Annotated in this window: 106 protein-coding genes, 5 pseudogenes and 1 riboswitch; of the genes and pseudogenes, 58 read left to right on the top strand and 53 right to left on the bottom strand. The window is 45.4% G+C overall.

Going from position 1 to position 109,772, the window contains the following annotated elements; translation table 11 throughout:
* Positions 1–149: 149 nt before the first annotated feature.
* Positions 150–1,295, bottom strand: coding sequence for a subtilisin AprE (gene aprE, locus AC0DBE_RS09690; RefSeq protein WP_472961941.1), 1,146 nt, complete (start codon positions 1,293–1,295; stop codon positions 150–152).
* Between the two features lie 441 nt (positions 1,296–1,736).
* Here aprE and AC0DBE_RS09685 point away from each other — a divergent pair, with 441 nt between their 5' ends.
* From AC0DBE_RS09685 to AC0DBE_RS09675, 3 genes are all read left to right on the top strand, one after another.
* The gene (locus tag AC0DBE_RS09685) at positions 1,737–2,186 is read left to right on the top strand and encodes a GNAT family N-acetyltransferase (RefSeq protein ID WP_472961939.1); all 450 of its coding nucleotides are present in this window, start codon (positions 1,737–1,739) and stop codon (positions 2,184–2,186) included.
* Between the two features lie 70 nt (positions 2,187–2,256).
* Positions 2,257–3,249 (top strand): NADPH:quinone oxidoreductase family protein, encoded by a 993-nt coding sequence (locus AC0DBE_RS09680; protein WP_472961937.1) that lies wholly within the window; start codon positions 2,257–2,259, stop codon positions 3,247–3,249.
* Between the two features lie 321 nt (positions 3,250–3,570).
* Complete coding sequence (locus tag AC0DBE_RS09675; protein ID WP_472961935.1) at positions 3,571–4,542, top strand: ABC transporter substrate-binding protein; 972 nt, start codon at positions 3,571–3,573, stop codon at positions 4,540–4,542.
* A 31-nt stretch (positions 4,543–4,573) separates the two neighbouring features.
* On the opposite strand, the gene phoE is transcribed toward AC0DBE_RS09675, so the two are convergent.
* The 7 genes and pseudogenes from phoE to AC0DBE_RS09640 all read right to left on the bottom strand — a co-directional run bounded on the left by phoE (position 4,574) and on the right by AC0DBE_RS09640 (position 11,433).
* Positions 4,574–5,155, bottom strand: a complete 582-nt coding sequence (gene phoE / locus AC0DBE_RS09670; protein ID WP_472961933.1) for a phosphatase PhoE — start codon at positions 5,153–5,155, stop codon at positions 4,574–4,576.
* A 70-nt stretch (positions 5,156–5,225) separates the two neighbouring features.
* Complete coding sequence (locus tag AC0DBE_RS09665) at positions 5,226–6,320, bottom strand: acetyl-CoA C-acyltransferase (protein WP_472961931.1); 1,095 nt, start codon at positions 6,318–6,320, stop codon at positions 5,226–5,228.
* A 1-nt stretch (position 6,321) separates the two neighbouring features.
* Positions 6,322–7,767, bottom strand: a complete 1,446-nt coding sequence (locus AC0DBE_RS09660; protein WP_472961929.1) for an acyl-CoA synthetase — start codon at positions 7,765–7,767, stop codon at positions 6,322–6,324.
* Positions 7,768–7,771: 4 nt separating this feature from the next.
* Entirely contained in the window at positions 7,772–8,332 is a 561-nt protein-coding gene (locus tag AC0DBE_RS09655; RefSeq protein WP_014113274.1) for a biotin transporter BioY, read from the bottom strand.
* A 134-nt stretch (positions 8,333–8,466) separates the two neighbouring features.
* A complete protein-coding gene (locus AC0DBE_RS09650; RefSeq protein WP_472961957.1) occupies positions 8,467–8,982 on the bottom strand; it encodes a methyl-accepting chemotaxis protein in 516 nt (171 codons plus the stop codon).
* Positions 8,983–9,222: 240 nt separating this feature from the next.
* A pseudogene (gene hemAT, locus AC0DBE_RS09645) lies at positions 9,223–9,771 on the bottom strand (heme-based aerotactic transducer HemAT); the annotation flags it as partial.
* Positions 9,772–9,903: 132 nt separating this feature from the next.
* A complete protein-coding gene (locus tag AC0DBE_RS09640) occupies positions 9,904–11,433 on the bottom strand; it encodes an FAD-dependent oxidoreductase (protein ID WP_072566048.1) in 1,530 nt (509 codons plus the stop codon).
* A 111-nt stretch (positions 11,434–11,544) separates the two neighbouring features.
* Here AC0DBE_RS09640 and AC0DBE_RS09635 point away from each other — a divergent pair, with 111 nt between their 5' ends.
* Positions 11,545–12,402 carry an SDR family oxidoreductase gene (locus AC0DBE_RS09635; RefSeq protein ID WP_072183338.1) on the top strand — a complete coding sequence of 286 codons (858 nt, stop codon included), beginning with the start codon at positions 11,545–11,547 and terminating at the stop codon, positions 12,400–12,402.
* Positions 12,403–12,428: 26 nt separating this feature from the next.
* On the opposite strand, the gene AC0DBE_RS09630 is transcribed toward AC0DBE_RS09635, so the two are convergent.
* On the bottom strand, positions 12,429–12,662 hold the full coding sequence (locus AC0DBE_RS09630) for an IDEAL domain-containing protein (RefSeq protein WP_014113278.1): 234 nt from the start codon (positions 12,660–12,662) through the stop codon (positions 12,429–12,431).
* 292 nt (positions 12,663–12,954) lie between these two features.
* On the opposite strand from AC0DBE_RS09630, the gene comK reads away from it, so the two are divergent.
* Positions 12,955–13,533, top strand: a complete 579-nt coding sequence (gene comK, locus AC0DBE_RS09625; RefSeq protein WP_014113279.1) for a competence transcription factor ComK — start codon at positions 12,955–12,957, stop codon at positions 13,531–13,533.
* A 46-nt stretch (positions 13,534–13,579) separates the two neighbouring features.
* On the opposite strand, the gene AC0DBE_RS09620 is transcribed toward comK, so the two are convergent.
* Positions 13,580–14,479, bottom strand: a complete 900-nt coding sequence (locus AC0DBE_RS09620) for an SDR family oxidoreductase (RefSeq protein WP_072566049.1) — start codon at positions 14,477–14,479, stop codon at positions 13,580–13,582.
* Positions 14,480–14,696: 217 nt separating this feature from the next.
* Here AC0DBE_RS09620 and AC0DBE_RS09615 point away from each other — a divergent pair, with 217 nt between their 5' ends.
* Complete coding sequence (locus tag AC0DBE_RS09615; protein ID WP_014113282.1) at positions 14,697–14,966, top strand: excalibur calcium-binding domain-containing protein; 270 nt, start codon at positions 14,697–14,699, stop codon at positions 14,964–14,966.
* A 42-nt stretch (positions 14,967–15,008) separates the two neighbouring features.
* Here the strand turns inward: AC0DBE_RS09615 and AC0DBE_RS09610 are convergent, their stop codons facing one another.
* The 3 genes from AC0DBE_RS09610 to AC0DBE_RS09600 form a co-directional block, all read right to left on the bottom strand.
* A complete protein-coding gene (locus AC0DBE_RS09610; RefSeq protein WP_079288653.1) occupies positions 15,009–16,478 on the bottom strand; it encodes a sodium:solute symporter family protein in 1,470 nt (489 codons plus the stop codon).
* Entirely contained in the window at positions 16,475–16,675 is a 201-nt protein-coding gene (locus tag AC0DBE_RS09605) for a DUF3311 domain-containing protein (RefSeq protein ID WP_472961925.1), read from the bottom strand. The genes AC0DBE_RS09610 and AC0DBE_RS09605 overlap by 4 nt, the downstream gene beginning before the upstream one ends.
* 224 nt (positions 16,676–16,899) lie before the next feature.
* Positions 16,900–17,262 carry a YhjD family protein gene (locus AC0DBE_RS09600; protein WP_072183342.1) on the bottom strand — a complete coding sequence of 121 codons (363 nt, stop codon included), beginning with the start codon at positions 17,260–17,262 and terminating at the stop codon, positions 16,900–16,902.
* Positions 17,263–17,415: 153 nt separating this feature from the next.
* On the opposite strand from AC0DBE_RS09600, the gene AC0DBE_RS09595 reads away from it, so the two are divergent.
* The 4 genes from AC0DBE_RS09595 to AC0DBE_RS09580 all read left to right on the top strand — a co-directional run bounded on the left by AC0DBE_RS09595 (position 17,416) and on the right by AC0DBE_RS09580 (position 20,826).
* Positions 17,416–18,039 carry a TVP38/TMEM64 family protein gene (locus AC0DBE_RS09595; protein ID WP_014113286.1) on the top strand — a complete coding sequence of 208 codons (624 nt, stop codon included), beginning with the start codon at positions 17,416–17,418 and terminating at the stop codon, positions 18,037–18,039.
* A 1-nt stretch (position 18,040) separates the two neighbouring features.
* A complete protein-coding gene (gene lepB, locus AC0DBE_RS09590) occupies positions 18,041–18,547 on the top strand; it encodes a signal peptidase I (RefSeq protein ID WP_014113287.1) in 507 nt (168 codons plus the stop codon).
* Between the two features lie 175 nt (positions 18,548–18,722).
* Complete coding sequence (locus AC0DBE_RS09585; protein ID WP_080010120.1) at positions 18,723–20,222, top strand: monooxygenase; 1,500 nt, start codon at positions 18,723–18,725, stop codon at positions 20,220–20,222.
* 76 nt (positions 20,223–20,298) lie between these two features.
* Complete coding sequence (locus AC0DBE_RS09580) at positions 20,299–20,826, top strand: MarR family transcriptional regulator (RefSeq protein ID WP_014113289.1); 528 nt, start codon at positions 20,299–20,301, stop codon at positions 20,824–20,826.
* A gap of 26 nt (positions 20,827–20,852) precedes the next feature.
* Here the strand turns inward: AC0DBE_RS09580 and AC0DBE_RS09575 are convergent, their stop codons facing one another.
* The 6 genes from AC0DBE_RS09575 to ntdA all read right to left on the bottom strand — a co-directional run bounded on the left by AC0DBE_RS09575 (position 20,853) and on the right by ntdA (position 26,217).
* Positions 20,853–21,050 carry a hypothetical protein gene (locus AC0DBE_RS09575; RefSeq protein WP_014113290.1) on the bottom strand — a complete coding sequence of 66 codons (198 nt, stop codon included), beginning with the start codon at positions 21,048–21,050 and terminating at the stop codon, positions 20,853–20,855.
* Between the two features lie 121 nt (positions 21,051–21,171).
* A complete protein-coding gene (locus AC0DBE_RS09570; protein WP_472961922.1) occupies positions 21,172–21,387 on the bottom strand; it encodes a hypothetical protein in 216 nt (71 codons plus the stop codon).
* A gap of 326 nt (positions 21,388–21,713) precedes the next feature.
* Complete coding sequence (gene glcP / locus AC0DBE_RS09565) at positions 21,714–22,934, bottom strand: glucose/mannose transporter GlcP (protein WP_014113291.1); 1,221 nt, start codon at positions 22,932–22,934, stop codon at positions 21,714–21,716.
* A 71-nt stretch (positions 22,935–23,005) separates the two neighbouring features.
* Positions 23,006–24,058 (bottom strand): glucose-6-phosphate 3-dehydrogenase NdtC, encoded by a 1,053-nt coding sequence (ntdC, locus tag AC0DBE_RS09560; RefSeq protein ID WP_472961920.1) that lies wholly within the window; start codon positions 24,056–24,058, stop codon positions 23,006–23,008.
* Between the two features lie 16 nt (positions 24,059–24,074).
* Positions 24,075–24,920, bottom strand: a complete 846-nt coding sequence (gene ntdB / locus AC0DBE_RS09555; protein WP_079288649.1) for a kanosamine-6-phosphate phosphatase — start codon at positions 24,918–24,920, stop codon at positions 24,075–24,077.
* The gene (gene ntdA / locus AC0DBE_RS09550; protein ID WP_079288648.1) at positions 24,892–26,217 is read right to left on the bottom strand and encodes a 3-dehydro-glucose-6-phosphate--glutamate transaminase; all 1,326 of its coding nucleotides are present in this window, start codon (positions 26,215–26,217) and stop codon (positions 24,892–24,894) included. Before ntdA ends, ntdB begins: the two co-directional genes overlap by 29 nt.
* Positions 26,218–26,321: 104 nt before the next feature.
* Here ntdA and ntdR point away from each other — a divergent pair, with 104 nt between their 5' ends.
* Positions 26,322–27,311, top strand: coding sequence for an NTD biosynthesis operon transcriptional regulator NtdR (gene ntdR, locus AC0DBE_RS09545; protein ID WP_079288647.1), 990 nt, complete (start codon positions 26,322–26,324; stop codon positions 27,309–27,311).
* A 547-nt stretch (positions 27,312–27,858) separates the two neighbouring features.
* Here the strand turns inward: ntdR and AC0DBE_RS09540 are convergent.
* Positions 27,859–29,013, bottom strand: a complete 1,155-nt coding sequence (locus AC0DBE_RS09540) for an AbrB family transcriptional regulator (protein WP_472961917.1) — start codon at positions 29,011–29,013, stop codon at positions 27,859–27,861.
* Between the two features lie 107 nt (positions 29,014–29,120).
* Positions 29,121–30,323 carry an MDR family MFS transporter gene (locus AC0DBE_RS09535; protein WP_072181834.1) on the bottom strand — a complete coding sequence of 401 codons (1,203 nt, stop codon included), beginning with the start codon at positions 30,321–30,323 and terminating at the stop codon, positions 29,121–29,123.
* A 113-nt stretch (positions 30,324–30,436) separates the two neighbouring features.
* On the opposite strand from AC0DBE_RS09535, the gene AC0DBE_RS09530 reads away from it, so the two are divergent.
* Positions 30,437–32,164, top strand: coding sequence for an SgrR family transcriptional regulator (locus AC0DBE_RS09530; protein WP_087988042.1), 1,728 nt, complete (start codon positions 30,437–30,439; stop codon positions 32,162–32,164).
* A 35-nt stretch (positions 32,165–32,199) separates the two neighbouring features.
* Here the strand turns inward: AC0DBE_RS09530 and AC0DBE_RS09525 are convergent, their stop codons facing one another.
* Both AC0DBE_RS09525 and AC0DBE_RS09520 read right to left on the bottom strand, forming a co-directional pair.
* The gene (locus AC0DBE_RS09525; protein ID WP_041520913.1) at positions 32,200–32,529 is read right to left on the bottom strand and encodes a four-helix bundle copper-binding protein; all 330 of its coding nucleotides are present in this window, start codon (positions 32,527–32,529) and stop codon (positions 32,200–32,202) included.
* A gap of 116 nt (positions 32,530–32,645) precedes the next feature.
* Positions 32,646–33,083 carry a ferritin family protein gene (locus AC0DBE_RS09520; RefSeq protein ID WP_014113300.1) on the bottom strand — a complete coding sequence of 146 codons (438 nt, stop codon included), beginning with the start codon at positions 33,081–33,083 and terminating at the stop codon, positions 32,646–32,648.
* Positions 33,084–33,266: 183 nt separating this feature from the next.
* Here AC0DBE_RS09520 and addB point away from each other — a divergent pair, with 183 nt between their 5' ends.
* From addB to hlpB, 5 genes are all read left to right on the top strand, one after another.
* Positions 33,267–36,767: a helicase-exonuclease AddAB subunit AddB gene (gene addB / locus AC0DBE_RS09515; protein ID WP_472961913.1), complete on the top strand. Its 3,501-nt coding sequence runs from the start codon at positions 33,267–33,269 to the stop codon at positions 36,765–36,767.
* Positions 36,754–40,458 carry a helicase-exonuclease AddAB subunit AddA gene (addA, locus tag AC0DBE_RS09510; protein ID WP_472961912.1) on the top strand — a complete coding sequence of 1,235 codons (3,705 nt, stop codon included), beginning with the start codon at positions 36,754–36,756 and terminating at the stop codon, positions 40,456–40,458. The genes addB and addA overlap by 14 nt, the downstream gene beginning before the upstream one ends.
* 71 nt (positions 40,459–40,529) lie before the next feature.
* Positions 40,530–41,705 carry an exonuclease subunit SbcD gene (gene sbcD / locus AC0DBE_RS09505; protein ID WP_472961910.1) on the top strand — a complete coding sequence of 392 codons (1,176 nt, stop codon included), beginning with the start codon at positions 40,530–40,532 and terminating at the stop codon, positions 41,703–41,705.
* Complete coding sequence (gene sbcC / locus AC0DBE_RS09500) at positions 41,702–45,094, top strand: exonuclease subunit SbcC (protein ID WP_472961908.1); 3,393 nt, start codon at positions 41,702–41,704, stop codon at positions 45,092–45,094. Before sbcD ends, sbcC begins: the two co-directional genes overlap by 4 nt.
* A gap of 13 nt (positions 45,095–45,107) precedes the next feature.
* A complete protein-coding gene (gene hlpB / locus AC0DBE_RS09495; RefSeq protein WP_014113305.1) occupies positions 45,108–45,410 on the top strand; it encodes an HNH nuclease-like protein HlpB in 303 nt (100 codons plus the stop codon).
* Between the two features lie 36 nt (positions 45,411–45,446).
* On the opposite strand, the gene AC0DBE_RS09490 is transcribed toward hlpB, so the two are convergent.
* From AC0DBE_RS09490 to AC0DBE_RS09455, 8 genes and pseudogenes are all read right to left on the bottom strand, one after another.
* On the bottom strand, positions 45,447–45,665 hold the full coding sequence (locus AC0DBE_RS09490) for a spore germination protein (protein ID WP_010333667.1): 219 nt from the start codon (positions 45,663–45,665) through the stop codon (positions 45,447–45,449).
* A gap of 31 nt (positions 45,666–45,696) precedes the next feature.
* Positions 45,697–46,098, bottom strand: coding sequence for a spore germination protein GerPE (locus AC0DBE_RS09485; protein WP_041520914.1), 402 nt, complete (start codon positions 46,096–46,098; stop codon positions 45,697–45,699).
* Positions 46,098–46,274, bottom strand: a complete 177-nt coding sequence (gene gerPD / locus AC0DBE_RS09480) for a spore germination protein GerPD (RefSeq protein WP_014113307.1) — start codon at positions 46,272–46,274, stop codon at positions 46,098–46,100. Before gerPD ends, AC0DBE_RS09485 begins: the two co-directional genes overlap by 1 nt.
* Positions 46,271–46,888: a spore germination protein GerPC gene (gene gerPC, locus AC0DBE_RS09475; protein WP_079288639.1), complete on the bottom strand. Its 618-nt coding sequence runs from the start codon at positions 46,886–46,888 to the stop codon at positions 46,271–46,273. Before gerPC ends, gerPD begins: the two co-directional genes overlap by 4 nt.
* Before the next feature lie 22 nt (positions 46,889–46,910).
* The gene (locus tag AC0DBE_RS09470; protein ID WP_003224438.1) at positions 46,911–47,144 is read right to left on the bottom strand and encodes a spore germination protein GerPB; all 234 of its coding nucleotides are present in this window, start codon (positions 47,142–47,144) and stop codon (positions 46,911–46,913) included.
* A gap of 13 nt (positions 47,145–47,157) precedes the next feature.
* Complete coding sequence (locus tag AC0DBE_RS09465; protein WP_003239409.1) at positions 47,158–47,379, bottom strand: spore germination protein; 222 nt, start codon at positions 47,377–47,379, stop codon at positions 47,158–47,160.
* Between the two features lie 422 nt (positions 47,380–47,801).
* Positions 47,802–47,961 (bottom strand): annotated as a pseudogene (locus AC0DBE_RS09460) (aspartyl-phosphate phosphatase Spo0E family protein).
* A 143-nt stretch (positions 47,962–48,104) separates the two neighbouring features.
* The gene (locus tag AC0DBE_RS09455) at positions 48,105–49,028 is read right to left on the bottom strand and encodes a CotH kinase family protein (RefSeq protein ID WP_087988048.1); all 924 of its coding nucleotides are present in this window, start codon (positions 49,026–49,028) and stop codon (positions 48,105–48,107) included.
* Positions 49,029–49,182: 154 nt separating this feature from the next.
* On the opposite strand from AC0DBE_RS09455, the gene AC0DBE_RS09450 reads away from it, so the two are divergent.
* The 3 genes from AC0DBE_RS09450 (at position 49,183) to wprA (ending at position 53,409) form a co-directional block, all read left to right on the top strand.
* A complete protein-coding gene (locus AC0DBE_RS09450; RefSeq protein WP_472961904.1) occupies positions 49,183–50,088 on the top strand; it encodes a fumarylacetoacetate hydrolase family protein in 906 nt (301 codons plus the stop codon).
* Positions 50,089–50,201: 113 nt separating this feature from the next.
* Positions 50,202–50,558: a YisL family protein gene (locus AC0DBE_RS09445; RefSeq protein WP_014113313.1), complete on the top strand. Its 357-nt coding sequence runs from the start codon at positions 50,202–50,204 to the stop codon at positions 50,556–50,558.
* Positions 50,559–50,724: 166 nt separating this feature from the next.
* Positions 50,725–53,409 carry a cell wall-associated protease WprA gene (wprA, locus tag AC0DBE_RS09440; protein WP_472961902.1) on the top strand — a complete coding sequence of 895 codons (2,685 nt, stop codon included), beginning with the start codon at positions 50,725–50,727 and terminating at the stop codon, positions 53,407–53,409.
* Between the two features lie 31 nt (positions 53,410–53,440).
* Here wprA and AC0DBE_RS09435 read toward each other — a convergent pair whose 3' ends face one another.
* A complete protein-coding gene (locus tag AC0DBE_RS09435; protein ID WP_268392678.1) occupies positions 53,441–53,998 on the bottom strand; it encodes a DUF2777 domain-containing protein in 558 nt (185 codons plus the stop codon).
* 169 nt (positions 53,999–54,167) lie between these two features.
* Here AC0DBE_RS09435 and asnB point away from each other — a divergent pair, with 169 nt between their 5' ends.
* Positions 54,168–56,012: an asparagine synthase (glutamine-hydrolyzing) gene (asnB, locus tag AC0DBE_RS09430; protein WP_242734505.1), complete on the top strand. Its 1,845-nt coding sequence runs from the start codon at positions 54,168–54,170 to the stop codon at positions 56,010–56,012.
* A gap of 207 nt (positions 56,013–56,219) precedes the next feature.
* On the opposite strand, the gene AC0DBE_RS09425 is transcribed toward asnB, so the two are convergent.
* On the bottom strand, positions 56,220–56,699 hold the full coding sequence (locus AC0DBE_RS09425; protein WP_079288635.1) for a DinB family protein: 480 nt from the start codon (positions 56,697–56,699) through the stop codon (positions 56,220–56,222).
* 539 nt (positions 56,700–57,238) lie between these two features.
* Here AC0DBE_RS09425 and AC0DBE_RS09420 point away from each other — a divergent pair.
* A pseudogene (locus tag AC0DBE_RS09420) lies at positions 57,239–58,068 on the top strand (phytoene/squalene synthase family protein).
* Positions 58,069–58,100: 32 nt separating this feature from the next.
* Here the strand turns inward: AC0DBE_RS09420 and AC0DBE_RS09415 are convergent.
* Entirely contained in the window at positions 58,101–59,471 is a 1,371-nt protein-coding gene (locus AC0DBE_RS09415; RefSeq protein ID WP_014113320.1) for an MATE family efflux transporter, read from the bottom strand.
* Positions 59,472–59,594: 123 nt separating this feature from the next.
* Here AC0DBE_RS09415 and AC0DBE_RS09410 point away from each other — a divergent pair, with 123 nt between their 5' ends.
* The 3 genes from AC0DBE_RS09410 (at position 59,595) to iolX (ending at position 62,726) form a co-directional block, all read left to right on the top strand.
* On the top strand, positions 59,595–60,458 hold the full coding sequence (locus AC0DBE_RS09410; protein WP_079288633.1) for an AraC family transcriptional regulator: 864 nt from the start codon (positions 59,595–59,597) through the stop codon (positions 60,456–60,458).
* Positions 60,459–60,475: 17 nt separating this feature from the next.
* On the top strand, positions 60,476–61,498 hold the full coding sequence (gene degA / locus AC0DBE_RS09405; protein WP_014113322.1) for a transcriptional regulator DegA: 1,023 nt from the start codon (positions 60,476–60,478) through the stop codon (positions 61,496–61,498).
* A 199-nt stretch (positions 61,499–61,697) separates the two neighbouring features.
* Positions 61,698–62,726, top strand: a complete 1,029-nt coding sequence (iolX, locus tag AC0DBE_RS09400) for a scyllo-inositol 2-dehydrogenase (protein WP_472961900.1) — start codon at positions 61,698–61,700, stop codon at positions 62,724–62,726.
* A 69-nt stretch (positions 62,727–62,795) separates the two neighbouring features.
* Here the strand turns inward: iolX and AC0DBE_RS09395 are convergent, their stop codons facing one another.
* Together AC0DBE_RS09395 and AC0DBE_RS09390 are read right to left on the bottom strand one after the other, a co-directional pair.
* Positions 62,796–63,305, bottom strand: a complete 510-nt coding sequence (locus tag AC0DBE_RS09395; protein ID WP_072566070.1) for a DinB family protein — start codon at positions 63,303–63,305, stop codon at positions 62,796–62,798.
* Between the two features lie 49 nt (positions 63,306–63,354).
* Positions 63,355–64,004 (bottom strand): annotated as a pseudogene (locus AC0DBE_RS09390) (LysE family transporter).
* A 79-nt stretch (positions 64,005–64,083) separates the two neighbouring features.
* Between AC0DBE_RS09390 and pdxR the strand changes: the two are divergent.
* Positions 64,084–65,535, top strand: coding sequence for a MocR-like pyridoxine biosynthesis transcription factor PdxR (pdxR, locus tag AC0DBE_RS09385; RefSeq protein ID WP_472961898.1), 1,452 nt, complete (start codon positions 64,084–64,086; stop codon positions 65,533–65,535).
* A gap of 6 nt (positions 65,536–65,541) precedes the next feature.
* Here the strand turns inward: pdxR and AC0DBE_RS09380 are convergent, their stop codons facing one another.
* Positions 65,542–66,180, bottom strand: coding sequence for a pentapeptide repeat-containing protein (locus tag AC0DBE_RS09380; RefSeq protein ID WP_472961896.1), 639 nt, complete (start codon positions 66,178–66,180; stop codon positions 65,542–65,544).
* A gap of 205 nt (positions 66,181–66,385) precedes the next feature.
* On the opposite strand from AC0DBE_RS09380, the gene AC0DBE_RS09375 reads away from it, so the two are divergent.
* Positions 66,386–67,192 carry an alpha/beta fold hydrolase gene (locus tag AC0DBE_RS09375; protein ID WP_014113328.1) on the top strand — a complete coding sequence of 269 codons (807 nt, stop codon included), beginning with the start codon at positions 66,386–66,388 and terminating at the stop codon, positions 67,190–67,192.
* 27 nt (positions 67,193–67,219) lie between these two features.
* Here the strand turns inward: AC0DBE_RS09375 and cysC are convergent, their stop codons facing one another.
* From cysC to AC0DBE_RS09360, 3 genes are all read right to left on the bottom strand, one after another.
* Complete coding sequence (cysC, locus tag AC0DBE_RS09370) at positions 67,220–67,819, bottom strand: adenylyl-sulfate kinase (RefSeq protein WP_014113329.1); 600 nt, start codon at positions 67,817–67,819, stop codon at positions 67,220–67,222.
* Positions 67,816–68,985 carry a sulfate adenylyltransferase gene (gene sat / locus AC0DBE_RS09365; RefSeq protein ID WP_014113330.1) on the bottom strand — a complete coding sequence of 390 codons (1,170 nt, stop codon included), beginning with the start codon at positions 68,983–68,985 and terminating at the stop codon, positions 67,816–67,818. The genes cysC and sat overlap by 4 nt, the downstream gene beginning before the upstream one ends.
* A 113-nt stretch (positions 68,986–69,098) precedes the next feature.
* Positions 69,099–69,812, bottom strand: coding sequence for a phosphoadenylyl-sulfate reductase (locus AC0DBE_RS09360; RefSeq protein ID WP_088679507.1), 714 nt, complete (start codon positions 69,810–69,812; stop codon positions 69,099–69,101).
* Positions 69,813–69,998: 186 nt separating this feature from the next.
* Between AC0DBE_RS09360 and AC0DBE_RS09355 the strand changes: the two genes are divergently transcribed.
* The gene (locus AC0DBE_RS09355) at positions 69,999–70,685 is read left to right on the top strand and encodes a 2-phosphosulfolactate phosphatase (RefSeq protein ID WP_332606732.1); all 687 of its coding nucleotides are present in this window, start codon (positions 69,999–70,001) and stop codon (positions 70,683–70,685) included.
* Positions 70,682–71,440 carry a phosphosulfolactate synthase gene (locus AC0DBE_RS09350; protein WP_003224492.1) on the top strand — a complete coding sequence of 253 codons (759 nt, stop codon included), beginning with the start codon at positions 70,682–70,684 and terminating at the stop codon, positions 71,438–71,440. The genes AC0DBE_RS09355 and AC0DBE_RS09350 overlap by 4 nt, the downstream gene beginning before the upstream one ends.
* Positions 71,441–71,484: 44 nt before the next feature.
* Here AC0DBE_RS09350 and AC0DBE_RS09345 read toward each other — a convergent pair whose 3' ends face one another.
* The 7 genes from AC0DBE_RS09345 to AC0DBE_RS09315 all read right to left on the bottom strand — a co-directional run bounded on the left by AC0DBE_RS09345 (position 71,485) and on the right by AC0DBE_RS09315 (position 78,763).
* Positions 71,485–72,114 carry a YitT family protein gene (locus tag AC0DBE_RS09345; protein ID WP_041521155.1) on the bottom strand — a complete coding sequence of 210 codons (630 nt, stop codon included), beginning with the start codon at positions 72,112–72,114 and terminating at the stop codon, positions 71,485–71,487.
* A 95-nt stretch (positions 72,115–72,209) separates the two neighbouring features.
* Positions 72,210–73,325: a mandelate racemase/muconate lactonizing enzyme family protein gene (locus tag AC0DBE_RS09340; protein WP_472961892.1), complete on the bottom strand. Its 1,116-nt coding sequence runs from the start codon at positions 73,323–73,325 to the stop codon at positions 72,210–72,212.
* 8 nt (positions 73,326–73,333) lie between these two features.
* A complete protein-coding gene (locus AC0DBE_RS09335) occupies positions 73,334–74,602 on the bottom strand; it encodes an MFS transporter (RefSeq protein ID WP_014113335.1) in 1,269 nt (422 codons plus the stop codon).
* 111 nt (positions 74,603–74,713) lie between these two features.
* Positions 74,714–75,571 carry a GNAT family N-acetyltransferase gene (locus tag AC0DBE_RS09330; protein WP_242734500.1) on the bottom strand — a complete coding sequence of 286 codons (858 nt, stop codon included), beginning with the start codon at positions 75,569–75,571 and terminating at the stop codon, positions 74,714–74,716.
* A gap of 5 nt (positions 75,572–75,576) precedes the next feature.
* Positions 75,577–76,026 (bottom strand): GNAT family N-acetyltransferase, encoded by a 450-nt coding sequence (locus tag AC0DBE_RS09325; protein ID WP_014113337.1) that lies wholly within the window; start codon positions 76,024–76,026, stop codon positions 75,577–75,579.
* A gap of 90 nt (positions 76,027–76,116) precedes the next feature.
* Entirely contained in the window at positions 76,117–77,955 is a 1,839-nt protein-coding gene (locus AC0DBE_RS09320; RefSeq protein WP_041520916.1) for a bifunctional homocysteine S-methyltransferase/methylenetetrahydrofolate reductase, read from the bottom strand.
* A 91-nt stretch (positions 77,956–78,046) separates the two neighbouring features.
* Positions 78,047–78,164: riboswitch (SAM riboswitch) on the bottom strand.
* 107 nt (positions 78,165–78,271) lie between these two features.
* Positions 78,272–78,763, bottom strand: a complete 492-nt coding sequence (locus AC0DBE_RS09315) for a YajQ family cyclic di-GMP-binding protein (protein WP_014113338.1) — start codon at positions 78,761–78,763, stop codon at positions 78,272–78,274.
* 98 nt (positions 78,764–78,861) lie between these two features.
* Here AC0DBE_RS09315 and AC0DBE_RS09310 point away from each other — a divergent pair.
* Positions 78,862–79,759 (top strand): annotated as a pseudogene (locus tag AC0DBE_RS09310) (CvfB family protein).
* Between the two features lie 112 nt (positions 79,760–79,871).
* Positions 79,872–80,162 (top strand): DUF3784 domain-containing protein, encoded by a 291-nt coding sequence (locus AC0DBE_RS09305; protein WP_242734499.1) that lies wholly within the window; start codon positions 79,872–79,874, stop codon positions 80,160–80,162.
* Positions 80,163–80,203: 41 nt separating this feature from the next.
* Here AC0DBE_RS09305 and AC0DBE_RS09300 read toward each other — a convergent pair whose 3' ends face one another.
* Positions 80,204–81,055, bottom strand: coding sequence for a DegV family protein (locus tag AC0DBE_RS09300; RefSeq protein ID WP_242734498.1), 852 nt, complete (start codon positions 81,053–81,055; stop codon positions 80,204–80,206).
* A 136-nt stretch (positions 81,056–81,191) separates the two neighbouring features.
* On the opposite strand from AC0DBE_RS09300, the gene AC0DBE_RS09295 reads away from it, so the two are divergent.
* Positions 81,192–82,034 carry a YitT family protein gene (locus AC0DBE_RS09295; RefSeq protein ID WP_041520917.1) on the top strand — a complete coding sequence of 281 codons (843 nt, stop codon included), beginning with the start codon at positions 81,192–81,194 and terminating at the stop codon, positions 82,032–82,034.
* A gap of 18 nt (positions 82,035–82,052) precedes the next feature.
* Entirely contained in the window at positions 82,053–82,508 is a 456-nt protein-coding gene (locus AC0DBE_RS09290; protein ID WP_061188345.1) for a BsuPI-related putative proteinase inhibitor, read from the top strand.
* Positions 82,509–82,538: 30 nt separating this feature from the next.
* Here AC0DBE_RS09290 and AC0DBE_RS09285 read toward each other — a convergent pair whose 3' ends face one another.
* From AC0DBE_RS09285 to yitU, 3 genes are all read right to left on the bottom strand, one after another.
* Positions 82,539–82,736, bottom strand: coding sequence for a DUF3813 domain-containing protein (locus tag AC0DBE_RS09285; protein ID WP_003239348.1), 198 nt, complete (start codon positions 82,734–82,736; stop codon positions 82,539–82,541).
* Positions 82,737–82,889 carry a hypothetical protein gene (locus tag AC0DBE_RS09280; protein ID WP_003239346.1) on the bottom strand — a complete coding sequence of 51 codons (153 nt, stop codon included), beginning with the start codon at positions 82,887–82,889 and terminating at the stop codon, positions 82,737–82,739. It abuts the gene before it with no gap.
* Between the two features lie 103 nt (positions 82,890–82,992).
* Entirely contained in the window at positions 82,993–83,805 is an 813-nt protein-coding gene (gene yitU / locus AC0DBE_RS09275) for a 5-amino-6-(5-phospho-D-ribitylamino)uracil phosphatase YitU (protein ID WP_061188346.1), read from the bottom strand.
* A 120-nt stretch (positions 83,806–83,925) separates the two neighbouring features.
* Here yitU and AC0DBE_RS09270 point away from each other — a divergent pair, with 120 nt between their 5' ends.
* From AC0DBE_RS09270 to AC0DBE_RS09210, 13 genes are all read left to right on the top strand, one after another.
* Positions 83,926–84,693 (top strand): prolyl oligopeptidase family serine peptidase, encoded by a 768-nt coding sequence (locus tag AC0DBE_RS09270; RefSeq protein ID WP_087988059.1) that lies wholly within the window; start codon positions 83,926–83,928, stop codon positions 84,691–84,693.
* 63 nt (positions 84,694–84,756) lie between these two features.
* The gene (locus AC0DBE_RS09265; protein ID WP_003224525.1) at positions 84,757–85,065 is read left to right on the top strand and encodes a metal-sulfur cluster assembly factor; all 309 of its coding nucleotides are present in this window, start codon (positions 84,757–84,759) and stop codon (positions 85,063–85,065) included.
* Positions 85,066–85,133: 68 nt separating this feature from the next.
* Positions 85,134–85,304: a YqaE/Pmp3 family membrane protein gene (locus tag AC0DBE_RS09260; protein WP_003232996.1), complete on the top strand. Its 171-nt coding sequence runs from the start codon at positions 85,134–85,136 to the stop codon at positions 85,302–85,304.
* A 62-nt stretch (positions 85,305–85,366) separates the two neighbouring features.
* Entirely contained in the window at positions 85,367–86,797 is a 1,431-nt protein-coding gene (locus AC0DBE_RS09255; protein WP_072566081.1) for an FAD-binding oxidoreductase, read from the top strand.
* Positions 86,797–87,336: an MFS transporter gene (locus AC0DBE_RS09250; RefSeq protein WP_061188348.1), complete on the top strand. Its 540-nt coding sequence runs from the start codon at positions 86,797–86,799 to the stop codon at positions 87,334–87,336. The genes AC0DBE_RS09255 and AC0DBE_RS09250 overlap by 1 nt, the downstream gene beginning before the upstream one ends.
* Positions 87,337–87,539: 203 nt before the next feature.
* A complete protein-coding gene (gene argC / locus AC0DBE_RS09245) occupies positions 87,540–88,577 on the top strand; it encodes an N-acetyl-gamma-glutamyl-phosphate reductase (RefSeq protein WP_072566082.1) in 1,038 nt (345 codons plus the stop codon).
* Between the two features lie 19 nt (positions 88,578–88,596).
* Positions 88,597–89,817 carry a bifunctional ornithine acetyltransferase/N-acetylglutamate synthase gene (gene argJ / locus AC0DBE_RS09240; RefSeq protein ID WP_072183374.1) on the top strand — a complete coding sequence of 407 codons (1,221 nt, stop codon included), beginning with the start codon at positions 88,597–88,599 and terminating at the stop codon, positions 89,815–89,817.
* 14 nt (positions 89,818–89,831) lie between these two features.
* A complete protein-coding gene (argB, locus tag AC0DBE_RS09235) occupies positions 89,832–90,608 on the top strand; it encodes an acetylglutamate kinase (RefSeq protein ID WP_014113349.1) in 777 nt (258 codons plus the stop codon).
* Positions 90,605–91,762: an acetylornithine transaminase gene (locus AC0DBE_RS09230; RefSeq protein WP_472961883.1), complete on the top strand. Its 1,158-nt coding sequence runs from the start codon at positions 90,605–90,607 to the stop codon at positions 91,760–91,762. Before argB ends, AC0DBE_RS09230 begins: the two co-directional genes overlap by 4 nt.
* Before the next feature lie 71 nt (positions 91,763–91,833).
* Positions 91,834–92,895, top strand: a complete 1,062-nt coding sequence (locus AC0DBE_RS09225; RefSeq protein WP_061188352.1) for a carbamoyl phosphate synthase small subunit — start codon at positions 91,834–91,836, stop codon at positions 92,893–92,895.
* Positions 92,888–95,980, top strand: a complete 3,093-nt coding sequence (locus AC0DBE_RS09220; RefSeq protein WP_472961881.1) for a carbamoyl phosphate synthase large subunit — start codon at positions 92,888–92,890, stop codon at positions 95,978–95,980. The genes AC0DBE_RS09225 and AC0DBE_RS09220 overlap by 8 nt, the downstream gene beginning before the upstream one ends.
* Positions 95,968–96,927, top strand: coding sequence for an ornithine carbamoyltransferase (gene argF / locus AC0DBE_RS09215; protein ID WP_326198019.1), 960 nt, complete (start codon positions 95,968–95,970; stop codon positions 96,925–96,927). Before AC0DBE_RS09220 ends, argF begins: the two co-directional genes overlap by 13 nt.
* A gap of 85 nt (positions 96,928–97,012) precedes the next feature.
* Positions 97,013–97,192: a YjzC family protein gene (locus AC0DBE_RS09210; RefSeq protein WP_003224549.1), complete on the top strand. Its 180-nt coding sequence runs from the start codon at positions 97,013–97,015 to the stop codon at positions 97,190–97,192.
* 45 nt (positions 97,193–97,237) lie between these two features.
* Here the strand turns inward: AC0DBE_RS09210 and AC0DBE_RS09205 are convergent, their stop codons facing one another.
* Positions 97,238–97,423, bottom strand: a complete 186-nt coding sequence (locus AC0DBE_RS09205) for a YjzD family protein (protein WP_003224551.1) — start codon at positions 97,421–97,423, stop codon at positions 97,238–97,240.
* A 250-nt stretch (positions 97,424–97,673) separates the two neighbouring features.
* On the opposite strand from AC0DBE_RS09205, the gene AC0DBE_RS09200 reads away from it, so the two are divergent.
* The 4 genes from AC0DBE_RS09200 to comZ all read left to right on the top strand — a co-directional run bounded on the left by AC0DBE_RS09200 (position 97,674) and on the right by comZ (position 100,299).
* Positions 97,674–98,408, top strand: a complete 735-nt coding sequence (locus tag AC0DBE_RS09200) for a hypothetical protein (protein WP_014113354.1) — start codon at positions 97,674–97,676, stop codon at positions 98,406–98,408.
* 83 nt (positions 98,409–98,491) lie between these two features.
* Positions 98,492–99,049 (top strand): hypothetical protein, encoded by a 558-nt coding sequence (locus AC0DBE_RS09195; protein ID WP_061188355.1) that lies wholly within the window; start codon positions 98,492–98,494, stop codon positions 99,047–99,049.
* A gap of 90 nt (positions 99,050–99,139) precedes the next feature.
* Positions 99,140–100,093: a transcriptional regulator Med gene (gene med, locus AC0DBE_RS09190; protein WP_061188356.1), complete on the top strand. Its 954-nt coding sequence runs from the start codon at positions 99,140–99,142 to the stop codon at positions 100,091–100,093.
* A 14-nt stretch (positions 100,094–100,107) separates the two neighbouring features.
* The gene (comZ, locus tag AC0DBE_RS09185) at positions 100,108–100,299 is read left to right on the top strand and encodes a ComG operon transcriptional repressor ComZ (protein ID WP_003224559.1); all 192 of its coding nucleotides are present in this window, start codon (positions 100,108–100,110) and stop codon (positions 100,297–100,299) included.
* A 29-nt stretch (positions 100,300–100,328) separates the two neighbouring features.
* On the opposite strand, the gene yjzB is transcribed toward comZ, so the two are convergent.
* Positions 100,329–100,556 carry a spore coat protein YjzB gene (yjzB, locus tag AC0DBE_RS09180; protein ID WP_472961954.1) on the bottom strand — a complete coding sequence of 76 codons (228 nt, stop codon included), beginning with the start codon at positions 100,554–100,556 and terminating at the stop codon, positions 100,329–100,331.
* Positions 100,557–100,721: 165 nt separating this feature from the next.
* On the opposite strand from yjzB, the gene fabH reads away from it, so the two are divergent.
* From fabH to appC, 8 genes are all read left to right on the top strand, one after another.
* Positions 100,722–101,660: a beta-ketoacyl-ACP synthase III gene (gene fabH / locus AC0DBE_RS09175; protein ID WP_014113357.1), complete on the top strand. Its 939-nt coding sequence runs from the start codon at positions 100,722–100,724 to the stop codon at positions 101,658–101,660.
* A 24-nt stretch (positions 101,661–101,684) separates the two neighbouring features.
* Positions 101,685–102,926 (top strand): beta-ketoacyl-ACP synthase II, encoded by a 1,242-nt coding sequence (fabF, locus tag AC0DBE_RS09170; RefSeq protein ID WP_014113358.1) that lies wholly within the window; start codon positions 101,685–101,687, stop codon positions 102,924–102,926.
* 75 nt (positions 102,927–103,001) lie between these two features.
* On the top strand, positions 103,002–103,787 hold the full coding sequence (locus tag AC0DBE_RS09165; RefSeq protein ID WP_268392651.1) for a DUF2268 domain-containing putative Zn-dependent protease: 786 nt from the start codon (positions 103,002–103,004) through the stop codon (positions 103,785–103,787).
* Positions 103,788–103,975: 188 nt separating this feature from the next.
* Positions 103,976–104,962, top strand: coding sequence for an oligopeptide ABC transporter ATP-binding protein AppD (gene appD, locus AC0DBE_RS09160; protein ID WP_061188358.1), 987 nt, complete (start codon positions 103,976–103,978; stop codon positions 104,960–104,962).
* Positions 104,959–105,948: an oligopeptide ABC transporter ATP-binding protein AppF gene (gene appF / locus AC0DBE_RS09155; RefSeq protein ID WP_061188359.1), complete on the top strand. Its 990-nt coding sequence runs from the start codon at positions 104,959–104,961 to the stop codon at positions 105,946–105,948. Before appD ends, appF begins: the two co-directional genes overlap by 4 nt.
* Positions 105,949–106,036: 88 nt before the next feature.
* Positions 106,037–107,668, top strand: coding sequence for a peptide-binding protein (locus tag AC0DBE_RS09150; RefSeq protein ID WP_472961873.1), 1,632 nt, complete (start codon positions 106,037–106,039; stop codon positions 107,666–107,668).
* A gap of 74 nt (positions 107,669–107,742) precedes the next feature.
* Positions 107,743–108,693 carry an ABC transporter permease gene (locus AC0DBE_RS09145; protein WP_024120910.1) on the top strand — a complete coding sequence of 317 codons (951 nt, stop codon included), beginning with the start codon at positions 107,743–107,745 and terminating at the stop codon, positions 108,691–108,693.
* A 16-nt stretch (positions 108,694–108,709) separates the two neighbouring features.
* Positions 108,710–109,621, top strand: coding sequence for an oligopeptide ABC transporter permease AppC (appC, locus tag AC0DBE_RS09140; RefSeq protein WP_472961870.1), 912 nt, complete (start codon positions 108,710–108,712; stop codon positions 109,619–109,621).
* The last annotated feature ends 151 nt before the right edge of the window (positions 109,622–109,772 follow it).

The raw sequence follows: 109,772 nt of genomic DNA, 5'->3' as shown, positions 1-109,772 counted from the left end.
CACTTCAACCGGATAACTCACTCTTGTCCTCATAGAAAAAACACCTCCAAGTCTAATTTCGGATAACAATCATCCGTTTTCAAACTTGAAGGTGTTTTTATTTGTCTCATCTTATGGGGTCAGTCCCGGAGAACCTGCTTCTTTTTTTATTATTGTGCAGCTGCTTGTACGTTGATTAACCCTTTTCCATAGTAGAAAGAGCTACCAAGGTATGTTGCAGTGCTTTCTAAACGATCACGGACTTGCGCGTTTGTCCAAGTCGGGTGCTTAGAAAGAATTAACGCTGCTGCTCCAGCAACGTGCGGAGTCGCCATAGACGTTCCGTTGTAAGCGCCGTAAGTGCCTCCAGGAAGTGTGCTTTGAATGGAAACGCCAGGAGCCATCACATCAAGCTCGGGACCTGCGCTTGAGAATGAAGCCCTTTGGTTGCTGCTGTTTACCGCACCTACCGCAATGGTAGAAGGATATTTTGCAGGGTAGCCGACTGTGCTTGTGCTTCCGGACGAACCTTCGTTTCCGGCTGCAGCAGCAACGACGATACCGTTGGAAACGGCTTTATCAACTACTGCTTTCAGCGCTGTAGAACCAGAAGGTCCGCCAAGGCTCATGTTGATAACGTCCATATTGTTGGAAATGGCCCACTCAATGCCGTTAATAATCCAGCTGTATTGGCCGTTTCCTGTTGAATCAAGAACTTTTACTGCATATAACGATGCGTTTGGTGCTACGCCCAGAACACCGATTGAGTTATTAAGAGCGGCAATCGTACCGGCTACATGTGTGCCGTGAGAACTGCCGTCCTGGTATGGGTTTGTTTCAGAAGGTACGAAGCTTGCTCCGCCTCTGACATTTAAGTCAGGATGAGAAGAGTCAATTCCGCTGTCGATAACAGCTACTTTTACGTTAGAGCCTGTGTAGCCTTGAGAGTGAAGAGCCGGCGCTTTAATTTGAGAAATGCCGTAAGGAACAGATTGCGCATATTCATGTGCAATATGATCTTCTTCCACATATGCAACGCTCGGATCTTGTTTTAATTCTTTTACAGCTTTTTCATTCAATGTTGCTGTGGCTGCGTTAACATACTTAAACTGCTTTTGAATTTTTCCGCCTTTCTCAGAAATAACATCTTTTTTCTTAGCGGAACTCATTGCACTCATTGTCTGTTTAAATCCGACAATGTACTTCTTTTCTGTACTGCTTTTTCCGGCAGCCTGCGCAGACATGTTGCTGAACGCCATCGCAAAGATTAACGTTAACGCAAACAACAAGCTGATCCACAATTTTTTGTTTCTCACTCTTTACCCTCTCCTTTAAAAGAATTCAGAGTAGACTTACTTAAAAGACTATTCTGTAAATTTATTGTAATAGATGGAATAATATTTTAGTAGACCCATTTTTTCGCGATGATTTTATCTCTATTTAGGTATATCATCTCTCGCTATTTCTGTAGAGACTCGAAATAACTAATTTTATACAGAAAAGAACGAAAATAGACATGAGTAAATGTTCATTATGCTGAAATGTCATTCTTTTTCAGGTTAAATGCTCCTGAGTCCCGGCAAATTCCTGTCGAAAAAAATCCTTCAAATGACCTGCATGTGTTTCCATGAGATCAATGGATATTATTGTGATATTTTTTCTATGCATGCTGATAAAAGTATTCTAAAAAATAAACTTTACAGAAAATTCTATAAAAGTAAAAATAGAACGATTCTAAAGAGAGAGGAAGAAATGAGATGAACATTCGCCAAGCAAAGACATCAGATGCCGCAGCCATCGCGCCGCTGTTTAACCAGTATCGGGAATTTTATAAGCAGGCGTCCGATCTGAAAGGGGCAGAGGCTTTTTTGAGAGCCCGTTTGGAAAATGACGAGTCCATTATTTTGACAGCAGAAGAAAATGGAGAATTCATAGGTTTTACCCAGCTCTATCCAACGTTTTCTTCTGTGGCTATGAAAAGAATTTACATATTAAATGACTTATTCGTCGCTCCTCATGCGCGGACAAAGGGAGCCGGCGGGCAATTGCTATCTGCAGCAAAAGATTTTTCTGCGGAAAACGGGGCAAAATCTTTATTGCTCCAGACGGAACACCACAACCGGACGGCAAGAAGCTTATATGAACAAAACGGCTATGAAGAAGAAACTGCATTTGTCCATTATCGTCTCAATGTGCCAGCGAAGTAAAATTGAAGCTTGATGATTTGGTTTTTTGAACGTTCTTCGGTTACGATATAAACGAAAAGGAGTGTGCCGAATGTCAACGTTATTTCAAGCATTGCTGGCAGAAAAACATGCCGATGATGTTTCAGTTCATGTGAAAACCATGTCAACAGAGGATTTGCCGAAAGACGGTGTTCTGATTAAAATTGCTTATTCCGGCATCAATTATAAAGATGGCCTGGCCGGAAAAGCAGGCGGCAATATCGTCAGAGAGTATCCGCTTATTTTGGGCATTGACGCTGCGGGTACGGTTGTCTCTTCCAATGATCCGCGCTTTGCCGAGGGGGATGAGGTGATTGCGACAAGCTATGAGCTCGGTGTCTCCCGCGATGGCGGATTAAGTGAATATGCTTCGGTGCCTGGTGACTGGCTGGTGCCTCTGCCATCGAATCTTACACTAAAAGAAGCGATGGTGTACGGAACGGCGGGATTTACTGCGGCGTTATCGGTGCATCGGCTTGAACAGAACGGTCTGTCTCCGGAAAAAGGGAGCGTGCTAGTCACAGGAGCAACCGGCGGTGTCGGCGGAATTGCGGTATCGATGCTGAACAAGCGGGGCTATGATGTGGTGGCAAGCACAGGAAACCGGGATGCGGCCGATTATTTGAAGCAGCTCGGTGCAAGCGAAGTGCTCAGCAGGGAAGATGTCTATGACGGATCGCTTAAGGCGCTGTCCAAGCAGCAATGGCAGGGAGCGGTTGATCCTGTCGGCGGAAAACAGCTTGCCTCGCTTTTAAGCAAAATCCAATATGGCGGAGCTGTCGCGGTGAGCGGCTTAACGGGCGGGGGAGAAGTTCCTGCAACGGTTTATCCATTTATTCTTCGCGGGGTCAGCCTGCTCGGAATCGATTCAGTGTACTGTCCGATGGATGTCAGAGCCGCTGTTTGGGAGCGCATGTCTTATGATCTCAAGCCTGATCAGCTGCTGACCATCGTGGACAGGGAAGTGCCATTGGCAGAAGCGCCGGCTGCGTTAAAAGATATTTTGCAAAATCGCATTCAAGGTAGAGTCATTGTGAAGCTTTAACAGGATCAGCTTGCAGAGAAAGCTATGTTTTTCTGCAAGCTTTTTTGTGTACATGATGTTAAGCTGCTGTACCGCTGTGTCCTGTCACTTGAAAGCATGTCCGTTTTTAACCGTTCCTCCAGAAACCTAATTTGATTTTGATCCATACCCTTTCTTCCCTTTATAGTCCTACTTCGTTACAGAGAGAAACAAGATGTACCTGTAAGCTGAACTTTCTCTTCTCATTTTAAAAATAATTAGTGATAATGATTCTCATTCCGTGTTATACTATCTTTTGGACATCTTAATCTTAGAAACTACATACAGGAGAGACTGGAACGTATGAAAAAAACACTGATTATTCTTACAGTTTTACTTCTTTCTGTTCTAACGGCTGCCTGCTCGTCTTCAAGCGGCAATCAAAACAGCAAAGAACATAAAGTGGCGGTAACACATGATTTAGGGAAGACAAATGTGCCTAAGCATCCGAAGCGGGTTGTTGTTCTTGAGCTTGGTTTTATCGACACACTGCTCGATCTCGGCATTACGCCTGTCGGGGTTGCCGATGACAATAAAGCGAAGCAGCTGATCAACAAGGATGTGCTGAAGAAAATTGACGGCTACACATCTGTCGGCACTCGCTCACAGCCAAGCATGGAAAAAATCGCTTCATTAAAACCCGATTTAATTATTGCTGACACGACCCGGCATAAGAAAGTATACGATCAGCTGAAAAAAATCGCGCCGACCATTGGGCTTGATAATTTAAATGCTGATTATCAGGATACAATTGACGCTTCACTTACGATTGCAAAAGCAGTCGGCAAGGAGAAGGAAATGGAGAAAAAACTGACAGCGCATGAAGAAAAGCTTAGCGAGACAAAGCAGAAAATCAGCGCTAACAGCCAGTCCGTCCTTTTGATCGGAAATACAAATGATACGATTATGGCAAGAGATGAAAATTTCTTTACATCAAGACTTTTAACACAGGTCGGTTATCGATATGCGATCAGCACGTCAGAAAACAGCGGATCAAGCAATGGCGGCGACTCAGTGAACATGAAAATGACACTTGAGCAGCTGCTGAAAACAGATCCGGATGTGATCATCCTGATGACAGGAAAAACAGATGACATCGATGCGGACGGCAAACGCCCGATCGAAAAGAATGTACTTTGGAAGAAGCTGAAGGCAGTGAAAAACGGACATGTGTACCACGTGGACCGTGCGGTGTGGTCTCTGCGCCGCAGTGTGGACGGAGCGAATGCTATTTTGGATGAGCTTCAGAAAGAGATGCCGGCTGATAAGAAATAAAAGAAAAGACAGGCGTTCGCCTGTCTTTTTCTTATTTGGTAAAGCCGGATAAGTGGCTGTTAATATTATAGTCTTTAATCCGCCATTTCTCTTCTGCGAATTCAATGTTGCTGAGGCAGGCATTGACGAGGCGCGTGCTTTGTAGCTCTGGGTCACCCCCGGAAATTTCCGTCAACAGTGCGTGAATCGCTGCGCCGTGCGCGACGATCAGCACCTTTTTGTTTGGATACGCCTGATTCACTTTTACCAAACCGCCCATCAGCCTGTCAGTGAGTTCTTCCAGCGTTTCCATATTCGGATAGTTTTTATCCGGATAGCGCTTTGTCCGTTCTTCCAACTGCATGCCCTCCGCATCTCCGTAATCGCGTTCCTTAAAATCATCCATCTCGACAATCGGAAGATGCAGATATTCATTAATGATTTCCGCGGTTCTTTTCGCTCTTTTCAGCGGGCTCGTCACAATAATATCCCAAGAGAAATCCTTTACATATTCTCCGGTTTCTCTTGCTTGGCGTTCACCTGTCGCGTTCAGCGGGATATCGGTTTTGCCTTGGCATTTTTGCTGCAGGTTCCAATCGGTTTCTCCATGTCTTACTAAGCAAACGGCTGTCATAAAATCCCCTTCCTGACTTTGGTCATATCGCTATTATACTAAATCAAAAGCACGCATCCTATGAAAAAGCCTATGCAAGAACTTCAAATAATAAAGCCAGTCCGATTCCGCCGCCGCTTCCGATGGCCGCAACGGCATATTGACAGTCTGTCCGTCTTTGCGTTTCATAAAACAATCTGGTTACCAGAGCTGCACCCGATGCGCCGTACGGATGGCCGAGAGCTAATGCGCCGCCGCGCACATTGATTTTTGAAAAGGGGATGCCGAGTTCTTGCGAGCAGACACAAATTTTGACGGCAAAGGCTTCATTGATCTCATATAAATCGATATCATCAGGTGTTACATCGTGTGCAGTTAAAAGCTTCCGGATCGCATCAACCGGCGCCGCGGGCGGATAGTTCGGGTGAATCCCGCTGACAGCACTGCCGATAAACCGAAGCACTGGCTTAAGCCCTATGGCTGCCGCTTTTTCTTCTTCCATTACAAGGAGAGCGGCAGCTCCGTCTGATATGCCGCTGCTGTTGGCTGCTGTAACCGTTCCGGAGCTGGTGTCGAAAACCGGTTTTGCACGGGAAATAATCGCTTCTATCGGCCGCTTTTTCAGAAATGCTTCATCCATCTCCAATTCGCCGAGAGGAACAATTTCTTCACGGTAAAATCCTCCATCATGCGCGTTTCTGCTGCGTTGATGGCTGAGAAGCGCGTATTCATCCTGCATGCTTCTGCTGATGGAATAGCGTGCTGCCGTATATTCGGCTGCGATGCCCATGTCGGGATCACCGATCGCATTTGGAGAAAAGCGGGCCCGTTCTGAAAAAGGTGATTGGCTGCTGCTTTCTGAGCCGCCCGCGATATACATCGTGCCGACTCCGGCTTGAATGAGACTGCAGGCATAGCGCACAGCTTCAAGACCGGAGCCGCACTGTCTGTCAATCGTCATTCCGGGAACCGATAAAGGCAGTCCGGCTTGCAGAGCTGACAGCCTAGCGAGGTTGCCGCCTCTGCCGGTCGCGTTTCCAAGAATCACCTCATCAATTTGATCCCCTAGCTTTCGGCTGAGACAGCTTATGAGGGGAGCCGCCAAATCCTCCGGTAGAAAGGGCTTTAGCAGCCCATTTTGTTTTCCAAAGATCGTTCGTTTTGCATCAACAATAACCGCATTCAAGTTACACTGCACCTTCTTCTAGCCATTTCCTCACGCTGGAACGGGCAATTTTTCCGCTGCTCGTTTCTGGCAAGGAGTCAGTAAATACCCATTTTTTCGGGATTTTGTAGGCTGCCAGTTTCTGTTTGCACCAGGCTTTCAGCTTTCTGGCATCAGTGTTTCCGTGAACGACAGCTACAGCGATTTCTCCCCAATACTCGTCAGGGATTCCAACGACAGCCGCGTTTTCAACCTCTGCACAGGAGAGAAGCACACGTTCAACCTCTTCTGGGAAAATATTTAATCCTCCGTATACGATCATCCCGTTTTCTCTTCCTGATATGTATAGAAAGCCATCCTCATCGATACAGCCCATATCATCTACTGTCATCCACCCGGATTCATGTGGTGCGCTGCCGTTGACATAGCCGGAAAACCTCATTGGGCTTTTGACAAATATTTTTCCGATTTCCCCCGGCTGACAGCGTTCCCCGGCAGCATTGCGGATTTCAATCTGGACGTTGTGAAACGGGCGGCCGGCTGAATGCGGCTTCCGTTTGCTATCTTCCGGAGTGGAATATGTCACAAAGCTAAGCTCTGATGTGCCGTAAAAATCGTATAGCTTGAGATGAGGCCATGCAGCGGCGAGCTTCTTCTTAGATTCTTCCGGCCAGTCTGCACCCGATGAAATGATTTTGATGGAACTGTTGGGAAAGGCCTTAACACGGGTGAGGGCGTCTGTCATTGTCGGTACGGTATAGAGAACGCTGATGGATTCACGGCTCAGCCATTCCTTCGTTTGGACAGGCGAAAACTTTTTCAACAAACAAACGGTTCCTCCCAGAAACAAGGTGCTGACAGCCCCATATAGGAAGTGAGAGGACATTAACGTTCCGGGAATCAGAACCTTATCATCTGATGAAATCGAAAAATCTGTTTCCGTACAGGTAAAGCTCTCCATCCAAGAGCGGTGAGAACGCGTGAAGGCCTTCGGTTTTCCTGTCGAGCCTGACGTAAATCCCATATAAAAAGGGTGCTCGGGATTAATGGTAGGCAAGGGAGCGGCGGATGCTTCAGAAATATCTGTCATACAGTGATCCAGCAACACAACTGGTGTCTCGCTATCTATTAGTTTGTGTTTGAAAAAGGCTGTAGTAACCACAAGATCCGCATTGCTTATGGACAGCCGCTCCTTGCATTCAGCCGCGCTCCAGCGTGTGTCGATGGGAACAGCCGTGCATCCCGCCGCTGCAGCTCCGGCAAACAGCTGTAAAAACGCCAGGCTGTTCGGGAGCAGGATCGCCACACGCTTCGGCATGCTCGGCTGCGGCCGCGACCGCAGCCAATTTGCGGTTTGAGAGACGAGCTGAGCCCAATCCCGGTACGTGATTTGCTCCGATTCAGTTTGGATCGCCACACGGCCGGGCGATTTTTCCGCAATAGATGAATAGGTATGAGTTATTGTCATGAAATTAGCCTCCTTTCGTAAACTTCGTATCAGAAAGAGACAAGGCTTGGGTGATTTTTATCGCCAGAAACGCAGATACAGCCGCTTTTATCAAATCACCAGGCACATATGCAAGGCTCATGAAGGCGGCCTGTGACAAATCAATATCCATCATGACAGCTTGTACAGGTATACCGAGCAGGTAAATAAAGATGATGCCGAATACAATATGAGTGAAAAAGAGACGCAATGGAGTCACCTTTCGCAGTCTGCAAACAGCTAAACTGATCAGCCATGAGGCAAAGGGATAAGCGATCAAAAAGCCAGCGCTCGGTCCGAAAAAAACACCAAACCCACCTCGTCCGCCGGGCAAAAGCGGCGCTCCGAAGGCGACGAGCAGCAAAAAGACAAGCTGGCTTAAGAAAGCAGACTTAGGCTTGAGGATGCTGCCTGCCAGCATGACACCAAGCGTTTGTAATGTAATCGGAACGGGTGTAAAGGATAAGAAGAGAGGGGGCATAAAACCCAACACGGCCATCAACGCAGTGAAAATGGCAATATGCATCATGTCTATTAATCTCAGCATGTGAAATCCTCCAAACAGTAATAAAATATGGTTATACAATAAATGCAGACCATTATTATGTCAACTTGTTTTTTATTTTAGTTAACATAATAGACGTGAAAAAACCGGCTGCTTGGCAGACCGGTTTTCGATTTTTATTCTTCTGTCAGGATGACAAGCGAATCAACAGATGCGGCCACATGAGAAACAGCGCGGCTGACTTCCTGAAGCCCTCCAAGAAAGGCCTGCAAATCGACGTCGATTTTGCCTGATTGCTCTTTGCTGACTTTCATGCTGTGGACAATTTCATCGAATAAGCGGTTAATTTGCGTCATTTTTTCTTTGCTCTCGCTGACTAGCCCATTCACGTCTTTGATATGCTTTGATACGATGTTGATTTGTGTATTCGTATTGTTCACAAGCTCAGACACGGTAGAGACGGTTTTTTTCGTATCCTCAGAAAGCTTCCGCACTTCGTTTGCCACTACGGCGAAGCCTTTGCCGTGTTCGCCGGCGCGGGCTGATTCAATCGAAGCATTGAGCGAGAGAAGGTTTGTTTGTTCAGCAATGCCTGTGACGATGCCGAAGATTTTTTCAATTTGCTGTGCGATTTCATCCAGCTTGACCATTTCGTTTTCGATTTGGACAAGGCTTGTGTCAATTTTATTCATCTGTTTTTGCTGGATTTCAAGCTCTTTTTTCCCGCCGATCGATTTTTCTTCAACAGTGCTGGATGTCACTGTGCCGGCTTTGGATGCTTCGGAAATGCCTTCAGATTTGTCCACAAGCTCTTGAACAGATCTGCTCGTTTCTGAAAACAGATTTGCAATCGACCCAGAGGTTTCTTGAATTTTCTGATGAAGAAGGTTTTTCTTTTCCTCTTGTTCATCGCGGGTTTGGTTGTACTCGCTTTGAAACGCTTCAAGGACAAGCTGCTGTTCTAAGTTCAAAATTTTAGTTGTCGCTTTGATGGCTTTCAGCAGTTCTTGGTGATTTGTAATGGATGTTTCGTAAATGTTGATCATTGACAAAAGTAGTTCTTGAAACGCGCCCATGTACCATTTTGGCAGGAGGCCGATTCTTAAATGAATGGAGGCAATTCTGTTTCGCTTTTCAATGAATTCGTCATCGATAACGCCTGCAAACATTTCCTGAATATGCCGTTTTAACGTTTGTTTTAAGCGATCAACTGAGCTGTGATCATTAATGATATCCATCAATGAACTTTCGTGGTCAAGGTTTTTATAAAACGCATCGACGATGTATACGATGTTTTCTTGAATTAACGGTTGAAGCTGCTCTAAAACGTAAAGCTCGGCATCTCCTAGTCTGACCATTTTGAGCTGTTTTTTGACATCTGCATGTTTGTTTGTGAGCTGAATGCGGTTTTTTTGTTGTCCGTTTGACTCAGAAAAATAAGCTGTTTCTTGTTTTCTATCTTTTTTAAATAACAATACCATGATCCCCCTTGGGAAAAATATAATTTTCACTTTTTGGCTTTTTAAGCCTTTTTCTTTTTTATCGGCCAAGAGAAACATGAATGAAGATGCAGATGAAAAATATTTAAAAAACCGTTCATTAAAATGAACGGTTTAATCGAGATCTATTTGTTTTAATGGTTTGATGGCCGGTCCCTCCACAACTTCACCGGTTGGCTTAAAGCGTGATCCGTGGCACGGACAATCCCACGTATGCTCGCCGTCGTTCCACTCGACCTCACAGCCCAAATGGGTGCACGTCGTATCGACGAGATGGAGGCAGCCTGTTTCATCTCTGAATGCTCCCGCACGTCTGCCGTTAATGGTGACGGCTTTTCCTTCACCCGGCGCAATCTCTTCAAATTGGACGTCGGGCTTTTCAAGCTTTCCTTTAATAAAATGTTTGGCGACATCGGCATTGTATGAGATCACTTTCTGCAGTCCGGGATTCAGATGGAAACGGGACGGCGTAAATATGCTTTCGTATGGGTTATCTTTTCTCTCTACAAGGTCTGACAATAGAGTGGCCGCAACCCCTGATGACGTCATGCCCCATTTTTTGAACCCGGTCGCTACTAGAATATTGTCCTCATTTTCCGACATCGGCCCGATAAATGGGATTTTGTCAATTGTCACGAGATCCTGAGTGGACCAGTAATATGGGATGCTTTCGATGCCGATGGTGCTTTCGGCCAGCTGTCTCAGTGTTTCATAATGTGTAGACATGTCTTTTCCCTGGCCTGTTTTATGGCTTACCCCGCTGAAGAGAATCAGCTTTTCACCGTTTACAACCGTATAGCGGAGCGCCACTGACGGCTGATCGATACTTAAATACATGCCCTCGGGATATTCGATCTTCGGCTTGATGGCGAGGACATAAGATCTGTCAGAGTACATTCTCGTAGCATATAATCCGCCTCCGTCGTAAAAAGGGAAGTGGGAACAGCATATGATAAAGCGGCTCTTAATGGCGTGCCGGCTTTTTGTTACCACTTCTGGCCTTTCTCCTTTTTTGATATCAAGCGCAACGGTCTCTTCATAAATCCGTCCGCCTTTTTGAACAATCTGATCCAGAAGCGCCTTTAAGTATTGCAGCGGATGAAATTGGGCTTGATTTTTCATGACAAGCGCCAGCTTAGAACCTAAGGGAATCGGAAGATCCTTGATAAGGTCTCTTTCAATTCCGAGCTTTGTGTATGCCTCATGCTCAGTGCGGATTTTTTGTACAGCATTTTCTTTTGCTGTGTAAAGATAAGCGTCTTGTTCGATCCATTCGCAATCAATTTGATGTTCATCCACAATGCCTTTTATGTAATCAATTGCGTTTTGATTTGCTTCATAATAAAGCCTCGCGTGGTTCAATCCGAAATTGCGGATAAATTCATCGTATATCATGTCATGCTGGGCGGTTATTTTAGCGGTTGTATGGGCAGTGGTGCCGTTGAGAACCTGATTTGCTTCAATCAAGACGACACGGAAGCCTCTCTTCGTGAGTTCGTACGCCGTTGTGATTCCCGTAATCCCGCCTCCGATAATGGTGACGTCACATTCAGTATCCTCTTGAAGCGCCGGAAAAGAAGGCAGGTCAGTTGATGTTTTCCAGTATGTTTCAGGTGCTTCCTTTGCAAAATATGGATTAGCCAAGCCATGATACCTCCCATCAGATTTATTCTTAATTTTTCCATATTCTATCTTTTCATACATAGCAGGCAGGGATTGTTCATAACATAATAGGGTTGAAAAGGAGTGATTTCATTGGCGAATCAAAAAAAGAAAACATTGCCGCCTCAGCACCAGAACCAGCAGCCGGGTTTTGAATATCTCATGGATCCCCGTCCGGTTTTTGATAAGCCGAAGAAAGCGAAAAAATTAGAGGGCAAAACCGCTATCATTACTGGAGGAGACAGCGGGATCGGACGCGCTGTATCGGTGTTATTCGCAAAAGAAGGGGCTAATGTGGTCATTGTGTATTTGAATGAGCATCAGGACGCCGAGGAGACAAAGCAGTATGTAGAAAAGGAAGGGGTAAAATGCCTGCTGATTGCAGGAGATATCGGAGATGAAGCGTTTTGCAATGATGTGGTCATGCAGGCAAGCCAAGCGTTTCCGTCGATTGATATATTGGTCAACAATGCAGCTGAGCAGCATGTCCAGCCCAGTATTGAAAAAATCACAAGCCACCAGCTGGTCAGAACCTTCCAAACGAACATTTTCTCCATGTTTTACTTAACAAAGGCGGTGCTTCCTCATTTAAAAAAGGGAAGCTCTATCATTAATACTGCATCAATTACCGCCTATAAAGGGAATAAAACGCTGATCGATTATTCAGCGACAAAAGGTGCGATCGTTACGTTTACAAGGTCACTTTCCCAGTCGCTTGTTCAGCAGGGCATCCGGGTTAATGCAGTAGCGCCGGGCCCCATTTGGACACCGCTTATCCCGGCCAGCTTTGCGGCAAAGGATGTGGAAGTGTTTGGTTCAGACGTGCCGATGGAACGCCCGGGACAGCCGGTGGAAGTGGCGCCAAGCTATTTATACCTTGCCAGCGACGATTCCACCTATGTCACAGGACAGACGATTCACGTCAATGGCGGAACAATTGTGAATGGGTAATAAAAAGCCAATCCTTGAGGATTGGCTTATTCGCTCTGCTTGAGCGTTGCATATTCTTTAGAGAGCGTAAGAAACGCATCTTTATCTTTTTCGTCCAAGGCTTTGTTGATTTGGTCCGTCAGCATGGCCAGCCGACGCTTATACAAGGATTCATCGAGCACCATTTGAATGTAGACATCCGTCATTGTGACATCAAATTCTTTTGTTTTTTGCGTGTTGCGGGACTTCATGAGCTCAGTGTACGATTTTTTCTCTTTCATAAAGAATCCCCCCAATGCCTTTTTTATAGTATATGGATAACGGTCGAAAAAATCAATTAATTTTTATAATTTTTAGACAACTAATACTTGGCAATCTATCGACATATCCTGCAAAATGCCGTAAACCGGAAGATCTTATGAATGTAAAACCGGGTTATTACTAGTAATTTAGTACCAAAAAATATCATTAAAAGATGATTTTAGCTCATTTGTTAAAAAAACCTGTCGTTTTATAAAAACAGATGATAGATTATTAGTATAAATTTTGCAGAAAAAGGATGGAGGTCATAATATGAGTCAGAAAACAGACGCACCTTTAGAATCGTATGAAGTGAGCGGCGCAACAATTGCCGTGCTGCCAGAAGAAATCGACGGCAAAATTTGTTCCAAAATTATTGAAAAAGACTGCGTGTTTTACGTCAGCATGAAGCCGCTGCAAATTGTCGACAGAAGCTGCCGGTTTTTCGGATCAAGCTATGCGGGAAGAAAAGCAGGAACTTATGAAGTGACAAAAATTTCACACAAACCGCCGATCATGGTGGACCCTTCGAATCAAATCTTTTTATTCCCTACACTTTCTTCGACAAGACCCCAATGCGGCTGGATTTCCCATGTGCATGTGAAAGAATTCAAACCGACTGAATTCGACGATACGGAAGTGACGTTTTCGAATGGGAAAACGATGGAGCTGCCGATCTCCTGTAATTCGTTCGAGAACCAGGTATACCGGACAGCATGGCTAAGAACCAAATTCCAAGACAGAATCGAACACCGTGTGCCAAAACGGCAGGAATTTATGCTGTATCCGAAGGAAGAGCGGACGAAGATGATTTATGATTTTATTTTGCGTGAGCTCGGGGAGCGGTATTAGAAAAAAAGAAAGGAGCTGACCAAACAGGGCAGCTCCTTCTCCTGCTTTAGGCTGTCGGAATTCCGCCGGTGATGCCATATACCTGAGATGTCACATAGCTTGAATTCTCTGAAGCTAAGAATACATAAACATCTGCCAATTCTACTGGCTGCCCAGCGCGGTTTAATGGAGCGGGCGGGGTACCTTGGCCGAATTTTGGGATATTTTCCGTCGGCTGTCCACCGGAAATTTGCAGCGGTGTCCAGATTGGCCCAGGCGCAACAGAGTTTACTCTGATGCCTTTGGAAGCCAGTTGTTTTCCTAGTCCGACGGTAAAGCCGATAATGGCGTTTTTCGTTGCTGCGTAATCTAACAGCATCGGGCTTGGATTGTAGCCTTCAACTGAGGTGGTCGTAATAATTGATGCGCCCTCCGGCAACAACGGAAGTGCCGCTTTTACAACCCAGTAAAGGGAAAAGACGTTCACTTCAAATGTTTTATAGATTTGTTCAGTAGGCAGGTCTTCGATGTTTTCGACTGCTTGCTGTTTGCCGGCAACCAGTGCTAGCACATCCAGCCCGCCGAGCTCCTCCTGCGCCTGTTTGACTAAATTCTGGCAAAAGGATTCGTCACTCAAGTCTCCGGGAATCAGCACTGCTTTTCGCCCTTCTGCTTCTATCAGTTCTTTCACCTCTTCAGCATCAGGCTGTTCCACAGGCAGGTAGTTAATGGCTACATCGGCACCTTCCCGGGCATAAGCAATCGCGGCAGCGCGGCCGATACCGGAATCGCCGCCGGTGACAAGCGCTTTTCGTCCAGTCAGCTTGCCAGATCCTTTGTAGCTTTTCTCTCCGCAATCCGGCACAGGCTTCATGTTCTGCTGCAGGCCAGGCGGTTCTTGGTATTGTTCAGGAAATTCATCATGAAAAAATGCTGTTAAAGGATTGCTAAGATTTGAATCAGACATCATCAACGCTCCTTTTCTGTTTGGTTTACATTCGTATGTGTACCCCTGAGCATATAGAGAAAAACATGTTTTGGCAGATTGAACACTGAAAGACAAAGAAAACAAGAAAAAACAAACCCTTCTTCCATATTTATCTTGTCAAATAAGACTATATGAATTATGATAAATTCGGGCTATAAATCAACTAAATATTGGATATAAGGGGGAGTGTAACGTCATGAAAAAAGCGGCTGCGGTTTTGCTGTCACTCGGTCTCGTTTTCGGTTTTTCATATGGATCTGACCATGTGGCGGAAGCCAAAACAAAGGTGAAGGTCTATAAGAATTGCAAGGAGTTAAACAAAGTATACAAAGGCGGGGTGGCCCGCACGTCGAAGGTGAAAAACAAAGGCGGAAAAACAAAGTACAAGCCTTATGTCTCTAAGGCGCTTTATGATGCCAATAAAAAGAAAGACCGCGACAAAGATTATATCGCCTGCGAACGTTAAACAAGAAAAAGCAATCTGATGTCCAGATTGCTTTTTTATGATTTATGCCGCCTGATCAGCCGCAGCACTTTTCGTTTTTCTTGTCGCAAAGCTTACAGCTACCATGACGGTAATATTCAAAAGCAGGGCGACTATGCCGACATTTAAGTCTTTTGCTGCTTGAGGCAGCGCGGGAAATAAAGTGCTGATCGTCGTTTCCGTCAATGTAATATAAGAAACCGCTCCGACACCTGTAATGATGCCGGCAAAGGCTCCCTGCTTCGTCACCATATTATGCTTGAACAGGCTGAACAGCAGGGCCGGAAATAATTGTGTGACAAGGCTGTAGCCCATCAATAACAGCGTAACGATGGTATTCCCGCCCTTGAAGGTAAAGTACACCGAAACCAGCGCGATCACCGGCACTAAAAACTTAGCAAGCACCGATACTTGCTGTTCTGTCGTGCGGGGCGCGAACACTTTGTACACATTTTTTGCAAACAGCGTGGAGGCAGACATTAAGATCATAGACCCCGGCACAAGCGCTGTCAGCAGTCCGGCGGCACCGATAATCCCGACAAACCAAGGGTCAAATGTTTGCAGTGACAGTCTCAAAAGCGATAGATCCCCGTCTGCGCCTTTCAGACCAGGAACTTGCAGGATAGCCGCAAAGCCGACGAAAAGGACGAAGAGCAGGACCAGCTGGTATAAAGGCATGATGATGGCGTTTTTGCGAAAGACTTTTGGGTTTTCGGCTGAATACGAAGCGGAAAACGTATGAGGCCACATGTAAAACCCAAGTGCTGTCAAGAGCACGGTTGAACTGAACCAGGCCGCACTTTGCCCCGTTTCGGGAAGCGTAAGAAAGCCCGGATTTGCCGTTTCAATCTGCTGAAACATGTCTTGAAAGCCGCCGTAGTAATGAATTGGCAAATACACACCTAAAAACAGAACGACAACCAAAATCATGATGTCTTTCACAACCGATATCCAGGCAGACCCGTGAATGCCGGATACCATAACGTAAACCGTGATCGAAATGGCGCCGATCCAGATGGCGGCGGTCGGAGAGATTTTGCCGTACGATGTTTCCGATACAATCAGCCCGAGGCCTTTCAGCTGCAGCACAAGATACGGAATGAGCGCGGCGATGCCGACCAGTGAAACGAGCACGCCAAGCAGCGGACTGTTATATTTTTTGGTGAAAAAATCAGACTGTGACATCAGCTTATGCTGTTTCGCGTACGTCCAAACCGCCGGCAGAAGCCAATAAGAAAGGATGTAAGCCAGGCATCCGTAGGCGATGATGTAAAAGGCCGGTCCGCCTTTGCCGTAGGCCCAGCCGCTTCCGCCGAGAAACGTAAATGTGGTATAAATTTCGCCTGCCATCAATAAGAACACGAATACGGTTCCGAAGCCGCGGCCTCCGACCGTCCACTGCTCAAGGTTCATATCTTTTCCTTTTTGGGCGCGTATGCCGAGAAAAATACTCAAAAGCAGGACGCCGAAAATGATGATGAGAGCTGCGTTCATTCTGCTTCCTCCTTTTTATTTTCGTTATCGAGGACATACACAATCGCCATCAACGCAGAGGTCAAAAGAGCCCACATCACGATATAGGCAAGAATAAACGGCATGCGGAACACATAGGGAGTCACTTTATTTGCAAAAGGGATGCCGAGTAAAATTCCGATAAAGGGCAAAGCGGCGAGAACGTGAATCAGTTTCATAGAATCCTCCTTCTCTTTTAGGATTGGGGTGTGCAAGCCCAAGCGTACTGAAAATGATGTCGCAGATATGGCGGCACATGTCATTTTTTGGGGTGAAAGGTTGTGGTTCGAATTATAAATAAATTTATTTTGTTTGTATAGTGGGAATTGTCTGAAATTTATTGTTGGAATTGCCCGAAGAGGGAGCGGGCAATCTTGGGAGAGTACATAATGATTCAAAAGACTCATGGCCTGTCCGGGGCAAATAAATAGAATGTTAATAATTCGCTGACCTGCTCCCGAATTCGCGGATTAAAATAGCGGTGCTTTTCTTCATAACCATCGATCACAAATACATAAAGCGTAAAGGCCTCATCGCGTTCCGCCTCGTGTATCGCAATTTTTCTTTTCCTCAGCTCTTTTCTGACCTCCATCAAATCCTTTTGTGCTATTTTTAATGATTCGCTGATAAGCTGTTTATAAGGATGCTTCAATTTTAATGTGCTTTGCTCAATTCCGGCGAGATCACGATTAAAAATCGTAATGGCCATGGGCAAAAAGAGAGCCCGTTCAATTAATTCGTATATTTCCTCCTGCAGATTCGGCATTGCTGACTCCTTCTTTCTAATGGGAACGTTTGTTCTATTTGTATTCTATATCGGCTGGTGAAATGTTTCAAGACAGAAAAAATCGCCAAAACTTTTTAGTTTTCTGCTGATAATGTGTAGAATAAGGATAGACAAACCCGGTAAGGAGTATAAATGTTGGAGCATTTTTTATCCTATTTCACACAAGAACATTTAACTGAATTATTTCAAAGCTATAGGGCTTTCGGTCCGCTTATTGCTGTGCTGCTGCCTTTAATTGAAGCATTTCTCCCGTTTTTGCCGCTGATCGTGTTTGTGGTGGCAAATACAAACTCGTTTGGTCTGTGGGAAGGATTCATCCTGTCTTGGGCGGGATCAACTGCTGGATCTATTCTCGTATTTTTGATTGTCCGTCAATACGGACAGAGAAGATTGCTTGGTTTTATCCGCAGTCATCCTTCGGTCAGAAAGCTGATGTTATGGGTGGAGAGGCACGGCTTCGGTCCCATGTTTCTTCTGCTTTGTTTTCCGTTTACACCGTCAGCCGCGGTGAATGTTGTTGCCGGTTTGTCGAGGATCGGAACGCGGCCGTTTATTTTGGCGGCAGCTTCGGGGAAGCTTGTCATGATTTTTATGATCAGCTTCATCGGATATGATCTGCACGCACTGATTACACAGCCGATTCGAACGGTCATTGCTGTATTGGTGATCACTATCTTATGGTATGTCGGCAAAAAGGTAGAGCGGTACCTGCATGTGAGAGCCAGTCAGCGTGAGCATGATGGAGGGAGACAGTAACATGAAAAAACGGTTTTGGTTTCTTGCCGGTGTAGTGTCCGTTGTTCTCGCCATTCAGGTTAAAAATGCCGTCTTTATTGATTACAAGGTAGAAGGCGTCAGTATGAACCCGACCTTTCAGGAAGGAAACGAACTGTTGGTCAATAAATTCTCACATCGATTTAAAACCATCCATCGTTTTGATATTGTCCTTTTTAAAGGCCCTGATCAAAAAGTGCTGATTAAGCGGGTAATCGGCTTGCCTGGTGAATCGATCAAATATAAAGATGATCAGCTGTATGTGAACGGAAAGCAGGTTGCTGAACCATTTTTGAAGCATTTGAAATCAGTTTCTGCCGGAAGCCATGTAACGGGTGATTTTACCTTGAAAGATGTGACAGGAACAAGCAAAGTGCCGAAAGGACAATATTTTGTTGTTGGAGATAATCGCATATACAGCTTCGACAGCCGGCACTTTGGTCCGATAAGAGAAAAAAATATTGTCGGTGTTATCTCTGATGCTGAATAAAAAGACGCCAATTGAAGAGGCGTCTTTTTTGTGCTGGTTTGGAAAAATGTGTTGAAGAAAAATTTGTAAGAGGATATAATTTAAATTGTTACGTGTGTAACAAAAAATGAAAATGGTTTTAGTTTTTCGTTTATTTTATTGGTTTTTGTTCGTTTTGTATGAAACAAAAGGAGTGATTAAGATGAATGTAGAAGCAGTGATTATAGGGGGAGGGCCGGTCGGATTCATGCTGGCTTCCGAGCTTGCGATGGCCGGGGTGAAAACATGTGTGATTGAGCGCCTTGAAAAGCCTGTTCCGCATTCCAAGGCGTTGACCCTCCATCCCCGGACGTTGGAGCTCCTTGAGATGAGAGGGCTGTTGGAACGTTTCGTATCCAAAGGAAGCAAGATACCTTCCGGGCACTTTTCGATGCTGGATACCCGTCTTGATTTTTCAGGCTTGGATACGAGCTGTCCTTACACGCTTTTGCTTCCGCAGGCCAAAACAGAGCAGCTGCTTGAGGAACATGCGCGAAGCCTGGGAGCAGAGGTGTTTCGAGGGGCAGAGGCATTGTCGGTTACGCAAAACGGGACAGAGACGCAAACGATTTTTAAGGATCGGGGCGGCAGTCTGCGGACGATCACGAGCATGTTTGTCGTTGGTGCCGATGGAGCAGGAAGTACCGTCCGGAAACAGGCTGGAATTGAGTTTCCAGGAACAGACAGCACTGTCACCGCTGCGCTTGGAGATGTGGCGCTCCTTTCTCCGCCGCCGTCAGGAGTGCTGTCCCTTTGCACAAAAGAGGGCGGTGTCATGATTGTTCCACTCTCTCCGGACCAATACCGTATCGTCGTGATCAGCCCTTATCGCACGCAGACGCCGAAAGATGTGCCTGTCACTGAGGAGGAGCTGAAAGCTGATCTCGCACGAATTTGCGGAACTGACTTCGGTTTAACCGAGCCTTCTTGGATGTCGCGGTTCGGGAACGCCGCGCGCCAAGCGAAGTGGTATCGGGACGACAGAATCTTTCTCGCTGGGGATGCGGCGCATATTCATTTTCCAGCGGGCGGCCAAGGGCTGAATGTTGGCCTACAGGATGCAATGAACCTTGGATGGAAGCTGGCGGCGGCCGTCAAGGGCGTTGCACCTTCATGGCTTTTGGACAGCTACCATAAGGAACGGCACCCAGCTGCTGAAGGGCTCCTGAGGAACACAGAGGCACAAACAAAGCTGTTTGATTTCAATCAAGCAGGCCTCCATTTGCGAAGTATGATGTCGGAACTGCTCGCCTTCCCTGAAGTGAATCGATATGTAGCGGGACAAATTTCTGCGCTCGATGTCAGGTATGAAGCTGATCCTAACATGCCGCCGCATCGTTTGAACGGGTCAAGGCTTCCTGATATGGAGCTGATTCTTTCAGACGGCAGTTCGGAACGGCTGTACAGCTGTCTCCATAACGGGACATTTGTTTTGTTATCGCTGACACAGGAGGCTTGTGATCATAGTCGATTAAAAGGCTTACGTACGGTAAACGCCTCGCTTGCAGAACCGAATGAAAAGTTGCGGGACGTGCATACGATTTTGATTCGCCCTGATGGACATGTTGCCTGGGCAGTGGGGGCATCGGAGCCCGATTGTGCCGAAGTGATTCAAGCAGGGGTCAGCCGCTGGATTTCCGTTGCCAGCCGGGTGTAGCTCAATTCGATTGTTTCATCTGTAACAAAACGGTATGATAGAAGAAACAATCGAATGAAAAAGGATGGAAAACCCGATGAATACAGATCATACGAAACGCAATATTTTTGAATTATATGCGGAGCTCATTCATCAGCAGGAGAAGTGGGAGGGGCTCATTAAAGCCTTTTTGTCTGACGAATTGAAGAAGTTGGATGCCGAGCACGGGAGTAAATCTCAATTGTCGATGACAGAAATTCATGTTCTTTCTTGTGTTGGGGACAATGAACCAATCAATGTCACGTCTATTGCAGAAAAAATGAATACGACAAAAGCGACTGTATCGCGCATCAGCACAAAATTGCTCGGCGCAGGCTTCCTTCACAGAACACAGCTCAGCGATAACAAAAAGGAGGTCTACTTCCGATTGACGCCGGCCGGAAAAAAACTGCACAGTTTGCACAAATATTATCACCAGAAGGTCGAACAGCGTTTTCTGTCATTTTTTGACCGATATACAGAGGAAGAGATTCTTTTTGCGGAACGGCTGTTTCGGGATCTGGTGACAAAGTGGTATCCGTCATCAGAAGAAATGGAAGAGGGTCTTCACAACGTTTTTAAATAAAAAACACGCACTGAGGTGCGTGTTTTTCACGTTTCTTCTTTCTTTTTCAAGATTGTAACGTAAATCAGATTTCCTCCGGCTAAAATCATAAGCGGCAGTCCAGGGGAGCCGGATGTCACCAAATTATAAATCAGCCAGATTCCTAAACATATTCCATAATATAAGTGCATTGCCTTCTCGGGATTGTCGCGCAGCAAACTTCCTTTAATAATCTTTTTCATCATATCGCCCCTATTAATTTTAGGATTTCCCTTTAGTTTACATGCATCTTCGGTTCATCTCAAAATTTGCTCTTTGGCTTTTGATGCTCTCAAAATATTTCGAGGGAATTTTAGAATTGTTTTTTTACAGATACGTTTTCAGATAACTCTGCCCACTTCTATCATCTACTATCTCCCTTGCTAAAACACTGTTTTTCCATATAAACAAGGAAAGACCGTCTGTAGCAAGCCACCCATTTAGTCCTTTTATTTCCTCTTGGGGGGGGAATGTCTCACTTTCTATTTCGGCTAATACTCCCATAGAATCAACAAATGTAATACTTGTTTCATTTTCACGCATAAATTTTCGTACCCTCACTTAATAGACCCTGTCATTTCTCAGCTAAGTCTGTTGTTAACTTGCCAATATCTTCTGCAGAGATGCCGTACCATCCAACAATACGTTATGAATCAACCTATTCTGAAATTGGTCAGAGATCTCTAGAATACCCAAGTAACTTGTAATTTGACTTTCTCATAATCGGAACCACTGATCTTTTTCACTCAATGTATCTTCTATATATATAAATTTGTACATGTATTTACCTCAATTCATTCATTTGTTTTATTTTTATTTGAAAAGTAAAAAGAGGACATTAAGTCCTCTTCTTACTTACGATATGTCTATTAGTATCTTTCATTTACATGTGTTTTTGAAGCTGTGCTTTCAAGTGAAATGGGGTCTTCTGTTTTAGTTCTCCTAATCTTTACAGAAATACCTACTAGAATGACTGCCATAGTTGTAAATATTCCCATGGTTAATAAGATCGTATCATGATTTAAACTCCATCCAATTAAGAAAGAGATGATTGCTCCTCCGAAACTTGCCGAAGCTATAAATAAACTTGTAACTTCGTCAACGTACTTCTGAATAATGATAGATGCTAGTGTTAAAGCAATGGGAAATATGCCCGCTATACTTAGACCAATTAAAAATGTGCCACCCAATTGAAGTATTGGGTTACTTATATAAGAGAAGGCGATCAATAAAACAATTAAACAACTGCAACTAAATAGGAGGTACTTAGAAAAATCAAGCCTTCTGCTTACTAAACCAATCAGTATTCTTCCTATGATGATCCCTACCCAGAAAAAGGAGACACTGATAAGACTGATTTGTTCATTGTCTTGGTTTATCATGATTGAAGGCAAAAAGTTGGCGAAATTTGTTTCAATACCAGCATATAGGAAAGCGAAAAATACAAAAAAACCTAATTGCTTTGATTTTTTTCTATCTCCTATAAAGTATTGGAATGCTCCTACATTTGGCAAGGTCACTTGCTGGTTAGCCTTCTTAGCGTACTTTCGGTTCTTGGATAAGAAAATTAACCATCCTCCTAATAGGACAAACAAAAAGGTGAATATGCAGTAATACGGTAAAAACCAGTTATTGATATTGATGAAGGAATTAATTAATAATGGGAAAGTTAAAGCGCCTAATCCAAAGAGGACTTCCAACTTACTCATTTTTTCTGCATTACTTTCGAAATTAGCAATAACAAAGGAACCAACTGTCGTTTCTAATGTACCTGCTCCATATCCTAAGAGAAAAGCCATTACAACAATATAATACCAATCCTTAGTTAGAAAAAAGATACTTAACGCTACAAGCATTATTGTCAAAGCTAAAGTAAGTGTCCTAAAGTGACTGTATTTCTTAATCATTAACGGTGCGATTAATACTCCGCTTAGGAATCCGGTAAATTGAAAGAAAATGATGACCGAAATATCATCTGTTGTCTTGTTAAAAGACTCTAATAGAAATGGTGTCAAACTCCCTGTTGATATATGGATTATACCTACTGTAAAAAAGAAAGCATATCCAAATAAATATGTTCCTCTTAACATTCATTACACCCCTATATGAAAAAGCAGGAAAATAAATTCCTGCTTTTTCAGTAACTTATCTCTTCGAAATACTAGTTGACTGCTAAAACAGACATTGTTTGAGAGTTGCTATCTTTCTCAAAGAACATTTCTAATACTTCCTGAGATCTAAAACCATCGTTAAAAGAAGGGATTTCAACCCAATCTTTCTGAGTTGATGCAATCCAATTGATTAACTCGCTTCTAAAAGAATCAGCCCAACCATAAAATTCGTTTGGCGGATCGCTTAATAGGCTTTGCGGCACTGGGCAGTCTACCACGTTCAAGCCATCTATGAGCTTGTAAACGTGAGGATTGCCTGTATGGTATTTAAACTCTTTTTTGTGTCCTACTACCTCAATGCTAAAACCACAGTCTTCAGGTACAGAACATTTTGATGTGATGATATTTACAAATACCTTGTTCTTCAGTTGGCCATAAATTTCATCATAGTCATCTACAAGTACCTGTTTATCCTCTTTTGTTTTTACATTTGTGTTCATCTTTGCCCTTACTGATTCTGTGATGAAATCACTCTCAAACAAATACCATACCATGTCGATGAGGTGAATACCCAGATCCCCCAATGACCCGCTAGTCTTCTTACTATTAGCGTCATCTCTCCAAGTAAACTTCTTACGTCTAATTGCACTATTTTTCTTGAAGTGTGCTTTTATGGACAATATGTTACCTAGTTCATTATTGATAATTAAGCTTTTTAAGATATTTACGTAAGACAAATATCTATAATTAAATCCCATACTAGCTCTTACGCCTAACCTTTCAGCAGTATCTTTCATTATGCTTGCTTCCTCAAGAGAAATAGCCATAGGCTTTTCACACAATACATGCTTATGTTTTGCTAATGCTTGCAAAGCATGTTCTTTATGGCAAAAGTTTGGTGATGCTACAATTACACCTTCTGAGACATCAATTAATTCATCTACATTTTCATATGTCTTTCCACCGAAAGTTTTCACAAAGCTTTCCGCATTTTGTTGATTGATGTCATACACCCCAACTAACTCTGCATTTTTTATTGTAGATAAAGCAGTTGCATGCGCTCTTGCAATACCACCTGCACCTATGATACCAATCTTCTTCATATCTATTTCCTCCTGATTATCCAATTAATTTTTTTAAGGTATTGGTAATTCCTTTTGAGTACTCATTATCAGTTATCAGTTGGTGCAAGTTTTTGGCTTCTTGTGTTGCATTTTTTAGTAGATATCCATTCCCTACTGCCTGTAACATACGAACATCATTTCCGCTATCTCCAAATGCGATAGCTTTTTCGGTATTTAGGTTGTGTTTCTCTAACATAAACTTTACAATTTCATTCTTTCCTGTTCCCATAGGTATAAAATCTACATCATAGCTGTCTTCTGGATCACCTGCTAAGGGATTACAGCGATTTATATTAACTGAAACTCCGTATTCCTCGCAGATCTTTTCAATTGCTAATAGGTTTTTCTTGTCGTTTATTTCATCTTGTTCCTGATAATAAAAATTATGCTTATACCGTGACTTTCCTAATTGAGTTTGGGGATTCAAAAGAATGTTATGATGTTCATGTAACTGTTTCACAAGTATTTCAATCTTTTCTTTACTAAACTCTTCATTTATACGACTGTTCCACTCATTATCTTGCTGTCCGAAGTTATGCTCTGAAAAGTACGTAATTTCAGTTCCAAGATCACTAGCTATAAAATGCGGGAAATATCTAAATTTTCCTCGTTCCATTTTATCGAGAATAGATTCTATACTACTCCCAGTAACCCATCCGATGAGTAGTTCCCCATCTTTACTTTTTTGTTCTAGATAGTCTTCAAGTTCATAAATGTCTTGTTGTTTTTGTTCGTCGATTGTATGCGGAAAATACGTTTCATCAAAATCACAAAAAACAATATACTTAGGATGCTCAACCTTGGATAACGTTTTATACTCCGACTTCTTGCTTAATAACATGAAACAGTCCCTCCATTACCCTGTCTTGTTCTTCTAAAGTAAATGACGGATATAAAGGCAAATGCAGTACCTGACTATGAGCCTTTTCCGTATGAACCAATTGGAGTTTTGTATACTTGTCCTGTACTAAAGGAGTTTTTTGCATATGAGACAGTATTGGATAATATACATCTGTTTGAACACCAAAATCTTCATTTAATTTAGTCATGATATCTGTCCTATCTTCTGTTCTTACCTTAATAGGAAACAGATGCCACACATGATCTTCACTTAATTCTGGTAATTCAATAAGGCCTTTATTCTGTAATTCTGCTAATTGAGTAATGTATCTATCCGCCAAGAATAGTCTTTTGAAGTTGTTTAATGAAAGATACTTCATTCTCTCTAAACCAATTGCTGCCTGTAAATTGTCCATTTTTGAATTAAATCCAAAATTGATGACTTTCTTATTTTTCACATTTACTTCAAAACCATGATAACTAAATTGTATGCATTTTTTAGCGAGTTCTTCATTATCAGTTGCTATTGCCCCAGCCTTACCACATACACCAAAATTCTTATATGGATTAAAACTTAATGTAGTTATGTCTGCATGCTTTCCTAAGTCTGTCAGTCCAATTCCTTGGCAAGCATCCTCAATTACTTTCAATTGATAACGATTTGCTATTTGACGGATATGCTTCATTTCTGAATGTTTTCCGTATAAATGCACAGGTAGAATAAACTTTGTATAAGGAGTTATTGCTTCCTCGATTTTGTTAGGATCGATGCAGAATGTTTGTGGGTTAATATCTACATAGATAGGAACGCCTCCCAAAGCTAACACAGCATTTTCAGTAGCTGAAAAGCTATTAGCTGGCATGATAACTTCATCCCCTCGGTTTAACCCTAAAGCCAATAATCCTATCATAATTGCATCCGTTCCACTGCTAGTTGCAATTACATACCTTTTATGTAAATATGTAGATAAAACTTTTTCGAATTGCTCTAAATAAGAACCACTAGTAAATTTTCCAGTTGGCAAAACTTTCGTTAATGTATTTAAGATATCATCCACTTCATCATTGGTTATTAATCTGTCTACAGGCATAAAAGGGACTTTACTGATTTCACGATTTTTTTGGTAGTTGAAAAGGTCGTTTTCAATATCTGTATTTTCTTTTAATACTTGTTTCCATCGCTCGTTTGCAATACTGTCTTCAATAACAAGTTCTTTTCCTTGCACGTCACCTTTTAAGTGTTTTAGGAGTAACGTGTTTTCTTTGCTTTTACCTGAAACTCTAACCTGTTTTTGCATGAACAGTACCTCCAATGATTTTATAATCTGGAAAATTTGATACAAATTTATCCTAATTTCTGAAACCGATAACATGTCAATAACTTTTTTGAGGAAGGGAAAATATGCCTACAATTGATGAAATAGCAAGATTATGCAACGTGTCTAAAACCACAGTATCAAGAGTATTGAATAATCATCCTTATGTGTCGAAAGAAAAAAGAGATATGATCTTAAAGGCTATTAACGAACTTGACTACACTCCCAATTATTTAGCTCGGAATTTTAGGAGAAATAAGACACAAACGATAGCTTTATCGGTTCCGAGTATCGACCATCCATTTTTTGCCCAATTAATAAAAGGGGTCTCTCATGAAGCGCTGTCTAAGAATTACAAGGTAATTGTATTTCAAACCTTTTATGACAAACAGACAGAGATAGAATTACTAGAGTTATTGAAACACAAAGAAGTTGATGGTATTATTCTTGGAACTTTAGAAAATGAATGGGATAAGATATCCCCTTTTTTAAAGTATGGCCCTATCTTATTATGTAATGAATATCATCACTCAGCGGACATCACGATAATTGGGTATGATGAATTTGAAGCTACATACATGGGGGTAGTGCATTTAATTGAAAGAGGACATAAAAAAATTGGATTTTGTTTTGATACTCCATATAGCGAAGCTCAATGTCAGAGGAAAGAGGGTTACTTGAAAGCTTTACAAGATTACAATTTACATCATAGAAACGAATGGATATTCGGCGAAATGTTTAATATCGAGGATGGTTTTCGTGTTTTTCATAAGATAAAGGATCTAAAGGACAGACCCTCAGCAATATTTACAGGGAATGATCAAGTCGCCGCAGGGATTATTAAACAGGCGATAAAAAATGGCTTTCATGTTCCAGAAGACTTAGCTGTCATTGGTTTTGACAACCAACTGATTTGCCAAGTAGTGACTCCGACCATAACAACAATTGATATTCCCATAATAGAATTAGGTCAACAGGCTGTGTTGAAAATAATCGAGTATATTTCGGGTAACACTTCTTTAAACAGAAACATTATTAAACTGCCAACAAGTCTTATTATAAGAGAATCAACTTAACTATAGATTTTCACTTCCTTATCATTTTATATTTTTTTATAGAAAAAGAGGTTATTCATATTTAACCTCTTTTTCAATCAGGAAGCCTGTTTTTTGAAACTCTCATAAATGCTCCTATACCAAAGTCGTCAATTATTTCTTCGCCTTTCATTTTCGCCCTCTGGTAGTATCACTTCAAATCTGATCGATTTTCTTATCAAACAAATTTTGTGCCGCAATGCGGATGAGCAGACATATACAATAAAAAAACCATCCTATGCTATTAAGCAAGAATGGTTTTTTTGGTTATATTGAGTTTGTACATAACCTTGAATCACTTCTAACAAAATGAGATTTAAATAAGTGTGAAATTGCTCTACCTTTGTAGATAGTTCTTTAACTATCCCTGCCAAATGATTCTTTTACAGCATCCGCCCGCTCCTGTGGACTTAATTCTTGAACCCTTTTATTTCACTTACCTGCCCCATTTTGAAGTCTTCCATACTCTACAGATAGAGTAACTCCTATCCTTTACTGCCTAAGTCTACCATGTTGGGATTTTTTCCAACTAGGCATTACTGCCGCTTACCGAACGCTCTTTGCCTTTTTTTTCACCATGAAGATGGTGAAGCAGACGATAAAACGGCGGCAAGAGGGCAATGACAAGGATGACGCGTATGACCTGAACCGCAACGACAAAGGTGGAATCGGCATGCAAGGTCACAGACGTCGTCGCCATTTCTGCAATGCCGCCGGGCGCAAATGCCAGAACAGAAGTGATGAGCGAGATTCCTGTCAGCTTGGATACGATCACGGCGCTTAAAAACATAGCTGCGATTAAACCGACGGACGAGACAAATCCGACGATGATAATGCGGCTGACGCCGGCAAACATGCTTTTGTACATCTTAGAGCCAATCGTTGCTCCGAGAAATACTTGCGACACATGGTTAGCTTGTGACGGCCACCAAGCTGTCATGTCGTGCCCTGTCACCGCAGCTCCGCCAACGTGTACAAGTGCTACACCGAGCATGCTGCCGAGCAGCCAAGGAGCCGGAAACTTTAAAAATTTCGCAGCTTTGCAAGCTCCCCAAGCAGCGAGAATCAAAACGGCGGTCCATAAAACGGGAGCGAGCCTAAAATCTATCGTTGCTGAGGAAAGTGTTTCTGCTGCGGCACTTGCGGAACGATCTTGTTTTGTATAGATCAGAATGACTAAAAACGGAATGGAAAGCACCACGAGCAGCACCCGGATCATTTGAACAAGGCTGACAATGGCGGTATTGGCGCCGACCTCCTGCGCGATGCTCGGCATGGCGGACAGCCCGCCGGGAGCCGTGCCGACAAAGCTTGTCATCATATCTGTTTTGCTGAAACGCCAAAGCACATATCCTGACAGCATGGCCAGCAGTATAGACAATATCAGCATAACGCCGACTGAAAACCAATGGTCTTTGAGGACAGAAAGAACGGATAAGTTCAGCTTTTGGCCCAATTCGATGCCGAGGATCATCTGGCCGAGGGCGAGCCATCGGCGGTTAATTCCTTTTTGGTCTGGCGCCATCATCAGCCATGCCGGCCGTATCATAGCGAGACAGCAGGCGACAATCAGCGTTCCGATCATCCATCCAATCGATATTCCGGTCAATGAAAGAATAAACCCCCCGGCAGCACTAATTGCGATAAACCATAGATCTTTGAGGAGATTTTTGTCTTTCTTCAATGTAAAACCCTTCTTCCTTTTCACGTAACACGCCAATTGTTCACGTAGTGAATGTATTATTACTATAGTATATTTTCGTTGATAAAGAAATTATGAATTATTTTCTATTAGCCATTCACTTTTCTTATGACCTTGTGTTCGAGCTTCTCGATTGTGTAAGTCAGGCATAAACCCGCTGCCAGCAAACACACGGCAAGGGCGTAAAAAATCATTTCTCCGCCAAACGATGTCAGGATCAGCCCGCCTGCCAGTGGTCCGATTGAGCGGGATATATCCCAATGCAGGCCGTATACCGCATAAAACCGGCCGAGCAGATGAGGCGGTGACAATTTTGAAATGAAGGTCTGGATGTGAGTTAGTCCGATACTTTCGCCAACTGTCATCACCGCTGCCGTCACTAATAGCATTGTCAGGGAGGTAGAGCATGCAAAGCCGGCAGCCGCAAGAGAGTAGCAGATATAAGTAATGAGAAGGATCGTTTTCATTGAAAGTTTTTCTGTCCCTTTTACAAGAGGAACTTGGAGAACAAAGCTGAATAAAGCTTTTGCCGCCGAGTAGATGGTCAGCATGGATAGATAATCGGAAAACATGTTTTTGCTGAACAGCCTGTATGTTGTTTCTGTTTGCGCGTATAACATGCTGATGGGGAGAGAAAGCAGCAACAGAAGCAGTACAGGCCTGTATATCGTAAAGCTTTCGGACATTTCCGATGTTACAGCTGTCTTTAGCGGCTTTGTTTCTGGCAGTTTCAGTGCAGCGATCAGAAAGTAGATGAACAATGCCGCAGCATCTAATGCGAATATCCACACGGGGTTATGATTGTACAGCAACATCCCCACTAGCGGCCCTGCCGTCAGGCCCGCCGAATAGATCGCATTGATGACCGCAAACACTTCCGAACGTCTGCTTTCCGGCGTACTTTCGGCGATTTGGGCGCGGGAAGCAGGTATGTACAACGATCTCCCGATGCCATTCATGACGTAGAGGGTGGCAAAAAAATACGCATGATCGGCAAACGCAAATCCCGCCATAGCCGCTGATTGCAGCAGCAATGCGATCAGAATCGCTGTGCGCCGCCCAAGCTGGTCCGTTACCCGTCCTGCAACGAGTGTCAGGCAAATATCAGCAAATGGCTGAAGGCTGATGATCAGCATCGGAATCATGACACTGCCGTTTAATTGTTCATGCAGGTACAGCACCATAAAAGGACCCATCATTGCACCTGTCAGGCTTGTCAGCATTTCGCCGATAAAGCGGAGCCAAACTGGAGCGGTATATCTCGATTTTATAGCTTGAAAGCTGGTCAACATGTGATCGCCGCCTTTCGCTGTTTGGTATAGTAGTAGTGTATATAAGGGGCGGCGGCCCAAAAAGTGAAGAAAATAAGAGAAAAAGATTCCCCTTTTGTCGGGAGGTGTTGGGATTGAAGCTGATTGAGCACTACGTGGCGCTTGTGAAAACAGGACGCGCTGCGTATGGGCAAATGAACGAAATGACGCTCACTGAAGTTGCTGACTGTTTATTTTGTACAGAAAGAAATGCAAAGCTCATATTACATAAGCTGGAGAACAAGAATTGGATCATACGGGAAAGCGGGGCAGGGCGCGGCCGCAAATCCAAAATCGCGTTTCTTTGCCAGCCTGAGGAACTGCTTCTTCAAACTGCCAAGGAATATACAATGGCTGGAAAGCTTAAAAAGGCAAAGGAGCTGCTTCAGCAGTATCAGTCCGCGTTTCCAGGGCTTCAAAACGAATATGGCATGTGGTTTTCTGAGGTATTCGGTTTTGTGACAGAGACCGGCCGGGATGGAGAAAAGGATGTTCTCCGGCTGTTCATCACCCCTGAATCAGTCAGCAGTTTGGACCCGTGCCAAATATTTTTGCGGTCTGAGGGGCATTTCGTCAAGCAAATATTTGATACATTGCTCACGTTTGATTCGGCTGTGCAGAAGCCGAAGCCTCATTTGATACATGGATGGGAAGAGGAAGGGAAAAAACGATGGAGATTTTTTCTTCGAAAGGGTGTGTCTTTTCATAATGGACAGCCGCTGACAGCGCGGGATGTTGCGTTTACGTTTCAGCGCTTTTTGACACAGGCTGACAACCCGTATAAATGGCTGTTACACGGAGTGAAGCAAGTCTTAGAAAATGGCCCTTATTGTGTGGAGATCATACTCGATAAGCCGAATGAGCTATTGCTGTATGTTCTTTGTGATGAACGGTTGTCCATTCTGCCGGCAGAACAGGGCGGCGGGATCAATGGAACAGGGCCTTTTCGGGTGAATCAGCATTGCGGGCAGATGCTTGTGCTTGAAGCCAATGAGCGCTACTTCAAGGGACGGCCCTTTTTGGATCGCGTTGAGTTTGTGTTTTCTGAACAAGCCGGAGAGATGAACGGTTTTACCATTCAAGAAAAACAAACATTTTCTGAGCAGCAAACCGTTTTTGATGAGCGGCATGTTCAGTATTTGTCACTCAATCTGAAAAAGACGGGGCCTCTTCAGCATCGAAGCTTTAGAAAAGCGCTCCGCCTGCTGATTTCCTCTGAACGGCTCGTTCGTGAAGCGGGAGGGCACCGCAGAACCCCGGTTACGGCTTTTTTGCATCCGAGTCCTTTTGATTGGGGAGGCGTTTCACCTTCTGAATTGCTGAAGCAGAGCGGATATGAGGGAGAAACGCTGGTGCTGTATACCTTTTCGGAAGCGGATCATCGTGAGGATGCCGAGTGGATTCAAAATGTTTGCGCCCAACATGGCATCAGGCTTACACTTCAATTCTGTGATTCTGCTGAGCTGCGCCGGCACGAAATCGTGCAGATGGCGGATATCATTCATGACAGTGCGACGTTTTATCAAGACATTGAGTTTGGTTTTTTGCATTTGCTGCTGTCGGAGAACAGTTTTTTGTGTCAGCATCTATCTGAAAAGCTGGAACAGATATGCTCAGGAATGACAGAACGGATATTTTCAATGTCTGACCGCTGTTCGAGAATCCATATGCTGCAGGACATTGACTGTCAGCTTATACAGGAGTTCAATGCGATTCCGCTGTATCAAAATGTACTGCAGGTGACATCGAGTGAGAATGTGAAAGGTCTGATGCTTGATGAAGAGGGGTGGATTGATTTGTACTCCGTGTGGCTGTCCAAATAAAAAAGAGGGTTCTATTATTAAACCCTCTCCGTCTTTTAAGACGCTGCCATGCTGCGGCATTGTTCAGCGCAGGCAAAGCAGGACTTCGCACATGTTTGGCAATGATCGTGATCATGCTTTTCACATTCAGTGCCGCACGCTTCACAAATATCGGCGCAAAGTGCGCAAATTTCTTTCATGAACGGGCTGTCCGTTTGCATGGCTTTGACCGCCAGCGTGCAAATATCCGCGCATTCCCTGTCAAGCCGGATGCAGCCGCTGAGATCGTGATGCGCGCTTTCTTCCAGGCATTTTGTAAAACAATGATTGCAAGCCTCCATACAATCGATGCAAGCCTCAATACAAGCTTCTACATATTGCTCCATGGTTGATTCCCCCTGTATGGCAGTGTATGGTTTTATGTTTCCCGGCTGCATTTGAAAAAAACAGGTGAGTGTGTTTTTGGGGAATGGATATGTACATATACCCTGAACGGGTATATCTAACGTTCCATCAGATAGTATAGAAACCAGACAGCGTGATGTTGTTCATCCCGTGCGGCGCGCGTAAAGATGCCTTTCGCTTTTAAGTTTGAGGTTTCCTCGGCCGCACGCAAATAAAAGTCGACTGTTTCTTGTTCATCTTTAAAAGCGGCGTCCAGTCCTCTTGTAAAAGTGTCCGGGCATTCCTCCGTTTGTTTCGGCATGATGTGTTTGCCGGTAATGGCACCGTACAGTGTGGAAAATTCACGGAGGTGGCGCATTTCGTCACGCCTGATTTCTTCAATCTGTTTTCTGACTTCATCGCGGTGGGTAAGTTCGGCAAGCTTGCGGTAGCATTGAATCGCACTGAATTCTCCGTTAATGGCCTTTTCCAGATTCCGAATCAAAACAGGATCTTCCCGGTATGGCGCCGGATAGGGATAGTAGCTGTAATGCAAGAGGGTTCAACTCCATTCTTAGGAATTGGGCTTCTGTAAAAGTATATGTTGGGCAGGGAGAGATGTGCGGAGATCATCAGCTTTTTATATGTGAAAAGGCCGTTTTTACCAATAGATCAGATTGGTCATTTTCGTCAACATTCGATAAAATATATAGAGATAAAAAGAGAGGGGTCTTCTAATTTGGGAGCAGAGTTTTTAGTAGGCAGATCCGGGAGTGGAAAAACGAAGCTGATCATCGACAGCATTCAGGATGAACTGCGCCGGGCTCCATTCGGGAAACCGATCATTTTTCTAGTCCCGGATCAAATGACGTTTTTAATGGAATACGAGCTTGCTAAAACGCCTGATATGGGCGGAATGATACGTGCTCAAGTGTTCAGCTTTTCACGATTGGCCTGGCGCGTCCTTCAGCATACGGGAGGAATGAGCAGGCCGTTTCTTACGAGCATAGGCGTACAGATGCTCCTGCGGAAGCTCATTGAGGAGCATAAACAGGAGTTTAAAGTCTATCAAAAAGCAAGTGACAAAAGCGGATTTACCGCACAGGTTGAACGGATGCTGACAGAATTTAAGCGTTACTGCCTGGAACCGGAAGATATCCGCCGGATGGCGGAAAGCGGAACGGCTTCCGAGTATCGCGGGGAACGTGTTTTATCTGAAAAGCTTCATGATTTATCAATTCTGTATCAGCAGATGGAAAAAAGCCTTGCAGATCAATATCTTCACTCTGAGGATTATTTGACATTGCTGGCAGAGCATATTCCGTTTGCGGAAGATATAAAAGGCGCGCATATTTATGTGGACGGCTTTTATCAATTTACACCGCAGGAATTCAGGGTCTTGGAGCAGCTTATGGTTCATGCAGAGCACATCACGTTTTCGCTCACAGCGGACAAGCCGTCATATGAGCGGGAGCCGCATGAACTGGAATTGTTCAGAATGACGGGAAAAACGTATTATCGCCTGCATCAGAAGGCGAAGGAACTGAATCTGGACATTACCTATAAAGAGCTAAGCGGGACTGAGCGGCATACGCAGACGCCGGAACTAGCACATCTAGAGGCGCAGTATGAAGCGCGACCGGCCATCCCGTACGCAGAAAAACAAGAGGCCTTTACTGTGATGCAGGCCGCAAACAGACGAGCTGAACTGGAAGGCATTGCCCGGGAAATTCACGCTCTTGTCAGAGAGAAGGGCTATCGCTATAAAGATGTAGCGATTCTTGCGCGCCAGCCGGAAGACTACAAGGATATGGTGAAGGAAGTTTTCGCAGATTACGAGATTCCTTATTTCATTGACGGAAAAGCTTCTATGCTGAACCATCCGTTAATCGAATTTATCCGGTCGAGCATTGATGTTCTGAAAGGGAATTGGCGTTATGAAGCGGTGTTTCGCTGCGTGAAAACCGAACTGCTATTCCCGCTTAACGAGCCGAAAACTAAGGTGAGAGAACAGGTCGATCAGCTTGAAAATTACTGTATCGCCTACGGGATCAAAGGAGATCGCTGGACAAAGGGCGACCGTTTCCATTACAGACGTTTTGTGTCATTGGATGATGATTTTGCGCAAACCGATCAGGAAATCGAAATGGAAAACATGCTGAATGACACACGCGACTGGATTGTTCCGCCGCTTTTTCAGCTTCAAAAACGAATGAAAAAAGCAAAGACGGTTCAGGAGAAGGCGGAGGCGCTCTACCGCTATCTAGAAGAGACGGATGTGCCGCTGAAGCTGGATCAGGAAAGACAGCGTGCTGAGGAAGACGGCAGAATTATTGAAGCGCAGCAGCATCAGCAGGCGTGGGATGCAGTCATTCAGCTGCTTGAGGAGTTTGTTGAAATGATGGGAGATGAAGAGATTTCTCTTGATTTGTTTCAGCAAATGATGGAAGCCGGCGCGGAGTCGCTTACATTTTCTCTAATTCCGCCTGCGCTTGACCAGGTATTTGTCGGCAATATGGATTTATCCAGAATGTATGGCACCTCCTGCACCTTTGTGTTGGGGGCAAACGACGGCGTTCTGCCTGCACGCCCCGATGAAAATGGGGTGCTGTCGGACGATGACCGGGAATGGCTGAAAACGGTTGGGATTGAGCTTTCCTCAGGTGGGCGGGAGCGTCTGCTTGATGAGCATTTCCTCATCTATATGGCGTTTTCCAGTCCGTCTGACCGGCTTTACGTATCGTATCCGATTGCCGATGCGGAAGGAAAAACGCTTTTGCCATCGATTGTCATTAAACGGCTGGAAGAACTGTTTCCGCAGCATAAGGAGCGTCTGTTGACAAATGAACCTGAACAGGTCAGCGATGAGGAACAGCTTATGTATGTCGTCAATAAAAGCGTGGCACAGTCCTTTACCGCAAGCCAGCTCAGATTATGGACTCGGGAATACGACATCAGCGACGTCTGGTGGAGCACGTACAATGTGCTGATGAGAGAGCCGGACAGGCTGCAATCGAAAAAGCTGTTCTCAAGCCTGTTTTTCCGGAATGAAGTGAAGCAGCTTGAACGTAGCGTGTCGAGACAGCTCTATGGTGAACGCATTCAGGGCAGTGTATCGAGAATGGAAACCTTTAACGCGTGCCCGTTCTCCCATTTTGCATCACACGGGCTGCATCTAAAGGAACGGCAATTTTTCAAGCTCGAAGCACCGGATATCGGCCAGCTGTTTCATTCCAGCTTAAAGCTGATTTCAGACCGGCTGCGCGAGCAAAAAATGGATTGGCGCGATTTAACGAAAGAGCAGTGCGAGCTGTTTTCCTATGATGCGGTAGAGCGGCTGGCGCCGAAACTGCAAAAGGAAATTTTGCTCAGCTCAAACCGGCATTATTATGTAAAGGAAAAACTGCAAAAAATTGTGACACGCGTGTCCGGCATTTTAAGCGAGCATGCGAAAGCGAGCGGATTTGTGCCGATCGGGCTTGAACTGGGCTTTGGAGGAAAAGGGCCGCTTCCGCCGCTGACCTTTAAGCTGAAAAACGGCTGCACGATGGAACTCGTCGGGCGAATTGACCGCGTAGATAAAGCGGAAAGCTCGAAAGGCCTGCTCCTAAGGATTGTCGATTATAAATCAAGCGACAAAGGCCTTGACTTAGCGGAAGTATATTACGGACTGGCGCTGCAAATGCTGACGTATCTTGATTTATCAATTACTCATTCAGCTGACTGGCTCGGAATGAGGGCGACGCCTGCCGGAGTGCTGTATTTCCATATTCATGACCCGATGATTCAATCTAATCTCCCGCTTGGGCTTGACGAGATTGAACAGGAGATCTTTAAGAAATTTAAAATGAAGGGCTTGCTCCTCGGCGATCAGGAAGCGGTTCGCCTCATGGATACGACCCTTCAAGAGGGACGGTCGAATATCATCAACGCGGGCTTGAAGAAAGACGGCTCTCTCAGATCGGATTCAGCGGCAGTCGGCGAGAAGGAATTTGAGCTGTTGACGAAGCATGTGCGCCGCACCTTCCAAGAAGCAGGCGAACAAATCACTGACGGACGCGTATCGATTGAGCCGTATAAAATGAAGAACAAGACGCCGTGCACATACTGTGCGTTCAAATCAGTATGCCAATTTGATGAGTCATTAGAAGAAAACGAGTATCGCCCGTTAAAGGCTGAAAAGGATAAGACGATACTTGAGTGGATAAAAAAGGAGGCGGATGGCAATGAACATTCCTAAACCGGCAGACAGCACATGGACAGATGACCAATGGAATGCCATTGTCTCAACCGGCCAGGATATTCTCGTGGCAGCGGCGGCGGGCTCCGGTAAAACCGCTGTGCTCGTTGAACGAATGATCCGGAAAATCACCGCGGAAGAAAACCCGATTGATGTAGACCGGCTTCTCGTTGTGACATTTACAAACGCCTCAGCGGCAGAGATGAAACACCGGATCGCGGATGCCCTGGAAAAAGAGCTTGTAAAGCGCCCCGGCTCGCTGCATATCAGACGCCAGCTGTCTCTTTTAAACCGGGCCAGCATTTCGACACTTCATTCCTTTTGCCTGCAAGTGCTGAAAAAATATTACTATTTGATCGATCTTGATCCGGGCTTTCGGATTGCTGATCAGACAGAAGGCGAGCTGCTCGGGGATGAGGTGCTGGACGAGCTGTTTGAAGACGAATACGCAAAGGGCGAAAAGGCGTTTTTTGAACTTGTTGACCGCTACACGACAGACCGGCACGATCTGGATCTGCAATTTCTCGTCAAACAGGTGTACGAGTATTCACGTTCCCACCCAAACCCGGAGGCATGGCTGGAAAGCTTTGTTCATTTGTATGATGTATCGGAAAAGAGCGCCATCGAGGAGCTTCCGTTTTATCAATATGTCAAAGAGGATATTGCGATGGTGCTTAACGGAGCAAAGGAGAAGCTTCAGCGCGCGCTTGAGCTGACGAAAGCGCCGGGCGGCCCCGCGCCGCGCGCTGACAATTTTCTTGATGATCTTGGGCAGCTTGATGAACTGATTCAGCATCAGGATGATTACACTGAGCTTTATAAGCGGGTGCCCGCAGTCTCTTTTAAGCGCGCGAAAGCAGTAAAAGGGGACGAGTTTGATCCTGCACTCCTTGAAGAAGCGACAGATTTGAGAAACGGTGCAAAAAAACTGCTTGAAAAGCTTAAAACCGACTACTTCACAAGAAGTCCTGAACAGCATTTGAAAAGCTTGGCCGACATGAAGCCTGTTATTGAAACGCTCGTACAGCTTGTCATCAGCTATGGAAAACGGTTCGAAGCCGCGAAGCAGGAAAAATCAATCATTGATTTTTCTGATTTGGAGCATTACTGTTTATCCATTTTGACAGCTGAGAATGAAACAGGTGAGCGCCAGCCGAGCGAGGCAGCAAGATTTTATCAAGAGCAGTTTCATGAGGTGCTCGTTGACGAATATCAGGATACCAACCTAGTGCAGGAATCGATCCTGCAGCTCGTCACAAGCGGACCGGAGGAAACAGGCAACCTGTTTATGGTAGGTGATGTCAAACAGTCCATTTATCGATTCAGGCTTGCGGAGCCGCTTCTTTTCCTCTCCAAATACAAACGGTTTACAGAGAGCGGAGAAGGCACAGGACGGAAAATTGACTTGAATAAAAATTTCCGAAGCCGGGCTGATATTTTAGATAGCACAAACTTTTTATTTAAACAGCTGATGGGCGGCAAAATCGGTGAGGTTGATTATGACGAGCAGGCTGAGCTGAAGCTTGGTGCGGCGTATCCGGACAATGATAAGACGGAAACGGAGCTGCTGCTGATCGACAACGCAGAAGAGACGGACGCAGGCGAAGAAGCAGAAGAGCTGGAAACGGTGCAGTTCGAGGCGAAAGCGATCGCTAAGGAAATTCGCAAGCTGATTTCATCGCCATTTAAGGTGTATGACGGAAAAACGAAAACACACCGCAATATTCAATACCGCGATATCGTGATTTTGCTCCGCTCCATGCCGTGGGCGCCGCAAATCATGGAGGAGCTGAGAGCTCAGGGCATACCGGTTTACGCCAATTTAACGTCAGGCTATTTTGAAGCGGTCGAAGTTGCCGTCGCGCTTTCTGTGCTGAAGGTAATCGATAACCCGTATCAGGATATACCGCTTGCCTCTGTTCTGCGCTCACCAATTGTCGGAGCGGATGAAAACGAGCTCTCTTTGATCCGGCTTGAAAATAAAAAAGCGCCGTACTATGAAGCGATGAAAGACTATTTGGCTGCCGGTGACCGGAACGACGAGCTTTATCAAAAGCTGGAAACGTTCTACGGACATCTTCAAAAATGGCGTGCGTTTTCGAAAAACCACTCAGTATCTGAGCTGATTTGGGAAGTGTACCGCGACACGAAATACATGGATTATGTCGGCGGGATGCCGGGCGGAAAACAGCGCCAGGCCAATTTGCGTGTTCTCTACGACCGGGCGCGCCAATATGAATCGACGGCATTTCGCGGCCTGTTCCGTTTCCTGCGGTTTATCGAACGCATGCAGGAGCGGGGCGATGATCTTGGAACGGCGAGAGCGCTCAGCGAGCAGGAGGATGTTGTCCGCTTAATGACGATCCACAGCAGCAAAGGGCTCGAATTTCCAGTCGTGTTTGCAGCGGGTCTCGGACGGAACTTCAACATGATGGACTTGAACAAATCGTACCTGCTGGACAAGGAGCTCGGGTTTGGCACGAAGTTTATTCATCCGCAATTGCGCATCAGCTATCCGACGCTTCCGCTCATTGCCATGAAGAAAAAAATGCGCAGGGAGCTATTGTCAGAGGAATTGCGTGTTCTCTATGTCGCATTAACGAGAGCGAAGGAAAAGCTGTTTCTGATTGGCTCGTGCAAGGATCATCAGAAACAGCTCGCAAAATGGCAGGCAACTGCGTCCCAAACTGACTGGCTTCTTCCGGAATTTGACCGTTATCAGGCAAAAACGTATTTAGATTTCATCGGACCGGCTCTTGCCAGACACAGAGATATGGAGGTTTTGGCTGAAAACGATGCGGCTATGCATGCTGATATATCAGGACACCCGGCTCGTTTTGCCGTTCGAATGATTCATTCCTATGATTTGCTGGATGATGATCTGGAAGAAAGAACGGAAGAAAAAAGCGAGCGCTTAGAAGCGATCCGCAAAGGTGAACCAGTTCCCGGCTCGTTTGCATTTGATGAAAAAGCCCGCGAGCAGCTGAGCTGGACATACCCGCATCACGAGGTCACGCAAATTCGTACAAAACAGTCGGTTTCTGAGATTAAGAGAAAAAGAGAGTACGAGGATGAATACAGCGGCCGGGCCCCCGTTAAACCTGCTGACGGAAGCATTCTGTACAGGCGTCCCGCTTTTATGATGAAAAAAGGCCTGACAGCGGCGGAGAAAGGGACGGCCATGCATACGGTTATGCAGCATATCCCGCTTACCCATATCCCAACGATAGAAGAAGCGGAGCAGACGGTTCACAAGCTTTATGAAAAAGAACTGCTCACTGAAGAACAAAAAAACGCTATTGATATAGAAGAAATCGTGCAATTTTTCCATACAGAAATCGGCGGACAGCTGATCGGCGCTAAATGGAAGGACCGGGAAGTGCCATTTAGTTTAGCGCTTCCGGCCAAGGAGATCTATCCTGATGCACAGGAGGCGGATGAACCGCTTTTAGTGCAGGGAATCATCGACTGTCTCTATGAAACTGAGGACGGCTTATATCTCTTGGACTATAAATCAGACCGGATTGAGGGCAAATTCCAGCACGGCTTTGAAGGAGCAGCCCCGATCTTGAAGAAACGATATGAAACGCAAATTCAGCTGTACACGAAGGCAGTTGAGCAAATTGCAAAAACAAAGGTAAAGGGATGTGCGCTTTATTTCTTTGACGGAGGGCACATTCTGACATTATAGCGAGATCCGTAAGCTCCGGGAATTCAGAAGGAGCGGATCTCGTTTTCTATACAAAAGTGAGGTGAAAGCATTTGCGGATTTTACATACGGCTGACTGGCATCTTGGAAAAACGCTAGAAGGAAGAAGCAGGCTGAGTGAACAGGCAGATGTGCTTGATGAATTGAATACGATTGTAAAGGAAGAGCAGATCGATGCCATTGTAATGGCAGGGGACGCGTTTGACACCGTGAACCCGCCGGCTTTAGCCGAGCAGCTGTTTTATGAAAGCTTGTCTGCGCTTAGCGACAGAGGAAAGCGCCCGATTGTTGTCATTGCCGGAAACCATGATAATCCTGACCGTTTGTCCGCCGCTTCACCGCTGACACATGAAAACGGCATTTATTTAATTGGCTATCCGACGACAGAACCGCTTCATATTGAAGTGCCTTCAGCAGGGGAGCTTTTGGCTGTCGGAGCGCTGGCGTACCCATCTGAAGCGCGGTTAAATGAAGTGCTTTCCGATACATTTGATGAAAAGCTGCTCCGTGATCATTATGACGTGAAAATCAGGCAGGCGTTTGAGCATATGACAAGCCGGTTCCGCAAGGATGCAGTAAAGGTTGCCACTAGCCATATTTATGTGGCAGGCGGCAACCAAACGGATTCAGAGCGCCCGATTGAAGTCGGCGGCGCTTATACGGTGGCTGCTGAAAGCCTGCCGGCGGATGCCGCTTATGTTGCGCTCGGCCATTTGCATCGTCCGCAAACGATCAAGCGGGCGCGGACGCTTGCGCGTTATTCAGGCTCTCCGCTCGCTTACAGCTTTTCTGAAGCGGGCTATGCCAAATCAGTGACGATCGTGGACGCAAAACCGGGGGAAGAGGCCTCTTGGCGTGAGGTGTTATTATCAAGCGGCAAGCCACTTGTGAAGTGGAAAGCCGCAAATGGCTTAAGCGAGGTGTACAGCTGGCTGGATGAAGGCAGGGATCAGAATGCTTGGATTGACCTTGAAATCCGTGTCTCGGACCAGCTGTCACTTGAAGAAATTCACAGGCTGCGAAAGGCGCACCCGGGCTTTATCCATATCAGGCCGGTTTTCGAAGAACAGAACAAAGACCGGGAACGGATCGAGGTAAAGCATGTGTCGATCGAAGACCGCTTTAAGAAATTTTATGAAAAACAAACTGGCGGCGCGGTGCCGGATGAAGAAATGGTGAAGCTGTTTTTAGAGCTTGCATCAGGCGTTGAAGAGGAGGATGTGAAATGAAGCCGATCGCCTTAAGCATTAAGGGGCTCCATAGCTTTAGAGAGGAGCAGACGATAGATTTTGAAGGTCTTTCCGGTGCCGGTGTTTTCGGCATTTTCGGCCCGACAGGAAGCGGTAAATCCTCTATCCTCGACGCAATGACGCTTGCTTTATACGGAAAGGTGGAGCGGGCAGCGAATAATACGCACGGGATTTTAAACCATGCGGAAGATACGCTGTCTGTTTCCTTTACCTTTGCACTTCAGACAAATCATCAAATCTCTTACAAAGTCGAGCGCGTTTTTAAGAGAACGGATGAAATGAAGGTGAAAACGGCACTTTGCCGCTTTATCGAAATCAGGGACGAGCATACGGTGCTGGCGGATAAAGCCAGCGAAGTCAATAAAAGAGTAGAGGAACTCTTGGGGCTGACAATCGACGACTTTACGAGAGCAGTGGTCCTGCCGCAAGGGAAATTTGCTGAATTTCTGTCTTTAAAAGGGGCGGAGCGCAGGCATATGCTTCAGCGTTTATTTAATTTGGAGCAGTATGGAGACCGGCTTGTGAAAAAGCTGAGACGGCAGGCACAGGAAGCCAATGCGAGAAAAAATGAAATGCTTGCTGAACAGTCCGGTCTCGGTGAGGCGAGTTCAGAAGCGGTTGAGCAGGCGGAAAAGGCTCTCGAACAAGCAGAAGCATGGCTGGAAGCGATGAGAAAGAATCGTGACCAGGCAAAAGCGCGGTTTACGGAGTATCAGGAGATTTGGAATGTCCAAAAGGAAAAAGCCGCTTATGAGGAAGAGAAAAAACGTCTCGAAGAAGAACAGCCGCAAGTAGACAGCATGCAAAAGCGTCTGCTGGAAGCCCAAACAGCCGCCGCTCTGAAGCCCTATGCGGACCGGTACGCAGAAGCGATCCAGCATGAGGAAAAAGCTGAAAAGGAACAAACGCTTGCTCAAAAGGATTTAGCAGACCGGACCGCTTTTTTTCATCAAAAACATGAAGAGTATGAAGAGTGGCGCCAGCATAAAAGCGAGAAAGAGCCTGAGCTTTTAACTGAGCAGGAACAGCTTTCCCGTTTGCAGGAGATCGAAATCAAACTGAGTGAGGCCAAGCAAGAGGAAGAGCGCAAAAAGGCTGAACTTCAGCAGAAAGAAGAGGCCCTTCAATCTGTCATGAATGAATTGGAGACTGTAACAGACCGTCTCACACGAGGGCAAAACAGACAGACGGAATTGAAGCAGCAGCTCAAATCTCTGCAGGTGACATCAGATGAGCGAAAAAGCTGCCAACAGGCCGCAGAAATGGCATTGCGCATCAGACAGACTGAAGAGCAAATCACGAAAGAGAAAAAACGAAGTGACGCATTGAACCTCGTGCTTCAAAAGATGAATGAGGAGAAGCGTACACTCGTTCAAAAGATGGAAGCCGAAAAAAGCAACATCATTCAGGCATATGAGGCTGTACAAACCGTGTACCATATGGTGTGTGAGACAGAACGTTCATTAACACGTATGACTGAGCAGGCTAAAAAGAGACAGCAAACGCTTCACTCGCAGCGTGAAAAAGCAAGAGTGGCCCTGCTCACAAAAGAGTTAGCCGAAAAGCTGACCGCCGGAAAGCCCTGTCCGGTCTGCGGTTCAATCCATCATGATCCGTCTGCCTCAGTACATGAAACATATGAGCTCGACAGCAATCTTGAAGAGAACATCAAACAAACGGATGTGTTATTGACGGAAGCGGCAGCTCTCAGCCAGGAGATTCTTTCAGCCAAAATCACGCTTGAAGAACAGTCCGCGCGCTTTATTGAACAGTGTCCGTTTTTGCAAACGATTCAAGTACCGAACCTTGAAGCGGCAGCTTCTTACGAGAATCAGCCGGTGCATGAGGCGTTCGATACTGCCACAATTGAATGGAAACGAGTCAAACAGGATATTCTTTCTGTTAAAACACGAATGGCACAAATGATCAGCGCCTATCAGGAGTCTTTGAAAAAGGCCGATCAGCTTAATGAAAAAATCGGTTTTGAAAAAAGAGAGGCTGACCGGATTGAGAGCATCATCGCCGAGCTTCAGTCCTCGATGGACAGCCGCCTGAACATGTTTAAAGAAGCGTTTCAGGATCAGTCTGTGAATGAAGCAGAAAAATGGCAGCGAGCCATTGAAGAAAAGGATCGGGCCGCAGAAGAATGCGAAAAACGGATTGAGAAGAGCATCGCGTTTCTTGCTGAGCATGAAGCACAAAAGGAAAAGCTGCGGGAATCGGGACACCAGCTTGAACGGGAAAAGCTGGAGCTTCATTATGCGGCTGAACGCATCAAGAGCTTGATAGCTGATTATGAGCACGAGCTAGGAGATTACGCAAAAGGAGATTCGATCCAAATCAAACTCCGCTCTGTCCAGCAGGATCTAAAGCTGTTAAAGGAAAAAGAGCAATCTCTGTATGAAGAACTGCAAAGCGCCCAAACGATGCTCAATCAGGCGAAAAGCCGCGCTTCAGCAAGCGAGCTCACTCTTAAAGAAGCGAAGGACAGATTTAAAAAAGCGGAAGCTGCTTGGCTTGAGCATGCGAAAAGCACCCGTTTTACCCGGACTGAAGAGGTGGAGCGAAGTCTCATCCCAGCCGATGAACTTGACAAGATGAAAGCGGACATAGATCAGTTTATGGATAAACTGAAGCAAAATGCTGCAAACTTAGAACGAGTTGCAGAGATACTTGCCGGCAGAGCCTTATCAGAGAGCGAATGGAGCGAAACCGTTACGGCATTACAAGAAGCTGAGGACGCATTTGGCGCTGCTATAGAGGAAAAAGGCGCAGCAGCGAAAGCGCTGGCCGTCATTCGCGACCATCATAAACGATTTAACGAAATTGAAACTGAATTGAAGAAATGGCAGACGCATATCGACAGGCTGGACAAGCTGCAAGCTGTGTTTAAAGGCAATACCTTTGTTGAATTTTTAGCTGAGGAGCAGCTTGAAAGCGTTGCGCGGGACGCATCAGCAAGACTCGGCATGCTGACGAGACAGCGCTATGCCATCGAAGTGGATTCAGAAGGCGGATTCGTGATGCGGGATGACGCGAATGGAGGCGTCAAACGCCCGGTATCTAGCTTATCTGGGGGAGAGACCTTCCTCACCTCGCTTTCTCTGGCTCTTGCGCTTTCTGCGCAGATCCAGCTTCGCGGAGAATACCCGCTCCAGTTCTTTTTCTTAGATGAAGGGTTCGGCACCTTGGATCAAGATCTGCTTGATACGGTTGTGACAGCCTTGGAAAAACTGCAGTCAGACAATCTGTCTGTCGGTGTCATCAGCCATGTGCAGGAACTGCGGGCACGGCTTCCGAAAAAGCTGATCGTCCATCCGGCTGAACCGAGCGGCCGTGGAACACGGGTATCACTTGAGTTGATGTAAGGGAGGAGCGGATATGGCAAAGCGGATTGCCGGAATATGTGAGCTGTGCGGCCGGAGCGATGTCCAGCTGACAGAGCACCATCTCACACCGAAAGAGGAAGGCGGAACGTTTCTGCCGACAGCGATGCTCTGTATTCCTTGCCATAAACAGATTCATGCCTTATATACCAATCAAGAGCTTGCCGTTCGCTTAAACGGAATAGATGAACTCCGAAGCGATCCGCAGCTTGCCCGGTTTGTCAAATGGATCAGAAAACAGCCGTCTGAGAAGCTGATCAAAACAAAGAAATCAAATGAACGAAAAAAGAAAAGATGACTAAAAAGCAGCCCTCTCTTTGCAGAGCGGCTGCTTTTATCCGTTTCCAACCATATCCTGATCGCTGACATCGGGGTCTATATAATTTGTCGCGTTGACTGCGTTGTTTAATAGAAGGAAATCTCCCGTGTTTCCTGCTCCCGAACCGAGCGCAGATTTTGAAGAGCTTTTCGGAGAAAGGTAAAAGGAATCACCAAAGTTTACGACTCCGCCCGATATGGAATTGATAGCTATAGGCCCGACAATTGCTGGCATAAACGACACCCTTTATCGAAGTCTCTGTTTATTATATGCTCTTGTCTGGCGATTGTGAGCGCGGAGACTGAATCTGCCTGATATGTTTGATTCTCGCATCGCCGCGAACAAGCGAGGCCGCCCCCACATGAAAAACAGAAGAGGAGGAGACCCCTTGAATTTTGATGCTGCGAACATGAATAACCGGCACCTCGTGGCAAAATGCGCTTTGTACACCTGTTTCGGGAATCGGCTTCACTGCCTGCTGCTGAAAGATCTGGTATTCCTTTCTGTTAAATGAGCCTTCATTATTGTAAAACGTGGACAGTGAGCGCTGAACAGCAAATACTTTTACACTCATATCGATTTCGTTTGTGTCGCCGACTTGAAACACACTTGCTATTCCAAGGGAGTTAATTTTAAGCAGTCTAATGCGGGATATACGCTTAAGCATTATTCTGACGGCAGCGGAGCAAACGGCCCGATAATAAGAGATTCTGGCGGTGTATCGAAAATAGAAGACAGATAGATGGATTCAGTGTCTCCGATGTGGAAAACAGAGGAGCTGGATACACCATTCATCCGGATATCCCCGACTTCCAGGTTGCGGTTGATGACTGTAAAGATCATGCTTGCTCATCTCCTTTCATTTCGGATGGAATATGTTCCAGGAAATGTTCTACAGCACGGATCACGTCACGCTTCACATGCTCAGCGATATGTTCCGCATATTGTTTAGGCGGTGTATGTTCTTCTTTTTTGATATGGGACATATAATAGTGAATTCGGCTGTCCATTTGTTTTCTGATGTCTTCAATGACATGATGCTTGTTTGTATCGTCAAGCCTGCTGTTATATTGGTTTTCAAGCTGCTCCAAAACATCTGGGATTTCCTCGGTTAAGTACATGTCGACATTCTGGCGGATCTGCTGCATGAGCTGGGCACTCTCTTCCTGCTGCATCATCCCAATTTCAGGTGCTGTTTGGCTGACTTCAAAATTTTGGACGCTGTTCGGGTCTGTCGGATTTAAGCCGATATTCAAAGTCCCGTCAAGCCTTTCAATTTTCAGCTGATCAAATTTATACTCCACCCGCTCAATGGTAGTGGCCGGCCGCTGTTTCATCGTATTCATTTCAGTTTGAATCTCTTTCAGCTGACGTTCGAGCTGCTGAATATGAAGCGCCTGCTGCTGAACGAAGGAATTCAAGTTTTGCAAGTAAGAGGAAACAGATTGATCATACATGTCTTTCACCTCTTTCATATGATTAACGGCCAGGAGGTTGGAGCGGAACCAATGAACCTGTATCGGGCTCCTGTAATTCGACTGGCTGCCCCTGAGCGGAAACCTCGGGAGCCGCTTCTACATAGCTGCCTGTATTGTACAGGTTAGAAAGCGATTTAATGGACCCGGCGCTTCCGATTTGCAGAATGGAGGAGTTGCTGATTGATTCCAGCCGGAGATAGTTAATTTGAATGGTTTGATTAATATAAAAGTTCATGAAGCACACTCCTTTATGCATTCCCTACGATCGGCTGATCAACTGCATCGTTGTCATACACATTCGTCGCGTTTTTGTAATTCATCACCTTGAGGCTGTCACCGGTATTAAAACTGCCCGCACCGGCAAACGTTCTAACCTCGGCCTGAGGAGAAATCGTAATACAGTCCCCGATGTGAATGACTCCGCTCGTACCAATCGCATTAATTTTAAACGCTCCGACAATGGCCGGCATACGAGCACATCCTTTGTTGAAAAATTGAAAAAAGGCAGGTAAAGTAAAAATAGAATTTGATTTTAATTGGGCTATTCACGATAGCTTATGACAAACGCACATATGTGTGAGAGAAATTTAAAATGGGGCATATCGGCTTTGAATGTAAGCGATCACATTTTTCGGCCGTTATGTTTAAACATTTCAAAAGCGGGTATTGTATCAATTGAGCGGAAATGCGGCGAGGGGTGCCGCTATCCGCCTGCGTGATTTTTGTTTCAGTCTCTTTTGGTGTTTTTGCGTGAAGAAATGCTTTTTGGAGTATGTCGTGCTGCGGAATCCGATTTTTGGGCGGGCATATTCTCGCCCCAAGGTATATCCCAGAAGTGCTGAGCAAAAAGCGGAGTTACATGTGGTGTATTCAAATTGTTATAGATAATGATTTACATACGGGAGTTTTCGGGATATCCCCTCTTCTTTAATTCGGGTGTTCAGCAGGCTATCCAGCTTTTGGCTGCATTGAATCGTTTCCTTGGAATTCATGCCGTATTTTTGTGCTGTTTCAATTAGTGTGACTCTCATTTCTTCAATTTTGCTGTTCATTACACTATCTCCAATTCTAGAATTTATTTTGATAAACACAGGATATCGTTAGTATAACCCATTTTTACTGAAAAGGTTGCCTTTCGTCAATTTGACTAAAAAAGCGACAATTTTTGCTGCGGCCTTTTTAATGGAAGAAAGGACTATAGTCTTGCTAAGTGTACTTGCATAAAGTCCTGCCGCTCCTCAATTTCTCTAAGTATGTTTGTCTGCTCCTTTTCGAATTGCAAGGGGCTTTTTTTTATGAAAGGATCATCATAAGCTTTTTGACAAATGTCAAGATGCCATTCGCTGATGAAAGGAGACAATCGTTCAATGGTAAACGACCGGTTCAGCACGTTTTTCATTAACGTGTGATATTGAGACCGGAAGGCGGGAATGGCAAGAAGCCTTGACGAAAGCGTCCGACCTTTTGTCAGCAGAGGGTCTTCGTCAGATCTTCCGCGTGCGGCAAGCGGTCTGGTCTCTATCGGAGAAACGTGAAGCCGGCCGGATTCGTTTAAACAAAATGTGTAATAAAAGCCTTGATTGGTGCAGGCGCTGCCGATCAGCCACAAAAAAAACAGTTTGACATCCAGATACATTTTAATGCGTTCAGCCAATTCGTCATCTTCAGCTGTGCGGATCAGCGTCAGAAATTCGTGTAAGAACGGGGAAGATTCATGTTTAAAAACGGACAGCGGAACCCTCGGATCGGCTGTCTTCATTCGGTAACTTGTTCTATCGGCTAGCTGATGGTTCTTGATGCTCAAATAAATCCCTTCTGGCTCGCCATTGATGGTCAGAAAGCTGTACGAGGCAGCGGGAGCAGGGACGCCGATCTGGTTAAAAAAACAATAAGCGAGCCTGCGACGCATCAGGGACGGATCATCCTGTTCCGCATTCAAAAAAAGTGTGCTTTCACCAAACAGAGACTTTTCCCAGCTGATTTCATAGGATACCTTTTCCGCCTTGTCACGCTGTGTGAGAAGAATGGGAGAAACTGATCGGTTTGTCACCAGAAGCCCTTTGGCAGTACCTTTACGATTCAGCTGCTGCCGATGAAAAAATAAATGTACGCTCTCCATATTCTTTCCTCCTCCTCAAAACGACATTTGTATGATATGTGCAGCAAGCCCGTCCTGAAACGAAATGAAAACGGATATGAGAAAAAGGGATTTCAGCATTCGACAGAGAATACATGAAGGAGCATTCTGATTTAAAAGATGATGGAGGAATAACATGAAATTTGCGACAGGGGAACTTTACAACCGAATGTTTGTCGGCCTGATCATTGATGATGAGAAAATTATGGACTTGCAAAAGGCTGAAAAAAAACTGTTTGAACTTGAGACGATTCCGGGATCGCTGATTGAATGTATCGCAGAAGGGGATAAATTTGTTGCACATGCAAGGCAGCTGGCCGAGTGGGCAAAGAAACCGAATGATGAGCTGGGATCATTTATGTATTCATTATCTGAGGTGAAGCTTCATGCACCCATTCCTAAGCCGTCAAAAAATATCATCTGCATCGGCAAAAACTACAGGGACCACGCGATTGAAATGGGAAGCGAAGCTGACATTCCGGAGCATCCGATGGTATTTACAAAATCGCCGGTAACGGTTACAGGTCATGGTGATATCGTTAACAGCCATGAAGAGGTCACCTCTCAGCTTGATTATGAAGGAGAGCTTGCTGTCGTCATCGGAAAAAGCGGCACTCGCATTTCAAAAGGAGATGCCTATGACCATATTTTCGGATATACGATTGTGAATGATATCACGGCGCGTGATCTGCAAAAAAAGCATAAGCAGTTTTTTATCGGAAAAAGCCTGGATACGACATGTCCGATGGGACCCGTGCTTGTACATAAATCATCGATTCAGGAGCCTGAGCGCCTCAGGGTTGAAACAAGAGTCAACGGCGAGCTGCGCCAATCCGGTTCGACGAGCGATATGATCTTTTCCATTCCGGAATTAATTGAAACCCTCTCAAAGGGGATGACGCTTGAAGCGGGAGACATCATTGCCACCGGTACGCCGTCTGGAGTCGGAAAGGGATTTAAGCCGCCAAAATTCTTACGGCCAGGTGACAAAATCGACATTACGATTGACCCGATCGGAACGCTGTCAAACCAAATCGGCTGAATCAAACAGGGGCGGACTCGAACCCGCCCGTTTTTTCTGAGACTCATCTTTGTGGCAGAGGACAAGTTCATGGTACTATAAGTGGGGTAATTTATCTGATAGGGGGAACCTGTATGACACACCTACATATTACGACATGGGTGGTAGCGCTGATTCTGCTTTTCGTCAGCTACTCGCTGTATTCGTCAAGAAGTGCGAAAGGCGCAAAAATCACTCATATGATTCTGCGGTTATTCTATATCCTTATTATTTTGACAGGAGCTGAGCTGTTTGTCCGTTTCGCCAACTGGAACGGAGAATACGCCGGCAAAATGATTCTTGGCATTATCACCATCGGCCTGATGGAAATGCTTCTCATCCGCAAGAAAAAAGAAAAGTCAACCGGAGGCCTATGGATCGGCTTCATCATTGTCCTCGTGCTGACAGTGCTGCTCGGTCTGCATTTGCCAATCGGTTTTCAATTGTTTTAATAAAAAGAGCATGAACCCGGCCCTAAGATGGAGTCGGGTTTTTAGGTATTTCCTCCCTTATATTCCAAATCATTTAAAATAACCTTAAAATTCCCTGTAAGCGGTATCTCGTCCTATGAAATTATGATACCTTCAAGAAGATTCATTATTTTGCAGGAGGGATATCATGAAACGCAGAAAATTTAGCTCGTTTGTGGCGGCAGTGCTCATTTTTGCACTGATCTTCAGCCTTTTTTCTCCGGGAACCAAAGCGGCAGCGGCTGGTGCGATCGATCAGGCGGCGGCTCTGGAAAACGGCAAAGAACAGACAGGAACCATGAAGGAACCGGAACAGGTGAAATGGTACAAAGTGACTCCGGGAAAAGCGGATATTCAGAAAAACTCACATATGGCCTTGACCGTAAAGAGTGATTCAGTACTGAATGTATCTGTATATCCAAGTATGGAAAAAGCGCTTAAAGATGAAACGTTTGAGATGTACCGTTCTTATACGGCGGAGGATGGAAAAAGCGAAATCATTTTTCCATACGCGTGGAGCGGCCCTTACTATGTAAAAGTTGAATACCTCGGAGAAGAAGAACCAGAGGACGGCGGAACGGCCGAAGCAGCTGCGGAAGCCAAGTATTCGATTGGGTATAAAGGCACGAATAAGCAGCCGTCAGATTTAGAACAGGAAGAAGCTTGTCCGGTGGAAATGAGTGTCGATCAGAAAAAATCGGGAAAAAGCATCCTAGACAAGCTGAGAGCGATTCGTGATGAGCAGCTGAGCCAAACAGCAGAAGGCAAAGAGCTGACTAGCCTTTACTACAAAGCGGCACCGTTTATCGTGGCAAAGCTCGCACTCAATAAAACTGCGAGAAATGAAATCTATCAAGATCTTGTGACATTAAAGCCGTTGTTTGATGATGTGTCAGAAAACGGTGCGTCTTCTTCATATAAGATAACTGAAAAAGATCAAAAAGCAATCAACCGGCTGTATGATACAGCTTTACAATCAGTCCCGTCTTTCCTTAAAGAGGAGATAAAGAAACAGGCGGAACGATTCAATATCAAGCAGCTGCAAGGCAAAACAGCAGGAGCTATTTTAACAGAAAACAGTATTGCGGCAAAAAGTGAAGTTCAGACAACAAAGGTCATTTTCAAGGTGAAGAACAATAAAAGCCTCTCATCCGTACATAATGAAATGAAGGGCTTTTCTGCAAGTGCGCAATCGAAAAAAGACATTTCCAATGTGAAAAAGGCAAAGAAACTGTTTGACAATCTTTATTCATTTGAGCTTCCGAAAGACGAGAAACAGAACGGCACATATACGGCAAGCGCAAAACGGGTCAAAAGCGCTGCTGCGACATTATCCAAGATGTCTAACGTAGAGTTTGCGGAACCTGTGCAGGAATACAAAAGCCTTTCGAACGATATTCAATACCCTTACCAATGGCCGCTTAAAAACAACGGTGAAAATGGCGGTGTCAAAAATGCCGATGTGAAATACGAGCCTGCCAGCACATTGCTGTCTAAACGCAAGCTGAACGATACATTGATTGCAGTAGTAGACACAGGTGTGGACAGCACGCTTGCCGATTTAAAAGGAAAAGTAAGAACCGATCTCGGGCGTAATTTTGTGGGACGGAATAACAACGCAATGGATGATCAGGGGCATGGGACACACGTCGCAGGGATTATTGCAGCTCAAAGCGATAACGGTTATTCTATGACTGGATTGAATGCCAAAGCGAAAATTATCCCGGTAAAAGTGCTTGATTCCACAGGCTACGGAGATACTGAACAAATTGCCCTCGGCATCAAATATGCTGCTGACAAAGGAGCCAAGGTAATTAATTTAAGTTTGGGCGGAGGCTACAGCCGCGTACTTGAATTTGCTTTGAAATACGCAGCTGACAAAAATGTCTTGATTGCCGCAGCCAGCGGGAATGACGGAGCCAATTCCTTATCTTATCCTGCTTCTTCTAAATATGTGATGTCAGTCGGGGCAACGAACCGCATGGATATGACTGCTGATTTCTCTAACTATGGAAAAGGTCTGGATATCTCTGCTCCAGGGTCTGATATCCCGAGCTTAGTGCCGAACGGAAATGTCACGTACATGAGCGGAACATCTATGGCGACGCCATATGCTGCCGCTGCTGCAGGATTGCTGTTCGCTCAAAACCCTAAGCTGAAAAGAACAGAGGCAGAGGATATTTTGAAAAAGACGGCAGATGATATTTCCTTTGAAAGCGTGGATGGCGAGGAAGAAGAAATGTATGACGATAATGGCGATCCGATTGACATTCCAAAGACGCCTGGAGTAGACTGGCACTCTGGCTACGGGCGGCTGAATGTCATGAAGGCTGTCAGCGCAGTTGATATACAGCTCAAAGTCAACAAGCTTGAAAGCACACAAACAGCCGTCAGAGGAAGCGTGAAGGAAGGCACGCTTATCGAGGTCATGAACGGCAAGAAAAAACTCGGCAGCGCCAAAGCCGGAAAAGACGGTGCGTTCAAGGTCAATATCCCGACTCAAAAACAAGATCAAGTACTGTATGTGAAAGCGACAAAAGGTGATGCAAAAACATCGTATAAAGTTGTCGTCGTCAAAGGGAAACCTTCCGGCACACCGAAAGTAAATGCAGTAAAAACGAAGGATACGGCAGTGAAAGGAAAGGCGAACAGCAAGGCAATGATCAGAGTGAAAAACAAATCAAAGAAAGTCATTGCTTCTGCCAAAGCTGACGCGAAAGGAACGTTCACGGTGAAAATCAAAAAACAAAAAGCCGGAACGGTACTGTACGTCACGGCTGCTGACACAGACAAAAAAGAAAGCAAGGATGTAAAAGTTGTTGTTGAAAAGTAATCTAAAAGCGGTGCTCACTGCACCGCTTTTTTTATTTGCGCCCCCGCTGGACTGCTGAATACATAATGGATCGCTTTCCATTTGAAGCCGTCCATTCGAACCGGTCTCCTGTCCCTTCGCTGCTGTAGTGATGCTGCATCGCGCATTGGGCGGTGTCGTTTGAAAAGTGATAGAAAGAAACACCCTGCTCCTCCGATGTATTCGAAAAGACTCCTTTATTATAAGAAAAGACGCAATCGAATACCGATAAGCCAAAGCTGTGCAAGTGCTGTAAAAATGCGAGAAAGGTTTCGTCATCTAGCGAATCCAAAAGCGCCATAAGCGGCCGCTTGACTGACTTTTCATAGCGGATGCGTTCTCCGCCTGAAAGGGAGATGTTTTCTTCACCGCATGCCAGAATCAATTTATCCTGGAAGCCGGCCTGCTCCCATTTTCCTTTATGATGGATCCAAATTGGGCTGTGATGAAGACTGTCTGCCAGCAGTATATCGCCTTCCCCGTTTTCGATTAAACAGATGCCATCTTCGATAAGGATGGTGCCGTATTCCCATTTTCTTTCCTCTTTATATAATAATTGTTTCCGTTTCATGCATGCTGTCTCCTTTTTCTTCTTTCCTCTCCTTTCTTTCCAATTCAAGCCTGTCCCATACAACTCTTTTGTGGACAAATCAACTATCTGCCTATAGATGCATAAACTTACTAAGGTGCTGAAAGAAACGAAATTGTTACGAAAGAAACGGGATTGGAGCTGATATCACATGTGTGGAATTACGGGTTGGGTCGATTTTAAAAAGCAGCTCGTCCAGGAAAAACAAACGATCAACAGAATGACAGACACTCTTTCCAAACGGGGGCCTGATGATTCTAACGTTTGGGGAGAGCACCATGTTTTATTCGGACATAAAAGGCTTGCGGTTGTGGATATTGAAGGCGGACGCCAGCCGATGGCATGCACTTATAAAGGGGATACGTACACCATTATTTACAATGGTGAGCTGTATAACACGGAGGATCTGCGCAAAGAATTGCGGGCGCGGGGCCATCAGTTCGAGCGGACATCAGATACCGAGGTGCTGCTGCACAGCTATATTGAATGGAAGGAAGACTGTGTAGACCATCTCAATGGCATATTCGCTTTTGCTGTGTGGGATGAAAAGCGCGATCTGCTGTATGCCGCGAGAGACCGTCTCGGTGTGAAGCCGTTTTTTTACACAAAGCAAGGATCTTCTTTTCTCTTCGGGTCCGAAATAAAAGCGATCCTCGCACACCCTGATATAAAAGCGCAAGTGGACAGAACAGGACTTTCTGAAATTTTCGGGCTTGGACCGTCCAGAACTCCGGGAACTGGTGTATTTAAAGGCATAAAAGAAGTCCGGCCGGCTCACGCGCTGACGTTTTCTAAAGACGGGCTGAATATTTGGCGTTATTGGAATGTTGAAAGCGAAAAACATACGGACAGTTTTGATGACACGGTTGCCAATGTCAGATCGTTGTTTCAGGATGCGGTGACGCGACAGCTTGTGTCGGATGTGCCGGTTTGTACGTTCCTATCAGGCGGACTGGACTCAAGCGCCATTACAGCGATTGCAGCAGGCCATTTTGAAAAGGGAGGAAAAGCACCACTTCATACTTATTCGATTGATTACGAAGGGAACGATAAATTTTTTCAAGCGAGCGCTTTTCAGCCGAATGACGACGGGCCTTGGATTGAAAAAATGACAGAGGCCTTCGGCACAACACATCACAAATGTGTCATCAGCCAAAAGAATCTCGTCGATCATTTGGAGGAAGCCGTGCTGGTCAAAGACTTGCCGGGAATGGCTGATGTCGACTCGTCTCTGCTGTGGTTTTGCCGGGAAATCAAAAAGGACTTTGTCGTCAGCCTGTCGGGAGAGTGCGCGGATGAGATTTTCGGCGGGTACCCGTGGTTCCATATGGCAGACGTTGAGTCGGGCTTCCCATGGATGAGGTCGACAGAAGAGCGGATCAAACTGCTTTCTGATTCATGGCAGAAAAAATTGAATCTCAAAGAATACGTAAATGCCAAATACGAAGAAACCTTGGCGGAAACGCCATTATTAGACGGAGAAACGGGTGTGGACAAAGCAAGAAGACAGCTGTTCTATTTAAATATGCTTTGGTTTATGACGAACCTTTTGGATCGGAAGGATCGCATGAGCATGGGTGCGAGCCTTGAAGTGCGGGTGCCGTTCGCCGATCACCGGCTCGTGGAATATGTTTGGAATATCCCATGGGAAATGAAAATGCATGACAACCGGGAAAAAGGCATTTTGCGTAAAGCGCTCGAGGGCATTTTGCCTGATGACATTCTGTATCGCAAAAAAAGCCCGTATCCGAAAACACACCATCCGGAATATACAAAAGGCGTCAGCGAATGGCTGAAAACGATCAGAAGCCAAAAGGACTCGGTGCTTCATACTCTGCTGGACAGAAAACAATTGGATCAGCTTTTAGAGACAGAAGGCTCTTCCTTTCAGGTTCCGTGGTTCGGGCAGCTCATGAAGGGGCCTCAGCTGATCGCCCACCTTGCCCAAATTCATACATGGTTTGAAGCGTACCGCATTGATATTGATGAGGGTTAAAGAAAAAGCCGATTCTGCACAAATTTTATTAAAGGTTACTATTATCTAGAAGATTCCCAATGAAATGTCACACTTTTATAGACTAAAACAAAAAAAGGATAGGTGAGCAGAGAAAAATGCTCTATCTATCCTTTTTTGTACTACAAATGACTTCATTTACTACAACAACAATATCGGACTTGTTGTTACAATAAAGCCCCCCTTACTTCAATAAGAATGGATAGATTTTAATTTTCTGCCAATAAAATTAGCTGATATTGGGCTTAATTTTAATTCCCTAGCCCATATAGAAAGTTGACCAATATGGTGAATTTCGTGAGCTATGATATGGTGTAATATTTCGTCTCTCGTATATAAAACTTCTTTATCCCAAGGAACGCTTACAAATTCATCTTTTATTTCATCTACATTTGTTTCTAAAAAGTCAATAATTTCAGTTCGGAATGTATTTGAAAGCGATTTAACCTTATCTAGTGTATGATAATCAGCGAACTGAACAACTATATCTTCTTTCCCTTGGATAGCACGAACCCAACTATATTCCACGTCAATAATATGAAAAAGGGTATTTAAAATACTTCCTACTCCACCAAGATGGTTTTTAAGTAACTCTTCAGTGGTTAGTTGATTACACCAAGTAAACCATTGATCCCTAACCTGCCAGTTATACTCAAAAAATTTTATCACTCAAATCACTCCAATAATATGATACATCAAATAACAATTAGCCTTTTTCCTCTAAATTCCTCCTTTTATTGAAGTAACGTGCCTCGATAGAGATTTATTTAAATTTATCACTATCTGTTGTTTGTTATTAAAAATAAGAAAGATTCCTTCGTTGATTATCCTGTTCAGGTTTAATAATTCTCCAACCTCTATGCCACTATTTCTATACGAGCTAGGTATCTTGCTTTAACGTATCCAAGGTTTAATAGTTTAAAAGGAGTATACGTTCCGGGAATAGAAGTGATTGTTTGATTGAAAAAACATGTTTTTCCACATTTTTAATTCTTGTTGTTGTGGTGAATGAGGTCATTTAAGAGGTCGAATAAAAAAAAAAGTACACCTCTAATATAAGTGATGTACTAATTTAAAATTTTTGTGTGACATTAAAGATAGGTTTAGCTGTCATCATAAAAACATACACTCACTTATCTTCTACAAAGCAGGAATCGGCCTTTTCTTCATATACAATTGGGAAAAAACATAATAGACTTGAAGAAGCAGTGATACATAGGAGTGAAAAGAAATGAAAGAGATAAAAGAAGCCTATCAGCAGTGCGGGGAGATCGTCAGCGCCCGTGAACCAGCCTGTTACAAAGCATTCTCGTTTCTTCCGCTGAAGCAAAGACAGGCTGCTTGGGCGGTCATGGCATTTTGCCAGACGGCAGCCAATGCGGATGAGCACGCGTTATCTGCCATTGAAGCTGAGGCGGAACATGTTTTTTCCGGGACATATAACGGGAATCATTTTTTATGGAAGGCTTTCAGCCATGCGTATCAGACCTTTACATTGGACAGCGAGCCATTCCGTGAGTTCATTGCCGCACAGAAAGCGGAAGATACACCGTACGAAAGCCTTGATGAACTGCTTATGCACGCATACCAAACGGGAGGTGCGGCCGGATTGATGCTGCTCCCGGTCATAGCGCGCCGGCATCGAGAACAGCTTACACATGCAGCCGGATCTCTCGGTTTAGCGATTCAGCTGATTCGGCTTCTGAGAGATATCGGCACTGGCCAACAGCAAAAAAGCCGCATCCCCCGGCAGGTGATGCAGCAATTTGGATATACAGAGGACGACCTTCAGAAGGGTGTCGTGAATAAGGCATTCACAATGACGTGGGAGTATATCGCTTTTGAAGCGGAAGCCTACCTTGAGGAGAGTCAGGATGCCTTGCCGCTATTTCCGCAGTATTCTCAAAAAACGGTGAAAGCCGCTCTTCATTTGTACCGGGCTGTTTTAGAAAAAATCCGGGCGAAGCAGCACGATGTATTTCAACATCAATACGGTCTCACAGAGAACGAAGTGAAGCAGATTCTGTCTGACATCTAAAAAAAAACACCCGGCCTTGTTTGTGCCAGGTGTTACGCCATACCTTTTTGAATCCAGATACGTGAGCGCCATCTTCTATACATTAAGATTCCCCGGACCCATTCATCCGCGATAAAGGAAATCCAAATGCCGGCAAGGCCGAAACCGAGGTGGATGCCGAATAGATAAGCAAGCGGGAGACCGATGCCCCACATTGAAATCATTGCCATGTAAACCGGGAATTTTGCATCTCCCGCGGCACGCAGGGAGTTAATGATAATGACATTAAACGAGCGGCCCGGTTCAAGGATAATCGTCATGGCAATCAAAAGGCTCGCAGTCGCAATAATGTCAGGGCTTTGTGTAAAGATGCCGATCAGGTCTTTTGAAAAAATCGTCATCAAAACCGATGTAGCCGCAGCAATTCCGAGTGCCCAATATAGGCTCTTCATGCAGCGCTCATACGCGGCATCAAACTGTTTGCCACCGATATAGCGTCCGATTAAAATTTGCGTGCCCTGGCTGATCGCAGTGCCGAACAGCAAAATAAACATCGTAATATTTTGCGTATACACTTTTGTTGTCAAAGCCTGCGCGCCCATGATGGCGATAAAATACGTGACAATCATTTGCGACAGGTTGTATGAAAGCTGTTCTCCCGCAGAAGGGATGCCGATTTTCAGCAGCTTGCGCAAATGCTCTTTATGCATATGAAAGACTTTTTTCAGCGACATTTTCAGCTGGATGCGTTTGTTGACAATGACAATCATCGCGATTAATCCGATGACGCGGGCGATAGATGTAGACATGGCCACACCGGCAACGCCGAGAACAGGAAAACCGAACAGACCGAAAATCACAACAAAGTTTCCGGCAATGTTTAATACGTTCATGCCGATTGTGACAAACATTGTATCCTTTGTGTAGCCGTAGCTTTTTAAGATCGCGCTGAATGTCATGATTAAAGCCTGAATAAAGGACAGACCTCCGACAACTTGTAAAAAGACTTTTGCATCAGGCATCAGGTCGCTTGTTAATCCCATCATATGAAGCAGAGGGGCAGCCGCGAAAAAGACGATGGCGCTGATGGCAAGGCTGATGAAGAAGTTGGCGCCGATTGACACATAAGCGACTTCCATGGCTTCTTTCTTTTGCCGTGACCCTAAAAATTGTGAAATGATAACGGTCGTTCCTGTGGCGATAAAGCTGAACATCACGATAATTAAATTCAAAATCTGGTTGCTGACGCCGACTGCTGCCACGCTGTTATCTGAGTATTGGCTGAGCATCAGTGTATCGGCATTACCCATAAACATATATAATGAGACCTCAATAAAGATCGGCCAAGTAAGCGAAAATAATGAGAACGTTTTGTCAGCAGCGGGTTTTTTCAAAGCAGTTGATTTGAAGACAGCTTGTTTCATTGTGTCTAACCCCTTTCGTAAATAAAATCAACGTTTTAAAGTGTACCTCCATTTCCTTATAATAAAAAGGGAGAGAAACGATACTTCTTGCAAAAATCCGACTTAAAAAGGAGGATGATCAAAATGCCCCGCATCCTGTTTACAGTACCGCCTTTTCCGGTATTTATCGCAGCTGGAGAAGGGATTTTTAAAAGGGGAGAAACCCATGTGAAACGTGTATTCTCCGTGTTTGATCTGATATACGTCAAACAGGGAACGTTATATATAACGGAAAATGAAACATCATTCTCTGTTGAAGGCGGCGAGTACATCTTGCTTTCCCCCGGTCTTGAACATTACGGGACGAAGGGCTGTGATGAAGCAACCTCCTATTACTGGCTTCACTTCGATGAACATCAATATGAATTTACGGCAAAAGGAGGCAGCAATTGGTCTGAGCTTCAGCAGGAAAAAGGAAGTTTCGAGGAGCCGGCCCGCTACGGACTGGCTTTGCCGAGAAAAGGAAAGGTGCAGCGTCCGCAGTTTATGGCGCAGCAGTTTGAAAGGCTGATCGATTACTCCGCGGAAAACTCCGATTTGCCGCTTAGAAAGCAAATTTTATTTGAGGAGTTGATGTTGCATCTTCAAAAAGAGGCGTTTCAAATTCCGTCTGCGAAAGAGCGGGTTGCCTGGGAGGCGGCCCGGTACTTACAGGAACATTATAAGGAAAAGACGACAATCAAGGATCTCTCGCTCGCCCTTCACTATCATCAGGATTATGTGAGCCGCTGCATGCAGCAGGTGCTAGGCGTTACGCCGGCACAATACACGAACCGGGTGAGAATGACGGAAGCAAAGCGCCTTTTATCCTCTACAAATGATAAAATGGGCGTCATTGCGGAAACGGTCGGAATGGAAGACCCGACATACTTTTCAAAACTCTTTAAGCAGATAGAAGGCATTTCACCAATTGAATACCGGAAAATTGTCAGCCGGAAAGTTCAATAACCAGACGAGGGATGAACATGAAAACAACAATTTACGATGTGGCAAGGGCGGCGGGAGTCTCGATCACAACTGTGTCGCGTGTGATTAACAAGACGGGCAGAATCAGCGAGAAAACGCGGCAGAAGGTGATGAATGTCATGAAGGAAATGGCGTACACGCCCAATGTCCACGCCGCGGCGTTAACAGGAAAACGAACGAATATGATTGCACTTGTGGCGCCTGATATTTCAAATCCGTTTTACGGCGAACTTGCCAAAAGCATTGAGGAAAGGGCGGATGAGCTCGGTTTTCAAATGATGATTTGCAGTACTGATTACAATCCGAAAAAAGAAACAAAATATTTTTCGGTGCTGAAGCAGAAAAAAGTGGACGGGATTATTTTTGCGACAGGGATTGAGAATCATGACAGCATGTCTGCTTTGGAGGAAATCGCCAGCGAACAAATTCCGCTCGCCATGATTTCTCAGGATAAGCCGCTGCTTCCGATGGATATTATCGTGGTGGATGACGTTCGTGGCGGGTACGAGGCTGCCAAGCATCTTCTGTCACTCGGCCATACGAACATCGCTTGCATTGTGGGAGACGGGTCAACGACGGGTGAAAAAAACAGAATCAAAGGCTTCCGTCAGGCGATGGAGGAAGCGGGCGTGCCTGTCGATGAATCGCTGATCGTTCCGACGCGATTTTCTTTGGAAAGCGGTAAGGAAGAAGCGGGAAAATTGCTGGACAGGAACGCTCCAACGGCTATTTTTGCTTTCAACGACGTATTGGCTTGCGCCGCCATACAAGCTGCGAGAATGAGAGGCATAAAAGTGCCGGATGACCTTTCCATCATCGGTTTTGATAACACGATACTTGCAGAATTGGCTGCCCCGCCCCTGACCACCGTGGGCCAGCCGATTAAAGATATGGGGCGAAGTGTCATCGAACTGCTGGCAGAAGCAATCGAAGGAAAACGAAAGACAAAACAAAAAATCGTGCTGCCGCCTGAGCTCGTGGTCAGACATTCTACATCACCCCTCAAACCAAGAGCCCGCTAATAAGCGGGCTCTTTTCATTTTGACAGTTGAAGCTAAAAAACATATTGCGTGTAAACAACAGGCAGTGTAAAATGAAACCATCTTTTGAGAAAGCGCTTGCGCAATATGTTAAAGCGGATTGAACCGCTGTTTTTTTAGCTGTTAGGAGAAAGCGCTTTCTCGAGGCGATCCTAAAATGACATAAAGGAGAGGATGGGACGTGAAACATCAAATAAGGTGCGCAGTATTAGGATTAGGAAGGCTCGGTTATTATCATGCGAAAAATCTCGTCTCCAGTGTTCCGGGGGCAAAACTGGTCAGTGTCGGTGATCCGTTGAAAGGGAGAGCGGAGCAGGTTGCCAGAGAATTCGGTATCGAAAAATGGTCAGAGAACCCGTATGAGATGTTAGAAGATCCCGGCATTGACGCTGTCATTATCGTAACGCCGACAAGTACACATGGTGATATGATCATCAAAGCAGCGGAGAACGGCAAGCAGATCTTCGTTGAAAAACCGCTGACATTAAGCCTTGAGGAATCAAAGGCAGTTTCTGAAAAAGTGAAAGAGACGGGAGTCATTTGCCAAGTCGGCTTTATGAGACGATTCGATCCCGCATACGCAGATGCCAAACGGCGGATCGACGCTGGGGAAATCGGCAAACCCATCTACTATAAAGGCTTTACGCGCGACCAGGGAGCGCCTCCCGCAGAGTTTATCAAACACAGCGGAGGGATTTTTATTGACTGCTCTATCCATGACTATGATATGGCCCGTTATTTGCTAGGAACGGAGATTACTTCTGTTTCGGGACACGGCAGGATCCTGAACAACCCGTTTATGGAGCAGTATGGCGATGTGGATCAGGCGCTGACGTATTTAGAATTTGACTCCGGCGCAGCGGGGGATGTCGAGGCAAGCAGAACCTCTCCATACGGACATGACATCCGGGCGGAAGTTATCGGGACTGAGGGCAGTATTTTCATAGGGACTTTGAGAAATCAACATGTGACCATCCTGACAGCGAAAGGGAGCAGCTATGATATTATCCCAGACTTTCAAACTCGTTTTCATGAAGCCTACTGCTTAGAGCTGCAGCATTTTGTTGAGTGTGTCCGGAATGGAACAACACCGATCGTGACAGATATCGATGCGACGATCAATTTAGAAGTTGGCATCGCCGCGACCAATTCGTATCGAAGCGGCAGGCCCGTACAGCTGGATGTGGAGGGTGCGCACACTAGTTTGTAAACGTTATCATGATACGCCTGCGGCTTCCGCACTCCCGCAACTCGTTCCTATCAAAAAAGCAAGGACAGTTCAGCCCTTGCTTTCTCTCTTTTCATATAAATAGTACACATAATCAGTAGGTACACCTGTATGGCCAAGCTGCCTCAGCATTGCGGTCACGTTCCCTCTGTGATAAGTGCCGTGATTGACGACATGCAGGATGATGTCTGCATAAGTTGTTTCCAGTGTCCCGAGTTTCGGATGCTGCATTGATACGGTCTGTTCTAAGTCCGTCTGGCGGCTGAAGAATTCATGATACTGTGACTCCAACTCGGAAGAGTGCTGTTTTATCGCTTCCATATTACCATGCACGGACTCAAATTTGCCTGCGCCGACTATAATCTCTTGGTAGGCCACTCCCGAAAGAACGTTCAGCCAAATGTAGTCAGCCCTGCACATATGAAGCAGCACGTCGCTGATAGAAGGAAATACGCTCTTTACTTCTTGATAAGCAGTTTCCTCGGGCAGGTTTTCGATATGGTTACATATTCGCTTGTTCGCCCAGGAATGGTAGTCATAAAACTGTTTTGCATCAGTCATCAGCATTGCCTCCTTTTCTAAGACATTCGCTGTTTCATTCGTTATTCCTTCAATTGCTGAAAAGCGATATCCCGAAATACCCTGCTGCTGCCCACATCACAACTGCAGAGCATTTGTTTACGATCAGCATAAGCCTGCCGCTCGTATCTATCGTCTGAAACAGCCGGCCCGCTATCGCAAGACTGATAAACCAAATCCAAGAAACAGCGATGCAGGCAGCCATAAAGAGCCATTTCTCAAGCCCAGAATATTGGAGGGAGCTCGTGCCGATGACGCCGATCGTGTCGAGAATAGCGTGTGGGTTTAAAAGAGAAAAGGCGGCCGCAAACGCAGCTTGCTTTTTAGCTGTGAACGTATTTTTCTCATTTTGATTTGCTTTCGGACGGCTGTTCCAAGTCACCCAGCCCATATAGAGGAGAAACAAAAATCCGCCGGCCATCATGACTGTCTCAAACACAGGTAGCTGCTGCACGATGACAGATACGCCTGCAACAGCTAAAACAATTAACAGAGTATCGCAGACAGAAGCGCTGATGATGGCTGGGAGTGCCCGCCAAATATGCCTTTGCCACGCACCTTGCTGAAAAATAAACACATTCTGCGCTCCCAGCGGCAAAATTAAGCCAAAAGCAAGCACAACTCCGTGAATGATTGCATTCATGCTGAAAAAACTCCCTTCACATCTGTTTTTTTAATCATAAGAGAGATTTTCTATCATGTCTCCGGCCATTTGGTTGGGTTTAGAACCAGCCAAATGTATAATGTGAAAAAAGGGGGCATGACTATGTCGCAATGGCAGCCAAGCCGAGATTCGAATATTCCGCTGCATCGGCAGATTGAACAATACATGAAGGACAAAATTCTTCACGGAGAGTGGGCTGTGGGGACGAAAATCCCTTCACAGAGAACGCTGGCCGACATGTTTCAAGTCAACCGCAGCACCGTGACAACAGCCATTGATGAACTCACGTCTCAAGGTCTGTTAGAGGGGAGAAGAGGAGGCGGCACGAAGGTTGTAAACAGTACGTGGAGCGTGCTGGCGGCTGAGCCTCCGCTCGATTGGAGCGATTTCGTCCGTTCAGGCATTCATCACCCTAATTCTTCTATCATTCAGGATATTAATCAAAACGAACCAAGAGCGGATATCATCAGATTAGGCACAGGAGAACTTTCACCGAATCTGCTTCCAGTTGACACAATGCGCCGGATGTTTCAGCAGATCAATCCGCACGCCCTGTCTTTAGGATACGAGCAGCCGAAAGGAAATCCTAAGCTGCGGGAGGCGGTGGCGGACCATTTAAAAGGCAAGCAGATCCATGTATCACCGTCATCGATATTAATTGTGTCTGGCGCACTTCAGGCACTTCAGCTCATCTCGATCGGGCTTTTAAAACGAGGTTCTGTTATTTTGACGGAAAAGCCCTCCTACCTTCAATCTTTGCATGTGTTTCAATCAGCGGGGATGCGGCTTCGCGGCTTGCCGATGGATGAAGAAGGAATCAAGGCGGGGCTTGTTTCTTCTTATCGAAAACAATACGGAGGACAGCTGCTTTACACCATTCCGTCGTTTCATAATCCGACAGGCACTGTCATGTCAAAGCAGCGAAGGAAAGAGCTCACCGGCCTGTCAAAAAAAGAGCAGCTGCCAATCATTGAGGATGATGCGTACGGTGATTTATGGTTTGAAGAAAAACCGCCGCAGCCTTTAAAAGCAATGGACCATGAGGGCAATATTCTGTATCTGGGCACTTTTTCAAAAACGGTTAGCCCCGGTCTTCGAATCGGCTGGCTTGCCGGACCGGAGCCGGTCATTGAAAGGCTGGCGGACATTAAAATGCAGACAGACTACGGATCGAGCGGCCTGTCCCAGTGGGCGGCTGCCGAATGGCTGTCACAGGGGTATTATGAAGAGCATCTGACATGGATACGAAGGGCACTAAAACAAAGAAGAGACACGGCAGTTCATTTTCTCAAGCGGTATGCCGGAGACATCGCGACGTGGCAGATTCCTGCCGGCGGCTTTTATATTTGGGTGACATTTCACAAAACCTTGCCTATCAGCCGTTTTTTTCATGAATTGCTGAAACAGCAGGTGCTGGTGAATCCCGGTTCCATTTATGACGGCGAAGACCGAAACAGCATCAGGCTGTCATATTCCTATGCATCTCTTGCGGATTTGGAAACAGGCATTAAAGCGGCAGCCGATACAGCCCGCCGCCTGATGTCCTAACGTTTGTTACACAATGACAGCTCCCAGCGCTCTGGCGAAAGCAATCGCATGCTCAGGCGCGATTTTGCAGCCTTTCAATTTGTCGAGGGAGACATGAAGCTGTTCAAAACGGCAGGTGCTGATGTCCATGTTTTGAAGGGACGTGCCGGTAAAGCTGGCGCCTTCCAGTTCGCACCCGTCAAAGTGTGTCTGCTGAAGCGCCATATTGCTGCACTCACTTTGCATAAGAGCACAGTGATCAAAACGAACTTGTTTCATATTTGAGTACGAAAATGAACTGAAATGTCCGTGGCACTCCTCGAATGAGACATTCCGCAGCGTTGATTCTGCCACATTCATTCCAACCATTTTTGATTGCTTAACGGAAGTTCTGTGAATGACAGCCCCGCTGAAATCGGCGTTTGACAAATCACATTTTTCAAAGATCACATCGGTCAGTTCAATATGCCGGAAAGACACATCGATAAACACGACATTTCTGAATATCGTGTTTTCCACACAAAGTCTTTCTATATCTTCGCCGCAGATTGTACAATCTGCAAACAAATGCATGCTGACCACATCATCCTGTGTCACGGTTTCATGAAAATCTGCGATTTGCAGGTTTTCCGGTATGTGCGGTTTTTGAATCACTACTTTATTCATGAGATGACATCCTTTGCTGCCCGAAAAACCAGAGGCCTCCGGGATCAATTTAATAGATCGTTATGGAAGTTGATACATATAGTAAATCGTGAAGAGCCTTTTCTTGGTACAGCAGCCCGCTCGTTTTGTAAGCATAAATGGAAAGCTTCCTGTGCGTCAAGGCGTTTACAGGCCGGGAAAGAAAAGGGAACAGGAGGAATGAGGAATGGGGCATTACGTCAAAACCGAGGAGCATGTGACACTGTTTGTAGAGGATATCGGGCATGGTAGGCCGATCATCTTTTTGCACGGGTGGCCGTTGAATCATAAGATGTTTGAATATCAAATGAATGAGCTTCCGAAAAGAGGATTTCGTTTTATCGGCATTGATTTACGGGGATATGGGCAATCTGACCGCCCGTGGGAAGGGTACGATTATGATACAATGGCCGATGATGTGAAGGCAGTCATTTATACGCTGCAGCTTGAGAACGCGGTTCTTGCCGGTTTTTCGATGGGCGGCGCAATTGCCATCCGTTATTTGGCAAGGCATGACGGAGCAGATATTGGTAAGCTGATTTTATTGTCTGCAGCGGCACCCGCATTCACAAAACGCCCGGGTTATCCGTACGGGATGAGGAAGCAGGATATTGACGATATGATTGAACAATTCGAAACGGATCGGCCAAAAACACTGGCTGATTTAGGAAAACAGTTTTTTGAGAAAAAAGTGTCTCCAGAGTTCAGGCAGTGGTTTCTCAATCTGATGCTGGAGGCTTCCTCCTACGGGACGATCCACTCAGGCTTTGCATTAAGAGACGAGGATCTCAGAAAGGATCTTGCCTTAATCAAGGTTCCGGCGCTGATCCTGCACGGGAGAAAGGATAAAATTGCGCCGTTTGATTTTGCGAAAGAATTGAAGCGCGGCATCAAACAGTCGGAATTGGTTCCGTTTGTAAATAGCGGGCACGGAGCCTTTTATGAAGAAAAAGAGAAGATCAACAGTTTGATTGCGCAGTTTGCCAAATTATAAAAAAAAACCCGATATTGATCGGGTTTTTTATATGATTCCTTTGCTTTGCAGTTCTGTAATGATCAAATCAGCCCCGGCGGAAATAGATATCTGGTCTGATTCAATGATGAAATCAGGTGAACGCGGCGCTTCATACGGAGAATCGATCCCGGTGAAATGTTTGATTTCTCCGTTTCGCGCTTTTTTATAAAGTCCTTTCGGATCGCGCTGTTCACAGACATGCAGCGGACACTTCACATAAATTTCGAAGAATTCCTCTTCAGGAAAGAGCGCTCTGACCATATCCCGGTCCTCTCTGAATGGAGAAATAAAAGCCGTTAAAATCATTTGCCCGCTGTCGACAAACAGCTTCGCTACTTCTCCAATTCGGCGGATGTTTTCAATCCTGTCTTCAGTCTGAAAACCAAGATCTTTGTTTAAGCCGTGACGGATATTATCGCCGTCGAGCACATAACTCTGAATCCCCATGCGGTAAAGCTTTTCGTCAACGGCATTGGCCAGCACCGATTTTCCTGAGCCGGACAGCCCGGTAAACCAGAGGGCGCAGCTTTTGTGTCCGTTTAACGACTGTCTGTCAGACTTTGTGATTGCAGTGGGGTGCCAAATGATGTTTGGGTTGTGTGTCATCCCAATCCCCCGCTGTTATGCTGGATGGCAACGGGCTGTTGCTGAAGACCCTTGATCAGAACGTTTGCGACCTCAGGCCGGCTGAATTCTTTAGGCGGTTTTTTGCCTTGGCGGAGAAGCTCTCTCACCTTTGTGCCGGATAAGTGGATGTGGTCTCTTTGGCTGTGCGGACATGTTTTCGAGGTGCCCATGTTTCCGCATTTCCGGCAGTAAAAGCTGTGCTCGAAAAACAGCGGTTTGATGCCCAGTTCCTCCTCTGTGAATGATTGAAAAATATTTTGCGCGTCGTACGTTCCGTAATAGCTGCCGACCCCCGCGTGATCACGGCCTACAATAAAATGGGTGCAGCCGTAATTTTTGCGGACGAGCGCATGGAAAATCGCTTCCCGCGGACCTGCATACCGCATGGCGGCAGGGAAGACCGACAACATGACACGATCCTTTGGATAATAGTGTTCAAGCAAAACCTGGTAGCTCTCCATTCTGATATCACTCGGGATATCGTCGGACTTCGTTTCTCCGACAAGCGGGTGAAGCAGCAGACCGTCGACCGTTTCTAACGCTGTTTTTTGAATATATTCATGTGCTCTGTGAACAGGATTCCTGGTTTGAAAACCGACAATCGTTTTCCAGCCGAGCTTTTTAAAGGCTGCTCTTGTTTCTGCGGGCGCTGCGTAAAACTGTTCGAAGGATTTGTCGGGAAGGCGGCTGACCGTGATAGGCCCTCCGATATAGTAATCCGGACGCGCCAGCATTTTTTTCACGCCTGGGTGGGCAGGGTCGTTTGTTTTAAAAACAGACAGTGCTTCTTGTGTTTTATCAGGCTGGTATATATCAGTAACTGTGATCATGCCGTAGGTGATGCCGTCTTTCACAAGCTTGACGCGATCTCCGGCAGACAGTTTGTTTGCTGTTTCTTCTCCGACAGGCAGCGTGATCGGCAGGCTCCAAGGCAAGCCGTTTGCCAGCCTCATCTCTTTCACAACAGTATGATAATCTTTTTCTCCCAAAAAACCAGTTAACGGGCTGTAGCCGCCGATCGCGATAAGCTCCAGGTCGCTCAGTGCAAGCTGATCCAGCTCCGCTTCGCACGTGCACCCTTCAAAATGGCATGCGGGATCGCAGCGGTTGATTAACACCCCTCCATGGGGCTCGCTTCCATTCAACGTGTTCAACCTCCATTTTTACGTTTCCTTTGTTTTTCTTTTCTGCGCTGGTTGAAATCTTCAAAGCAGCGCCTCAACATCATTTCATGCCCATAGCATGAGCATGCCGGACATTATTCTTGATGCAGGCCGCATTCTGTTTTCTCCCGTCCGGCCCATCTTCCAGCCCTCTCATCGTTCGGGTCCGAGGAAGGCAATGTACACATTTCACAGCCTATGCTCGGGTAATGTTGATCGTGCAGTTTGTTATAAGGCAAATTGTGTAGGCGGATGTACGTCCAAACGTCATCCCATGTCCAGTGGATGAGCGGGCAAATTTTAATGAGCTTAAACTTCTGATCCAGATTCACGTATTGAATATGCTTTCTCGTAGGCGACTGCTCCCGGCGCAGTCCTGAAATCCAAGCTGTCATGCCGGACAGGTGTTTTTTAAGCGGCTCGATTTTCCGCAATTGGCAGCATAGATTCGGGTTATGCTTCCACAGCTCTCCGCCGTATTGCGTCTCCTGTTCTTTTAAGCTCAGCTCGGGTTCGAGCAGCTGGATTGTCAATCCCGGATATCGCTCTTTGACGGTCTCGATCAGCTCATATGTTTCCTGAAAATGCAGCCCTGTATCCAAAAAGATGATGTGCGCGTTGTTGTTGATTTTTGATATGAGGTCAAGAAGCACCATCCCTTCTGCGCCAAAGCTGCACGCGTACACAATCTTTTCCCCGTATATTCGGTAAGCCCATTTCAACACATCGAGCTCATCGATCAATTGATCCGTTATCTGTTTGGACAGCGTGTCGTTCCATGTGTCATATGTGATGATTTGTTTGTTCAACGTTTTCCCCCCGTTTGCATCTGTCTGTTTCTATCTATTGATCGAGTTATAGGCAGACTATTCATTTTTTGCATAAAGGTTCAGGGTTTTTAGGTGCGGCACCGCCTAAAATGGGGAACGGAACCATTAAGAGGCCGGCTGAATATGCTTTTAAGCAAAATGGTTTTATGCCCAAGGAGAGGTATTATGCCGATTACCATTTATCAGGGGCATCATCATTCGCTTGCCCCGGCGGATATTAACATCGTCATTGATGTCATCAGAGCCTTTACGGTCGCCCATTATGCGTTTATCGGCGGAGCGAAAGAGATTTTATTGGTCGGAACAGCAGAGGAAGCCTTTGCGCTGAAAGACACTTATCCGGATTACGTATTGACGGGAGAGGAAAAGGGGGTCGGTATCAGCGGATTTGATTTAGATAATTCTCCAAAACGCATGGCGATGCAGGATATGGCGGATAAGCGCTTGATCCAGAAAACAACAAACGGCGTCACAGCGGCGTTAGGGGCCCTGAACGCTAAGCACCTGTTCGTAACTGGATTTTCCAACGCCAAAACAACGGCAGAGTATGTGAAAACACTCGCCGTAACGGATTGTGTCATGAACATTGTGGCCTCCCACCCGTCAGGTGATGACGACATGGCGTGTGCGGAGTATATCAAAGGCATCATTGAAGGGACAAATGCGGTTACGGCTGCGGGGGTAATTGAAAGAATAAAACGCTCTTCTGTTGCAGAGAAATTTTTTGACCGCAGCCAGCCATTGTTTGATCCGGAAGACATATCATACTGTACAAAAGAACTGACAGGCGATTTCGTGATGAAAGTGAAACAAGAAAGAGAAGTTCCAACGATAGAGAGGGTCATAATATGAATGATTTTTCACTAGAATTGCCAGTGAGAACAAGCAAGCCGAGAGAAACCGGGCAGACCATTTTAATTGATAACGGCTACCCCTTGCAATTTTTCAAAGATGTAATAGCCGGAGCGTCCGACTATATTGATTTTGTGAAATTCGGCTGGGGCACATCATTACTTACGAAAGATCTTGAAGAAAAAATCAGCTCGCTGAAAGAGCATGACATTAAATTTTTCTTTGGCGGCACATTGTTTGAGAAATATGTAAGCCAGAAAAAAGTGAATGAATTTCATCGGTACTGCACCTACTTCGGCTGTGAATATATTGAGATTTCAAACGGTACGCTCCCGATGACGAATAAAGAGAAAGCGGCTTACATTGCCGATTTTTCTGATGAATTTCTTGTGCTCAGCGAGGTGGGCAGCAAGGATGCGGAATTATCAAGCCGGCAAAGCTCTGAGGAATGGCTTGAGTATATCGTTGAGGATATGGAAGCGGGCGCGGAAAAAGTGATTACGGAGGCCAGGGAAAGCGGGACAGGAGGGATCTGTTCCAGCAGCGGCGATGTCCGGTTTCAAATTGTTGATGACATCATTTCCTCAAATATTGATATCACCAGGCTGATTTTTGAAGCGCCGAACAAAACGCTCCAGCAAGGGTTTATTCAAAGGATTGGACCGAATGTGAATCTGGCCAATATCCCCTTTCATGATGCCATCGCGTTAGAGACACTGCGCTTAGGGCTAAGATCCGATACCTTTTATTTGTAAAACAGCGGCTGCGGGGCTCTCGCTATGAAGAGAGCCTCTGCCTATTATTTTTTATGGCGGTACATAGGCGTGAGATAGGGGAGTGAAGTCAGACGGATGTTATAGATGAAGTCGATGACTCTTGTCGATATGACTTGGCATATCAGGGCTTGAATGACGATGCCCCAGGCAATAATAGACGCAGTAACCATAAAAATAATGCAATTCATGATGAGCAGGATCGTTCCGGGACTCCCGCCGCGGTAGATCGAAATCATCAGAGCAAGAGCCCCGAATCCTCCGTTCGAAATTTTGTATTTGTATAAAAGTCCGATGCCGAGTCCCAATAACACAGCGCCACTGGCCAAATCAAGCCACAGGTTTGATGTGATATCCGGAAAAACGACATCAAATATCAATACCGAGACAGAGGTGACGGTAATCGAAGCGAGGGTGCCGGTGAAGGTTCTCATCTCCAGCCATTTTAAAGCAGTAAAAAGCATCGAAACATTCACTGCCCACACTGAAAAGCCATGAGGAATTTGAAACAGATAATGCAGCAGCACCGCAATACCTGCTGCCCCGCCTGTCGGAATATCATGGGGAAATAAAAACAAGGACATGCCGAGTCCCTGTAATACGCCGCCTACGACAATCATAAACGTGAGTTTTGCTTTCATCAGCAGTTCAGCCATTAAGTCATTTGCTCCTTTATGAAAAGACTTGTCCGCTGTTTTCATTTTATGAGGCTGTCCATCATTTATGTCTGCAAATATAGAAATGGCCCAGCTTAATATGCTGAACCATCCCACTTGTAGCGATGAATGATCTCCATATTGATCTCTGTTCCAATGCCTTTTCCTTTCGGAATGTGGACCACTCCTTTTGAAGGCTGAAGGCTGACGAGATCTGTAAAAGGATTCTCCATGACGTCCCACTCAATCGGTTCAATTTGATCTTTTTCCATTTTAGACCATGGAGGCAGACAGGCTTGCGAAAATAAAGCATAGAGCCGTGAAAGTGATCCGTCATATGCATGGGCGGACGCTCTGACGCCGAAATAACGCGCGAGCTGGAGGCAGTCCCGAAACTCATCGATCCCGTTGACATGCATAACATCGGGCTGAATGATATCCAAGCAGCGCTGTGAGAGGAGGGGGGCAAATTTCGCCGCGCTTTTCATATTTTCTCCACCGGCAACAGGAACAGATAAACGGCTGCGCAGCAAAGCGTAATCCTGCGGCTGATCAAAGGGCAAAGGCTCCTCGAACCAGCCGATATTCGTCCATGCTGAGAAATAGCGTTCCCAACTCATAGCTGTTGCTGCATCGTAGCTTTGGTTTGCGTCCAGAATCAACGTAATGGAGCTGCCGGCCGTATGCTGTAGCGCACTGATGTGCCGGACATCTTCCTCGAATGAAGTCCCGCCGATTTTGACTTTGATTTGCTTAAAGCCCTTTTTTAACTGGTCTTCAACGTTGGAAACCGAACGGCTGATCCATTGCGGCAGGTCTGAATACGATTGGAATGAGGCATATACAGGGATCTCTTCTCTGTACCGCCCGCCCCATAGTTCGCAAACCGAACAATCAAAAGCTTTGGCCGCAATTTCTGTCAGCGCCATGCTCACGGCGGAGGCCGCCCGCTGATGCCATTTTTGAATCGTGCGCACTAATGGCAGGCGGCTGCTGGCCTGTTTTCCTAAAAGATAGGGAATGATCCGTTTGGTAAAGCCGATATGCAAAGCCGGGAGCCAATCAACGCATTCTCCCCAGCCGTCAATCCCGCTTTCTGTGACAATTCTGATGAGATAGCAAGTTCGATATTGTTTAAACCCGTTTGCGTCGCCGTACGGCTCTTCTAATCGATGCAAAAGCGGAAAAGTCTCAACCCGTTCGATTTTCAAATTGGATGCTACCTTTCCTCAGCTGGCTGAAGCCGATTGCCTGCCATTTTAGGATCTTCTTTTTCTTTTGTTTCTTCTTTGTTTTGATTCACATGGATCAGCAAAATCACGAGAATGCCGACAACAAGCGTCAATCCCGCAATGCTCAAAAACATGCCGGGTCTGGACCATTCCATCAGGCGGCCGAAAATCGGAGGCCCGATGGCAACCCCTAAGAAACGAACCGATCCGTAGAGCGAAGTCACAAATCCACGTCTTTCTTTCCCGACAGCTCCGGTTATAAAGCTGTTCACACAAGGAAGAACAAGGCCTGAACCGATACTGCTCAGCACGAGAACACTGATAAAAAGGACAAGGTTCTCAATGAATGACAGTGCCGCGTAAGACACGGTCATGAACGCCAATCCGAGTACGATCAGCTTTTTCATTAACGATTGCTTTTGGCCGATTTTGCTCCCGGTTGTATAAGACGTCACACACATGACCAAAAGCGGGATCGCCAAAATCAAGCCTTTTTTGACGCCGTCGGTATCGTATGTTTTTTCCAAGACATCTGATAGATAAAACAGGATGCCGAATAAAGTAAACAGGCAGGTCGCCCCGGCTAAATAAGCGGTAAACAGCCATCTGCCTTCATGTTTAAAAACACTTAACAGCCCTTTCGCATATTTTCCGATCGGGGGCGGTTCTTTTTCCTTTTTCTTTTCTTTAATAAAAATCCAAGTCAGCACGATCGAAATGATACAAAATACCGGGAAGGCAAAAAACGCGCCATACCAGACGAGAAGGGCGATAAGCGAGCCGATGATCGGCGAAAGCACTTTCCCCATGCCGTTTGAAGCTTCAACGAGACCGAGCACCTTGCTTTCCTGGGCGCCTTTAAACAGATCTCCCGTCAGTGCCATGGCAATCGGGCCTGTCCCGGCTGCCCCGATTCCCTGAAGCGCCCGTCCTGCCATGACCCAAGGGTATGCATTGTCAAAAAAACCTGCCGCAAACCCGGCTAATAAGCCGCCGGCACCATACAAAAATAAGCAAGGGATAATGATGATTTTCCTTGAGAATCTGTCAGCGAGATAACCGACAATCGGAATGGCAAACGCCGCAATCAAGGAAAATACTGTGATCACGAGACTGACTTGAAATTGTGATAAATGAAGTTCAGATTTCATTTTTGGCAAAATCGGAATAAGCATCGAGTTTCCAAGTGTTAATATTAAAGGGATTGAACCGATTGCAACAATCGTCATTCCGTTATTTTGTTTTGATGATTCCATCTCAGAGCACACTCCTTTTCTTCTGCTTAGAATGTCCCTGCTGGCTTCGTTTATTCAACGTTCAGACAGCAAAAAACCGAACAGAAAATACCTGTTCGGGAAAAAGGAGGGTTAACCGAGCGCCTGTGAAATCAACGCATATAAGTGTCCATTTTGGTCAGGAAGCATCTTTATCTGGTAAAGCATAAGCGGTGGCTCTTCGTCCGCTTGAAATCCCATTTCTATCAGCCTGTCATGTAAAGATGTGTGTTCACCCGGTATATCGATGCGCATCGGACCTTGTTTGCCGGCGGCCAGCCTGTTGATGAATTGTGCAGCCACGTCTGATGATGGGGCAATGATGGGGCCGAATTTCAAATTGACAGGTGTCTGTACAGATAGGCCGTAGCCAATCAGCTGTCCCTCATTGTTTCTGGCGATGACGCATTCCTCTGAAGTGGAAATAAGCTGCTGCAGAAGATTTGATCGATCTCCGCCAAAGGCTGCCAGATCGGCCGTGGCTAATTCTTGAAAGTCTTGTTTTCTAAAGGCTGTCAGTTTAGCATCAAGATGATCTTGCTTTTCAATCGGTTGAAAACTGTGACAGCTGTACTTTCGGACTGAACCCGCTGTATGAAAACCCGCTTTCTCATAAAGCGGCAAACCTTCTTTTGTGGCGCAAAGCCTGATGGCGGTGCTTTCATCCGTTTTACTGATACACGCGTTTACCATCCGCCGCCCGAGACCGAGCCGTTTGTATTCCTTGTCTACGATGACGAGTCCGATAGAGGCAAGACGGCCAAACAAAAACAAGCCGATGCAGGAAATAATGTCTCCCCGGACATTTTGATAACCGAAAAAACGCCCCTGTTGGACAAGCAGTGCCAGCTCTTGTTCGCCATAATCCGGCCACCCGGCTTGCCTGCAAAGCCGCAATAGTCCGGAGGTATGTTCTTCATGAAGCTCAATCAGCTCATCCATTATCTTCATACGGGTCACCTGCTTGTTCCGAATGTTTTGTACATGACAATATGAGTGCCAATGCCGGGAATCTCAAACGGTTCGCCAAGTTCCTCCCAGCCAAGCTTTGCGTAGTAGCCTTTGACATGTTGTCTTGCATTGCACCAGACCGCCTGTACGCCTCTGTCTGCCAGTTTTTGTTCCGCATATTTGATCAGCGTGCTTCCGGCTTTTTGATCACGATATCCTTCAAGCGTCGCCATGCCTCTCAGCCGATATGCAGGGGATTCCGTTAATAATGGCTGATTTTGAGGGGAAAAAGAAGCGATGCTGATCAGGGTTCCTTCATAAAACACACCGAGATGAAAGGCGCCTTCCGCATGATCCTGTTCATATTTGCATTGTTCGATGGATTGATGGGGACGCAGGATGCGGTGCCGGATGTCGTATGTATCTTCCGCAGAAATGGTTTTAACTTCGAGCATGATGATCCTCCTCATAAACTGATTTTCTTTATCGTAACACGAATTACGTTGAAAAAGACCGCCCGATTGGCTCAGGCAGTCTTCAAGGTATTAATGCAAATAGATATTTTGGCGCTGCTCATCTTTTTGCTGAATGTACGAAGTGAGCTCGGCGGTTAAGTCAGATCTGAGAAAAGGCGTAATCAAGTAGATGCCGTTAAACAGCTCGCATGCCGTATCCAACAGGGAGCGTGCAATCGCAAGGCCTTCCGCTTTTTGTTTCTCTTTATCCTCGCCGGCGAGGGCCATTTTTTCGCGAATAGAGTCAGATAGCTTAATGCCCGGAATTTCATTGTGGATGAATTCAGCATTTCGGCTGCTTGTGAGTGGCATAATGCCGATATAGATCGGTGTCTTCAGATGCTTTGTTTCGTTATGGATATCGACAAGCTGCTGCTCGGAATAGACAGGCTGTGAAACAAAATAATCGGCGCCGCAATCTATTTTTTTCTCCAGCCGTTTTACCGCTTTATCCAGATGGCGGACATTAGGATTAAATGCGGCGGCGACTGAGAAATTCGTTTTCTTGCCAAGCGGTTTTCCAGACAGGGACAGTCCTTCGTTGAATTGTTTGATCAGCCTGATTAAATCAAAGGATGTTAAATCATACACAGACGTCGCACCCGGAAAATCCCCGATTTTAGAAGGATCGCCAGTAATGGCCAGCACGTCATTCAGCCCTAACGTATCCAGACCCATTAAATGTGACTGCAAGCCGATAATATTTCGGTCACGGCATGTAATATGGACAAGAGAGCGCATATCGAGCTGTTGCTTCACAAGGGCGCCGCAGGCAACATTGCTGATCCGCGGAGTAGCCAGGGAATTGTCAGCGAGGGTCAGGGCGTCGATTCCCGCTTCTTTTAATTCAGCAGCAGCGGACAGAAATTTGTCGAAACTCAATTTTTTCGGCGGGTCCAGCTCTACGATAATGGAGCGTTTTTCCGCTGCGATCTCATTCAGGCCGGGCTCTGTCCGCTCATGCTGAACAGAAATGAATTCCTTCGCCCGGGTTTTGACTTCTTTTTCTGTAATCGGAGCAAGCCCGCCAACCGCTTCTGCCATCGCCTGGATGTGATTCGGCGTGGTGCCGCAGCAACCGCCGATAATCCGCGCGCCTTGCTTGCGGAATTCTGACGCGCTGTTTTGAAAATACGTGTCGTCTGTTTCATAGACGAGCCGGCCTTCTTCAAGCGAGGGAAGACTGCTGTTCGGATAAACTGATAAGAACACGTCATCAAAAATCGGCACTTCGCTAAGCGCTTCAATCATGTGATAAGGACCGAGCCGGCAGTTAATGCCGACGATATCAGCTCCGAGATCCGCGATCGATCGCAATGCTTCAGAAAGCGGTGTTCCGTCCTGCAGTACGCCTTGCTCATGCATGGAGACATTCAGCATAATCGGAAGGCCAGTCTCTTTGCGCGCGATTTTTAGCACTTCACGTGCTTCTTCCAAATCATAATACGTTTCTAACAGCAAGCCATCTGGCTCTTCATGCAGCAGCAGGTACAGCTGCTCGCGAAAGCTGCGTTTGATTTCGTCAAGGCTGTACGCGTTTTTATTAAAGGTACGGATGCCGCCCATCGTCCCCAGCACGTACGCATCGCCTGCTGAAGCCCGCGCGATTTTTACCGCCTCCTGATTCATTTTTTTGATGTCATCCTCAAGCCCGTGTCTGGATAATTTAATATAATTGGCCCCGTACGTATTTGTTTGAATGATGTTGGCTCCAGCCTCAACGTACGCTTTATGTATGCGCTGAATTTCCTCCGGCTTTGAAATGTTGAGCTCCTCAAAGCACCTGTCAATGCCATAGGAGTAGAGGAGTGTCCCCATGGCGCCGTCGCCAATTAACACCTGTTTTTGCAAATCTTCTAAAAGTCCCATTGTTTGCCTCCTTTATTCACATTCAGCAAGGAAAAAAAGAGAAATAAAAAAAGTCCTCTTAAGAAGAAGACTTTGTCAGTGATTTTGTCTCTTCTTATCTTCCAAGCTGTTCGAGCTTGCTGGATTTAGCACCTTGGTCATGGCTGATCGCCATTACACCGGTTGCTGAAGCTTCGTCGGGCCAGTCCCTCTGCTTCTCTTGATAAGAACGGATATAAAATTTTCGTGTTCAGGAAGTGCCCTAAAGATGCCTGGCATTTTCCCTTTCTCCAAATTTACCGAAAATAAAGACAATAATCAATAGGATTCAGAAAATTTATCTGAAATTTATAAATTGAACGTCAATTGGCAGATCCGCGCCCCGCACTGCTGTGATAATCTGCTGCAGGTCATCCTTGTTTTTTCCGGTGACGCGCACTTGATCATCCTGCACTTGAGACTTTATTTTCAGTCCGGAGTTTTTGATGATGGTATTGATTTTTTTGGCGTTGTCCTTGTCAATGCCTTGAACAAGTTTTGCACGCTGGCGCACTGTTCCGCCTGACGCGCTTTCAACCTTGCCGTAATCAATGTTTTTTGTCGGCACGTTTCGTTTAATTAATTTACTGACCAGTACATCTTTCAGCTGGCTTAATTTAAATTCGTCATCAGAAACGAGGACAAGCTCCTCTTTATCTAAAGAAATGTCGCTTTTGCTTCCTTTAAAGTCATAGCGTGTGCTGATTTCTTTCAGTGCGATTTGAATCGCATTTTGCACTTCGGGCAATTCCACCTTTGATACAATATCAAATGAACTTTCTTTTGCCATATGAAAACCTCCATAACATTTAACTTATGTGTTGATTATAGTAGAATAAAGAGAAACTTCCAACAGAACAAAGAATCAATTTGTGATGATTGGAAAAAATGTTAACAGAATCCGCAGAAAAATAAGCGGAACAGGAAGGACGATAGCATGAGACCAGGGCAGCAATTAACCTTGAGTATAGATCACCAAACTGACTTCGGTTACTTTTTAACCGACGGAGAAGATACGATTCTCTTACATAACAGTGAAATAACTGAGGATATCGAAGACAGAGATGAGGTAGAGGTCTTTATATACGTGGACCAGCAGGAAAGACTTGCGGCCACGATGAAAATTCCGGTCATCAGCGCTGATGAGTACGGCTGGGTCGAAGTGGTGGATAAAGTGGAAGATATGGGCGTTTTCGTTGATGTCGGCTTATCTAAGGATGCGCTTGTTGCAACTGAGCATTTGCCGCCATACGAGGATGTCTGGCCGCAAAAAGGGGATAAGCTCTACTGTATGCTGAAAGTGACGAACCGGGGGCGCATGTTTGCGAAACCAGCGCCTGAAGATATCATCAGCGAACTGTTTACCGACGCTTCAGAAGATCTGATGAATAAAGAGCTGACAGGTACGGTGTACAGATTAATCGCAACGGGTTCATTCATCATCACAGACGACGGTATCCGCGGTTTTATCCATCCGTCAGAAAGAAAAGAGGAGCCAAGACTCGGCTCAAGAATCACGGGACGGGTGATTCAAGTAAAAGAAGACGGTTCAGTCAACATGTCGCTGCTTCCGAGAAAACAGGATGCATTGTCTGTAGATGCCGAGTACATTCTGACGTATATGAGAACAAGAAACGGTGCTATGCCGTATGGTGACAAAAGCCAGCCTGACGATATCAGAGAACGTTTTAATATGAGCAAAGCCGCCTTTAAACGCGCGCTCGGCCATTTGATGAAAAACGGAAAAGTGTATCAGGAAGACGGATGGACATACGAGAAAAAATAGAAGGCCGCACAGGCCTTCTATTTTTTATATAAGAACTTCACAAATAAAATTTTGTTACGTATCATTAGGGGAGACAGAGTGTTTTGTCAGTTAAAAGACAGGGGGAGAGTTCGTGGAAATTCGCATCGATTTTTTATTGATCTTGATTGCGATGCTTTTCTTTTGGATTGCTTATATGGCAGGAATAAAAAAGCAAACATGGATATTGTCCGGTTTCCGTGAGTCTCGGATACGTGACAAAGACCGCCTGGCTAGTATTGCGGGATACTTTTTTCTGAATTCAGGGATATTTCTTCTTTTAAACGGTTTTATTTCATTTCAGGGACAAGATCAGTTGATTCCGCCAATGATTTTGGCATATGGAGCTGGAGTCATCATTTATGTAAATAAAAAATTAATATAAAACCTCCAGCATATATCAAATATCTGGAGGTTTTTGTTTGCTCACTTTTTCAAAAAGAAAATCGCCAATGTGCCGGGACCGGCGTGTGAGCCGATTGTAGAACCGATTGAATGCATGATGATCTCTTTCGGCTTGAACGTATCTTCAATCAAATTTTTCATGTCAATGGCTTTTTCTTCGTTCGCAGCGTAGCTGATCCCCACGGTTTGATTGCCCCAATCACCACCGCGTTCTTTCATCAGTTCGATGATCCGTTTGAAAAGTTTTTTCTGTCCGCGAATTTTTTCCAGAGGCACAAGCTTGCCGTCCTCCATCTGAAGCAGCGGCTTAATATTCAGCAGGCCGCCGACAAAAGCGGATGTTTTGGAGATGCGGCCGCCTCTTGCAAGATATGTGAGGTCATCAACGGTAAAAATGTGCTCAAGCTGTTCGCAAAAGTTCTTTACAGACGTTTCAATTTCTTGTATTGTATTCCCGTTGATACAGAGATCGACAGCATGCCGGACAGCCAGGCCGTATCCTAATGAAGCGCATTTGGAATCAATGACCCGTAAATCGAAATCGGGGAATTCCTCCTTCACTTCATTGGCCATCATCACAGCTGTCTGATACGTGCCGGAGAGGCCTGAGGAAAAGGCAATGTAAAGAGCGGGATCACCTGTTTCGGCATATTGCAAAAACACATTTTTAATCGTTTGCGGTGAGGCTTGGGACGTCTTAGGCGTTTCTCCATTTTGCATCGCTTCAAATATTTGATCCGCATCAATCGTGACTGCATCTTCGAATTCTTTATCGCTGAGAGAGACTCTGAGCGGAATAAAGCCAATGCCGTTTTCTTCAAAATAAGAACGAGGCAAATCAGCGGCGCTGTCAGCGATGAGATGAACTGTCATATTGCTTCCCTTCTTTCCGTTGTCGCTCGTTATCATAAGAGTTAAGCCAACTATATCATATTAATTTGCCAAAATCGTGTTCAAATATTTGTTTTAAGGGAAAACATAATAAGAAGAAAGAGCGGAGGAACATGCCATGGTACTAGATCAAACAAAAAAATTACTCATCGTCATCATCGGCGCTTTACTCAATGCGGCCGGGCTGAACTTATTTTTGATACCGGCAGATGTATATGCCAGCGGATTTACGGGTGTCGCCCAGCTTTTATCAAGCGTCATTGTTCAATATGCCCCCTTTTACATATCGACGGGAACGCTCTTGTTCCTCTTAAACATTCCGGTCGGTATTTTAGGGTGGCTGAAGGTCGGCAAATCGTTTACGGTGTACAGCATTTTAAGTGTCGCACTCACTACTCTGTTTATGGGGATCCTGCCGGAAACAAGCCTGTCACATGACATTTTGCTGAACGCAGTGTTCGGCGGCGTCATTTCCGCAGTCGGTATCGGTTTAACATTAAAATACGGCGCTTCAACAGGCGGTCTCGATATCGTCGCCATGGTGCTTGCAAAGTGGAAGGATAAACCCGTCGGCACGTATTTCTTCATTCTGAACGGGATTATCATTTTGACGGCAGGATTATTGCAAGGTTGGGAGAAAGCATTATATACCCTGGTTACACTGTATGTGACAACGAGGGTGATCGACGCCATTCACACCCGCCATATGAAGCTCACGGCAATGATCGTGACGAAAAAAGCGGACGAAATCAAAGAAGCCATTTACGGGAAAATGGTGCGCGGCATCACAACTGTTCCGGCCAAAGGAGCCTTTACGAACGAACAGAAAGAAATGATGATTATCGTCATCACAAGGTACGAATTGTACGATTTAGAGAAGATCGTCAAAGAAGTTGATCCGAAAGCATTTACGAACATTGTTCAAACGACCGGGATTTTTGGTTTCTTTAGAAAAGACTGACGAAAGCAGGTGGAAGTCGTGAAACGGCTGCTTGTGATGCTCCTTCCCGTGCTGCTTTTGATAGGCTGCGGGAAAGATGAGCAGACAGAACCCGATAAGGAGGTATCAGGCGGAATGGAGAATCAAGAGGTTGTTTTATCTGTTGACGCAATTCAGGAGCCTGAACAAATCAAGTTTAACATGTCGCTGAAGAACCAAAGCGAACGTGCTGTCGAGTTTCAATTCAGCACAGGACAAAAATTTGAACTTGTCGTGTATGATTCTGACAACAAAGAAAGATACCGTTATTCGAAAGACAAAATGTTTACGCAGGCTTTTCAAAACCTGACATTGGAACCTGGAGAAACATATGATTTCTCTGATGTGTGGAAGGAAGTCCCTGAGCCGGGAACTTACGAGGTAAAGGTAACATTTAAGGGCAGAGCGGAAAATCTCAAGCAGATTCAGGCTGTTCAGCAATTTGAAGTCAAATAAGAGGCTATGGCGAATCGCCATAGCCTTTTTTTATTGCAGTTTGTCCAGCTGATCCTGAAATTGATGGAGCTGGCGACGTTCCGCATCTGTCGAGTTGGCATACGCAGAAGATACGGCATTTTTGGCTCTCAGAATCGCTTGCTCCTGATCGCCTTCCTCAAAGCCGTTTGTCACCATAACAGCCTGTTGAACAAATGATTTTGCCTGCTGAAACAGTTCGTTTCTCATTTAATATTCAACCTGTCTTTCGGCCGAGTCTCGTGCCGCGGCATGCTGGTGAGCTTCTTCTAACGTAGACCGATATGGAAATCTTGCGGCGTGTAGCCCGATGGAGTCTTTACCCTGCTGAATAAACCTTCTGGATTTGCTTCGTTTACCCATTTTGAGACTGCCCCCTTCCATACTTTGACGAGATGAGTCGTCTTCAATAGTATGGTGGGGCGAAGTAACGTTTATGAGTGGGAAAAATTAATACGGGCGGTCTTTAAAGTGAGAAATATTCTTTTAAAAATCTTGCCACGCCGTCCTCTTCATTTGTAGCCGTTGTCCGGTTGGCAATCTGCTTGACCTCGTCGATTCCATTTCCCATCGCAACGCCGCAGCCTGCGAATTCAAGCATTTCCAAATCGTTATCCTCATCTCCGAAAGCAATGATCCGCTCCCTCGGCACACCGTAATAATCGCTGATTTTCTGCAGGCCGACCGCTTTATTCATGCCGCTTTTAATAATTTCAATGACATGCCACGGCGCGGCCCATCTTCTATGATCGATCACCTCGGCATGCACATCCGATAAATAGGAGCGTATGGCCGGTACATCTTCTTCTTTTGCGTGAATGAGCACGGATGTAACATCCTCACCGAGAGTTTCCCGCAAGTCTCCGACCGTCACATTCGTTGTGTTCATGTTAAAGGCATCAATCAGGTGCTCATCATGGTAATGAAAGTACACGTCGTCAATGACTTCAGCAAGCACATTATGTACGTTATAACTCTCGCTGATCTCCACTAGCTGTTTGACAACATCAAGCGGCAGCGAGGTGTGATACCGTCCCCAGCTGTCGTCCTGCGGATGATGGACAAACGCTCCGTTAAAATTGACAATCGGCGTTGTCAGTTTCATCTGCTGGTAATACATGGAACTCGAGCGGTACGGCCGGCCCGTTGAGATGCAGACATAATGCCCGTCATCTTTTAGGCGCTGTATCGTCCGAAGAGTGTTTTCTGATATGGTTTTGTCATCCTTTAATAAGGTTCCATCTAAATCTAAAGCGATTAAATAGGGTTTTGTCTCCATGAAAAGCTCCTTTAACCTTAGAATTTGCTTGTTTTGCCTTACTTACAGTGTAGCTTTTTACCATCTTTATTGTCTACATGTTACACTTATGATTATGGTTATCCTAAGGAGGGGCACATTGTGATTCAAATTGAAAATCAAACCGTTTCCGGTATTCCGTTTTTACATATTGTAAAGGAAGAGAACAGGCACCGCGCTGTTCCTCTTGTCATCTTTATACATGGTTTTACAAGCGCGAAGGAACATAACCTTCATATTGCTTATCTGCTTGCGGAGAAGGGCTTTAGAGCCGTTCTGCCGGAGGCTCTGCACCATGGTGAACGGGGAGAAGAAATGGCTGTTGAAGAGCTGGCCGGCCATTTTTGGGACATCGTCCTCAACGAGATTGAAGAGATCGGCGTACTCAAAACCCATTTTGAAAAAGAGGGCCTGATAGACAGCGGCCGCATCGGCCTCGCAGGCACATCAATGGGCGGCATCACAACACTTGGCGCGTTGACTGCTTATGATTGGATAAAAACCGGCGTCAGCCTGATGGGAAGCCCGAATTACGTAGAACTGTTTCAGCAGCAGATTGACCATATTCAATCTCAGGGCATTGATATTGACGTGCCGGAAGAAAAGGTAGAGGAGTTGATGAAGCGTCTCGAATTGCGGGATCTCAGCCTTCAGCCGGAAAAACTGCGCCAGCGCCCGCTATTATTTTGGCACGGCGCAAAAGATAAAGTCGTGCCTTACGCGCCGACCCGGAAATTTTATGACACGATCAAATCCTATTACAGCGAACAGCCGGAACGCCTCCAATTTATCGGAGATGAACACGCTGACCATAAAGTCCCGCGGACAGCTGTGTTAAAAACGATTGAATGGTTTGATACGCACTTATAAAGCACAATGGTGTGAAGAAGGGCTGGATTTACGTTATACTGTAGAAAAAAGGAGTGAGGGAACGTGGAAGAAGCATTAAAAGAAAACATCATGGGCGCTCTGGAACAGGTTGTTGATCCTGAGCTGGGCGTTGATATCGTGAATCTTGGTTTGGTATATGATGTTGATATGGATGAAGACGGCTTAACGCACGTTACGATGACATTGACATCAATGGGCTGCCCTTTAGCGCCGATTATCGTTGATGAAGTGAAAAAAGCATTAGCGGACATTCCGGAAGTGAAAGAGACGGAGGTTCACATTGTGTGGAATCCGCCTTGGACAAGAGACAAAATGTCCAGATACGCGAAAATCGCGCTTGGCATTCAATAAAACAAAACAAAAGAGGACAGCCTTACTGTGAGGCTGTCCTTTTTTACAACTGAAAGGAGTGAGGTAAAATGATGTACCTGCTTGCTGTCCTATGCCCGCCTCTTGCTGTTTTGTTTTCGGGAAAACCGTTTCAGGCATTGCTGAATCTCATATTGACCTGCATCTTTTGGCTGCCGGGCGCGATTCACGCCTGCTTTATCGTCGCCGACCGCCGTGCCGAAAAACGGGCAAGAAGATAATCTGGAAAAATGAGGGCGCAGACATGGTATAATGGTCATAAAAAAACAGCAGGGAGAGCGCCATGAAAAAGAAATTGCTTGCATTCGCGCTTTGTATAGGCGCGTATGCGGCCCTGTTTGCGTACTCTGTACACTCAGATCAAAAAACAGACACAAGCGAGATGACGGATGTCAGCCGCCTGATGCCTGTGAAAATTAAGCAGACAGTGAAAGGGCAAGAAGGGGAAACGCTCATTGACACGGTCAAAGAGGCTAATCGAAAAAACATAAAGATTTCAATCGCCGGGGCCCAGCACTCCATGGGCGGCCATACATATTATGAGGACGGCATCGTTCTCGACATGACAGGCTACAACAAAATCCTGTCGTTCGATCAAGAGAAGAAAACCATCAGAGTGCAAAGCGGCGCGACATGGAATGACATCCAGAAATACGTGAATCCATACGGACTCGCTGTAAAAGTCATGCAGTCACAAAACATTTTTACAATTGGAGGATCTCTCAGCGCCAATGCCCACGGACGTGATATCCGCTACGGCTCGCTGATTGATACAGTCAAATCATTTCGGCTTTTAAAAGCTGACGGATCAATCGTCACCGTCACTCCAAAAGATGATTTGTTCAGGGCAGTCATCGGAGGGTACGGTCTTTTTGGCGTGATTCTTGATGTAACGCTTGAGCTGACGGATGATGAGCTGTATGTCATGCAGACTGAAACAATGAATTACAGTGCATACGCAGACTATTTTACAAAGCACGTAAAAGGAAATCCGGATGTCCGAATGCATCTGGCGCGAATTTCAACAGCGAAAAAAGGATTTCTGGAAGACATGTATGTTACGAATTATGAATTGGCTGATCATCAGGATCAGCTGTCATCATACAGCGATCTCAAAGAAGACGAGTATACGGGGCTCACAAAGTTTGCACTTGGCTTGTCCAGGCGATATGAATGGGGAAGACATTGGCTGTGGAACACACAGCAATCCTATTTTCTGAGCCAAAACGGCACAAAGATCTCACGCAATAACGTCATGCGGTCTGAATCAACATTTCTCGAATATGAAAACAATGACAACACAGATGTTCTGCAAGAATACTTTGTGCCGGTGAAGGAGTATGCGTCCTATATTGACGACCTGAGACAAACACTGTCGGACGAGGATTTGAATCTGCTGAACATTACGATCCGCTACGTGCAAAAAAATGAAAAAGCCGATCTTTCCTATGCGAAGGATGATATGTTTTCGCTCGTGCTTTTAATAAACGAGGGCTTTTCAAAAGAAGACCAGGCAGATACTGCCCGGATCATCAGGCGCATGACAGACGCTGCCATCAAGCACGGCGGCAGCTATTATTTGCCGTATATGACGTACCAGACAAAAGCGCAAATGAGACAGGCATACCCGAAAAGCGAAGCGTTTTTTCAGAAAAAACGAACGTATGACCCGGATGAGCGCTTTATGAATTACTTTTATCAGAGGTATAAATAATGGGGAAAAACAAATTAAAATGGCTGACATTATCACAAAGCAGCGTATTTTTTGCAAGCAGCTTAATCTTTCCGTTTTATATTCTGTTTGTGAAAAATATCGGCTCAAGCTACACGCAGTTCGGCTTTTCCTACGGATTGTTCGGGCTGAGCGGAGCGCTCATTTATCCGCTGCTCGGACGGCTGTCTGAAAGGTTTGACAGCCGTTATTTTCTGCTTGCAAACTCTTGGGGAATGGCCGTGCTGCTTTTATATGTCCCGCATATTGGAAGCGTCGTTCAAGTGTACATCGTCCAAGTGCTGTTAGGGCTCTTTGGTGCGATGCAAAAGCACGGAGAAAAAGTGCTGATCGCCAATTTTACAGACAGCGGAGAGCGCGGAAAGAAGATTGGGAATTACCATTTTTGGACAGCTGTTTTTTCAGCAGCAGCCATTATGCTCGGCGGCTTTCTCGCTGACTTTTTTACAGTACAAATGATTTTTTATGCAAGCTCTATTCTATATTTTTTGAGCGGATTGATGATGATGAAAACAGGCTGATGCGGTCAGCTTGTTTTTTTATGTGGCTGAAAAAAGCGTCAGATCAACGTTTTCTGATGAATCAGTGCAGTTTTTTTTGAGCGGATTTTTTATTGAACAGAAAATTTATAAATGAATAAAAATATTAAATATACGATTGAATTAATTTTTATTCATGTTATAATGTTAAATAATTTCACAAAGACCAAGAAGGTGAACTTGTTTTGAAAATAGGAATTGTAGGCGCTACAGGATATGGAGGCACCGAACTTGTCAGGATTCTCTCACATCACCCTCATGCAGAGGAATGTATACTTTATTCATCCAGCGGAGAAGGGAATGTCTATAGCGAGGTTTATCCTCATCTTGCCAGCTTAGCGGATCAAAAGCTGAAGCCGATTGATATGAATACGATCAAACACGAAATAGATATCATGTTTCTTGCTGCGCCGCCCGGGGTATCAAGTGAATTGACTCCGCAGCTGGCAGATGCAGGGATTCCGGTTATTGATCTTTCAGGTGATCTGAGGATACAAGAGCCGGCTGAATATGAAAAGTGGTATAAACGGACAGCGGCACCGAAGGAAGTGATTCATGAGGCGGTATACGGTCTCGCAGAATTGAATCAAAAACAAATTCAACAGGCGAAACTCATTGCCAATCCGGGTTGTTTTCCAACGGCTGTTTTACTTGGCCTCGCCCCATTGGCTCAAAAGAAACTGCTCAATGAATCTTTCGTTATCGTTGACGCGAAGACCGGTGTTTCCGGAGCGGGAAGAAAAGCATCCATGGGAACTCATTTTTCTGAGCTGAACGACAATTTTAAAATTTATAAAGTCAATGAACATCAGCATACGCCGGAAATTGAACAGGCGCTGCAAGATTGGCAGCCGGGGCTCGGGCCTATTACATTTTCGGCTCACTTGGTTCCGATGACAAGAGGCATCATGGCGACGATGTATACACAATTAACCTCTGATCTATCAGCAGATGACCTGCATGATTTATATTCGGAATTTTACCAAGATTCATATTTTGTGAGAGTAAGGCCAAAAGGGCAGTATCCGCAAACGAAGGAAGTGTGCGGCAGCAATTTCTGTGATATCGCCGTTACCCTCGACGAGAGAACGAACAGAGTCACAATCGTTTCGGTAATCGATAATTTAATGAAGGGTGCCGCCGGTCAGGCTGTGCAAAACTTTAATTTGATGAATGGCTGGAATGAAGAGACTGGACTCACCATGACGCCAATATATCCATAGAACGGGAGAGAATCGAACCATGATTCAGTTAAGTGAAGATCAAATTGTAAAAGTAACAGGTGATGTATCCTCGCCAAAAGGTTTTCAGGCAAAGGGCGTGCATTGCGGGCTGCGCTACTCGAAAAAAGATCTCGGCGTCATTATCAGCGAGACACCAGCCGTAAGTGCAGCGGTTTATACCCAAAGCCACTTTCAAGCCGCTCCAATCAAAGTTACACAAGACAGCTTAAAACATGGGGCAGCATTGAAAGCCGTCATCGTCAACAGCGCGATTGCCAATGCCTGCACGGGAGAACAGGGCATAAAGGACGCATACACAATGCGTGAGAGCCTTGCTTCGCAGCTTGGCATTGAGCCGGAGCTTGTCGCCGTTTCATCAACAGGCGTCATCGGCGAACATTTAGACATGGAAAAAATTCAGGCAGGCATCAAGCTGCTGACACAAACACCTGCGGGATCAGGAGATTTTGAAGAAGCGATATTAACAACCGATACAGTGATCAAGCAGACGTGCTATGAGCTGACAATCGGCGGCAAAACAGTCACGATCGGCGGAGCGGCCAAAGGCTCGGGCATGATTCACCCGAACATGGCCACGATGCTGGGTTTTGTCACAACAGATGCAGCAATCGAAGAAAAAGCACTGCAAAAGGCGCTGCGTGAAATCACCGACATTTCATTTAACCAAATCACAGTTGACGGTGAAACATCCACGAACGATATGGTCTTGGTCATGGCAAACGGCTGCGCGAAAAACGAGTGCCTGACGGAAGATCATCCAGAATGGCCGATCTTTAAAAAAGCGCTCTTGCTTACTTGCGAGGATTTGGCTAAAGAGATTGCCAGAGACGGAGAAGGCGCGACGAAACTAATCGAAGCGCAAGTGCACGGGGCGAAAAACAATCTTGATGCAAACGTGATTGCCAAAAAGATTGTCGGCTCAAGTCTCGTGAAAACGGCGGTCTACGGAACAGATGCCAACTGGGGGCGCATCATCGGAGCCATTGGGCACAGCGCAGCTCAAGTGACGGCAGAAGAAGTAGAGGTTTATCTCGGGGGCCAATGCCTGTTTAAGCATAACGAACCTCGGCCATTCTCTGAATCTCTCGCCAAGGAATACCTTGAAGGAGATGAAATCACCATTGTCATCAAGATGGATGAAGGGGACGGGAACGGAAGAGCGTGGGGCTGTGACCTGACCTATGACTATATCAAAATTAACGCGAGCTATCGCACGTAATAAAGGGGAGCATTATGAAGAAAACAATCGTTTTTAAATGCGGGGGAAGTGTCATCCGTGAGCTATCTGAGGAATTTTTTCATAATCTGAAAGAATTGATGGCGTCAGGATGGAAACTGGCGATCGTTCACGGCGGCGGCCCGGAAATCACAAATATGCTGAAACGGTTAAATATCAAAACAGAATTTTCAGGAGGACAGCGGAAAACAACGAAGCCAGTGTTAGAAGTGGCGGAGATGGTTTTATCGGGCTCTGTGAATAAGTTTTTCGTTGCTGAGCTTGCCAAACACGGACTGCGTGCTGCAGGCATCTCCGGTAAGGACGGCGGTCTTTTGGAGGCGGATTATCTCGATCCGGAAACATACGGGGAAGTCGGAGAAATCAAAAAGGTTGATGCATCCATGGTAAACGCGCTGATGGAAAAGGGCATCATTCCTGTTATTGCGCCGCTGTCTATGACAAGTGACTGCAAGACGCTGAATGTGAATGCCGATCTGGCCGCTTCAGCTGTCGCCGGAGCGCTTGAAGCCGATAAGCTGATGTTCGTCACTGATGTGGATGGAATCATGAAGGAAAAACAGCGTCTCGACGTCCTGACCCCTGAGGAGGTTCAAATGCTGATTAAGCAGGAAGTGATCACAGGGGGGATGATTCCGAAGGTCAATTCAGCCTTGTCAGCTTTATCGGATCAGGTGTCTGAAGTCATGATCGTAAACGGTAAAGGATCATTCTTCACAGAACAAACCTTTCAAGGTACAAAAATTGTTAAAGCAAAGGAGGCTGTTTCATGAGCAGCTTGTTTCAAACCTACGGACGCTGGGATATTGACATCAAAAAAGCAAAGGGAACGTACGTTGAGGATCAAAACGGCAAAACCTACCTCGATTTCATTCAGGGAATTGCGGTATCTAACCTAGGCCACTGCCATGAAACGGTTACAGAAGCAGTCAAAAAACAGCTCGACAGCGTATGGCACGTATCCAACTTGTTTCAAAACAGTCTCCAGGAGCAAGCGGCACAAAAGCTGGCGGCACACAGTGCGGGGGATCTCGTCTTTTTCTGCAACAGCGGCGCGGAAGCGAATGAAGGCGCGATAAAGCTCGCCCGAAAAGCAACCGGGAAAACGAAAATCATCACTTTCCTACAGTCGTTCCATGGCCGCACGTATGCAGGGATGGCTGCGACCGGACAGGAAAAAATCAAAACAGGCTTCGGCCCGATGCTGGAAGGCTTTCACTACCTGCCATACAACGATCCTTCCGCTTTTGAGGCTCTTGGAGAGGAAGACGGCATTGCCGCGGTGATGCTTGAGACAGTGCAGGGAGAAGGCGGAGTCAATCCGGCAAGCGCTGAATTTTTAACAGCCGTACAGTCGTTTTGCAAGGAAAAGCAAGCTCTTCTGATCGTTGATGAAATCCAGACCGGCATCGGACGGACGGGAAAGGGCTTCGCATACGAGCACTTCGGACTTTCACCGGATATCATCACAGTCGCAAAAGGATTGGGAAACGGATTTCCAGTTGGCGCTGTCATCGGAAAGAAACAGCTTGGAGAAGTGTTTACCCCTGGTTCTCACGGAACGACTTTCGGAGGAAATATGCTGGCGATGGCTGCTGTAAATGCCACATTGCAAATTGTATTCCAGCCTGACTTTCTGCAAGAGGCTGCTGACAAAGGGGCGTTTTTAAAAGAACAGCTCAAGGCTGAGCTAAAGAGCCCGTTTGTAAAACAAATCCGCGGTCAAGGATTAATGCTTGGAATTGAGTGTGATGGCCCTGTTGCTGACATCATTACTGAATTGCAGACATTAGGCTTGCTTGTATTGCCGGCCGGCCCGAATGTCATTCGGCTGCTGCCGCCGCTCACCGTGACAAAGGATGAAATAGCAGAAGCTGTCAGCAAGCTGAAACAGGCAATCGCTCATCATTCCGCTGTAAGCCAGTAGTTTTTTTTCGACATGAAGGTATAAAAATTCATTTTTATAATTAATTATTCATCAAAGAGGTGGGCTGTTAGATGGAAGGTTATTTAGTGTTAGAAGATGGAACAGCGTTCAGCGGCGAGCTGGACGGTCATGAAAACTGCACGGGAGAAGCTGTTTTTTTTACAGGAATGACAGGTTACCAGGAAGTGCTGACAGATCCATCATATAAAGGGCAGATTATCGTATTTACCTATCCGCTGATTGGCAACTACGGCATTAATGAAAAGGATTTTGAAAGCAAGAAACCTCAAGTGAAAGCCGCGGTTGTCTACGAGGCGTGTGATCATTTTTCTCATCATGAAGCGGTATACAGTCTCAAGGAGTATTTACAGAAATGGAACATTCCGCTTTTGACCCATGTTGATACGAGGGCTGTCGTGAAAAAAATCCGTTCAAACGGAACGATGGGTGCGACTGTCACAGCCACTAAAGAAGCAGCTGAGATTGCCCTTCAACCAGAGAACGTTGCAGAACAGGTTTCCGCACAGGAAATTAGCACATTCGGCGACGGAAATAAACATATCGCTCTCATCGATTTCGGCTATAAAAAGTCCATCGCGTCATCACTTGTCAAACGAGGCTGCAAGGTCACCGTGGTGCCGTATCAGCAAATGGAAGCTGTCTACGATATAAAGCCGGACGGCATTGTGTTATCGAACGGACCTGGAGACCCAAAAGCGATTCAACCTTATTTAGGAAAGATCAAAAGCATCGTCAGCCGTTATCCGACTCTCGGCATCTGTCTCGGCCATCAGCTGATCGCGCTCGCGTTCGGAGGGAATACATTCAAGCTGCCATTCGGACACAGGGGCGCAAATCATCCGGTCATCGACAGTGAAACGAAACGCGTCTTCATGACAAGCCAAAATCACAGCTATGTGGTTGATGAACAGTCCATAAATGAAGAAGAGCTCACGATCAGGTTTCATCATGTCAATGATACGTCAGTTGAAGGGCTTTCACATAAAAAGCTGCCTGTCATGAGTGTTCAATTTCACCCGGAAGCCCATCCCGGGCCGGCGGAAAGCGAATGGATTTTTGATGATTATTTAAAGAATGTGATACCAGCAAGGAGAGAAATCGCACATGCCTAAAGACACCAGTATTTCAAGCATATTAGTAATCGGCTCAGGCCCGATCATCATCGGGCAGGCGGCAGAATTTGATTATTCGGGCACTCAAGGGTGCATCGCGCTGAAGGAGGAGGGCTATCGGGTGATCCTCGTCAACAACAATCCGGCGACAATTATGACCGATGAAGCCTTCGCAGATGAAATTTATTTTGAGCCGCTGACAGCAGAAAGCCTGACAGCCATCATTAAGAAAGAACAGCCTGATGGGCTACTTGCCAATTTAGGCGGGCAGACCGCGTTGAATTTAGCGGTGGAGCTTGAAGAAACGGGTGTTTTAAAAGAGCACGGCGTCAAACTGCTCGGCACATCCGTTGAAACGATACAAAAAGGTGAAGACCGGGAAAAATTCCGTTCGTTAATGAACGAATTGAATCAGCCCGTGCCAGAGAGTGAAATTGTTGATAACGAGACCGACGCCCTCCGCTTTGCGGAATCCATCGGTTTTCCTGTTATTATCAGACCTGCTTACACTTTAGGCGGAAAGGGCGGAGGAATTGCTCCTGATAAAGAAGCCTTTACCGCTATGATCAAGCAGGCGCTATTAGCAAGCCCGATCAATCAATGCCTTGTGGAAAAAAGCATTGCCGGCTTTAAAGAAATCGAATACGAAGTCATGCGTGACAGCAATAACACATGCATCACCGTATGCAACATGGAAAACATCGATCCGGTCGGTGTGCATACAGGCGACTCCATCGTTGTGGCGCCGTCACAAACATTGACGGATGAAGACTATCAGATGCTGCGGACAGCTAGTCTGACAATCATCTCAGCACTTGATGTTGTAGGCGGCTGCAACATTCAATTCGCGCTTGATCCATTCAGCAAGCAATATTATGTCATTGAAGTCAATCCGCGTGTAAGCCGGTCATCGGCTCTCGCGTCTAAAGCAACCGGTTATCCGATTGCGAAGATGGCCGCAAAACTGGCCGTAGGATATACTCTTGACGAGCTGAAAAATCCGCTCACAGGCTCGACTTACGCAAGCTTTGAACCGGCGCTGGACTATGTCATTGTCAAATTTCCGCGCTGGCCGTTTGATAAATTCAAAAACGCAGACCGCAAGCTTGGCACAAAAATGAAAGCCACCGGTGAAGTGATGGCGATTGAACGGAATTTAGAAGCGGCGATACAAAAGGCAGCCGCGTCCCTTGAATTGAAAAATATCGGCACACACCTTCCAGAGCTCAGCGGCTTGTCAATTGAAGCGCTGTGGGATTTGGCAGTTACTCCGGATGACCGCAGATTTTTCGTTGTCATGGAGCTATTGAGCCGCAGCGTGTCGATTGATGACATACATGAGAAAACAAAAATTGATCCGTTTTTCCTGCATACCTTTGACAACATCATCAAACTGGAAAACCGCATGATGGAAGCTGGCAGCGATCTCTCTTCTGAATTATTGAAAAAAGCAAAGGAAAAGGGATTTTCAGACGCAACGATTGCCTCACTGATCGGCAAAACAGAAGAAGAGGTGCGCGCGCTTCGCAAGGAGATGGGCATTATGCCTTCCTTCAAAATTGTAGATACGTGCGCGGCTGAGTTTGATGCGAAAACAAACTACTGTTACTCCACATATTTCGGAGAGACCGATGGGGACATCGGCCGCAAAGAGAAAAAACGCGCGCTGATTATCGGATCTGGCCCGATTCGGATCGGCCAAGGTGTTGAATTTGATTACAGTGCTGTTCACGGCGTGCTGACACTGCAAGAGCTTGGGTTCGAAACCATCATGATCAACAATAACCCGGAAACGGTCAGCACCGATTATGAAATTGCGGACCGCCTGTATTTTGAACCGATGACAACGGAGCACATTTTAAACGTAGCGGAGCAGGAAAACATTGATTTTGCAATCGTGCAATTCGGCGGCCAAACCGCGATCAATGCTGCTGAAGCGCTTGAAAAAGCCGGCATTACCCTTCTCGGCACCTCGTTTGAAACGCTCGATGTGTTAGAGGATCGGGATCAATTCTATCAGCTTCTTGATGAGCTTGGATTGAACCACGCAAAAGGAGAAATCGCATATACAAAAGAAGAGGCCGCTGAAAAAGCTGATGAGATCGGCTATCCGGTGTTAATCCGCCCATCTTACGTCATCGGCGGAATGGGCATGATCATTGTTGGCTCGCAAGCCCAGCTTTCTCAGCTGTTGAACGGTGAGGACAGCATGCCGTACCCGATTTTAATTGATCAGTATGTGTCAGGAAAGGAAGTCGAAATTGATTTGATTTCCGACGGTGAGGATGTCTTTATCCCAACATATACCGAGCATATTGAACGGGCAGGTGTCCATTCGGGAGACAGCTTTGCCATCCTTCCCGGACCGTCCATCAAAAGCGGGCTAAAGCAGGGCATAAAAGATGCCGCGCAAAAAATTGCCCGAAAGCTTTCATTTAAAGGTGTCATGAACATCCAATTTGTGATCGACAATGGAAACATTCTCGTTCTTGAAGTGAACCCGAGAGCGAGTCGCACGGTTCCCGTTGTCAGCAAAGTAATGGGCGTTCCGATGATCCCGCTCGCCACACGTCTGCTGGCGGGGGCATCTTTAAAAGATGTAAACCCGGCAGTTCAGAATCATCATGGGGTTGCCGTGAAGTTCCCTGTTTTTTCTTCTCATGCGATTCAGGATGTGGATGTCAAGCTAGGGCCGGAAATGAAATCAACGGGAGAAGGCATGTGTGTAGCATACGATGCCGACAGCGCCTTGAAAAAAATCTATACACGTGCCTGGAATCAAAAAGGAAGCATTTACTTGCAAAACGGGCCGGACGATGTGAAGGAGTTAGCGGAAAACGCCGGTTTTACGGTTCATGAAGGGACATTTTCCTCATGGATGGAACAGGAAGGGAAAACGCTCCACATCAATCTGTGCGGCTCTGAAGAAGCGCGCAAAGAACGTTTGGAAGCCATGACGCACGGCATCACCGTCTTTACAGAAGAAGAAACCGTGCGGGCGTTTTTACAAAGCGGTTCAGGCCATCCGCAGCCTGTATCTCTCAAAGATCTCTATAAAAAGGAAGTGGCATCATGCACACAGTGACGCAAACCAGTTTATACGGAAAAGATTTATTAACGTTAAAGGATCTTAGTGAACAGGATATAAACGCCTTGCTCGCAGAGGCCGGTGAGCTGAAACAAAACAAAATCCAGCCTATTTTTCAAGGCAAAACCTTGGCGATGATTTTTGAAAAGTCATCAACGCGGACCCGTGTTTCATTTGAAGCCGGCATGGCGCAGCTGGGCGGGAGCGCCCTCTTCTTAAGCCAAAAAGATCTGCAGCTGGGACGCGGTGAGACTGTTGCTGATACGGCTAGAGTGCTGTCAGGCTATGTGGATGCCATCATGATTCGGACCTTTGAGCATGAAAAGGTAGAGGAGCTTGCCAAAGAAGCTGACATTCCGGTCATCAACGGACTTACGGATAAATACCATCCATGCCAGGCGCTGGCGGATCTTTTGACGATTAAGGAAATGAAAGGGAAGCTTAAAGGCGTGAAAGTCGCGTACATCGGTGACGGAAATAACGTGGCGCACTCATTAATGATCGGCTGCGCGAAAATGGGCTGTGATATCTCGATCGCTTCGCCAAAGGGGTACGAAGTGTTAGATGAAGCAGTTGAAGCGGCAAAATCAGCTGCACTTCAATCAGGCGCTTCTATCACGCTTACAGCTGACCCGGTTGAAGCTGTAAAAGAGGCGGACGTGATTTATTCTGATGTGTTTACCAGCATGGGACAGGAAGCGGAAGAGCAAGAGCGTCTCGCTGTCTTTGCACCTTATCAGGTGAATGCGGCGCTTGTCAGCCATGCCAAGCCTGACTATACATTTTTACATTGCCTCCCTGCGCACCGTGAGGAAGAAGTGACTGCGGAGATTATTGACGGACCGAATTCTGCAGTATTCCAGCAGGCGGAAAACCGTCTCCATGTGCAAAAAGCATTGCTGAAGGCCATTTTATACAAAGGGGAATCATCAAAAAACTGCTGAGCCAGACTCAGCAGTTTTTTTGATGGCAACATATTCACAGCCGCTTAGGCGCATACTACAGCAAAAAGGAAAAGGAGGAAAAACAGTGGGACAGCAGCATCAATTCCGGCCCGGGCAGAAAGCGCCTAATAACGGTGTCTACGTAGAAATCGGCGAGACGGGGAGCATGGTTAAAAACCCTCAAAAGATCCATCTGTCAGCAGGAGAAATGTTCCCTGAAACATCAAATCACAATCGGCTGTGGACATATAAAAGAAAGCCGTGATCAAGAAAAAACCCAAAACAATAAATGTTTTGGGTTTTTGGCTTTTTAATGCTGGCTTGCATTTTTGTTCATAGGCATGATTTCCGCTAAAACCATGATTAAGACATACAGTACAACAGCAATGACAGATGATGTTTTGAAATTATACGCAGCGCTGTTCATGCTGGCAATCAAGTAGCATGCCATATGTGATAAAAGGAACGTCCAAATAAAGGCAATAATATATCGCACGTTTCCACCTCGTCCTTCTCATTCTATTCTAAAAGTTATCATACCATACAAAAAGCGAAGGGGGAATCCAATTTTAGCAGAAAGTGAGGTGATAAAAGAGTCTAATTCGTCACACTTTAATGGTAAAATATAAAAAACATCAATCAGTATATTAGCCAAAACTGTAAAAGGCTAGGACTTTACCTTATTCGTTTCTTTTCTTTTTACATAAGATAGCGTGAGATGAAGTGTGAAAGGAGGCGGGCAAGCGATGGGAATAACGGAAAGGTACTTTCAATTGGGAACGGAGCATAATGTCATTCATCTGCCCTATCGCCCGAACGGCTTCGGCATCTTTATCTTGGGGGACAGAACCCACTTTGTCGGGAATAATTCAAGCTTTTGGCTTCAGCATTACGGAAGAAATCAGCTTCTGAACATGCTGAGGAATGAAGGATATACTCTTTTTAACAGCAATCTGTTCGGAAGGCATTGGGGTGCGGAAAAAGCGGTCACCTATGCCAAACAGCTGATACATTCCGTGCTAAAGCAGGAAATCCTCAATCCGAAGATTCATATTTTAGCAGAAGGCATGGGTGCTCTCGTGGCCGATGAACTGCTTCGTTTTTCCCCGGATCATATCCGCTCAGCCGCAATGTTGAATCCTTGTCTCGATCTTCAGGCACATTATGAATCAGAGAAAGAAAATAAATTTTTCTATAAGCAATTTTTAAAAGAAGTATCGGAAAGCTACGGAATTTCTGAAAAAGAAGCGGAAGTGCTTCGTTACAAAACCATTGAAAGCTATCCGAGCGGCGTGCCGGTTCATATATGGCAGCGTATGACCGGAGCTCCCTATCCGTACAGCGTACATGCTGAAGTATTCAAGGGAAAACAGCAAAAGCAAGGTTCACCGGTCGACATGACATTTCACTTATTTGAGCATCCAAGCAGAATTTATGCTTCAATCTGCAAATTCTTTCACAGTCATGAAAAAGCGTTATAAAGAATACAATAACAACAGCCTTCTCTTTTGCGGAGGCTGTTTTTTGCTTTGGGAATAGAAAAACCGGAAGGGCGGCAGATGCAATGGAATCAACGCTGATTGTAGGTGCGGACGAATTTTTCGGCCTTTCATTATGCGAGCGAATGATGAATGAAGGCATACATGTTGACGTCATTCTGGCGGAAACAGAAGATGAAATGAGACAAATGTACTTAGAAGAAAGACTCATGTGGCTTGGGAGAAATGGACTCTTTCGCCAGCTTGAACACATTGGAGATCACAAATATGATACAATTTGTATCCAGTTCGGCGGCTTTTTGCCTTTAGACCAATTTGATTCTCCCTATATATTAATATATGAACAAGACCGAAAAGAATGGGAAAAGCGTGAAAAGAAGGGATCAGAAAAAACGGTGATCCTGCCGAAAATGTATGGGCCCTGGAAAGAAGAAATTGAGGTAGACGGCTATTACACAGACGATGTGGCTGACGAGCTGCTGAGATACCTGCTTGAATCAAGCCGCGATAGCAAAGATCAGTTTTTTGATTTGCAAGTCACAGAAAAAACCTCAAAAGAAGAAGCAAAAGCAAAAATTTCCGAGTGGAAAAGACAATTTTCATCAATTTTCGACAAATATTAAGAAATACCTTCCATGTTTCGAGTTTTCTAGATACAATAAACGTATAAAAATGATACATGTTATAGCTTGTCAAAAGGAGTTGAACATGACTTGATCACAAGGCTTGTCATGATCTTTTCTGTCCTCCTTTTATTAAGCGGTTGTGGACAAACTCCGTTTAAAGGAAAAATTGAGAAGGTCGGCATGCTCTTTCCTGATACGATTAATGACCTCGTATGGGGCACAAAAGGGTATAAAGGATTACTGAATATACAATCAAAATATAATGTGGATGTCTACTATAAAGAAGGCGTTAAAACAGATGAAGATATTATAAATGCGATTGAGGATTTTCATAAGCGGGGCGTTAATCTCCTCTATGGCCATGGGAGTGAATATGCAGAGGTGTTTAACTTGGTCAGTGAAGATTATCCAGATATGGAATTCGTCATTTCTAATGCTAAAGCAAAAGCTGATAATGTGACGAGTGTCCATTTCAGCGGCGAAGCAATGGGTTTCTTTGGAGGAATGACAGCTGCCCGTATGTCGAAAACGAATCAGGTCGGCGTGATTGCTTCCTTTACGTGGCAGCCGGAGGTTGACGGTTTTATCAAAGGGGCCAAATATGAAAATCCGAATATAGAAGTAAACACAAAATATACGGATCATTGGGATGATGATACGACAGCAGTAAAGCTTTATCAGAAAATGAAGAACGAAGGCGCGGATGTTGTGTATCCCGCCGGAGATGGGTATAATGTTCCTGTCATTCAGCAAATCAAAAAAGACGGCCTTTATGCCATCGGATACGTCACAGATCAATCGGATCTGGGCGAGAATACCGTATTAACCAGCACGGTGCAAAATGTGGACAAGGCTTATGAAATCATCGCTGAGCAATTCAACAAAGGCACCCTTGAAGGCGGCGATCATTACTACGACCTGAAAACGGGAGTTGTTGAAATGGGAACATTCAGCCCGCTTGTCGATAAAGACTTTCAGCAAAGAATCGCCAAGCTGATCAAAACGTACAACAAAACAGGCGAACTGCCAAAAAACGAGTAATGGAGTGACGTCACATGCAGCACGAAAAATCACTTGAGTTCTTGCAAATTGCCATGAAATATCTGCCTGAAGCGAAAGAACAGCTTGAAAAATCAGGCATTGAGCTGTCGATGGAGGCCATACAGCCGTTTATGAATCTATTTACAACGGTAATGGCGGAAGCTTATGAGCTTGGCAAGTCTGACGCGAAATCTGAAACCGAATAAAAAGAAGCCACTTTTTCGAAAGTGGCTTTTCACTTGATTTTCTTTTTAATAGTGGAAACCATAGGTGCGAGCTCCTTGAGAGCGGGCTTGATTTGATCGAGAGAGTTCATAATCGAACCGATTTGGTTCATAATATACATGTAATCAATCGTCTCTTCTTCGTTTGTCCGGGAAACCTCCTCCTCCACTTCTTCCTTCTCTGGGTTTTGTTTTGCGTTATCGCCGAACATCATCTTTGAAAATATATCCACCTGTATACGCCTCCTTTTCCATATACCATACTGTATGAGTAAGATGAACTGATAGTTTAGACGAATATATTGCCATGTGAAAAAAAATAGGATAGAATTAGTACCTGATACTAATAATTGATCACAACCTGATTGATCTTCTAAATTTACTATATAAAGGAGTCTTCCCTTATGAAAGCTGGAATACTTGGAGTGGGACGTTATATCCCTGAGAAGGTTTTAACAAATCATGATCTTGAAAAAATGGTTGAAACTTCTGACGAGTGGATTCGTACAAGAACAGGAATAGAAGAAAGAAGAATCGCCGCAGACGACGTCTTTTCATCACATATGGCTGTTGCAGCTGCAAAACAAGCGCTTGAACAAGCTGAAGTGGCTGCTGAGGACCTGGATATGATCCTGGTTGCAACTGTTACACCTGATCAGTCATTTCCTACGGTCTCTTGTATGATTCAAGAACAGCTCGGCGCGAAGAAAGCGTGTGCTATGGATATCAGCGCGGCTTGTGCTGGCTTTATGTACGGGGTTGTCACCGGTAAACAATTTATTGAATCCGGAACGTACAAACATGTCCTTGTTGTCGGTGTAGAAAAGCTCTCAAGCATTACAGACTGGGAAGACCGCAACACAGCCGTTCTGTTTGGTGACGGAGCTGGCGCTGCGGTAGTCGGACCAGTCAGTGATGACAGAGGGATCCTTTCATTTGAACTTGGAGCAGACGGCACAGGCGGTCAGCACTTGTATCTCAATGAAAAACGACATACAATCATGAATGGACGAGAAGTTTTTAAATTTGCAGTCCGCCAAATGGGAGAATCATGTGTTAATGTCATCGAAAAAGCCGGACTTTCAAAAGAAGACGTCGACTTTTTGATTCCGCATCAGGCGAACATCCGCATCATGGAAGCTGCACGTGAGCGTTTGGAGCTTCCTGTCGAAAAGATGTCTAAAACCGTTCATAAATATGGAAATACTTCTGCCGCATCCATTCCGATTTCTCTCGTAGAAGAATTGGAAGCCGGTAAAATCAAAGATGGCGATGTGGTCGTCATGGTAGGATTCGGCGGAGGATTAACTTGGGGCGCCATTGCAATACGCTGGGGCCGATAAAAAAAGGTGAGAGGTGCACACAAGATGAGTAAAAAAAGAGTAGTTGTTACAGGGCTCGGAGCATTGTCTCCGCTTGGCAACGATGTCGATACAAGTTGGAATAACGCAATCAACGGTGTGTCCGGAATCGGTCCGATCACTCGTGTTGATGCTGAAGAATATCCGGCAAAAGTAGCCGCTGAATTGAAAGACTTCAATGTTGAAGATTATATGGATAAAAAAGAAGCTAGAAAAATGGACCGTTTTACACAATATGCGGTTGTGGCTGCAAAAATGGCGGTTGAAGACGCAGATCTTAAGATTACGGATGAGATCGCGCCAAGAGTCGGTGTTTGGGTAGGTTCCGGCATCGGAGGACTAGAAACACTAGAGTCTCAATTTGAAATCTTCTTAACAAAAGGACCGAGACGGGTTAGCCCGTTTTTCGTGCCAATGATGATTCCTGATATGGCGACAGGCCAGATTTCTATTGCATTAGGAGCAAAAGGGGTTAACTCTTGTACCGTTACAGCATGTGCTACAGGAACGAACTCTATCGGTGACGCGTTTAAAGTCATTCAGCGCGGCGATGCAGACGTTATGGTCACAGGCGGAACAGAAGCGCCGCTGACTAGAATGTCATTCGCGGGCTTCAGTGCCAACAAAGCGCTGTCTACTAATCCAGATCCGAAAACAGCGAGCCGCCCGTTCGATAAAAACCGTGATGGCTTTGTCATGGGTGAAGGTGCAGGGATTATCGTTCTTGAAGAGCTTGAGCATGCTCTGGCACGCGGCGCAAAGATTTACGGAGAAATTGTCGGCTATGGCTCAACAGGAGACGCTTATCATATCACAGCGCCGGCACAAGACGGTGAAGGCGGAGCGAGAGCGATGCAAGAAGCCATTAAAGATGCGGGCATCGCGCCTGAAGAAATTGATTATATCAATGCTCACGGGACAAGCACGTATTACAACGACAAATACGAAACAATGGCGATTAAAACTGTATTCGGCGAGCATGCGCATAAACTTGCGGTAAGCTCTACAAAATCGATGACAGGCCACCTCTTAGGAGCAGCTGGCGGTATTGAAGCGATTTTCTCTGTGCTTGCCATTAAAGAAGGTATGATCCCGCCGACAATCAATATTCAAACACCTGATGAAGAATGCGATTTAGATTATGTGCCAGATGAAGCCCGCAGACAGGATCTCAATTATGTTCTCAGCAACTCATTGGGATTCGGCGGACACAATGCAACATTAATCTTTAAGAAATACCAATCATGATCACGCCAAACCGGCTGCCCCTAAAGGGTAGCCGGTTTTTTTTGTGCGCATAGAATAAAAAGGGGAGGCGATCACATGAGTGTGGAACAAACACATAGCTGGCTCGGGAAGGCTGCTTCAATAGATGATTTGGCCCATTACATTGTCCCGCTTTTTTCAGGTGTGGAGAAAAAGAACTGGAAAGGCATTCTGGGACACCTTCAGCATCATGGGATGTTTAAAAACATAAAAGAGGGCATTCAGACTGCTTCCAAGCTGAAAGAAAAAGGTTTTTACGAGCATATTCAAAAGGAAGAACAGTACCTCAAAAACAAATGGCATGGTCCTGATGTACCAATTGTCACGCTGCCGGTTGATGAACGAAACAAGAGAATTCGTTTAGAATTCGGATCAAAATCAGGACTCGCCTTTCAAGACAAAATGTTCCTCTTTCTCTCGTCAAATTTAGATTTTGCATCGGTATCTGCTCTGATAACACATGAATATCACCACGTTTGCCGGTTAGATCATCTGACGAAAGAGGAAAAGGATGTCACATTACTTGATACAATCATCATGGAAGGGCTGGCAGAATATGCTGTTTATGAGAGGTTCGGCCGAAGTCAAACGGCTGAATGGACGTCTTGGTATACGCCGGAGCAGCTGCAAGCTTTATACGACAAAAAGATTGCGCCCCACCAGGATATCAAACGGGACAATCGATTATTCTCACAGCTGTTATTCGGCAAAGGATATCAGCCCAAAATGCTTGGATACGCAGTCGGATTCAATATTGTAAAAAAATATTTAACTGCCAACAAAGCAAACACGGCAGACGGGCTGTCCATCCCTGCCGAAACCTTTTTGAATGCAACGCTTTAAAAGAATAAAATAATGGAATTTCGTTAATAATATTACATTTATCCTAAAAAATTCTTGATTTTGCAAAATGATTGTAATAATATACAACTATAAAATTTTTCGATAATTCAATATTATTTATTATTTCTGAATAAAGGGATTGCTTTCTCTTGAAAACGTTTGACAAGAGGGGGGAAAGGGGAGCTAGCATGAGCACACTTTTAGAAGTGAATAATTTAAAGACTTATTTTTTCAGGAAAAAGGAGCCGATCCCTGCGGTTGACGGAGTCGATTTTCACATCAGCAAAGGCGAAACCGTCGCGCTTGTAGGTGAATCGGGCTCGGGAAAAAGCATTACTTCTTTATCAATTATGGGCCTTGTCCAAAGCTCAGGCGGAAAAATCATGGACGGCTCTATTAAACTCGAAGACAAAGACCTCACCTCGTTCACTGAAAACGACTATTGCAAAATCCGCGGAAACGAAGTATCCATGATCTTTCAGGAACCAATGACCTCCCTGAATCCGGTGTTAACAATCGGAGAACAAATTACCGAAGTGCTGATTTACCATAAAAACATGAAGAAAAAAGAAGCTCGCCAAAAAGCTGTTGAACTCTTGCAGATGGTCGGTTTCTCCCGGGCCGAGCAAATGATGAAGGAGTACCCGCACCGGCTGTCCGGCGGAATGAGACAGAGGGTGATGATTGCCATCGCACTCAGCTGTAATCCTAAACTGCTCATTGCCGATGAACCGACGACAGCACTGGATGTGACAATACAAGCCCAAGTTTTGGAGCTCATGAAAGATCTCTGCCAGAAGTTCAACACGTCGATACTTCTCATCACACACGACTTAGGTGTCGTATCGGAAGCAGCCGACAGAGTGATTGTCATGTACTGCGGACAAGTCGTGGAAAACGCCACCGTTGACGACTTATTTTTAGAGCCGCTTCATCCTTATACAGAAGGCCTGCTTACGTCGATTCCCGTCATAGATGGAGAGATTGATAAATTAAATGCGATTAAAGGAAGCGTGCCGACACCAGATAATCTGCCGCCGGGGTGCCGATTTGCCCCAAGGTGCCCGAAAGCCATGGATAAATGCTGGACAAATCAGCCTTCGCTTTTGACGCACAAAAGCGGAAGAACGGTGAGATGCTTTTTATATGAGGAAGAGGGTGCCGAACAATCATGACAGCAGCTAATCAAGAAACAATCTTAGAGCTTCGTGACGTAAAAAAATACTTCCCGATCCGCTCAGGCCTTTTTCAAAGAAAAGTAGGCGATGTTAAAGCGGTGGATGGTGTTTCATTTTCGTTAAAAAAAGGAGAAACACTCGGAATCGTTGGAGAGTCCGGCTGCGGGAAATCGACTGCCGGCAGGACGATGATCAGGCTGTACAAACCGACAGAAGGCCAAATCCTTTTTAAAGGACAGGATATTTCCAACCTGTCAGAGGAGAAGCTGCGGAAAAGCGTCCGCAAAAATATTCAAATGGTGTTCCAAGATCCATTTGCCTCGTTGAATCCAAGAAAGACGCTGCGTTCCATCATAAAGGAGCCGTTTAATACGCACCACATGTATACGATGCATGAACGAAACGAGAAAGTCGAAGAACTGCTTGCGAGAGTAGGCCTTCACCCGTCGTTTGCCAGCCGTTATCCCCATGAATTTTCCGGCGGACAGCGTCAGCGGATCGGCATCGCCAGAGCGCTCACTTTGAATCCAGAACTGATCATCGCAGATGAACCAGTTTCCGCACTTGATGTATCAATTCAGGCTCAAGTTATTAACTTAATGGAAGAATTGCAGGAAGAATTTAATCTGACGTATCTATTTATCTCTCATGATCTTAGTGTCGTCCGCCATATCAGCGATAGAGTCGGAGTGATGTATCTTGGCAAAATGATGGAACTGACCGGCAAGCATGAGCTTTACGACAATCCGCTCCATCCGTATACCCAAGCTCTTTTATCGTCCGTTCCGGTTACAAGAAGAAAAGGGTCTGTCAAACGTGAACGCATCGTCCTGAAGGGAGAACTGCCGAGTCCGGCCAATCCGCCAAAAGGCTGCGTTTTCCACACAAGATGTCCTGTTGCAAAGCCGATATGCAAGGAACAAATACCAGAATTCAAAGAAGCTGCTCCCAGCCATTTTGTGGCTTGTCACCTTTATAGCTAATTGTTGCCCGCACAGCTTTGAGAGGGGGTATGCACACTACATAAACAACAGCTGAGAGGAACGAACATTTCAAAAGGGGGAATATCTAATGAAAAGACGGAAAACCGCACTGATGATGCTAAGTGTATTGATGGTTCTGGCCATCTTTTTATCGGCCTGCTCGGGATCAAAATCGAGCAGCAGCAGCGAGAAAAAATCAAACGGAAAACCTCAGCAAGGCGGGGATTTGGTTGTTGGCTCAATCGGAGCGCCAACACTTTTCAACTCATTATATTCAACTGATGAATCGAGTACAGATATTGAACAAATGATTTACAGTTTTTTAACGAAAACAGATGAAAATTTAAATGTCAAAATGTCACTGGCAGAAAGTGTGAAAGAGCTGGATGGCGGACTGAAATATGACGTGAAAATCAAAAAAGGCGTTAAGTTCCATGACGGAGAAGAGCTGACTGCCGATGATGTTGTCTTTACGTACAGCATTCCATTGAATAAGGATTACAAAGGAGAGCGCGGCTCTAACTTTGAAATGCTGAAATCGGTAGAGAAAAAGGGAGATTACGAGGTTTTATTTACCCTGAAATACAAAGATCCTAACTTCTATAATAATACGTTAGACAGCTATGGGATTCTGCCGGAGCACATTTTAAAAGATGTACCGGTTGCAGAGCTTGAGGATAATGACTTTAATAGAAAAAATCCAATCGGCTCAGGGCCTTTCAAATTTAAAGAATGGAAAGACGGCCAATACGTCAAGCTCGTTGCCAATGATGACTACTATGACGGACGCCCGTATTTAGACAGTGTCACGTATAAAATCATTCCGGACGCCAATGCAGCGGTTGCCCAGCTTCAAGCCGGTGATATCGATTTCTTTAACGTGCCGTCAACTGACTATAAGACAGCTGAATCGTTTAATAATGTCAAAGTCGTAACAGACTTGGCGCTGAGCTACTCATATATCGGCTGGAATGAGAAAAACGAGCTCTTTAAAGATAAAAAAGTACGCCAGGCACTCACCACCGCGTTAGACCGTGAAACTATGGTGCAAACTGTATTGGATGGAGACGGGGAAGTCGCTTATATTCCGGAAAGCCCGGCTTCTTGGAACTATCCGAAAAACGTAGAAGTGCCTAAATTTAAATACAACGTGAAAAAAGCGAAGAAGATGCTGAAAGAAGCCGGCTGGGAAGATACTGACGGTGACGGCATCTTAGATAAAGACGGTAAAAAGTTTGAGTTTACTCTGAAAACGAACCAAGGAAATAAAGTGCGTGAGGATATTGCTGTTGTTGTTCAAGAGCAGCTCAAAAAAGTCGGTATTAAAGTAACGCCGCAAATCGTTGAATGGAGTGCGTTAGTAGAACAGACAAGTGCCCCTAATTGGGACTATGACGCAATGGTGTTAGGCTGGAGCCTGTCCACGTTCCCGGATCACTATGATATCTTCCATTCTAGCCAGTCTGAAAAAGGCTTAAATAACATGTGGTACAAAAACCCTGAAGTTGATAAGCTTCTCAAAGATGCAAAATCAATCAGCGACCGTGATGAATACTCAAAAGCCTACGAAAAGATTTACCAAAAACTTGCTGAAGATCAGCCATATACCTTCCTTTATTATCCGAACAACCATATGGCGATGCCAGCTAACTTAGAGGGTTATGTGTATCATCCGAAACGTACACTATATCAGATTGAAAAATGGTGGCTTGCCCAATAATTTTCCCTTGCAGGGGAGGGAGTGCGTTTCCTTCCCCTTCTATATTGATAAAGAACCACAAAGGGGACAAGAATATGGTTACATATATCATTCGAAGAACTTTAGCTTCAATTCCTATCTTATTAGGAATTACAATTTTGTCTTTTGTCATTATGAAAGCGGCTCCCGGAGATCCGATGACGCTTATGATGGACCCTACCATCAGCCAGGCAGACAGAGCGCAGTTTATTGAAAAATACGGCCTGAATGACCCGGAATACGTTCAATATTTAAAATGGCTCGGCAATATGGTTCAAGGGGATTTCGGAACGTCCATTATCAGAAAAGGAACGCCTGTTTCAGAGCTGATTATAGCAAGGCTGCCTAATACACTCCTCCTAATGCTGGTGTCGACGATATTGGCGCTGATCATTTCAATCCCATTTGGTGTGATTTCTGCTAAAAAACCTTATTCAAAACTGGATTATGGCATTACATTTACTTCATTTATCGGTTTAGCCATTCCGAACTTTTGGTTCGGTCTGATTTTAATTATGGTGTTTGCTGTGAACCTCGGCTGGTTCCCGACAGGGGGAGTCGCTACTCTTAACACGGATTTTAGCTTATTAGACCGGATTCATCATTTGTTATTACCCGCATTTGTGTTAGCTACGGCAGATATGGCTGGCTTAACGAGATACACAAGGTCAAATATGCTTGATGTGTTAAATCAAGACTATATCCGAACAGCCAGATCAAAAGGCTTTAAAGAAAATCGCGTGCTATTTAAGCATGGCTTGCGGAATGCGCTATTGCCTGTTATTACGATCTTCGGTTTAATGATTCCCTCCTTTATCGGCGGAGCGGTTGTCGTAGAGCAGATTTTCACTTGGCCGGGGTTAGGAAAGCTGTTTGTCGATTCGGCATTCCAGCGTGATTATCCGGTTATTATGGCAATGACCGTGATTTCGGCAGTGCTTGTCGTGGTCGGAAACCTCATTGCGGACATCCTTTACGCGATTGTTGATCCGCGGATCGAATATTAAGAGGAGGGAAACAGAGATGTCAGAGTTGCAAACAACTCCCTCGACGGAGATCAGACTGAAAGAAAACATTTCGAAAAAACCAGATACGATGACCAAGATCTTCTGGGAAAAATTCTCGAAAAACAAGCTGGCCATTCTAGGTGCCGTCATTCTGTTTATCATTATTATGTCGGCTGTTTTCGCTCCCTTGATTGCACCTTACCCCCAGGAGCAACAAAGCTTGCTTGATAAGTATAAAGCACCGGGCCTTGAACATCTGATGGGAACCGATAAATTCGGCCGTGATATTTTCAGCCGGATCTTGTATGGGGCGCGTGTCTCTTTGTTGGTTGGTTTTGCGTCTGTAGTCGGTTCGATTTTGATCGGAACAGTTTTAGGGGCGTTAGCTGGGTATTTCAGAGGAATAGCCGATGCTGTCATTATGCGTCTGGTCGACATTGTATTATCCATTCCTGATATCTTCTTACTGATCACGCTGGTCACCGTCTTCAAGCCAGGTGTGGACAAACTAATTTTAATTTTCTGTCTTACAGGCTGGACCACGACAGCGCGGTTAGTAAGGGGAGAATTCTTGTCGCTTCGTTCAAGAGAATATGTTCTCGCCGCTAAAACAATTGGGACAAAGACGAACAAAATTATTTTTTCGCATATCCTGCCAAATGCATTAGGGCCGATTATCGTCTCGGCGACGCTGAAAGTAGGATCTGTCATTCTGGCTGAATCAGCGTTAAGCTACTTGGGGTTCGGAATCCAGCCGCCAATCGCAAGCTGGGGAAACATGCTTCAAGACGCACAAAATTTCACAGTAATGATTCAAGCATGGTGGTACCCGTTATTTCCCGGGCTATTCATTTTAATTACCGTTTTATGCTTCAACTTTGTCGGTGATGGTCTGCGGGATGCATTGGATCCAAAAAATATTAAATAAAAATGAAAATAATATCTGGTATAAAATATAACAAAATCATAAGAAAAGCAGATCTCTTTTTGTCAGAAAATATACAAAGAGATCTGCTTTTTGTGATTTTTACATAAACCCAGCGATTCCAGATTTCCTCAATCTCTTTGGAATAATTTCT

Source organism: Bacillus sp. VA15, assembly GCF_055721145.1.
The sequence above is the reverse complement of the archived record's forward strand: the minus strand, read 5'-3'. Positions and strand labels throughout refer to the sequence as shown.

Bases quoted from the DNA above. Each gene is read 5' to 3' on its own strand.
- AC0DBE_RS09685 (WP_472961939.1), top strand. From the start codon at position 1,737: ATGAACATTCGCCAAGCAAAGACATCAGATGCCGCAGCCATCGCGCCG.
- AC0DBE_RS09680 (WP_472961937.1), top strand. From the start codon at position 2,257: ATGTCAACGTTATTTCAAGCATTGCTGGCAGAAAAACATGCCGATGAT.
- AC0DBE_RS09675 (WP_472961935.1), top strand. From the start codon at position 3,571: ATGAAAAAAACACTGATTATTCTTACAGTTTTACTTCTTTCTGTTCTA.
- phoE (WP_472961933.1), bottom strand. From the start codon at position 5,155: ATGACAGCCGTTTGCTTAGTAAGACATGGAGAAACCGATTGGAACCTG.
- AC0DBE_RS09660 (WP_472961929.1), bottom strand. From the start codon at position 7,767: ATGACAATAACTCATACCTATTCATCTATTGCGGAAAAATCGCCCGGC.
- AC0DBE_RS09655 (WP_014113274.1), bottom strand. From the start codon at position 8,332: ATGCTGAGATTAATAGACATGATGCATATTGCCATTTTCACTGCGTTG.
- AC0DBE_RS09650 (WP_472961957.1), bottom strand. From the start codon at position 8,982: ATGAATAAAATTGACACAAGCCTTGTCCAAATCGAAAACGAAATGGTC.
- AC0DBE_RS09630 (WP_014113278.1), bottom strand. From the start codon at position 12,662: ATGAAAGAGAAAAAATCGTACACTGAGCTCATGAAGTCCCGCAACACG.
- comK (WP_014113279.1), top strand. From the start codon at position 12,955: ATGAGTCAGAAAACAGACGCACCTTTAGAATCGTATGAAGTGAGCGGC.
- AC0DBE_RS09620 (WP_072566049.1), bottom strand. From the start codon at position 14,479: ATGTCTGATTCAAATCTTAGCAATCCTTTAACAGCATTTTTTCATGAT.
- AC0DBE_RS09615 (WP_014113282.1), top strand. From the start codon at position 14,697: ATGAAAAAAGCGGCTGCGGTTTTGCTGTCACTCGGTCTCGTTTTCGGT.
- AC0DBE_RS09610 (WP_079288653.1), bottom strand. From the start codon at position 16,478: ATGAACGCAGCTCTCATCATCATTTTCGGCGTCCTGCTTTTGAGTATT.
- AC0DBE_RS09605 (WP_472961925.1), bottom strand. From the start codon at position 16,675: ATGAAACTGATTCACGTTCTCGCCGCTTTGCCCTTTATCGGAATTTTA.
- AC0DBE_RS09600 (WP_072183342.1), bottom strand. From the start codon at position 17,262: ATGCCGAATCTGCAGGAGGAAATATACGAATTAATTGAACGGGCTCTC.
- AC0DBE_RS09595 (WP_014113286.1), top strand. From the start codon at position 17,416: ATGTTGGAGCATTTTTTATCCTATTTCACACAAGAACATTTAACTGAA.
- lepB (WP_014113287.1), top strand. From the start codon at position 18,041: ATGAAAAAACGGTTTTGGTTTCTTGCCGGTGTAGTGTCCGTTGTTCTC.
- AC0DBE_RS09580 (WP_014113289.1), top strand. From the start codon at position 20,299: ATGAATACAGATCATACGAAACGCAATATTTTTGAATTATATGCGGAG.
- AC0DBE_RS09575 (WP_014113290.1), bottom strand. From the start codon at position 21,050: ATGATGAAAAAGATTATTAAAGGAAGTTTGCTGCGCGACAATCCCGAG.
- AC0DBE_RS09570 (WP_472961922.1), bottom strand. From the start codon at position 21,387: ATGCGTGAAAATGAAACAAGTATTACATTTGTTGATTCTATGGGAGTA.
- glcP (WP_014113291.1), bottom strand. From the start codon at position 22,934: ATGTTAAGAGGAACATATTTATTTGGATATGCTTTCTTTTTTACAGTA.
- ntdC (WP_472961920.1), bottom strand. From the start codon at position 24,058: ATGAAGAAGATTGGTATCATAGGTGCAGGTGGTATTGCAAGAGCGCAT.
- ntdB (WP_079288649.1), bottom strand. From the start codon at position 24,920: ATGTTATTAAGCAAGAAGTCGGAGTATAAAACGTTATCCAAGGTTGAG.
- ntdA (WP_079288648.1), bottom strand. From the start codon at position 26,217: ATGCAAAAACAGGTTAGAGTTTCAGGTAAAAGCAAAGAAAACACGTTA.
- ntdR (WP_079288647.1), top strand. From the start codon at position 26,322: ATGCCTACAATTGATGAAATAGCAAGATTATGCAACGTGTCTAAAACC.
- AC0DBE_RS09535 (WP_072181834.1), bottom strand. From the start codon at position 30,323: ATGTTGACCAGCTTTCAAGCTATAAAATCGAGATATACCGCTCCAGTT.
- AC0DBE_RS09525 (WP_041520913.1), bottom strand. From the start codon at position 32,529: ATGGAGCAATATGTAGAAGCTTGTATTGAGGCTTGCATCGATTGTATG.
- addA (WP_472961912.1), top strand. From the start codon at position 36,754: ATGAACATTCCTAAACCGGCAGACAGCACATGGACAGATGACCAATGG.
- sbcC (WP_472961908.1), top strand. From the start codon at position 41,702: ATGAAGCCGATCGCCTTAAGCATTAAGGGGCTCCATAGCTTTAGAGAG.
- hlpB (WP_014113305.1), top strand. From the start codon at position 45,108: ATGGCAAAGCGGATTGCCGGAATATGTGAGCTGTGCGGCCGGAGCGAT.
- AC0DBE_RS09490 (WP_010333667.1), bottom strand. From the start codon at position 45,665: ATGCCAGCAATTGTCGGGCCTATAGCTATCAATTCCATATCGGGCGGA.
- AC0DBE_RS09485 (WP_041520914.1), bottom strand. From the start codon at position 46,098: ATGCTTAAGCGTATATCCCGCATTAGACTGCTTAAAATTAACTCCCTT.
- gerPD (WP_014113307.1), bottom strand. From the start codon at position 46,274: ATGATCTTTACAGTCATCAACCGCAACCTGGAAGTCGGGGATATCCGG.
- gerPC (WP_079288639.1), bottom strand. From the start codon at position 46,888: ATGTATGATCAATCTGTTTCCTCTTACTTGCAAAACTTGAATTCCTTC.
- AC0DBE_RS09470 (WP_003224438.1), bottom strand. From the start codon at position 47,144: ATGAACTTTTATATTAATCAAACCATTCAAATTAACTATCTCCGGCTG.
- AC0DBE_RS09465 (WP_003239409.1), bottom strand. From the start codon at position 47,379: ATGCCGGCCATTGTCGGAGCGTTTAAAATTAATGCGATTGGTACGAGC.
- AC0DBE_RS09455 (WP_087988048.1), bottom strand. From the start codon at position 49,028: ATGGAGAGCGTACATTTATTTTTTCATCGGCAGCAGCTGAATCGTAAA.
- AC0DBE_RS09450 (WP_472961904.1), top strand. From the start codon at position 49,183: ATGAAATTTGCGACAGGGGAACTTTACAACCGAATGTTTGTCGGCCTG.
- AC0DBE_RS09445 (WP_014113313.1), top strand. From the start codon at position 50,202: ATGACACACCTACATATTACGACATGGGTGGTAGCGCTGATTCTGCTT.
- wprA (WP_472961902.1), top strand. From the start codon at position 50,725: ATGAAACGCAGAAAATTTAGCTCGTTTGTGGCGGCAGTGCTCATTTTT.
- AC0DBE_RS09435 (WP_268392678.1), bottom strand. From the start codon at position 53,998: ATGAAACGGAAACAATTATTATATAAAGAGGAAAGAAAATGGGAATAC.
- asnB (WP_242734505.1), top strand. From the start codon at position 54,168: ATGTGTGGAATTACGGGTTGGGTCGATTTTAAAAAGCAGCTCGTCCAG.
- AC0DBE_RS09415 (WP_014113320.1), bottom strand. From the start codon at position 59,471: ATGAAACAAGCTGTCTTCAAATCAACTGCTTTGAAAAAACCCGCTGCT.
- AC0DBE_RS09410 (WP_079288633.1), top strand. From the start codon at position 59,595: ATGCCCCGCATCCTGTTTACAGTACCGCCTTTTCCGGTATTTATCGCA.
- degA (WP_014113322.1), top strand. From the start codon at position 60,476: ATGAAAACAACAATTTACGATGTGGCAAGGGCGGCGGGAGTCTCGATC.
- AC0DBE_RS09395 (WP_072566070.1), bottom strand. From the start codon at position 63,305: ATGACTGATGCAAAACAGTTTTATGACTACCATTCCTGGGCGAACAAG.
- pdxR (WP_472961898.1), top strand. From the start codon at position 64,084: ATGACTATGTCGCAATGGCAGCCAAGCCGAGATTCGAATATTCCGCTG.
- AC0DBE_RS09380 (WP_472961896.1), bottom strand. From the start codon at position 66,180: ATGAATAAAGTAGTGATTCAAAAACCGCACATACCGGAAAACCTGCAA.
- AC0DBE_RS09375 (WP_014113328.1), top strand. From the start codon at position 66,386: ATGGGGCATTACGTCAAAACCGAGGAGCATGTGACACTGTTTGTAGAG.
- cysC (WP_014113329.1), bottom strand. From the start codon at position 67,819: ATGACACACAACCCAAACATCATTTGGCACCCCACTGCAATCACAAAG.
- AC0DBE_RS09355 (WP_332606732.1), top strand. From the start codon at position 69,999: ATGCCGATTACCATTTATCAGGGGCATCATCATTCGCTTGCCCCGGCG.
- AC0DBE_RS09350 (WP_003224492.1), top strand. From the start codon at position 70,682: ATGAATGATTTTTCACTAGAATTGCCAGTGAGAACAAGCAAGCCGAGA.
- AC0DBE_RS09345 (WP_041521155.1), bottom strand. From the start codon at position 72,114: ATGGCTGAACTGCTGATGAAAGCAAAACTCACGTTTATGATTGTCGTA.
- AC0DBE_RS09335 (WP_014113335.1), bottom strand. From the start codon at position 74,602: ATGGAATCATCAAAACAAAATAACGGAATGACGATTGTTGCAATCGGT.
- AC0DBE_RS09330 (WP_242734500.1), bottom strand. From the start codon at position 75,571: ATGAAGATAATGGATGAGCTGATTGAGCTTCATGAAGAACATACCTCC.
- AC0DBE_RS09325 (WP_014113337.1), bottom strand. From the start codon at position 76,026: ATGCTCGAAGTTAAAACCATTTCTGCGGAAGATACATACGACATCCGG.
- AC0DBE_RS09320 (WP_041520916.1), bottom strand. From the start codon at position 77,955: ATGGGACTTTTAGAAGATTTGCAAAAACAGGTGTTAATTGGCGACGGC.
- AC0DBE_RS09315 (WP_014113338.1), bottom strand. From the start codon at position 78,763: ATGGCAAAAGAAAGTTCATTTGATATTGTATCAAAGGTGGAATTGCCC.
- AC0DBE_RS09300 (WP_242734498.1), bottom strand. From the start codon at position 81,055: ATGACAGTTCATCTCATCGCTGACAGCGCCGCTGATTTGCCTCGTTCT.
- AC0DBE_RS09295 (WP_041520917.1), top strand. From the start codon at position 81,192: ATGGTACTAGATCAAACAAAAAAATTACTCATCGTCATCATCGGCGCT.
- AC0DBE_RS09285 (WP_003239348.1), bottom strand. From the start codon at position 82,736: ATGAGAAACGAACTGTTTCAGCAGGCAAAATCATTTGTTCAACAGGCT.
- AC0DBE_RS09280 (WP_003239346.1), bottom strand. From the start codon at position 82,889: ATGGGTAAACGAAGCAAATCCAGAAGGTTTATTCAGCAGGGTAAAGAC.
- yitU (WP_061188346.1), bottom strand. From the start codon at position 83,805: ATGGAGACAAAACCCTATTTAATCGCTTTAGATTTAGATGGAACCTTA.
- AC0DBE_RS09260 (WP_003232996.1), top strand. From the start codon at position 85,134: ATGATGTACCTGCTTGCTGTCCTATGCCCGCCTCTTGCTGTTTTGTTT.
- AC0DBE_RS09255 (WP_072566081.1), top strand. From the start codon at position 85,367: ATGAAAAAGAAATTGCTTGCATTCGCGCTTTGTATAGGCGCGTATGCG.
- AC0DBE_RS09250 (WP_061188348.1), top strand. From the start codon at position 86,797: ATGGGGAAAAACAAATTAAAATGGCTGACATTATCACAAAGCAGCGTA.
- argJ (WP_072183374.1), top strand. From the start codon at position 88,597: ATGATTCAGTTAAGTGAAGATCAAATTGTAAAAGTAACAGGTGATGTA.
- argB (WP_014113349.1), top strand. From the start codon at position 89,832: ATGAAGAAAACAATCGTTTTTAAATGCGGGGGAAGTGTCATCCGTGAG.
- AC0DBE_RS09230 (WP_472961883.1), top strand. From the start codon at position 90,605: ATGAGCAGCTTGTTTCAAACCTACGGACGCTGGGATATTGACATCAAA.
- AC0DBE_RS09225 (WP_061188352.1), top strand. From the start codon at position 91,834: ATGGAAGGTTATTTAGTGTTAGAAGATGGAACAGCGTTCAGCGGCGAG.
- AC0DBE_RS09220 (WP_472961881.1), top strand. From the start codon at position 92,888: ATGCCTAAAGACACCAGTATTTCAAGCATATTAGTAATCGGCTCAGGC.
- argF (WP_326198019.1), top strand. From the start codon at position 95,968: ATGCACACAGTGACGCAAACCAGTTTATACGGAAAAGATTTATTAACG.
- AC0DBE_RS09200 (WP_014113354.1), top strand. From the start codon at position 97,674: ATGGGAATAACGGAAAGGTACTTTCAATTGGGAACGGAGCATAATGTC.
- AC0DBE_RS09195 (WP_061188355.1), top strand. From the start codon at position 98,492: ATGGAATCAACGCTGATTGTAGGTGCGGACGAATTTTTCGGCCTTTCA.
- comZ (WP_003224559.1), top strand. From the start codon at position 100,108: ATGCAGCACGAAAAATCACTTGAGTTCTTGCAAATTGCCATGAAATAT.
- fabH (WP_014113357.1), top strand. From the start codon at position 100,722: ATGAAAGCTGGAATACTTGGAGTGGGACGTTATATCCCTGAGAAGGTT.
- fabF (WP_014113358.1), top strand. From the start codon at position 101,685: ATGAGTAAAAAAAGAGTAGTTGTTACAGGGCTCGGAGCATTGTCTCCG.
- AC0DBE_RS09165 (WP_268392651.1), top strand. From the start codon at position 103,002: ATGAGTGTGGAACAAACACATAGCTGGCTCGGGAAGGCTGCTTCAATA.
- appD (WP_061188358.1), top strand. From the start codon at position 103,976: ATGAGCACACTTTTAGAAGTGAATAATTTAAAGACTTATTTTTTCAGG.
- appF (WP_061188359.1), top strand. From the start codon at position 104,959: ATGACAGCAGCTAATCAAGAAACAATCTTAGAGCTTCGTGACGTAAAA.
- AC0DBE_RS09150 (WP_472961873.1), top strand. From the start codon at position 106,037: ATGAAAAGACGGAAAACCGCACTGATGATGCTAAGTGTATTGATGGTT.
- AC0DBE_RS09145 (WP_024120910.1), top strand. From the start codon at position 107,743: ATGGTTACATATATCATTCGAAGAACTTTAGCTTCAATTCCTATCTTA.
- appC (WP_472961870.1), top strand. From the start codon at position 108,710: ATGTCAGAGTTGCAAACAACTCCCTCGACGGAGATCAGACTGAAAGAA.